This window comes from Sulfitobacter sp. UBA1132 (assembly GCF_002311545.1).
Lineage (GTDB): Bacteria > Pseudomonadota > Alphaproteobacteria > Rhodobacterales > Rhodobacteraceae > Sulfitobacter > Sulfitobacter pontiacus.
Window position 1 is genome coordinate 271 of the sequence record NZ_DCAN01000011.1, and the last position, 115,343, is coordinate 115,613.

Sequence of the window (115,343 nt, forward strand, 5' to 3'; positions counted from 1 at the left end):
GGTCTGGGGGCGGCCAATATCGGCGCGGCCTTTACGGGGGGCTATCCGGTCACGGGCGGGTTTGCGCGGTCTGTGGTGAACTTTGACGCAGGGGCGCAGACACCGGCGGCGGGGGCCTATACCGCCGTGGGGCTGGCCGTGGCCGCACTGGCGCTGACGCCGCTGGTCTTCTTTCTGCCGCAAGCGACTTTAGCCGCGACGATCATCGTGGCCGTGCTGACGCTGGTGGATTTCTCGATCCTGAAAAAAGCATGGGGCTATTCCAAATCCGATTTCGCTGCCGTGCTGTCCACCATGTTGATCACCTTGGGCAGCGGAGTCGAATTGGGGGTGACCTGCGGGGTGGTGCTGTCGATCTTTCTGCATCTCTATAAAACCACCAAACCGCATATTGCCGAAGTCGGGCTGGTGCCGGGCACCGAACATTTCCGCAATATCAACCGCCACGAGGTCGAGACCTGCCCAACGGTGCTGACCCTGCGCATCGACGAAAGCCTGTATTTCGCCAACGCGCGGTTCCTGGAGGATTGCATCTATGACCGGTTGGCGGGCAACACCTGTCTGCGCCATGTCGTGCTGATGTGCTCTGCCATCAACGAGATCGACTTTAGCGCGCTGGAATCGCTTGAAGCGATCAACGCACGGCTGCGCGATATGGGGATCAAGCTGCACCTGTCCGAGGTCAAAGGCCCTGTCATGGACCGTCTGAAAAAGCAGCATTTCATCTCGGATTTGACAGGCAGCGTGTTCCTGTCCCAGCATGCAGCCTATGTCGCCTTGGGAAAAGCTGCCGCATAGTCACCCATCGTTTGCAAGTTTCTGTTTGATCGTTACAACTGCTGTCAGGGGCTGCGGAACGGCGTTCCGCAGCGGGGAGAGAACTATTTCAGGACAGTGATATGATACCGATCAATCCGCCGGCACCGGCGACGACACCCACGAAAACCATCGTCGAGGTCGTGCGCGACAACGCCAAAGCGCATCCGGAAAAACCTGCGCTGGTCTGTGACGGGCAGACCGTCAGCTGGGGGGCATTCGACCAGCGCATCAACAAGATCGCCAATCTGCTGCTGTCGCTGGGTGTGGGTAAGGGCGACAACATCGCGATCATCTCGCCCAACTCCATTCCTTATGCAGAGCTGTTTATGGGCATCCTGCGGGCAGGGGCCTGCGTGACGCCGCTGTCGACGATGGCGTCCCCCGATGCGCTACAAAAGATGCTGACCGATTGCGGCGCGCGCGCGATCTTTGTCGCGGCGCAATACCTTGAACTGGTCGATGGCTTTATCGCTGATCTGGATCTGGCACGCTTTGCTATAGATTTCGACCATCCCGCGTTTCAGCCCTATGGCGCGGCGGTTGACGGGGCTTCGGACACCGACCCCGAGATCAAGATCGAGATGTCGGATGCGTTCAACCTGATCTATTCCTCGGGCACGACCGGCACGCCCAAGGGCATCTTGCACAATCACTGGATGCGGTCGGCGCAGATGGACCGCGTGTCGCCCAACGGATATGACGATAACGCCCGCACGCTGCTGTCGACGCCGCTGTATTCCAACACAACGATCGTGTCCTTCCTGCCGACGCTTTATGGCGGCTCGACCGTCTATCTGATGCCGAAGTTCGACGCCCGCGGGTACCTCGAGATCGTGCAGCGTGAAAAGATCACCCACACGATGCTGGTGCCTGTGCAATACAAACGCATCATGGACGTGGCTGACTTTGACGCCTTCGACCTGTCATCGATGCAGGTGAAATTCTCCACCTCCGCGCCGCTGCGGGCCGAGGTCAAGGCGGATGTGCTGGCGCGCTTCCCCGGCAAGCTGCTGGAATACTACGGTCTGACCGAAGGCGGCGGGGTCACTGTGCTGAATTCTGCCGAACATCCCGACAAGCTGCACACGGTGGGCCAGCCCGCGCCGGGCAATGAGATCCGCCTGATCGACGAAACGGGCAAAGAGGTTCCCAAGGGCACCGTGGGCGAGATTTGCGGCCGCGGGCCGACGATGATGGCGGGGTATTTCGGGCGCGATGACCTGACGGCCGACTACATCTGGCGCGACGCAGCGGGCAACGTCTTCTTCCGCTCGGGCGATATGGGCCGTTTTGACGAGGACGGGTTCTTGATCCTGTCGGACCGTAAGAAAGATATGATTATCTCGGGCGGGTTGAACATCTATGCCGATGATCTTGAACTGGTGCTGCTGGCCGATCCTGACGTGACGGATGCCGCCGTGATCGGCGTGCCCTCTGACGCTTGGGGCGAAACGCCCTACGGGTTGGTGGTGCTGCGCGAGGGGGCGACGCGTTCGGGCGATGATATCTGCGCTGACGCCAACGCCAAGCTGGGTAAAAGCCAGCGTCTGTCGGCGGTGGAACTGCGCGAAGAGCTGCCGCGCAGCTCTATCGGGAAGATCCTCAAGAAAGAATTGCGCGCGCCCTTCTGGGCGGCGGTTTCTGCGTGAACAAGGAAGATGACATGAGCAACCAAGACGATACAGACCAGATGAACGGGGCCGATAGCCTTGTGCAGACGCTGCTCGATAGTGGGCTTGATACCTGTTTCACCAATCCCGGCACGTCGGAAATGCACTTTGTTGCCGCGCTGGACCACGTGCCCGGCATGCGGTCGATCCTTGTCCTGCAAGAGGGCGTGGCGACGGGGGCGGCGGATGGGTACTACCGTATGTCCGGCAAGCCCGCCTGCACCCTGCTGCACCTTGGGCCAGGGCTCGCCAACGGGTTGTCGAACCTGCATAACGCGAAAAAGGCAGGCTCGGGCGTGGTGAATATTGTCGGCGAACATGCGGTCACGCATATCGAGCTGGACGCGCCGCTGACCTCTGACATCGAAGGGATCGCGCGGCCCGTGTCCCATTGGGTGCACACGTCCATGTCGGCGGCGGATGTGGGCGCGGATGCGGCCCGTGCGGTGCAGGCGGCAAATGTGGCACCGGGGCAGGTGGCGACGCTGATGCTGCCCAGTGACACCGCCTGGAACGAAGGCGGCGCTGTCGCGCCCGCGCGAGAGCCTGCACAGCGCCTTGCCTTTGACGAGGCCGCGTTGGAGGAAGCCGTCGCCGCGCTGTCCGGCCCCGACAGCCTGCTGCTGTTGGGCGGTGCCGCGTTAAGTGCTGAGATGCTTGAGATTGCGGGGCGGATCGCGGCCAAGACGGGCTGCAAACTGCTAAGCGAATGGGCCAATGCGCGGCAGGAACGCGGGGCAGGGCGTGTGGTGGTCAACCGCGTGCCCTATCCCATCGATCAGGCGCTAGAGACGCTGGCCCCGTTCAAGCGCATCGTTCTGCTGGGCGCACGCGCACCCATCGGCTTTTTCGCCTATCCGAACAAGCCCGCGATCCTGACCGCCGAGGGCACGCAGATCACCAACCTGTGCACCACTGCGCAGGATATCGCAGGGGCGCTGGAGGCGCTGTGCAGCGGTGTGGGTGCGGCGGACACTCCGCCCGCCCATGTGGCCGAAGCCGCCACCGCCGACAAACCCAGCGGCCCGTTGGAGCCGGGCGGCATCGCGCAAGCCCTAGCGCGCACCATCCCCGAGGATGCGATTGTCATCGACGAGGCGATCACCACAGGCCGCGCGTTCTTCCCCGCAACAGCAGGGGCCCCGAAGCACACTTGGGTGAACAACTGCGGCGGGTCCATCGGCTATGGCATGCCCGTGGCGATCGGGGCGGCCGTGGCCTGCCCTGACCGCAAGGTGATGGCGCTGATCGGGGATGGCAGCGCGATGTACACGGTGCAAGCGCTTTGGACGATGGCGCGCGAGGGACTGGACATCACCATCGTGATCTTCGCCAACCGCGTCTACAAGATCCTGCGTGGCGAGCTGACCAATGTCGGCGTCAGCAATGCGGGCCCCAAGGCGATGGATATGCTGTCGCTTGACCAGCCGACGCTTGAATTTGCACAGATGGCAAAGTCGATGGGGGTAGAGGCGACGCAGGTCAGTGATTGCGAGGCGCTGGAGCTCGCGATCGAAACAGGGCTGGCACATAAAGGCCCGTATCTGATCGAAGCGGTGATGTAGCGCCCGCGCCAACCACCCTATACAAAAAGGCCCCCGATCAGCGCTGATCGGGGGCCTTTTTCTATTTCAGTCATCCGCGTCTGTTAGCGGTCTGCACCACCGTCGCCGTCGGCATCATCGCTGTCCGGCACGTCGTCTGCCTCGATCGGCTTGGACACGGTTTTGGTCGGCGGCAGGCCTTGATCCTGCGCGGCGGGGCCTTCGATCTTGAACGGCTGGGTGGTGCCGTCCTTGTTCTCGCCCAGCCAGATGGTCTGCTGCGGGAAGGGGATCTCGATCCCGCGCTCGTCAAAGACCGTCTTGAGGTAACCGTTGTACATACGCCCGATGCCCCATTGCTTGCCCGGATCGGTCTTGATCCGCACGCGCAGCACCACGGCGCTGTCACCAAGGGATTGGACCCCGAACCATTCCAGCTCTCCCATGATGCTATTGGCGATGTCTGGCTCGTTTTCCATCATGCGGTCGAAGGCGTCGAACATGGCCTGCTTGGCCTCTTCGACATTCTCGCGGTAGGCGATGCCCATGTCACAGACCGTGTAAGAGAAGCCGCGCATGTAGTTGCTGACCACATCCACGGTAGAGAAGGGGATCATGTGGAATGCGCCTTGCACATCGCGCAGCGAGACAGAGCGCACCGACAGCTTTTCGACGGTGCCAGTGGTGCCGCCCACGGTGATCACATCGCCCACGTTGATGACATTCTCGAACTGGATGAACACACCGGTGATGATGTCTTGCACCATCTTCTGCGCGCCGAAACCAATCGCCAGACCCAAGACCCCGGCAGAGGCAAGCAGTGGCCCGATATCCAGCCCGATCTCGCTCAGCACGAACATCAGCGTGAGGATGATCAGCGTAATGGTCGCCGCGTTGCGCAGCAAGGTCAGCAGGGTGGTTTCCCGCGAGGTTGGCACAGCGCCGTATTCAGGGTTCAGCTTGTAGTCGACAAAGGATGTCAGCGCGAGCCAGATGCCGAAGGCCACCGTCAGGATCAACCCGACAGAGATCAGCGCCTTGGTCACTGCCAGCCCGACCTGCCCCTCAAGCCAGCTGCGCATGTCGATCGTGCCGATTACGTCCAACGTAAAGAACAGCACGCAGACCAGCAGAAACAGCCGCAAGGCGCTGAAGGCGCGGGGGACAAAGGTGTTGATGCGACGTTCCAGCAACGGCAGCTTGGCGTTCACGTCCTCGGGCAGTGAAATGCCGCGGTGCACGGCCTGTGCCAACCAGCCCGACAGCAGGGCGGCGATGATGATCGCGGCAAGGATCTTGCCCGACCCGACAATCGCGTTCAGCGTGACCTCGGCGGGCTGGGTCATGACCACGATGAACATCACCGCGATATAGGCCAGTGCGAACCAGTGCCAGATGCCTGCCAACCCGTGCAGCGTACGCGCGATAAAGCCGCGCCGCGCCTCTGCGATGGTGGCCGGATCGACACCCTCGGCGGCTTGCGCCTCGCTGGGGTCAGCTTCGCTTTGCAGCCAGCGGGTGACGGCCTTGCGACGGCGCAGCACGATGTAGACAAAATACAGCAGTACGAGGACCGATAGAAGAGCCGACACGCCAGCGCCCGCGGCCGTGTTGACGCTTTGGTTGACGATTGGCACGACCAGCAGTTGCCCGTAGCCCAGAACACTGACCACGATGCTCAGATAGCGGGTCAGCGCCGCGGCGGCCTTGTCACCGACGGGCACCAGACGCAGGCCCGACGCAACGGGCGAGAGGAACGACCGGATGACGACTTTGGTCATTTCGACCAGCAGGAAGGCGTTCAGATACATCGACTGGCGGATGCCGATCTGCCCGACTTCGCCAACGGCGAGGATGGTGATCAGATAACCAGCGGCCCAAGCTACGACAACGATAAAGGCGTCCAGCAGGTTCGACCCCAGAAACAGCCCGATAGAGCGGAAGAGGCCCACATGCTCGGCCGTGCGCCCCATGCGCGCATATAGCCCCCGCGCAAGGTAGCGCAGCACCACAAAGAGCGCGACGGTGATCGCAATGACCGCAAGCAGGCCGGGGATCGCTTCCAGCAATACGGTCAGCTCCGCGCCGCTGAGGCCAGAGAAGACCTTGCCGCCGCGTTCGAACCCGTTCCAGAAAGAGGTGAGCGTGCTGACTGTGTCTTGTCCGATCTGCTGGGTGATCAGGGCGATTTGCCGCCCGACCGATACGCCTTCGGCATCCGCGGCTTCGGTGATCGTTTCAATCGCGGGGTTTTCATCACCCGCAGGGTCGCCCGAGGCATCCAGCGACTTTTCAAGGTCCGCGATCAGCGCGGCGCGGGCGTCATCGTCTTTGAGCACCTCGAGCAGGGTATCCAGCGGTGCCTTCGTCTCTGCCTCGGGTGTCGTTTCGGTTGTTTCCGTGTTGGAAGATCCGCCTCCGGTGAACAGCGATTGCGCCTGCGCCGCGAAGGGGGCGAGCGTCAGGAAGAGTGCCACCACAAGCCCCGTCAGTACGTAGAGCCACCCTTGGGCTGGCATCGCGATCTTTCCGGTTTTTGACATGGGGGCCTCTTTCAACACACTAAATTACACTACGAGATAGGGGAACGTTCCCTATTTCCACTGTTTTTCGCTTATGGGCGGTCTTGGACGTAAAGAAAACCCGATGGCAGGGCGAGTCTGCGCATCGGGCGGTCTTTCGGTCATGGCACTAACGGGCTTGTTTACGCTGTGGAACTGCCGGTGATCACCTCGGCGCGCGGGGCCTCGGCTTTGGTCGGGGCGGGCTGCTTTGGCTGCGGCTGTTTGCGTGCCGCTTCGGCCAGCAGGGCGGCGGCATAGCACACAGCGATGGCGGCCAGCGGCAGGGTCCACGGCAGGGCGGTGACCGTAGGCTCGACATCCATCATGATCTGTCCGGCCAGTGCAAGGATCGTCCCTAGCCCAAAGACCAGCAGGCCGTGGCTGCCCATCAGACGCAAGGGGGCCGCATAGCGGTGTGCGCAGATGCGGGTCACTACGGGGAGGCACGAAAGCACATAGACCAGCGCGAGGATATGCACCAAGCGCGGCAGCGCGAGCATCGACTTGTTGTGCGTCGTGATGTTGCTGGGCAGGCCAAGCCCGCCAAGCTGCGCCATCTTGTTGTTCATGAACGCCCCCAGACCGGGCACGTAGCGCCAGGCAAAGATGAACAGCAGCAGACCAAGCGCCAGCTTGAACAGGATCGGAGAGTTGCGGACCAACCGTTCGTCCTTGCGATGACGCACGCCGATGGCAAGGCCGATGACAAAGATGAACTGCCAGGTGAGCGGGTTGAAGAACCAGCCGCCCCCACCGGGGTGGTTCGGGATGGTCAGTCGGGTGGCACCTGCATAAAGCCAGAACGCCCCCGCAACGGCCAAGGTCGTGCGCGGGGCGTAAAGCACAGCGGCGATCAGCGCAGGGCCTGCCAGCAGCAAGACGGTATAGGACGGCAGAATGTTCACATAGCCGATCTGATATCCCAGCGTGACCAGCCCCGCCATCGCGGCACCGGTCTGGTCATACAAAAGGGCGAGGTTGTGCATCACACGAAACTCCGAGCGCACAAACGTATCTGCCGCCCAGGCATAAAGACCGATGGCCGCGACCGTCAGCACGATATGCACGATATACAGCTGCCACGCCCGCCGCCACAGCGGGGCCATCGCATCCCAAAGACGCAGCTCCCCCGACATCCAGCGGCCAATGGCGGGGGAATAGGCGATGCCCGCCGCGATGCCCGACATGATAAAGAACGCCTCTGCCGCGTCGGAGAACCCGATGTTGCGGATGGTCAGATGCTCCCACGGGTTGCCGGGCATGTGGTCGATGATGATCATGATCAGCGCCAGCCCGCGAAACGCATCGATGCGCGGATCGCGGGCGCGGCGCGGCAGGTCGACCCCGCGCCGGATGGGAATAAGCTGGGCGTCAGGCCGGTTGGACGATTGTGTCATGCGACGATCCTTCTGGGGCGGCACCCGATCTCAGGTTGTCGCGATAAGCTGCAATGACGGCGGGCGTGGCCCGTTCTTGCGGCGTGGTAAAGACTTGGCCGGTGCTCTCGTGCGAGGTCACGGCGATCAACAGCGGCGCGATGGACATGGGCAGCGTCACCGGCAAGAGCCAGAAGATCAGGTTCGGCACCCAGAGATAGACGGCAGCGGTGACCGCGACCCCGAACAGCGATACCCAACGGCTGGCACGCCAGCTTTCGGCGAGGGTAAGCCGCCCTTCGCCGCGTGCAGTCGCGGGCCAGCCGCCATCCTTGCCCGCAAAGACCTCGGCGACGGCGCGGCTTTGATACATCAGCATCACGGGCGCAATCAGCGCGGTCAGCAGAATTTCAGACAGGACAGAGCCAAGCGCGCGCAGCGCCCCGCCAAACCCCTTGGCGCGGCCTGTTGCAGCCGCTTCGCCAAAGATCGCGAGCTTGGGCAGCAACAACAGCCCACCGATCCCAAAGGCAAGCGCCACGATCTGGAAGGTCTTGTCGTCGGGGAAGACGGGGAAAAGCTGATAGGCGTTGGGGAAATAATCAGGGCTGGCATTGGTCGCAGCGGCCAGCAGCGACACGATCAGGAAGGCCCCCCAAGCGACCGATACCAGATAGGCCATGATCCCCTGGACAAAGACGAACCGGCTCCACCCGTGCAGGCCGGGGGCACCGACCAGACGCATGTGTTGCAGGTTGCCCTGACACCAGCGGCGATCACGGCGCGCAAAGGCGAGCAGATTGTCGGGGCCTTCCTCGAAGGAACCGGCGATGCGGGGGTCCATCTCGACGCGCCAGCCGCCGCGTACCAAGAGGGCGGCTTCGACATAGTCATGGCTTAGGATGGTGCCGCCGAAAGGGGCGGGGCCGCTGAGTTCTGGCAGGCCGCAGCATTGCGACAGGGCGCGCACACGGGCGATGGCATTATGCCCCCAGAAGGGGCCCGCGCGCCCCTGCATACGGGCCAGACCGCGTGCAAAAACCGGCGAATGGAAACTGGCCGAGAATTGCATCGCACGGCCAAACAGCGACCCCGCGCCAAAGATCTTGGGCAGGGTTTGCAGCAGGCCAAGGCTCGGGTCTGCCTCCATCCGTGCGACAAGATGGCGGATCGTGTCGCCCTCCATCAGGCTGTCGGCGTCAAGGATCACGACGTATTCATAGGCCCCGCCGGATTTGCGGATGAAATCCTCGACGTTGCCCGCCTTGCGGCCATATCGGTCGGTACGGTTGCGGTAGTAGACCGGGTTCGCAGCGCCTTCATCGCCCAAGAGCGGGGCCAGCGCCGCGCGCTCTGCGATCAGGGCGTCGGGGTCAAAGGTGTCGGACAGAATGGCGAAATCGACGGGTACGTTCGCGGCCTGCATGGATTGGCGCATTGCCATAATGCGCGCGCAAACCTCTGTCGGGTTTTCGTTGCAGATCGGCACAAGGATCGCCGTCGGGGGGGAATCCGCGTTGCTCAGGTCCATATCAGGGAGGGGATCGAAAGAAGGCACGCCCAAAAAAGCCTGCCCCGCCCCCCAGGCCAACCAAGCCGTCGTAAGCGCGATAAGCGCCACGGCAAAGCCGTCCCAGATATCAAATCCGGTATTAAGCCCCGCTTGCGCCAGTGTCGCGGCTGCCGCGGTTGCGCAGAGCAGGGCAAAGCAAATGGCACCAACGCGGCTGACCCGCGTGGCACCATCGCGTAAATAAGAGGGCATGTCAGGCATTACGCATGAAGATGCGGCTCACCACCTCGAACAGGGAGGGGCGGGCATCATGCTCTAGCACCTGCCGCGGCATATCCAGCGGGGCAGGGCGAGGCGCATAACGGTCAAAGTCGGTCATTTGTTCGGTGGTCGCAGGTGATGTCACAGACGTATTCATTCTTTCAGCCATTGGTATACCCAAGTCTCGGTCAAGCTACGGTCGCCCGCGACCAGATTGGCGCGCAGTTCAATCGTTGCATCAGTTTCGGCGACGACCTCTAGAACCAGCCGCCACATGTGATCGTGGCCGTCGATCTGCTGCAGTACTTGTCCTGCAACTGTGCCGCCGGCGATGTTTACATTGGCTTCAACAACGTTCTCGGCGTTTGGTTCCCCTAAAGTTGCACCTTCGAAGTCGATGACAAACTTTCGGCGATCATTGCGCGGTTTTACGCCCGCGATGCCCCCATTTCCGGCAAGAGTGCGCGATACTTGTGCAAGTGTCGAAGACGCGCCGGGCGGGTTCATCCCCCAGTTCAGACGGTAGGAAATGCTTTTGCTATCCCCCGCCGCGAACCCGTTCTTGTAGGTCCAGAAGGCGACGATATTGTCGTTCCCCTCCAGATCCGACGGGATCTCGATCAAGCGGACCATGCCTTCGCCCCAGTCCCCTTTGGGTTCGACCATCAGTGTCGGGCGCAGCTCGTAGTGGGCTTCGGCGTCCAGATAGTCGTCAAAGGCACGGTGGCGCTGCACAAGGCCAAAGGATTTCGGCGATTGCGCCCCAAAGTATGAATTGGCGAGCTTGGGCGGGTTGTTCAGCACGCGGAACAGCGTGTCTTGGCCGGTGTTGACCACCAGCGCCTCGCTGTCGTGGACGCGGGCACGGTAATCGTCAAAGCCACCCTGATCGTTCAGCCCGAACAGATACATCGATGTCAGCGGCGCGACGCCCAGTTGCTGCACGTCCTGGCGGAAGAACAGTTCGGTGGTCACATCCATCGTGGTGGTGGCACCGGGGGTCACGGTGAACTTGTAGGCCCCCACGACCGACTGGCTTTCCAGCAGGGCGTAAAAGGTCATCTTCGTCTCGCCGGGTGCGGGACGCTGCAGCCAGAAGGCGCTGAAGCGGGGGAATTCCTCGGGCTCGGAAGTGGCAGTGTTCACCGCAAGCCCGCGCGCGCTGAGGCCATAGCGGTTCCCCGCCCCCAAGGCACGGAAGTAGCTCGCCCCGAGGAAGGACACGATCTCGTCGAACTGCTGCGGATCGTTCAGCGGCGCATTCATGCGGAAGCCCGCGACGCCGGGCAGCTCGGTACCGGTCGGGATCTTTTCAAGCGCTTTGGACTGGTAGATGAAATCATCCGAGGTAAAGCCAAGCGGCTGTGCCTTGTCATTGACGATCTCGTAAAGCGACACGGTGCCGTCAAACAGCCAGCCGGGGTGATAGGCATGTACCACCGCCTGCGCCGCAGGGCCTTTCCAGATCGCGCTGTCCTCGCGGAAGCGGATGTTGCGGTAGTCGTCATAGTCCAGCGTGGTAAAAGGCGCGCCCAGTTGCGTCGGCGCGGTGTACTCTTCACCCGCGAGGTTGCGTGCCCGTTCGATCAGAATATCAAAAGAAAAAGGCTCCGCCGTATCACTGGCCTGCGCCCAGGCAGCAGTGTCTTGCAAACCGGTTGCAGCGGCGAAAGCCAAAGCGGCCCCCCCTGCGCGCAATACTGACCGGCGAGACATCGGGCGGGAGCGAGACAAATGATGCATCAAAAATGATTCCTGTTCGTTGCTGCATTGCAGAATTCATATAATTACGCGGGAAGTTCAATAACATGAAGCATGATGCGCAAAATTTTGCTGCACAGTGCGGGGTTTACGCGAAAATTGCGAAATCAGCGCGGCATCATCCGGCAATATTTGCAAAGACATAGCGCCCCTGAGTGCAGGTGTTGTCTAGCCTCTTTGAAATACAGCGGAAATTTGCCGGAAATGACGTTCAATCGCCCTAGAATAAGATTGGTTGGCATCACAGGCCCGCAATGCCACCCTAAAGGGAATCTGTGTGTGTATCAGTAAACAAGAATACAAAAACGAGGACAAAATGGACAATAAAGACCTTCCATCGCTCCCGCTGGCGCTGCTGCCCGTCGTTCTGACGCTTGGCCTTCTGGCGCTGCAACTTTTCTACTATGGCGACTTCACGCCGCATATTCCCCTCATCCTCGGATTGGCCATCACGTCCCTGCTGGGTGTGTTTCGCGGTCAGACGTGGATGGACATCCGCGAAGGCGTGTTCCACGTGATCCACGTGTCGATGCCGTCACTGGCGGTGTTGATCGTGGTCGGCATGATCGTCGGCGTCTGGATCGCGTCGGGCACGGTGCCTACGCTGATCTATTACGGGCTGACCTTGCTGACCCCGTCGATTTTTCTGGCAGCCGCGATGATCCTCTGTGCTGTGGTTTCCCTGTCGTTGGGGACCAGCTGGGGCACAGTCGGCACCATTGGTCTGGCGCTGATGGGGATCGGTGCGGGTTTCGGTATCCCGGCCTATTGGACCGCCGGTGCGGTCGTGTCGGGCGCATTCTTTGGCGATAAGGTATCGCCGCTGTCGGACACCACGAACCTGGCGCCTGCGGTGACGGGCACGAATGTATTCGACCACATCAAGAACATGCTGCCCACGACCGTCCCGGCGATGATTATCGCGCTGGTGATCTATGTGGTCGTCGGCTTTATGCTGATCGAAGAGGGTGCAGGCGACGTCAGCAGCATCAATCAGATCACAACCGGCCTGGAGGAACGCTTTAGCCTCGGGATCATCCCGCTGACGCCTGCCTTGATCGTGATTGTGCTGGCGCTGATGAAAAAGCCGCCGCTGCCGTCGCTGTTTGCCGGTGTGCTGGCCGGTGGACTGGTGGCGATCTTCTGGCAGGGCGCGGGGCTGCATGACGTGTTCGCCTTTGCGCAGTCGGGCTATTCCATCGACACGGGCATCGCCGACATCGACAGCCTGCTGAACGCGGGCGGCATCCAGTCGATGATGTGGACCATTTCGCTGATGTTGATTGCCTTGGGCTTTGGCGGCGCGCTGGAGCGCACCGGCTGTCTGGAGGCGATCATTCTGGCGATCGTCAGCCGGGTGAAAAGCTTTGGCGCGGTACAAAGCTCGGCCATCGGGACGGCATTTGCGACCAATATGGTTGCGGGTGATCCTTATATCTCTATCGCGCTGCCGGGCCGTATGTACGCGCCCTTGTACCGTGGGATGGGCTATTCGACCCTGAACCTCAGCCGCGCGGTGGAAGAGGGCGGCACGCTGATGAGCCCGCTGATCCCGTGGAACGCCGGTGGTGCCTTTGTGATCTCGGCTTTGGGGCTGGGGGTCATGGACGGTAACCTGACCAACCTGCTGTACATCCCGCTGGCCTTTGCCTGCTGGACCGCACCGCTGATCGGTGTGTTCTATGCGGTGACCGGTCTGTTCTCTCCCAAAGCGACGGACGAAGATCGGGCCGAATGGGACAAATCCGGCGAAGACATCATGGACCTTGGCGACCATGAGCTCGCCTACGAGCAACCGGCCGCGACCTGATCGCGCCTGCACCGACACAGATGAAAGCCGCAGCGCCTATGAGCGCTGCGGCTTTTTTCATGCCCTCAGGCCTGCGCCTTCAGCCTGTCGCGAAGCGTGTTCTTGACGATCTTGCCATTGGCGTTGCGCGGCAGGGGATCGGGGTCGAACGTCGCGAAATCGGGGGCTTTGTAGTCCGCCATCTTTGTGCGTGCGAAAGCCTTGATCGCATCAAGATCGAGCGCGGTATCCGTGGTGTGGATGAAAACATGCATCTTCTCCCCCAGCACCGGATCAGGGCAGCCGATGGCGGCACATTCGATCACGGAGGGGTGGGCGGTCAGGGCGTTTTCGACCTCGGCGCTGTAGATGTTATAGCCGCCGCGAATGATCATATCTTTGCGGCGGTCGTGCAGGCAGATGAACCCCTCGGCATCGCGTGACCCCATGTCGCCGCTTTTCCAGTAGCCGTCGTAAAACTCGGAGGCGGTGCGGTCTGCGTTGTCCCAATAGCCGGGCACGGTCATCGCGCCCTTGATCCAAAGCTCCCCATGGGTGCCGTCGGGCACGTCGTTGCCCTGAGGATCGACAATGCGGATGTCGGCGCAGGGCACGGCGATGCCGATGCTATCCGCGCGTTTGGTGCCGAACCCCATCGGCAGGATCGTTACGGCAGAGGTAAGCTCCGTCGCGCCATAGGCGTTCATCAGGCAGAGGTTCGGCAGCTTTTCCGACAGTTCGGTGATGGTGGATTGCGGCATAGGTGCGCCGCCGTAGCCCCCGATCCGCCAGTGTTGCAGGTCGTAGTCCTCGACGTTGCAGCGCAGCAGGAACAGGTTGTACATCGCTGGCACCATCAGCGTCTGCGTGACTTTTTCATTGGCGGTCAGCGACAGGAATTCATGGGCACCGAAGACCTCCATCATCACGGTGCAGCCTGCGGTTTGCATCATAGTAAAGACGGTGGCGACCAGCCCGGTCACATGGCTTGCGGGCACGCACAGCAGCGACCGTTCACCGGCCCCCAGCTCCATGCAAAGCTCGAAATGCATCGCGGAATGGACGATGTTCAGATGGGTCAGCGTCGCCCCTTTGGGCTGGCCTGTGGTGCCGGAGGTATAGAGGATCACCGCGATGTCATCCTCGTGCAGCGGCACGGCGTCGGTCAGCGGGGTCTGCGCGGGCAGCGTATCAAAAGCGTCGGACCCCGCCACTGTGCCGCCAACGCAAAAGCGGTGGGTTAGCCCGGGCAGATCGGCCGGTGCGGGCAGGCGGTCGGCGACATCCATGCCATGCACGGCGATCTTGGCCCCGCATTGACGCAGGATAAACGCCAGCTCTGGCGTGCCTTCGCGGATGTTGATCGGCACGGCAATCGCGCCAAGCCGCAGACAGCCCATCATGGTCGCGATGAATTCCCAGCGGTTCGACAGCAGCAGCGCAACGCGGTCGCCATTTTCGACCCCACGCGCGCGCAGCCCTGCGGCGATGCGGCCCACGTGTAGGTCAAGCTCGGTATAGGTCAGTCTGGTCTCGCCGCTGACCACGGCCTCTTGATCGGGGGCGCGGGCAAGGGCCGCGGCGAGCATGGCGTTCAGGTCGGCGGGGCGATCCTTGAAGCATTTGATCTCGCGACCGTCAAAGTGGGTTTCTGTTTGTATGCGATCCGTGATCGCCTGTGACCAATGTGGCATCTGCGCTCCTCCCGTAGCTTGGGGTAGTCATTGCGCAAACAATCAGGGGCTGCAACGGCCAAGCGCCGTGTTAGCGCCCGCATTATGCCCCACCTGTTGGGGTCGGTTCGCCCTGCGAAACAAGGCGAACCGGGGCGTTTATCCCAGCACGGTTTTTACCGCATCCGCGGTCGCGGCGACGACGGTATCGACCTCTGCGCGGGTGATGCAGAAGGGCGGGGCAAAGCCGGTAATGTCGCCTTGGGGCATGGCACGGGCGATCACGCCGCGTTCCAGCATCGCGGCAGAGATCGCGGCCCCCACCTTGGCAGCAGGATCAAGCGGGGTGGCGTCTGCCTTGTCGGCCACATATTCCACCGCGCAAAGCAGCCCTTCGCCACGGATGTCCCCCACATTCGGATGATCGCCAAGCGCCTCTTTCATCGAGGCGTTCAGATATCCGCCCACCTCGGCCGCGTTGCTGACAAGGTTCAGATCGTCGATGAGGTTGAGGTTCGCGACACCCGCCGCGGCACAGATCGGATGCGCCGAGTAGGTCCAGCCGTGACCGATGGGGCCGTTCTCGTGCGTGCCCTGTTCCAGCACCTTCCACATCCGGTCCGATACGATCGACCCCGACAGCGGCGCATAGGCCGAGGTCAGCCCCTTGGCGATGGTGATCAGATCGGGTTTCAGCCCATAGTGATCCGACCCGAACATCGTCCCCAGACGGCCAAAGCCGGTCACGACCTCATCCGCGATCAGCAGGATGTCGTGGCGGTTCAGCACCTCTTGGATCGCGTCCCAATATCCGGCGGGCGGGGGCACGATGCCGCCGGTCCCCAATACGGGTTCCCCGATAAAGGCTGCGATGGTGTCCGGCCCTTCGGCTTGGATCAGCGCCTCAAGCGCGTTGGCGCATTGCGCGGTGAATTCGGCTTCGGACTGGGTGCGGTCCTTGCGGCGGTAGTAATAGGGCGCGTCCGTGTGGATCACGGGGTTCATCGGCAGGTCGAATTTGTCGTGGAACAGCGACAGGCCGGTCAGCGATCCGGTCATCAGCCCCGACCCGTGATAGCCGCGCCAGCGCGATATGATTTTCTTTTTCTGCGGGCGACCAAGGATGTTGTTGTAGTACCAGACGAGCTTGATGTTCGTCTCGTTCGCGTCCGAGCCGGACAGACCGAAATAGACCTTGGACATATGCGCCGGTGCGCGGTCCATGATCATCTTTGCCAGCGTGATAGACGTCTCGGTCCCGTGGCCCACATAGGAATGGTAATAGGCCAGCTGATGCGCCTGTTCGGCGATGGCGTCAGCGACTTCGGTCCGGCCATAGCCTGCGTTCACGCAATAGAGCCCGGCAAAGGCGTCCAGCATCCGGTTGCCATCGCGGTCCTCGATATGAACGCCCGACGCCCCTGTGATCACCCGCGTCGCGGATTCACCCCGCGCATGCTGTGCCAGATGCGTAGAGGGATGGAAAAAGTTTTCGCGGTCCCATGTGGCGAGTTGATCATCATTGCGAAGCATAGGTCAGGCTTTCTGTTTAGGAGAGTTTCAGGTGAGTTCGGTGGCCAGCACGGCAAGGCAATCGCCCGGCTGTGCCAGTCCGGGGTGGTGGCGGGCGATCACGATGCCCCCCATCTGGGCGCGGATTTCACGCGGGGGCAGGCCCGTATGCTGGCTGTCCCATAGACGCGCGATCAGGTCGCCTTCGGCCACTGTGTCGCCAAGGGTGACGTTGAAATCGACCAGCCCACCGTGGTTGGTGACGTGAAAACAACGGTCGTCGTCTTGCGACAGCATGCGCGATGGCGCAGTGACGGGCTGGCCTTGCAGGATACCGGCGTGGATCAGCAGGTTGCGCACGCCTTTGCGGGCGATCTGCGCGGTTTCAGGCGTGGCAGTGCCGCCGCCGCCCAATTCGGTGGTAACGAATGTCTTGCCCATCGTCTCTGCCGCGTCGTCATACATGCCAAGCGCGTCAATCTCGCGCATCTCGACACTGAAAGGCGCGTTGAACGCATCGCGCGCGGCGCGGCAGCGGGCCTGTTGGTCAGGGTCGTCCAGCGTGTGACAGGCGGCGAAGGGCAGAAAATCCAGCGTCTTGCCGCCCGAATGGAAGTCAAGCACGACATCCGCCATCGGCAGCAGCACCCGTTGAAAGTAGTCCGCGATCTTCTGGGTGGGGGTGCCATCGGGGCGGCCGGGGAAGCTGCGGTTCATGTTCCCCCCGTCCAACGGAGACCCCCGCGTCCCCGCCATAAAGGCGGGGTGGTTCATGAAGGGGAGGATGATCACGCGACCCGTGACATCCTTGGCCTCCAAGGTCTGGGCAAGCTCGACCAAGGCCAGCGGCCCTTCGTATTCGTCGCCGTGGTTGCCGCCGGTCAGCAAGGCAGAGGGGCCGTCGCCGTTTTTCACGTGGGTCACCGGAATCTGGATCGCCCCCCAAGCACTGTCATTGCGGCTATAGGGCAGGCGCAGATAGCCGTGCTGCACGCCGTCGCACTCAAAATCGATGGTGGCCGAGATAGGATTGTCCCGCATGGCGCTATTCCTTGATCACAAGCGCACGCGGGGTGGTGCACAGGCATTCGACACCGGTTTGCGTGATGACAATCGGCTCTGTGATCTCGATCCCGCCGTCGTCAAGCCAAAGGGCGGGCATGAAGTGAAAGGTCATGCCGGGTTCCAGCACGGTGGTATCTCCTGCGCGGAACGACATGGTGCGTTCGCCCCAGTCCGGAGGGTAGGACAGGCCGATCGCATACCCGCAGCGGCTGTCCTTCTCGAACCCGCGGTTGCGCAGGGTGGTGTTGAAGGCGCGGGCGATGTCTTCGCAGCGGTTGCCGGGTTTGGCCTGCTCTAGCCCGGCATCAATCGCTTCGAGCACGGCATTCTCTGCATGCAGATACTTCTGCGGAGGCTTGCCCAAGAACAAAGTACGCGACTGTGGACATTGATAGCGTCGGTGGGCGCCCGCGATTTCAAAGAATGTGCCTTCGTTGTTGCGCAGGGGAGCATCGTCCCATGTGATATGCGGCGCGGTGGCATCCAGACCCGAGGGCGTCATGGGCACGCAGGCGGGGTAGTCGCCCCAATGCCCTTCGGCCCCGCTGACGGAGGCATGATAGATGTCCGCGATCAGGTCGTTCTTGCGCATCCCGACCTCGGCCTTTTCGCGGATCACCTCGTGCATCCGTTCAACGATCCGCGCGGCGCGGCGCATATATTCAAGCTCTGTCGGGGATTTCACCGCACGTTGCCAGTTCACCAGTGCCGTGGCGTTCTGGATATTGACGCCCGGTAACCGCGTTTGCAGCGTCAGGAATGCCGAAGCGGTAAAGTAATAGTTGTCCAGCTCGAACCCGATGCGTGCATTCTCTAGCCCGCGGTCCGCGATGAGACGGGCGAGATCCTCCATCGGGTGTTTGTCGGGGTTCTGGACGTAGGTGTCATCGTAGCCGACGATATTGTCATCATCCAGATAGGTCGTGCGCTGGGCACCGGCGCTGTCCATGGCGCGCCCCCACCAGACGGGCTGGCCTTCGTGGGTCAACAGCACGCCTTGATGCACGTAGAACGACCACCCGTCATAGCCCGCCAACCACGCCATATTGGACGGATCGGTGACAAACAGCGCGTCCAGCCCGCGGGTGGCCATTTCGGCGCGTGTTTTCGCCAGACGTGCTGCATATTCGTGCTGTGTGAAAGAATGGTCGATCATGTGGGGATTCCTGCCAGGGTATTGTGCGAGTTTAGCTTTTTCGCGCTGTGCATTTATGCGAATAATGCGGCTACGCGGGTAAAAGCTGCAAATTTTTGTAAGATATGGGGAATTTAGGATGATTGACGCGATAGACCGGAAAATCCTGCATCACGTGCAGCGCGACAATCTGCTTACCAGCGCGCGCCTTTCCGAACTGGTCGGGCTGTCGCAAACCTCGGTCCAGCGGCGCCTTGCGCGGTTGCGTGCGACCAAGGCGATCGAGGCCGATATCGCCGTCGTCTCGCCCGAGGCCGTGGGCCGTCCCCTGACCATGCTCATCGCGGTGGAACTGGCGCGGGAACGGTCCGATATCATCGACCGTTTCAAGCGAGCGGTGCGGGAGCGGGCAGAAGTGATGAGCGCCTACTACGTGACCGGAGAGACCGACTTTATGCTGATCGTCAGCGCCAAGGACATGCAGGATTACGAGGCGTTCACCCGCGATTTTTTCTACAACAACCCCGATATCAAAGGGTTCAAAACCACCGTGGTGATGGACCGGATCAAGGCGTCATTCACCTTGCCGGTCTGATCACCACAATGGGTTGGTGGGCTAGGCGCTTTCCGCCTGCTTTTGCGACCACTCGGGTAGCGGAAAAAGCGTGTCGTAGATCAGGTTAAACACGTAGGAATAAACGAGGTAGAATGCCGCCAGTGCGATATCCAGCACGAAGGCATCCCACAGGCTGATCCCCAGATACCACGCGATGAAGGGCAGCAGCACCATCAGCAGCCCCGCCTCGAACGCCAGCGCGTGCAGCACCCGGACGATGCGCGATTTCAGGGTGGTTCCAGTCAGCCGTTGCAAGGCCAAGTCAAAAAGTACGTTATAGCCAAGGTTCCAAAGCGTCGCGAGCGTGGCGCTGACAATGCCCACGACACCAAAGTCATGTAGGGGCACGTCAAACAGGATCGCGCCTGCGGGGATCACAAGGATCAGCGCGATGATTTCAAAACTGATGGCGTGGCGAAGACGGTCAAATGCAGAGCGCATGTTATACCTCATTGAAGGGCCGGGTCGTCCCGACAGTTTTCCATTCAGGGGAGGTCGTCCTCACACTGCCATAGGTGGCAAAGCCGCGCGCGTTTTTCAAGAGCAATCGGGCCGCGGCCCTTTTTCCGAACAGTCCCGCGGGGCATCCGGCACTCTGGCGTTCTATCGATACAAATCGATTTGCTTGAATATTCATCATTGAGTAAAATACGGCGGATACATGGGCCCACTGCTGGAGTAAGGGCACCGTAAGAGTATGATACGAGTGGGGTGCAAGTAATGGGCGATCGTACCACTGGGGCGGCGCAGACGCGGCTGTCGACAGGGACGTCTGGTTTGGATGATGTGCTGTGTGGCGGGTTGACCCCGCATCGGCTGTATCTTGTCGAGGGGACGCCGGGGTCCGGCAAAACAACGCTTGCGTTGAAGTTCCTCATGAATGGGCGCGAAAATGGTGAGCGCGGTCTTTATATCACGCTTTCCGAAACGGTTGATGAGCTCACCGCTGTCGCACAGTCCCACTCCTGGACGCTAGACGATATTGATCTGTACGAGCTGGTCGCGGAAGACGAGTACAGCTCTGATCGGGAGCAATCCTTGCTGCACCCAAGCGAAGTCGAACTTGGGGAGACCGTGCGTGGTATCATCAATCTGGTGGAAGAGAATAATCCGACCCGTGTCGTTCTCGACAGCCTGTCAGAGCTGCGCTTGCTGGCGCAGAACCCCCTGCGCTACCGTCGGCAAATCCTAGCGCTAAAGCATTTCTTTGCGCGGCGTAATTGCACGGTCTTGATGCTGGACGACCGCACGGCTGAACCGGGGGATCTACAGCTTCACTCCATCGCGCATGGCGTCGTCTCGCTTGAACAACTGGCCAATGATTTCGGGTCGGAACGGCGCAGGTTGCGTGTGATCAAGATGCGCGGCCTGAAGTATCATGGCGGCTACCACGATTTTACCATCGAAAAGGGCGGGTTGTGCGTCTACCCGCGCCTGATCGCGGCGGATCACGCGCGCGATTTTTCGGCTGATGCGGTGACAACGGGGCTGGACGAGCTCGACGCTTTGCTGGGCGGGGGGCTTGTGCCCGGCACCAATGCGCTGCTGGCCGGTCCTGCTGGCGTGGGCAAGACAACGACGGCGGTGCGCTGCATGCTGGCCGCGCTGAACCGAGGCGAGAAAGCCGCGTATTTCCTGTTCGACGAGCGGCTGTCGACGTTGCTTACCCGCTCGCGAGCGCTTGGCATGGACGTGCAGCCGTTCATCGACAACGGGCAGTTGGAAATCCGGCAAATCGATCCGGCGGAACTGTCGCCCGGTGAATTCGCCAGCGCGGTGCGCACGTCGGTGGAAAAGGACGGTGTAAGTGTTGTCGTGATCGACAGCCTCAACGCGTATTTGCACGCGATGCCAAGTGATAATTTCCTTGTGCTACAGATGCATGAACTGCTCAGCTATCTCGCGCAGCAAGGCGTGGTGTCACTGATGATCCTTGGGCAACATGGTGTCACAGGGGAGCTGCGGACCGACATCGATATCAGCTATCTTGCCGATACCGTCATGATGCTGCGGTTTTTCGAGGCCGAAGGCGAGGTGCGCAAATCCATCGCGGTGATCAAGACCCGTACGTCTGACCATGAACGCAGCATCCGTGAATTCAAGATCGACGCGACTGGTATCGTGATCGGCGAACCTATCCGCAGTTTCTCGGGTGTGTTGTCAGGGACGCCGGTGTTCACGCAGCGCTCAGACGCGCTTTTGCAGCTCGATCCTCAAACCAGCGACGGTGCAAAGTGACACCACAAATGGCATCGTCATCCGAGCCAGAGACCCCGGATGATGCGCTTTTGGTCTCTGTCGGTATTCTCGCGCCACGCGGACGGGATGCGGCTGTCGCGGGGCAGCTGCTCGACCAGCATGATATTGCATCGACATCCGTCGCCTCCCTTGGGGAACTTGCGGGCCTCATCGGGCGGCAAATCGGCGCGATTTTGGTGACCGAAGAGGCGCTGGCAGGCGTCGGGGTCGATACCTTGCAAGAGGCGCTTGCCGCGCAGCCCCCGTGGTCGGATGTCCCGTTTATCGTGCTGGCCAATGGCACGTCCTCCAGCCGCAGCAACCACGCGGCGGCAAGAATTGACCAGCTGAGCAACGCGGTGCTCTTGTCGCGCCCTTTGCACGCAGAGGAGCTGGTACGCTCGGTGCGCTCTGCGCTCAAGGCGCGGCGGCGGCAGCATGAGGCGCGCAAACATCTGGAGCAGCTTGAACTGCGGGAACGTCAGCTGTTCGAGAGTGAGGCAAAGTTCCACGCGATTGCGAATTCGGTCGATCAGATGATCTGGTCCACTTTGCCGGACGGGTTTCACGATTATTACAACGACCGCTGGTATGAATTCACCGGTGTGCCCGAAGGATCGACCGACGGCGAGGGCTGGAACGGCATGTTCCATCCCGACGATCAGGAAAAAGCCTGGGCGCGTTGGGGTCACAGTCTTGAGACCGGCGAGCACTATGAAATCGAATATCGCCTGCGGCACCGCACGGGGCAGTATCGGTGGGTGCTGGGGCGTGCCCAGCCTGTGCGTGACGAGGCCGGACGGATCACGCGCTGGTATGGCACCTGCACGGATATACACGAGATCAAGGTCGCCGAAGAACAGCGGCAGTTGATGCTGGGCGAGATGAACCATCGGGTGAAAAATACCCTTGCGATGGTCAATGTCATGGTGTCGCAGACGCTGCGTCAGTCCGAAAACCTGAAGGATGCACAGGTCGCTATCCAGTCGCGGATTGGCATGATGGCGCAGGCGCATGACCGTTTGATCAAGGCCGCATGGGCACAGACCCGTATCCTGGAGGTGATCGAGGCCGCGTTGGCCCCTCACCGGACGGGTGAGGGACGGTTTGCAATAGAGGGACCGGATGTGCCGATCGGGTCCAAACAGGCGCTGGCCCTGACGATGGCGTTGCACGAACTGTCGACCAACGCCACGAAATACGGCGCTTTGTCCGGTGACGGGGACAACGGCAAGATTGCGGTGCAGTGGAAGGTCGCTCGGGCAAGCGATGGGGCAGAGGTGTTTCACCTTAGCTGGACCGAAAGCGGGGGCCCATTGGTGACACCGCCAAGCCGCAAAGGCTTTGGCAGTCGGATGATAGAACAAGCGCTCGCCGGATATTTTAACGGATCGGCGGAACTAAATTACGCGCCAGAGGGTTTGAGTTTTATGCTACAAGCTCCACTGGCAGGTTTGACGATCTAAGAATGGTGCTCTGCAAGCCCATTGATCATTAATGAAAGCTGTCCAAACGTGGATTATCAGAACCTACCCGCCGTGCTGATCGTAGAAGATGAACCGCTGATCCGTATGGGGGCCGTCGATATGATCGAAGAGGCCGGCTTTAAGACCTATGAAGCCGGATCGGCCGACGAAGCCATCGAAGTGATGCAGACGCATTCTGATATTGGCATCCTATTTACCGATATTGATATGCCCGGCACCATGAACGGGCTCAAACTGGCGGCCTATGTGCGCACGACCTGGCCTCCGGTGGTGATCATGATTGCGTCGGGCGTGATCGAGCTTGACGAAGCGGATGTGCCAAGCGGGGCTGCCTTTGTGCCCAAGCCCTATGCCACGAACCATGTGACCAAGATGTTGCAGGAAGCCACAGGGCAGGTGGGGGCATGATCTTGCGGTCACAGGCGTCTGGCTGCACGAATTCCCCGGATCAAAACTGGTAGAATGCGATAGCTGCGCTAGCTCAGTCACAACCCCGACATGTCACGTGATTTCGTGACGCTGGAATGGAGAGTGATTTGAGCAAACTACGATACCTCGCGGGTCTGATGGCCACCCTTTTGATCTTTGCGGCACCGCTTTGGGCGCAGGAGGAAGAGGAAGCCTGCGATACCGCCCGCTGGTATTGCGTCGAGGCATTGAACAGCGGTCTGCCCGCGGTCATGCCGGAAATCGACCGCGAAACACCCCGTGCGACGATGGAAAGCCTTGTGCGGGCCGTGCGCCGCGATGATTGGGTCGGTGCCGCGCATCTGCTTGACCTGTCCGATATCCAGCAGGATCGCCAGCAGGACGTGGGGACATCGCTGATCCGACAGCTTGAAACCGTGATCAGCCGGAAAACTGTGATCAACTGGGACAACCTGCTGGACCGGCCCGATGCGCTGGATGCGACATCCACCTCTGACAAGGCGATGGCGGGCACGCCGCGCAAATCGCTGTTGCTGTGGACGCTTGATATGGACGACTACCCCGCGTCAATCCGCCTAAACCGGATCAAGCCCGAAGGGGGCGACCCTGTCTGGGTGTTCTCGCGCCACACGGTGCAGAATATTCCGCGGCTCTACACCCGCTACGGGCCCGGTCGGCTTGAAACCATGCTGCCCGATGTACTGACAGAAAACACGGTCGTTGACCTTGCGCTGTGGGAACTCATCGGCCTGCCGGTGCTGATCGCGCTGGCGATTTACGTGGCGCGACTGGTCTGGTTGCTGACAGGGTGGATCGCGGAGCGTGTGCCGTCGCAGCTGGCACGGCAGATATTCCGATCGGTACGCGGGCCCGCCTGCGTGGGCGTGTCGACCCTGTTCGTCATGGTGGTCGAGGCCAAGATTTTCTCTTTCTCGGCAGAGCTTACGACAGTGCTGGTGCCGACCGCATGGCTGGGGCTGATCGGGGCGGGGCTGTGGTTTGTGGTCAATTGCGTCGAGGTTATCCTGGATCACCTGACGCAGGTCGAGGAAACCGATCTGACCCTCAAGGAAGAGGTGCACAAACGTACCACCGCAACGCGGATCTCGGCGGCGCGTCGGGTCTTTGTTGTAGCTGTCGTGCTGGTCGGCGGCGGTATATTCCTGTCGCAGACCAATGTGTTCCAGAACCTCGGGCTGACGTTGCTGGGGACGGCTGGGGCGGTCACCCTTGTCTTGGGCTTCGCCGCGCGCAGCATTTTAAGCAACATCATGTCGTCGTTGCAGATCGCCTTGAACGGGTCAGCCAAGATCGGCGACCGTATCGTGTTCAACGACGCGCTATGCCATGTGGAACGGATCCATTTCACCTATGTGCAACTGCGCGACTGGGATGGCACGCGGCTGGTCGTGCCGGTGACCGAATTCGTCTCCACCCCGTTCAAGAACTGGACCATGCAGGAGCCGGAAATGTTGCGCATCGTTAAGATCAAACTGTCTCACACCGCAGATGTGGATGCGTTGCGAGACGCTTTCGACAAGGTGATCGACGCGCTGGACGAGAACTACGTGGGTAATCGAGATGATGTATGCGTGCGGGTCGCGGGGCAGGACGTACTGGGCAAGGACGTCTGGTTCCTCGTGCCCTGTGCCGACCCCAACACTTCGTGGGAGGCCGCCTGCGACGCGCGTGAAGGCATCATGGCAGAGATCCACAAGCTCGCCGAGAAAGAGGGGGTCGATTACTTCCCCCAAGCGACCGCGGCAGAGGCAAGCTGAAGCCGCGACACGGTTTTTCGAGGTAGGCAGACATGAGAAAAGCCCCGCTGATCCAGCGGGGCTTTTGCATATTGAGTGGGGGCTACGCCCCAACTGTCGCAAACTTAGGCTGCGGCTTTGTTCACGCCACCTGTCGCGATGTCGGTCATGCGGCGGTCACCGTCATAGGTTTGGTCCAGACATTCCTGCAGGATGGCACCGTCTTCGTCTTTGCCCAGACGGTTGGCAAAGGCGACAAGGCAGCCGTATCCGGCCAGCGCGTAATGCACCATGCGCTGATACTGTGTGATGATCATGGCGTCGCGTACGTCGTCGTCGCCATAGTCTTCTTCCAGCGCGTGGGCCTTCGCCTCGGCCACAAGCCCTTCCATCCCTTTGCAATGTTCACCAGTAGGCGAAATACCGTGGGCGTTGCAGATCTCGGCAATCTTTTCCATGCCGTCGCTGATGCCGTTCGATCCGGCGATCAGGGCTTCGGAAAGCTCTTTATCCTTGGCGGCACGGCCTAGGGCGACGACCACATCCAGCGACTGTTTGTTCGCGCTGTACAGGTCTTGGAGTTGGTCATGGTACACGTCTTTAAGGCTGTTCATCGGCATGTCGATCTCCTTTGCGATGTGATTTGTATTCCCTGACCAACGCGGCGATGCGCCAATGCGTTCCACGCTGTCTGCCTGCTCGGCGGCTTCGCGCGTGCCTTTATATGCACCCCAAAATCACACCCGTTCCGACCCAAGTTTTATCGACCCCAAGGTCGGAAGCGGGGAACGAAATTCAACTCTGACGGTTGGGTCTTCAATAACAGGAACGTGACAAAAAAGGAGAAATTGAATGCATGGAATTTTCTACCTCATCGGCCTGATCGTGGTCGTTCTCGCCGTTCTCAACCTCATCGCCTAACAAAAGGAGCGCATCATGACTGATACAAAAAATAGCAATCCTGCCGGCGCGCAGGACCTGAATGAAAAAGTAAAAGCCACCGCCGCTTCCGCTACGGATGAAGCCAAGGCGCGGGCGAAAGACGTGGCCGACACCGTTGCCTCCGATGCTGCGCGCTATGCAGACGAAGCCAAAGGTGCCGCCGCGAGCGAAGTCAAAGGCGTGGCCAGCGCATTGCGTACCGCCGCCGACGAATTGCGCAGCGGGTCGCCGCAAGAACGCACCTTTAGCCAGCTTGCAGACGGGCTTGCGGATGCTTCTGACTCCATGCGCGACAAGGATCTGGGCGAGATGGTCGGCGCGGTATCTGACTTTGCCAAACGCAACCCCTTCGTCTTTTTGGGCGGGGCTGCCTTGGTCGGCTTTGCCGCGACACGGTTTGCCAAAGCTTCGAACACAGGCGCACGCGGCGAACGCTACGCCTACGAGGGCCGCGAGATGGAACGCCCCGTACCGGCAGAGCGCGCGCATAACCTCGATACAGGTGATGTCGCCAGCCCCGCCGTAAACACCACAGCGAAAGGGAGCACAGTATGACCACCGATCCCAATAAATCCACCGGCAGCCTGCTGAGCGATGCGCTGACCCATGTCAGTTCGCTGGTCCGCAGCGAGGTCGATCTGGCCCGTGCCGAAGTAAACGAAAATCTGAAATCTGCGGGTGCGGCCATCGGTCTGATCGTCGGCGCTGTCGTTGTTGCCCTGACCGCATTGAACGTGCTGTCCGCGGCATTGGTCGCAGCGCTCACCGAAGCAGGCATTCCTGCGGGGTGGTCGGCCCTGATAGTCGGCGTTGCTTTTGCGCTGATCGCCTATGTGATGGTCAACAAAGGGACCAATGCGCTGAAGCTCAGCAGCTTGGCACCGACCCGCACTACCAAGAACGTAAAACGTGACGCGCAAGCCGTGAAGGAGGTTTACGATGACAAGTAATAACCGCAGCCCCGAAGAAATCGAACGCGAGATCGAGCGCGAGCGCGCCGGATTGACCAGCACGCTGGATGATCTGCAAGACAAGTTTTCGGTCGAAACCATTGCCCGCCAATTCTCGGATCAGTTCCGCGAGCACGGGGGCGACATTGGCCGCTCTGTCACCGATGCAGTAAAGCGCAATCCGATTGCGCTGGCGCTGACCGGTGTTGGCCTCGCGTGGTTGATGGCCGGCGACAAGATGCCAGGCCGCGACCGCTATATCTCGCGCGATGATCGCGATTATCGCGACACCCGCGGACGTGCAAACTATTACGGTGTCCGCCACGACGACCACGACCTTCCGGTCAGTGCGCAGCAGCATGGCGTTGTTCCCGTGGGCCAGCGTCGCGATCTGGGGCCACAGCCCGGCGATCCGTCCAAGCCCTATTATTCGGGCGATGTTGCGCGGACGGGTGATGTGCCCTCATGGGCGCTTACCGAAGATGATGATCATCCCGGTATCGCACAGCGTGCAGGCGACGCGGCATCGCGCGCCGGTGACCGTGTCTCGGGCGCGGCGTACAGCGTAGCGGGGTCCGCCCAAAACGCAGGCTCGGCCGTGGCAGACAAAGCCAAGGGTGCAGCAGGTGCGGTGTCTGACGCTGGTCATTCCGTCGCATCGGGTGCCCGCGACTTTGCATCCTCCGCCTCCGAGCGCGCAGCGCAGTTGCGCCGCCGTTTGGCCGAGGGCACCGAAGACCTGTCAGAGCAAGCCCGCGAGCGCGTCATCGCCGCCCGTGAAAGCGCCGTTCGCGCCCGTGCGACAGCCGCATCCTATGGCCGCGAAGGTCGGGATCGTGCCGTCGATATGTACGAAGAGCAGCCGCTGATTGCCGGTGCGCTTGCGCTCGCCGTTGGGGCCGCTATCGGCGCCGCACTGCCCCGCAGCCGGACAGAGGACCGCTACATGGGTCAGCATAGCGACCAGCTGATGGCCGACGCTGAACGTATCTTCGCCGAAGAAAAGGCAAAGCTCGGCAAGGTTGCTCAGGCGGCCTCTGACGAGGCGAAGAAGGTGTTGCGCGAAACCAAGGAAGACGCGGACGCCGCGGCCCCGGGTGATACAGCAGCAGATGCGATTGTCGAGAAGGCCAAAGCCTCTGGCCAACGCGTTGTCGACGCTGCCGAAGCCGAGGCGGATAAACAGGGTGTCGGAGACGTCAAGAAGTCCTGATACTGCCGATATAGCTGATAAAAGCCCGCGCTTGTTTGCGCGGGCTTTTTTTGTGCCTTGTTGCTGGCGAAGGGGGCGGTAGGAACCGCAGATGCCCGACGTGCTGAGATTGGCCGGTGCACAGTCCGCGAGTCGCTTTTCTTGCTGGGGCGGGTCCAGTCGTGATGCAAAAGCCCACAAAAAAACCGGCGCAAGCTTACGCCGCGCCGGTTGATTTGTTTACGGATGCCGCCGCTTACATCTCTGGCAGGTCCGACAGGATCTTGTCCATCGTCGCGGGCAGGTCGCGCACCCGCACACCGCAAGCGTCGTAGATCGCGTTGATGATGGATGCGCCTGCGCCGCAGATGCCCAGCTCTCCGATGCCTTTGGCCTGCATGGGGTTCGCCCAAGGGTCACGTTCCTGCACGAAGTTCACGGTCAGCTGTGGCACATCAAGGTTTACCGGCACGTGGTATTCAGCCAGATCGTTGTTCACTAGATGGCCGTCGCGTTTGTCAAACATCAGCTCTTCGGTCAGCGCCATGCCGATGCCAAAGGTCATGCCGCCCAGACATTGGGAGCGCGCTGTCTTGGCGTTCAGGATGCGACCGGCGGCGAAGCTGCCGTGCATCCGGCGCACGCGCGTCTCGCCGGTGACGCTGTTCACGCCGACCTCGGCAAAGAAGGCACCGAAAGTGGCTTGGCGGCGGTCGGTCTGGGTGTCACCCTTCTTGATCACGCCCTTGACCGTGAGCGGGCCATCCTTGGTGAATTCCGGCAGATCGGCGCGACGGTTGTTGGCGGTGGCGACGCCATCTTGCAGAGTCAGGTCACATTCCTCTACGCCCATAGCCTTGGCGATCTTTTTGCGCAGGGCTTCGCAGGCGACAAAAACCGACCCGCCCGAGGATGCGGCCCCCCAGCTGCCACCGGATCCGGCGGCTTTGGGCAAGCTGCTGTCGCCCAAACGCACGGTCACACGGTCCGAAGGAACGCCCAGCATCTCGCCCGCAATCTGGGTGAGGATCGCATAGGTGCCCGTGCCGATGTCGGTCATATCGGTTTCAACGAGCAGGCTACCGTCCTGGTTCAGGGTCACGCGGGCGTGGCTTTCGCCCAGCATATTGACGCGAGTGGCAGAGGCCATGCCGTAGCCGATCAGCCATTCACCATCCGTCTTGCCGACCTCGCGGCTGTCCCAGCCAAAGGTCTTGGCCCCATCATCCAACGCCTCGGCCAGTTTGTGGGACGAGAATGCGCGCCCGTCTGACGGGTCGACATCCGGAATGTTGCGTTTGCGCAATTCGACAGGGTCGATGCCACTTGCGACCGCCAGTTCGTCCATCGCGATTTCAAGCGCGGTGATCCCGACCGCTTCCCCCGGCGCGCGGACAGAGCCTGCACACATGCGGTTGATCCGCTTGATGTGCATCCCGATCTCGCGGTTCTCACCACGGTAAAGGAATGGCGTGGCCTGGGCTACCGGCTCTGCAAAGCTTTCGTCCATCAGTTGCGACACGGTGGAATCGTGGCCGATGCCGGTCATGCGCCCGTCGGTATCCGCGGCGAGCTTGATGTGCTGCACGGTCTCGGATCGACGCATTGTCGCTTCTAGCACCTGCTGGCGCGTCAATACGACAGCCACCGGTGCCCCTAGCTCGCGCGCGGCGAGCGCCGCGGCCACGGCCTCGTGGCTGATCCCCAGTTTGGAGCCGAAGCCCCCCCCCACGAACGGGGCCAGAAGATGCACGTTCTCTGGGTCGATCCCAAGAGCGTCGGCCAGTTCATTCACATTGTATTTGAGCATCTGGTACGACCCGCGCAGGGTCAGCTTGTCGCCGTCCCATTGCGCGATCGCGGCGTGGGGTTCCATTGCCGACGAGCTATGCCCGCCGGTGCGATAGGTTGCGTCCACGGTGTAGGCGGCTTGCGATAGGGCGGCGTCCAGATCACCTTGGGACGATTGCTTTTCCTTCGGGGTCTCGATCTCTGCCGTTTCCAGGTCGGTGACCGCATCGTCGGGCGTGATCTGAAGCTCAACCATATGGGCCGCGTGGCGGGCCTGCTCGAACGTATCGGCGACCACCAAACCCACGGGCTGACCGACATAGGAAATCTTGCCGTCCGGCTGCACCGGTGCTTCGTTCGCGGTGCCTTGGGCAGGATTACGCAGGAAGGTCTTACCATGGAACACACCGCGCACCCCATCCAGCTTGCGGATCGCCTCGGCGTTCAGGCCGGTGACCTGACCGCCCGCGAGAGGGACGCGCACCAAGACGCCGGTCATCATGCCCGTGGGCTGATCCTCATGCGCATAGGTGGCGCGGCCTGATACTTTCAGCGGGCCGTCAGGACGGTCCATGCCAGTGTGGATCAACCCCTGAGCCGTGGCGTCCAGCCGGTTGCGGTCATCGGGTTCATCCATCTTCAGTTCGGCGGTCGAAATATTGCTACCGTCGGTCATTGCTGTACCCCCGTGAGTTCCTTGAGTGTGGCGCTGAGCGTGCGTCGCGCCAGCGGCACCTTGAACGCATTGCCTTCTTTCGGTGCGGCCTCCGCGACCAGAATATCGGCGGCTTTGCCGAACACCTCGCGCGCGGGTTCTTGCCCGATCAACGCGTCCTCGACCGCCGGATCGCGCCAAGGCATTGATCCGATACCGCCGCAAGCAATTGCGGCTTGGGTGATCTTGCCATCCGTCACCTTGATCCGCGCCGCGACCGATACCATCGCAAAGGCGTAGGACGCGCGGTCGCGTACCTTGCGGTAAGTTTGGCGACCCTCGGCGGGGGCGGGGAGGATCACGGCGGTGATCAACTCGCCGGGTTGCAAGACGGTTTCGACGGCGGGGTCGGTGGGGATCAGATAGAAGTCGGACAGCGGCACAGTGCGGGTCAGACCATCGGCCGCCTCTATCTCGACCTCGGCCCCTAACATCTGCATGGCCACCGCCATATCGCTGGGGTGGCTGGCGATACATTTGTCGGTCACACCAAGGATCGCGTGCAGACGGTTCGCCCCCTCCATCGCACTACAGCCGGAGCCGGGGTCGCGTTTGTTACAGGGCTGATCGGTGTCGTAGAAATAGTAGCAGCGGGTGCGTTGCAGCAGGTTGCCACCCGTGGTCGCCTTGTTGCGCAGCTGACCGGACGCGCCCGCCAGCAGAGCGGAGGAGAGTGCGGCATAATCCGACCGTACGGTCATATCCGCCGCCAGATCAGAGTTGGTGACCAAGGCACCTATGCGCAGCCCGCCGTCGCGGGTTGGGGTGATCTGTTTGAGGTCCAAACGCGAGATATCGACCAGCCGGTCCGGGGTCATCACCTCTAGCTTCATAAGGTCCAGCAGATTGGTGCCCCCGGCGATGATCGTGGCATCTGGGGTGCCGGTGACATCGCTATTGGCACCGGCGCGGATGTAATCGAACTGTTTCATGACTGCCCCTTCGCCGTTTCGCGGATCGCATCGACAATGTTGGGGTAGGCGGCACAGCGGCAGATATTGCCGGACATCCGCTCTGATATCTCGTCATCGGTCAGCTCGGGCGAGGCTGTCAGGCTGCCGGATACGTTAGAGGGCCAGCCGGCTTTGAACTCTTCGAGCATGGCGGTGGCTGAGCAGATCTGACCCGGTGTGCAGTAGCCGCACTGGAAACCGTCGTGTTTGACAAAGTTCTGCTGCATGTCGGACAGGTTGCGTTCGTCGCCCAGACCCTCGATCGTGGTGATCTTGTCGCCGTCGTGCATACAGGCGAGCGTCAGGCAGGAATTGATGCGGCGGCCGTTGACCATGACGGTGCAGGCGCCGCATTGGCCGTGATCGCAGCCCTTTTTGGTGCCGGTGAGGTTCAGGTGATTGCGCAGCGCATCCAGCAGCGACGTGCGGGTGTCGGCGTCAAGACTATGGTCTTCGCCGTTAACGGTCAGTGTCGTCTTCATGAGAAGGGGGCCCTTTGTCTTGTGACATCTATGAAGAAGAACCCCCGCCAGCGGGTCAGGGTTCCGCTATGGGAAGGTTGCTTTCGTCGTTTGGACGTAGGGCGGCCTCTGCCACGTCGTCGCGGGCGCGGCCCAGTAGCCAATCGCGGACATGGGCGGCACCGCTTGGGGAGCCTTGCCGTGGGGACAAAAGGTAAAACCCGCTACCACCGCTCAATGCGCCTTCGATCGGTTGCACCAGCCGTTTCGCACGCAGATCACGCTGGACAAGAAACCGGTTGGCAAGGGCGATCCCCTGACCGGCAAGCGCCGCATCAAGGCTAAGCGTCGTCTGGTTGAACCGCAGACCGCGCGCCGTCGGGACATCGCGCCCAAAGACCGTTTTGATGAACTGCGGCCAAAGATCGTGCGTGTCATGCAGCAGTGTCGTCTCTGCGATACCTGCCGCGTCCATCGGCGTGTTCAGCGCTTCCGCCAAATGGGGGGCGCAGACGGCGACGATCTGCTGCTCGAACAACAGGTCAGCGCGCAGGCTCGCTCCGAACGGCGGATTGCCCTGCCGCACGGCAAGGTCGATTCCATCCGCGTGAAAGCTGGACACTCTTTCGGTCGCGGTGATGCGCAGATCAATGCCGGGGTGCGCTTGGGTAAAGGCTGCCAGTCGGGGGATCAGCCATTTCGACGCAAAGGTGGGGGTGACACTGATCGTGACGTGGGACGGCGCGGTGCGCAGCGCATCTGTTGCATCGGCCATTTGGTCGAAGGCGCGGGCAATCGCGATGTGATAGGCGCGCCCCTCTTCGGTAAAGGCCAACCCGCGCGGCTCTCTGAGAAAGAGACGCAGGTTCAGATGGTCTTCTAGCCCGCGCACCTGTTGGGCCACGGCACCTTGAGTCACGCCCAATTCATCAGCTGCGGCGCGAAAGGTAAGATGGCGGCCCGCCGCTGCAAAGGCGCGCAGCCCGTTCAGAGGGGGGAGGTCGTTCGAGGTCGGCACAGTAGAAATCCTATCGTCATGCAGCAGTATGTCTGGCTGGTCGAAGCGTTGCAAAGCGCTTACCTGCGGTGAAGCAGACGCGCTAGCGCTGTCTAACACATATAGGAGGCAAACGTCATGAGTGTAGAAAAAGTAGCGTTAATCACAGCGGGCGGCAGCGGCATGGGGGCAGGGGCTGCCAAAAAGCTTGCCGCCGATGGGTTCAAGGTCGCGATCCTGTCGTCCTCTGGCAAAGGCGAAGCGCTGGCCAAAGAGCTTGGCGGCTTCGGTGTCACCGGCACCAACCAGTCGGTTGATGATCTGGCGCAATTGGTCGATGGCGCTATGGAGCGGTGGGGGCGCGTGGATGTGCTGGTGAACTCGGCCGGTCACGGACCCAAGGGCGACATCTTGGAGATGACGGATGACGATTGGCATCAGGGCATGGACGTGTACCTGATGAACGTGATCCGACCCACGCGACTGGTGACCCCGATCATGGCAGCACAGGGCGGCGGCGCGATCATCAACATCTCTACCTTCGCGGCGTTCGAGCCCGACCCGCTGTTCCCCACATCAGGGATTTTCCGCGCGGGGCTTGCAGGGTTCGCCAAGCTTTACGCCGATCAATACGCAGACAAAAACATCCGCATGAACAATGTCTTGCCGGGGTTCATCGACAGCCTGCCCGAAACAGACGACCGCCGCGCGCGCATCCCCATGGGCCGGTATGGCACCGAGGCAGAGGTCTCCTCCCTCATCGGGTGGTTGGCGTCCGACCAAGGCGGCTATGTCACCGGTCAGAACTGGCGCATCGACGGAGGGCTGACCCGTGCCGTCTGATCTGATTGCCTTGCGCAGCAGCACCCGACTTGCGTTCTGGATCAAATGGGCCGCGTCGATCGTGCAGATCCTCGGATACGCCGCAACGGGATTCGGCTGGACGCCATGGAACCTCTATCTGTTCATCGTCGGCGTCATCGGTTGGTTCATCGTGGGCACCCTGTGGAATGACAGGGCGATCATGCTGATCCACCTTGTCGCACTGGGGTCGATGATGGTTGGCATGGCCAGCCAATAGCGCGTTTGGCATCGCCCCTGCGGTCGCATCACCACCTGAGTATGTGAAGCCGTTTGGGCCATGCTAGCTACACAGACTTCAGAACCCACCCCAAGGGTTCTTTATGCTGCCGCTCGGCCACCTTGGGTGGCTGGGCACGGCAGGGACCTCGAGGGGGCGGGTGCCCCTGATCTCTCTCGGATGCCTTATCGCCACCAATGCCTATCCCCGGTAGCTCTCATCACCTCTGTCTCCAGTCGAGAACCAAGACTAGCCTGCTTGGGTATCGATCAAGCAGGGGCGGAAACGGGGGGCAATAGGACCGCCACCGGATGGGCCAGGTGCTTACGCTATTCATCTAAAGTGAAGTGGCTGGGATGGTAGGATTCGAACCTACGGTACACTGTACCAAAAACAGTTGCCTTACCACTTGGCTACATCCCAACGTGTGGGCGTAATTAGTCCGGAGTGCGGGGGGGTGCAATACCTTTCTGGAGAAAAAGTGGGGAGAATCTCGGAATTTATTCTTGAGCCGTGTTTGGGGCAGAGCAGGCTGTGTTCTATTGGGGAGGATCGGCGGTGTCGCTCGGCCGCAGGGGGCCTATTGCCGCTGTAGGTCTTGCTGCTGATATCCTGCGTCCGAGCGAACACGTGATCGCGCGAAAGGGGGGACGTGGGGGCGCACCGCCGCCGTCCCCCTCGCTTCAAGGGTGCAGTATGTGTCGCGAGCGAGTGCTGTCAGCCTTCGCAGTTGATCAAGATCGCACCGGCGCGGGCACCGGCTTCGACGGCTTCATGGGCTTTGACCGTGTCTGACAGCGCGAATGTCTGCTCGACCGGGCAGTGCAGCGCACCTTCGGCCAAGGCTTGGTGGGTTTTCTTGATCGCGAGGGCACGTTCGGCCTCGGTCAGCAGGTAGACGAGGATGATGTCGATGGTCACCGCCTTGAAGAGCAGGGGCAGGAAGGGGAGCGTCGGCTCCATCACCTTGGCAGAGCCATAGGCTGCGATGCGCCCGTTGGGTTTGATCAGCTCTGCATCCAGCGCGATATTGGCCCCGAATTCGACCTCGATGATCTGGTCGACGGGGGCACCGCCGTTGGCGTCCAGCACCTGTTGCGCCAGATCGGAGGCGCTATAGTCCAGCACGACCTGTGCGCCTGCGGATTTTGCGCGCTCGGCCCCGTTGGCTCCGGTGGTGGCGATAACGCGCGCCCCTGCCCAGGCGGCGAATTGCACGGCGAGATAGCCGACGGTGCCCGCGCCCCCCTGGATCAGCAGCGTTTGCCCCGCAACATCACCGCCGTTGAACACAGCGTGGGCCGCGGTCAGCCCGGGGATGCCAAGGCTGGCAGCAGTGTCAAAGCTCACGTCATCGGGCAGCGGGACGGCCTGCGCTTGCGGTAGGGCGATATGGGTCGCGGCAGTGCCGAAGGGGCGCTGCCATTGCCCGTTCCAGATCCAGACGCGCTGTCCCACGCGGGCGTGGTCCACACCGTCGCCCACGGCCTCGATCACGCCGGCACCATCGCTATGTGGGATCACTGTCTCGAAGGGGGGATGGGTCATGCCGGGGCGCCCGCGTCGGGATTTCACATCGGAGGGGTTGACGCCCGACACGGCCAGCCGCACCAGCACCTCGCCCGCAGCGGGGGCAGGGGTTGGCATCTCGGTCAGGGTCAGCACGTCGCGTGCTTCGCCAAGGGTGGAATAGGTGACTGCGCGCATGAGAGCTCCTGATCATGGGGACGGTGTTGTGCCACCTAAGCCCAAGACCGTGGCATGTGCAATTGCGCGGTCAGTCGCGTAGCTCTTTCGGGCCCACGCCCCAGAGCCGCGCTTTGGGGGCCCAGCCTTTATAGCCGCCGACCCTCAGGAAACACCATTCAAGGTCGCAGGCTCCGAGCCGCGCGATCACGCCCAGTTCAAGCTCTGCTTCGACGGGGGCTTTGGGGTCGGGGCGGACAAGCAGCTGCAGACGGTCCTGTTCGACCAGAACGGTGCGCGTGCCTGACAAAAGCGAATAATGCACCCAGCCGCCCATACCGTCGCGGTCTTCGACGCGGCGCCAATGGCCATGCTCTGCCGTGATGCGTAGGGGCAGGTCGCGATGTTTGAACACCCAATCGATCCGGTGCGTCAGCGATGGCCCGCGCCGCACGTTCCCCTCGCTCGCTTTCATGGACACGAAACGGGGCACCGGCAGGTTGGTCACCTGGCCGACCTCTTGCGCGAAAACCGGGGTGGTGCACATGTGAACGGCTGCAAGGGCGCCCAAAAGGACGGAACGTAACATCGGTTTCATGACTGCCTGTCTGGTCTGTTGCCGTTGATTTAATGCAGTTTTGCCCTGCGAGGTTCTTGTGCCTCGTCTCTGCTTGGGACACCATGCCACCAAGCACAGTGCAAAGCCATATTTGGGAGGCCCACAATGTCAAAGCAACCGCTAAGTGTTGTAGTCACGCGACGGTTGCCGGAAGTCGTCGAAAAGCGATTGACGGAACTGTTTCATGTGACGTTGCGCGCGGATGACACGCCGATGACCCGCTCTGAACTGGGCGAGGCGATGAAAACTGCGGATATTCTGGTGCCCACCGTGACCGATGAAATCGACGCGGCACTGATCGGGCAGGCGGGGGACCGGCTGAAACTGATCGCGAACTACGGGGCGGGGGTCGATCATATTGACGTGATGACAGCGCGGCAGCGCGGGATTCTCGTGTCCAATACCCCCGGCGTGCTGACGGAAGACACCGCCGATATGACCATGGCGCTGATTCTCGCGGTCACACGGCGCATGTCCGAAGGCATGGCACAGATGCAAAAAGGCGATTGGCAGGGCTGGGCCCCGACTGCGCTGCTTGGCGGGCGCGTCAGCGGCCGCCGTTTGGGTATTCTGGGGATGGGCCGCATTGGTCAGGCCGTCGCACGGCGCGCGGCTGCCTTTGGCATGCAGGTCCACTACCACAACCGCCGCCGTCTGCGCCCCGAGATCGAAGAGAGCCTTGGCGCGACCTATTGGGAAAGCCTTGACCAGATGGTGGCCCGCATGGACGTGATGAGCATCAACTGCCCGCACACCCCCAGCACCTTCCATCTGATGAACGCCCGCCGCCTGAAGCTGATGAAGCCCGACGCGGTGATCGTAAACACCTCCCGGGGGGAGGTGATCGACGAAAACGCCCTGACGCGGATGCTGCGCGCGGGCGAGCTGCAAGGCGCAGGGCTGGACGTTTACGAACATGGCACCGACATCAACCCGCGCTTGCGCGAGCTGACCAATGTCGTGCTCTTGCCGCATATGGGGTCTGCGACGCTCGAAGGGCGGGTAGAGATGGGCGAGAAGGTCATCATCAACATCAAGACCTTTGAAGACGGGCACCGTCCGCCGGATCAGGTCGTGCCCTCGATGCTTTAGGCGCAGCGCCGGTGCGGTTCAATTTGCGCTGGCGCTAAAAACAAGTAGGTTGACCCCGAGCACCGGAACGGGGAGGGGACCATGCTTGCACATCACATCGTGAAACACATCGGGCGGACCTGCACAGCCATCGCCATAGGCGGTTTTGTAAGCGGGGCCGCTTTCGCGCAACAGGCCGCCGATAGCGTCGCGCCCGAAGGTGCCAGCCAAGGCAGCTTTACCGGCATGTCGCCGCGGATCACCGCCGCCTTCGAGGCTAAGGATTCGGGCAAACCCGTCATCGCCCAGAACTGGATGGTCGCCGCCGCCAACCCTCATGCGGTTCAGGCGGGGGCGGATGTGCTGGCACGGGGGGGCACCGCTGCCGATGCGCTGGTCGCCGTCCAAGCGATGCTGGGGCTGGTGGAGCCGCAAAGCTCTGGTCTGGGCGGCGGGGCGTTTCTGGTCTGGTATGACGCCGCATCGGGCAAGCTGACCACGCTGGACGGGCGCGAAACCGCGCCGCTGGCGGTCACGCCGCAATTGTTTCAGGACGACCAAGGTGTGCCGCTAGGGTTCTTTGACGCCGTCGTTGGCGGGCGGTCGGTCGGTACGCCGGGCACCCCTGCGTTGATGGCTGCAGCGCATGAGAAATGGGGCAACCAGCCCTGGGCCGAGTTGCTGGCCCCCTCTGTCGCACTGGCCGAGAAGGGTTTTGCCGTGTCCCCACGTCTTGCGGGGCTGGTGGCTGATGACGCCGAACGGCTGGCAACGTCGGAAACGACAGCATCCTATTTCATGCCGAACGGCACGCCGGTTCAGGCAGGCGATACGCTCAAGAATCCCGATTATGCCCGCACGGTCGCGGCGATGGCTGAACGCGGGGCCGATGCCTTTTATACCGGAGACATCGCCCGCGACATCGTGGGGGCTGTCCAAGGGGCCAACAACCCCGGTGTGCTGTCACAGGTCGATCTGTCGATCTATCGGGTCAAGGAACGCGACGCCCTTTGCGCGCCCTATCACGGGCATGAGGTCTGCGGCATGGGGCCGCCGTCCTCTGGTGCGCTGGCCGTAGGGCAAATACTGGGGCTGCTGGAAAATGCGGACCTGAGCGCCGGACCGGCGGACGCGGATGTGCTGCGGCTGATCGGCGATGCCTCGCGGCTCGCCTTTGCGGATCGGGGGCGCTATGTGGCCGATACCGATTATGTGCCCGTGCCGGTGACCGGTATGCTCGACCCATCCTATCTGGCGGAACGCGCCAAGCTGTTGCAGGGCGACGATGCGCTGCCGGAAGTCACCGCGGGCGCGCCCGCTTTCGACCATGCCCTAAACTTTGCCGATGATATCTCTATCGAGCTGCCGTCGACCTCGCATGTTTCGATCGTGGACAGCATGGGCAATGTCGCGAGCATGACCACCACCATCGAAAACGGCTTTGGGAGCCGACTGATGGTGCGCGGGTTTTTGTTGAACAACGAGCTGACGGATTTCTCTTTCCGGTCGCATACCGATGGTGTGCCGATTGCCAATCGGGTCGAGCCGGGAAAACGCCCGCGCTCGTCGATGGCACCGACGATTGTGATGAAGGATGGCGCGCCGGTTCTGGCCGTGGGCAGCCCCGGTGGCAGCCGCATCATCGGCTATGTCGCGGGCGCGATCATCGCGCATCTGGATTGGGGAATGGATGTGCAACAGGCCGCAGCACTGCCCCATGCGATCAACCGGTTCGGTCCCTACGACCTTGAGGAAGGCACCGACGCCGCCGCGATGGCCGATGCGCTGATGGGGCTTGGCTATGAGGTGAACACCCGCGCGCTGACCTCGGGGTTGCATATGATTTCGATTGGCGATGACCTGCGCGGCGGGGCTGACCCGCGCCGCGAAGGCATCGCCCTTGGCGAGTGATCGCCCATTCTGAACCAAAGGAAAGACCATATGGCACAGGCCACCGACATGCCCCGCAACGAGACCGGGATCGACACCGCTTTGGGTATCCTCAAGCAGCAATTCGGCGAACGCTTCCAGACGGGGGGCGCGATCCGCGAACAGCACGGGCATACGACGACCTGGATCAGAAATCAGGCCCCCGATGCCGTGGTTTTTGCCCGCTCGACCGATGATGTCGCCGCTGTGGTCAAGGTCTGTGCCGCGCATAAGGTGCCGGTCATCGCCTTCGGCACCGGCACCTCGCTTGAAGGGCATGTGAATGCGCCCGCGGGGGGCGTGTCAATTGACGTCACGCAGATGGACGCGGTGGTCGAGGTCAACGCCGGCGATCTGGATTGCCGCGTGCAACCCGGCGTCACCCGCGAGGCATTGAACACTCATTTGCGGGATCAGGGCCTGTTTTTCCCCATTGATCCCGGGGCCAATGCCTCGCTTGGCGGGATGACGGCGACGCGGGCCTCGGGCACCAATGCGGTGCGCTATGGCACGATGAAGGACAACGTGCTGGCGGTCGAGGCGGTGATGGCCGATGGCACGGTGATCCGCACCGGCGCACGGGCGCGCAAATCATCCGCCGGATACGATCTGACGCGTCTGATGGTGGGCTCTGAAGGGACATTGGGCGTGATCACCGAGATCACGCTTAAACTGCAAGGCATCCCCGAGGCGATCAGCTCTGCCCGCTGTTCCTTCCCCTCGGTCGAGGCGGCCTGTGAAACGGTGCAAAGCGTGATCCAATACGGGCTGCCCGTCGCACGGATAGAGCTGCTGGACGCGATGGTTGTGCGCGCGGTGAATGGCTATGCCAAACTGTCGCTGCCCGAAACGCCGATGTTGCTGCTGGAATTCCATGGTTCTGACGCCGGTGTGGTCGAACAGACCGAGACATTCGCCGCACTCGCCGATGAAAACGGCGGCACCGACTATCAGGCGACCACCACGATGGAGGAACGTAACAAGCTGTGGCAAGCGCGGCATGATGCCTATTGGGCGATGCTGGCCCTGCGCCCCGGCTGCAAGGCGGTGGCGACCGACGTTTGTGTGCCGATCTCAAGGCTGGCCGAAGCGGTCGGCCGCGCGAACGCCAAAGCGGCGGAGCTGGGTCTGATCGCGCCCATCGTCGGCCACGCAGGCGATGGCAATTTCCACGCCTCGCTGCTGCTGGATATGGACGACGCGGATGAAGTCGCCCGCGCCGAAGACTTCATCAGCTGGCTCAACGAGCTCGCGATCTCGATGGAGGGGACATGCACCGGAGAGCATGGCATCGGACAGGGCAAACGCCCCTATCTGGTCAAGGAACTGGGAGCGGCCGTGGGCGTCATGGGCGCGATCAAACAGGCGCTGGACCCCGATAACATTATGAACCCGGGCAAGATTCTTCCCGAATCCCTGGCGTAGTCGGGGCGGCGCGCGCGGTATATCGATCCCTGCCACGGGCAGGGATGCGATGCCTCCGGCGGGGATTTTAACCATTTGGAAGCGCCCTGCGCGCGAGTTTTTCGACGTTGGTCGCATTTGTGCTGTCTTTGGTCGGCTGGGTTCTGCGTTTTGCGCGGGGACTGCTAAATGTCGCTAAGACCTATTCTGGCGGAGCATTGGATTCATGAAAACTCAAGTCAAAGCACTGGTTGTGGGCGGCGGCGCCGTTGGCACGTCGATTGCCTATCATCTGGCCCGCGCCGGATGGGATGATGTGATGTTGCTTGAGCGGGACGAGCTGACCTCGGGGTCTACATGGCACGCGGCAGGGTTGCTGCCCTATTTCAACATGTCCTATGCGACGACCCACATCCACGACTATTCGATCAAGTTCTACAAGACGCTTGAGGAAGAGACCGGCCTGAACGCGGGCTTTGCCGTGGTGGGGAACCTGCGCATGGCGCAGACGGACGAACGCATGGACGAATACATGCTCTATGCCTCGACCGCCGAGACCTGCGGCGTGCCTTATACTTTCATGACGCCGGATCAGGTCAAGGCAAAATGGCCGCTCATCAAGACCGACGATCTGAAAGGCGCGCTGTATCACCAGACCGACGGCTATATTAACCCCGCCGATGTCACCATGGCGATGGCCAAGGGCGCGCGGCAGCGGGGCGTGGCGATCGAGCGCAAGTGGCAGGCGGATGCCTTTCACTGGAATGGCGCGGCATGGGAGGTTACCATCACCAAGATGGTCGAGAAGGGCGGGAACCTAGTCCCCTCGGACGAGCAGGTCGTGATCACCGCAGAGCATGTCGTCACCGCCAGCGGCAACCACGCGCAGCGCACCGCCAAGATGCTGGGCATCAAGATGCCTGCCATTCCGGTTGAACATACGTTTATCGTGATGGATCAGGACCCCGAACTGGTCAAATGGCGCGCCGACGGCAATCCGGAGCATCCGGTCGTGCGGGACGCCGACAATGAATCCTACGCCCGCGAAGAGCGGGGCGGCTGGATTTTGGGCATCTATGAGCGCGGCGCGCCTGCGCGGTTCGAATATGGGGTGCCGGACAGCTTCCGGGCCGATCTGTTTCCGCTGGATCTGGACCGGATCGCGGATCAGTATATGGCGATGGCTGACCGCGTACCGTCTTGTGCAGACTCCGGCCTCAAGGACGATTTCAACGGGCCGATCTGCTATACGCCTGACGGCAACCCGCTGGTTGGTCCGGCACCCGGGTTGCGCAATATGTGGCTGGCCGAAGGGTTCTCTTTCGGGATCACGGCTGCGGGGGGCACGGGCTACTACCTTGCGCAGATGATGGTCGAGGGCGAGGCCGAGATCGACATGGCGTCGCTGGACCCCAAACGCTATGGCGACTGGATGACCACCGAATATGCCGCGCGCAAGAACGAAGAGGCCTATGAGCACGTCTATATCCTGCACCACCCGGATGAGGAGCGCCCCGCGTGTCGGCCCTTGCGCACCTCGCCTGCCTATGACCGTCAGGCCGCCCGTGGCGCACAGTTCGGCCATGTGAACGGGTGGGAACGCCCGAACTACTTTGCGCCGCTGGGGTTCAATGATCACGACAGCCGGTCCTTCCGGCGCGGCGGCTGGTGGCAGCATGCGGTCGATGAGGCCAAGGCGATCCGCGAGGGCGTGGGCCTGATCGATGCGACCGCCTTTACCAAACATCTGGTCAAGGGGCCGGGGGCCACTGCCTTTCTGGATTGGTTCACCTGCAACAAGTTGCCCTCCGTCGGGCGCATCAACCTGACCTATGCGCTGACGATCAACGGCACCACGCGCACCGAATATACCATCGTGCGGCTCGCTCAGGATGAATACTACCTTGTGTCCGCCGGGGCCTGGACGGCCTATGACAGTGATTTCTTGCGCAAGGCCATCGCCGATAAAGCGCCCGAATTCGGCTATATCGAATGCCATGACGTGACCACGCAATGGGGTGTGTTTGCCATCGCGGGCCCCAAATCGCGCGATGTCCTGAAAGAGGTCATCAAGGATGCGGACCCCGAGACGGTGCTGAGCAACAAGCGGTTCCCCTGGCTGACCATGCGCAATATCGAGCTGGGGATGGTCCCCGTCCGCGCCATCCGCGTCGCCTATACCGGAGAGCTCGGCTGGGAACTGCACCACCCGATCGAGATGCAGAACCACCTGTTCGATCTGCTGGAGAAGGCGGGTGAGAAACACGGGATGAAACTGGTGGGCGCGCGTGCACAGAACTGGCTGCGGCAAGAGAAATCCTACCGCGCTTTCGGCAATGAACTGGGCCGCGATGCCACCCCGCTAGAGGCCGATCTGCCGCGCTTTGTCGACCTGTCCAAGGACTTCCACGGCAAGGACGCAATGCAGGCCGACGGTATCCGCAGCAAATGTGTAACCTTGTTGATCGACGGGCCCGACGACGCCGACCCTTGGGGCCGCGAAGTGCTGTATCACGGCGACACCCGCGTTGGCCGCCTGACCTCGGGCGGGTATTCGGTGGCCTTCGGGAAATCCATCGGCATGGGCTACGTCAAACCCGAAATCGCGGCGGTCGGCACGAAGCTGAAGGTCAAGATGTTCGACCAGCTATGGGACGCCGAAGTGGTAGAGGACAGCCCCTACGACCCGAAAAACGCGACCATCCGTGTGGATGGGTGACGCTTGAACCTAGTCGAGCGGTGGCATGCTCTGCCGCTCGGCCATGCGCTGCCGGTGATGCTCCAGATACGCAGGGTCGGGCAGGAACCGTTCTGGTAACTGTAACCTTTCGGAGGTCCCGGTAGCTAGTTTGCGTTTAGATTCGGCGGGTAAATCATCGGCCATGATCATGCGGTAATCATCGTCAAAACTGATCAGATGTCGGTCAAAGGCGCGATCATGAAGGGCGTTCAGGCAAATGCCATTTTCGGGGTAGAACCGTTGAGCATCGTCCTCTTGCCACCCGACGATATGACTTGCGGTCAGCAGGCGCGTATCGTCGATACCCGTTAGTGCACAGCGAGAGCGATAGTTGTTCAGGATCATCTCGCGGAAGAAGCTTTGTCCGCGTCGCTGCACAACAGTACGTTCGGTGACTTCGGCTTGCTTAGCGATCCAGTTTGCCTGCCGCTGCTCGGAAAAACCGGGTGTCTGCTGGGGTGACGGCAAGATCTGCGCTTCATAGGCATTAAATACGATAGAGGGATCTTGCCGGAACCGCGCCCAGACTTGCCGGTCCATCTCAGAAAGGTTGCCGAGCCCCCTTTGCGGCAGTGTGTCATCCAGCGCGGCAAGATTGGACAGTTTCATTGCCACGGCCGATGGCGTGCGTCCGATCCGTTCTGCCATGCGGATGATCTGCGGTGTGCCGGAATGGAACTTGCCAAAAGGAAGCCGCAGATACAGTGACAAAGCCTCAGTGACCTCGTCTTCGGTCCAATTTCGACGTGTCGTCATATACCTGCCGTTTTCGCTCGGAAAACCCTGCCAGGTTCAATTTATAACTGCAATATCAAAGGTCTTGCCTTGCTAGATTGTAGCGGCGATCTACCGCACCTGCCGCCGCGAAAGCCAGTTGTCCCAGCTGCTGGGGCTGCCGGCATAGACGTTGATGTCGATGTCTCCTGCGGCACCCGGCACGCGGCCGGTGCTGGTGTATTGCCAGAAGGTCCAGCGCTCGTCGGGGTATTTCTCGGACGGGTGGGCGGCGGTGGAGCGGAGCCAGAATTCAACACCGCGCAGACGCCCCATGTCATTCTGGGCATAGAACTCCGGCGTGGTGTAGACGACGGGCTGCTGCCCGTAATGTGCGCGCAGGATGCTTAGGAAGGTCTGCGCATTGCGGCGGACGGTATCGGCGGGCGGGCGCAGGGTGCAGGTGGGGGAATAGGGGTTCCACTCCAGATCCAGCACGGGGGGCAGCATGCCCGGCGCTTTGGGCACGTTTTCGATGAACCAGCGGGCCTGTTTCTCGGGTGTCGTGCAGAAATAGTAGAAGTGATAGGCCCCGCGGGCGACACCGGCGCGGCCGGCACCCTCCCAGTGGTTCTGGAACATCGGGTCCAGCAGATCGCCGCCTTCGGTGGCTTTGATGAAGGCGAAGTTCACGCCCGAGATGCGGGCCTCGCCCCAGTTCAGCGGTTGCTGGAAGCGCGCCACATCGATGCCGTGCACCGCATAGCGGTCGGGGCTTTGGCCGGGCCAGTCGAACGGCTTGCGGTCGCCGAAATTGGCCGCCGTCACATCCCCCACAGGGACAGAAAGTTGCGGCGCACCACAGGCCGAAAGGGCAAGGGCAGAGAGGAGGGCAAGAACGCGAAGTCGGGGCATAGGGTCACGGCTTTCGTGCGATAAAGGCCAGATTATTGGCGGGCATGTCGATCCTGTCGATCGGGCTTAGTGCAGCATCGCTGAGCCAACGCGTGATGTCGACCGTATCCTTGTACCCGATCGCAGGATCGGCGGTGCGCAGCTCGGCGTCGAATTTCGCATCTCCGTCGGAGGTGAGCACACCCTCGCGGCGGAACGGACCATAGAGGATCAACGTGCCACCGGGGGCGAGCGCAAGCGCGGCTTCGGTGATGAGCAGCTGCGCGGCCTCTGTCGGGATCAGATGTAGCAGGTTGGCGAGAAAGATCAGGTCTTGCAGTGGCAGTGGCTTGTGCCAATCCGCCGCCGTTGCATCCAGCGGGGCGGCGGGGGCGACGTTGGTCAGTCCTGCCTCGGCGATATAGGCGTCGATGCTGTCGCGGCGGTCGGGGGCGGGCTCGGTCGGCTGCCAGTGCAGATCGGGCAGGGCGCGGGCGAAGGCGGCGATATGCTGCCCCGTCCCGCTGGCAATCTCGAGCGCGCGACCTGTCTGAGGTGCATGGTCACGCAACAGGTCACACAGGGCGTCTTTGTTCCGGTCGGCGGCAGGGGCGTGCAGCATGGCACCGCGGGTGGGCAGAGCGACGCTGGCGCTTGGGGGAAGCTTGGCTGTCATGCGCGCAGCCTATCGGGGCGCACTGCCTCGACCACCGGATCGGGCAGCGACGGCGCGTTGCCAAGGGTCAGATCGGCCACCAGTTGCGAGGCGGCGGCGCTGGTCTGGAAACCGTAGCCGCCTTGTCCCGCGCTCCAGATGAAGTCGGGCTGGGCGGGATCGGGGCCCAGCACCAGCGTGCGGTCCACGGCAAAGCTGCGCAGCCCCGCCCATGTTGCGATGGGTTTCGTCAGCGGCACGGCGACCATATTCTGATACCGCTCTAATCCCTCGGCCAGCACCATGTCGTCGGCCCATGCGTCCTGCGGTTCGGTCGCGTCCTCATCAGCGGGCGAGATCAGCAGCGCGCCCGCGTCGGGCTTGGCGTACCATGTTTCGCCCACGCCAAAGAACATCGGCCAGCGCGACAGGTCATGCTCGCCCGGTGCCGCAATGCGGGCCATGGACCGGCGATAGGGGGTGATGCCGATGGGTGGCACACCGGCCAGAATGGCGATCTGGTCGGCCCAGGCTCCGGCGGCGTTGACCAGTTTTGCGGCGTGATGGATGTGAGGGCCTGCGGTGACCTTCCACGTATTGCCTGTGCGGGTGATGGATGTGATGGGATGCCCGGTTTCAATCCGCCCGCCATTGCCGCGCAGCTCCTTGGCGAAATCCTGCAGCAGACGGTCGGTATCAATATCATGGGCGTCAGCGTGGTAGCCGGCAAAGGCGATGCGCTCGGCGGCCAGGATCGGCACAAGGCGGAGCGCATCGTCGGGGGTGATCTGTTCGACCCCCATATGGGCGAGATCGCTGTGAAACGCCTCTTCCTCGTGGCGGTCGGCGATGATCATCAGGCCGCGCGGGGACAGGTAGCCGCCGTCGCGCAGATAGTCGACGGTGGCCTTGTTCAGCGCCTGCACAGAGGGCGCACCGTAATTCTCTTCGATCAGCGCGGCCGACCGGCCAGAGGCGTGATAGCCAAGCGCTTTTTCCCCTTCAATCACCGTGACTTTTGCATCACCAGACAGGCGCGCCGCGGCCGAGATGCCCGCGATGCCGCCGCCGATCACAAGGATATCGGATGTGCTTTCTGTCATAGGTACCCCCTGTCCCTTGCACTGGTTTCGCGCAGGCCTGTCCCGCCGGCCCCAAGCTCTTTGCTTATGGGTGACATGGGCCGGTGGGACGTGCAACCGCGCGGTTAGGCATCGGTCTTGCCGCGCGCGGTGGCGCGACCATAGGCGGGGCGCGCGTGGATCATCTCGACAAAGCCAGCGAGTGCGGGATAATCCTTAGCGCGGCCCTGCTGCATCGCGATCTCTGCCGGAAAGCTGAGCATGATATCCGCCGCCGACAATGTATCCTGCACAAAATGCCCCGAGGCCCGCACGCGGCTGTTCATGTAGCTGTAGTGGTTGTCCAGTTCAGACGCGATGCGCGGATGCAGCGGTGCACCGGCGTCGCCCAAACGGCTGACATAGAGGTTCAGCAGGATCGGCGTCATCGCGGACCCTTCGGCGAAATGCATCAGTTCAAGGTGCTGCAGATAGGCGGCGCTGTCACGATCGGGGATCATCTGCGGCGCGAAACGGGTGCAAAGCACCTCGGTGATGGCCGCGCTCTCGGCGATCAGCGTGCCGTCGATCTCGACCATGGGGGATTTGCCCAAGGGGTGCACGAGCTTTAGCTCGGGCGGGGCGAGGTTGGTCTTGGCATCGCGGGTATAGGGAATGACATCATGAGGCGCGCCGATTTCTTCGAGCAGCCACAAAATGCGATGAGAGCGGGACCGGTTCAGGTGGTGGATTTTGATCATGACGCTGATGATAGCGTGTTGCAGGCGGATGGGTAGTGGGCATGCATCCCCCGCGCCGTATTTGACAAGCGGCGCGGGGGGGGGGGGCTTCAGGTCAGGTCAGACGGTGGCGCAGCGCGGGCAGGCGCGACAGGATCAACACATCGACCGCCAGCACGCTCAGCAGCACGGCCCCGGCCATGGGGAAGGCCATCGACACGAACAGCCCGACCAGCACGGCCCCCTGCCACAACGGCAGCTCTGACGGCATGGGCGGGGCGGACAGGCGGCCAGCGGCGGTAGGGCGACGCTTCCACCAAAGCACCAGCGCACTGACGCAGAGGAACAGCACCGACAGGCAGACCAGCGTATTGGCCAGCACGCTCAGCAGCCCCAATGTGCCCATGTGCAGCGCAATCCCCACTGCCATGGCTTTGCCCGCAAGCGAATAATCGGCATAGCGCACATCGGCGAGGATATTGCCGCTGTGCTGGTCGATATGCACGGTGCGGTCCGACATCGGGTCGGTGCTGTCGGTGTTCATGGAATCGCGGCTCAGCGTCCAGACGCCGGTATCGTCCTGCGGCAGGTTCATCTGATAGCGCGCGTCAAAGCCGATCTCGCGCGCCAATGCATCGATGCTGTCAATCGTGACGGCCCCTGCAACCCCCGCAGCCCCAGCCGCGCTGCCAGAGGCAGGCATCGGCGTCTGTTCCAGCGCCCAAGGCACCTCGCGGCGGTGGTGGTTCATGCTGGCGTGGATGTCGTCCGAGAGGGGCACGGCATCCCATTTCTCGGCGGGGAACTGGCTCCAGGCTTGCACCATCTTGCCGCCCCAGATGCCCGCCCAGGACAGGCCCGAGATCAGGAACAGCACCAGAAAGGCAGACACCCAGATGCCCACAACGCCATGTAGCGACTTCCACATCGCACGGCCCTTGCTGAAACGTGGCACCAGCGTCCCGCGCCAGCCTGCACCACGCGGCCACCACATATAAAGCCCCGTGGCGATCAGCACCAAAGCGATCGAGGCCGCGGCTTCTATCATGCGATCACCGGTCACTCCCAGCATCAGATCACTGTGGATGCCATCCGCGAAATCGTACCAGCCGGACCGACGCGGAAAGCTCTCGATCACCTTGGCCGTATAGGGATCAACCGCAACCATCACCGCATCCCCATCGTGGTCCACGCGGAACAGGGCCGCCAGATCAGGCGCGCGGGGGGCCACATATTGCACCAGCGTGCCGCCGGGCACGGCCTCGACTGCGGCTTGCGACTGTGCCGAGACCGACAGAACGGTTTCCTGCACGGTCACCGGGGTATATTCACCGTCGCGCCCGTCAATCCAGGCGATCCACAGCATCGCCATGCCGGTTATGGCGAGAACCGACAGAAAGGGCAGCACGAACAGCCCGGCATAGAAATGCCAGCGCCACGCAGCAAAGTAGAGTTTGTTCACGCCGCCGTCGGGCTGCGTGGTTTGGGTAGGGGTCGTCATATGAGGGCTCCAAGCCTAAGGGCCTGCATCATCGGCAGGCGGAAAGAATGAACAGATGGGATAGATGTTCAGACTTGGGGCGGGGCGCGGGTCAGCCGGCTGGGGTCAGGCTTGCGTGTGTGCAGCAGCCGTTTCGCGACAAAGCGCAGGGTTTGCGTTTTCTCAAGCACGGGAACGGGCAGGCCGGTGACCGCTTCGGGCAGCGCCATGGCACCGATCAGACGGCAGGTCTTGCAATCGGCCATAGTGCCAGAATGCGGGCTATCACCAGTGCCGCAGAGGTCCGCCAGCGCGCCGCCATTGGCAACATAGGCTTGCAGCTCGGGCGACAGGTCTACGGGCGCGAAACGATGCGCAAACCCCGATGTCGCAAGCGACAGCAGCACCAGAACGGTGGCAAACAGCTGGCAGGGGAAGGCGGGCAGAAAGCGCATGTGCCTTCTGTAGGCAGCTTGGTCGCCCCGCACCAGATGCGTTTTGTCGCAAGTCGGGGCACCGCGGTGATTTCGCAACAAAAAAGGCCCCGCGGATGCGAGGCCTTTGATCGCGTCAGGTCAGTGTCCGGCTTAGTTCGGAATGTCGCCCTTGATGCCTTCGACATAGAAGTTCATGCCCGCCAGCGTGCCGTCATCGGCTGTTTCGCCTTCCGCCAGGAAATCGGAACCGTCCTGCTTTTTCAGCGGGCCGGTGAACGGGTGGTAGGACCCATCCGCGATCGATGCTTTCAGCGCCAGCGCTTCTTCTTTCACGTCAGCAGGCACGGCGTCCGTAATCTCGCCGATACCAACCATGCCGGCACCGATGCCGTCCCATGTGTCTTTGCTTTCCCATGTGCCATCCATGACCGCTTTGGTGCGGGCGATGTAATAGGGGGCCCAATCGTCAATGATCGACGAGACGCGCGGCTTGGGCGCGTATTGCGCCATGTCGGACGCCTGACCAAAGGTGATCACGTCACCCGCTTCTTGCGCCGCCGCCTGAGGTGCTGTGGAATCGGTGTGCTGCAGGACAACATCCGCACCCTGTTCGATCAGAACCTTGGCGGCGTCTGCTTCTTTGGCGGGGTCAAACCATGTGTAGGCCCAGACGATCTTGAACTCGACATCGGGGTTCACCTTCTTGGCGTGAATATAGGCCGAGTTGATGCCCCGGATCACTTCGGGGATCGGGAAGGACCCGATATAGCCGATGATGTTCGATTTGGTCATCTTGCCCGCGATGTGACCCTGAATGGCGCGACCTTCGTAGAAACGCGCTGAATAGGTCGACACGTTGTCGGCACGCTTGTAGCCGGTGGCGTGTTCGAATTTCACATCCGGGAATTTGCCCGCGACATTGATGGTCGGGTCCATATAGCCAAAAGACGTGGTAAAAATCAGGTCCGCGCCGTCCAGCGCCATCTGCGTCATCACACGCTCGGAATCGGGGCCCTCGGCCACGTTTTCAACAAAGACGGTTTCGACAGCGTCGCCGAATTCTTTCTCGACAGCCAGACGGCCCTGGTTGTGTTCATAGGTCCAGCCGCCATCGCCGACGGGGCCAACAAAGACAAAACCGACTTTGGTCTTGTCTTGGGCATATGCGCCGCCCGCAAGCCCAAGCGCCAGTGCCGCGCTGGCCATAAGTGTGGTGAATTTCATAACGTAGTCCCCTGAGTAACGCGCCTTTTATCCGGCGCTTGAAGATAGGCCCCTAGTGAGAGGCGTGGAAAGTGCGGCCCAGCGATGCCGGCGCAGCGCTTTTATCCGCGGAAAGGATCACCAGCACAAGGATGGTGATGATGTAGGGCGACATTGCCAGATACTCGACCGGAATGGCAACGCCCGCGCCTTGCAGATTCAGCTGAAGCTGCGTGATACCGCCAAAAAGATAGGCACCCAGCAACAGCCGCCAGGGCTTCCAGCTGGCAAAAACCACCAGCGCAAGGGCGATCCAGCCCACACCGGCGGTCATGCCTTCTGTCCATTGGGGCACACGGATCAGGCTGATGTAGGCCCCGCCCAGACCGGCACAGGCCCCGCCGAACATGATCGCCAGCGTGCGGATGCGCACCACCTTGTAGCCAAGGGCGTGGGCCGCCTCGTGGCTTTCGCCGACAGCGCGCAGGATCAGCCCCATGCGGGTGAATTTCAGCACTGCCCAAACGACGACGACCAGCGCAAAGCCCAGATACAGAATGATGTCATGGGAAAAGAAGATCGGCCCGATGACGGGAATGTCATGCAGCGGGCCAAAGTTCACATCCGGCAGGCGCGGTGGTTTGATCCCGACATAGCTTTGCCCCAGCAACGCCGAAAACCCCAGCCCGAACAGCGTCAGCGCCAAGCCCGATGCGACCTGATTGGCCAATGTGATCTGCGTCAGGAAGGCGAACAGCAGGCTCAGCAACGCGCCCCCCACGGCCGCGGCGGCAAAGCCCAACAGGGGCGATCCGGTTTCAACGGCGGTCGCAAAACCGCAGATCGCGCCGATGATCATCATCCCTTCGACCCCAAGGTTCAGCACGCCGGATTTCTCGACCACCAACTCGCCCAAAGCAGCAAAGATCAGCGGCGTCGCCGCCACCAGAAAGCCCGCGACAAAGAGCACCGGATTGATTGCAGACAGATCCATTACGCGACCTCCGTCCGGCCAAGGCGCAGCCGGTAATGGGTGAAAAGATCAAAGGCGAGCAGGAAGAACAGCAACATCCCCTGAAACACCTGAATGGCGGCGGCAGGCAATCCCAACTGGCTTTGCGCGATGTCACCCCCGATATAGGTCAGCGCCATCAGACCACCGGCCAGCAGGATACCCACCGGATGCAACCGCCCCAGAAAGGCGACGATGATTGCGGTGAACCCGTAGCCCACGTTGAAATCGATGGTGATCTGCCCCGCAGGGCCCGCGACCTCAAACATCCCTGCCAGACCGGCCAGCAGACCCGACATGCCCATGCAAAACAAAACCAGTCGCGTCGGGTTCACGCCGGAAAACCGCGCCGCCCGCGGTGCCTCCCCGGTCACGCGGATGGCAAAGCCCAACCGGTGCCGCGCCAATAAGACATAGGCAAAGATCACCGCGATCAGCGCCGCAACCACCCCCCAATGCATCCCCGATCCCGCGATCAACTCGCCATTATGGGCCGATGCATATTGCTGCAGGTTGCGGCTGCCCGGAAAGCCGAAGCCTTCGGGGTTTTTCAGCAACCCAAGGCTGACAGAGGCGAGGAATTGTTCCGCGACATAGACCAGCATCAATGACACGAGAATCTCGTTCGTCCCGAACTTGACCTTGAGCACGGCAGGGATCATGGCCCAGACCCATCCGCCAAGCGCGCCTGCAAGCACCATCACCGGAAAGATAAAAACACTCTCTGCGGGGTAGAAGGCCAGACCTGCACCGGCACCGCAAATGGCCCCCATGATGTACTGGCCCTCGGCTCCGATGTTCCAGATCCCCGCCTTGAACCCCAGCGACAGGCCAATGGCGATCAAGACCAGGGGTGCTCCTTTCACCAGCAGTTGCGGGCGATAGTAAAAGGCGAAATCGCCGAACAGCGGCTCCCAGAAAATCGTCATGATCGACGCCACGGGGTCTTTGCCAAGCACCGCGAACAGCGCGCCGCCAAAAACCATCGTGGCAATCACCGCCAGAACCGGCGTTGCATAGGAAAACGCCCGGCTGGCCTGCGGCCGTTTCTCAAGCCGCATCATGCCGCGCCCCAGTTCTTGTCATCTGCTTCATTTTGCAAGGTAAACTCCACGGGGGTGTGGGGGTGTGAAACCCCCGCAAGCAACGCGTCAAACATGCGCCACCTCCATCCCGTGGGCCCCGCCCATCATCAATCCGATCTCGTCCACCGTCAGCCCTGCCGCGGCGCGCGGCTCCGACAGGCGGCCCTCGTTCAGCGCGGCGAAGCGGTCCGAGATTTCCATCAGCTCGTCCAGATCCTGACTGATCACGATCACTGCGGTGCCATTTTCGGCCAGATCCAGCAGCGCCTGCCGGATCGCCGCCGCGGCAGAGGCATCGACCCCCCATGTGGGCTGATTGACCACTAGCACCTGCGGATTTTGCAACACCTCGCGGCCGATGACGAATTTTTGCAGGTTCCCGCCAGACAGCGAACGCGCGGCATTGCCGGGGCCGGGGGTGCGCACGTCGAAATCCGCGATGATACGTTCGGCAAACCGTTTGGCGGCGGGCCAGTTCAACATGCCGCGGCGCTCCAGCTTTTCGCGCACGGCACCGGTCAGCATCGCGTTCTCGGTCAGGGACATATCAGGGGCGGCGGCATGGCCAAGCCGTTCCTCTGGCGCGGTCAGGATACCCAGACGGCGGCGCGCGGTGGGACCAAGCTGGCCCACGTCCTGACCCTCGAACCCGATCATGCCAGCGGCAGTCAGCAGCTCGCCCGACAGGGCCGACAACAATTCATCCTGCCCGTTGCCCGCCACGCCACCGATGCCCAGAATCTCGCCCGCGCGGACTTGCACGGTGATGTCACGCAGCGGCATGCCAAAGGAACTGGGCGAGGGCGCGGACAGCCCCCTCAGGTCCAGCTTGACCGCGCCGGGGGTCTTGCCCGCGCGGGTCGGCGTCTTGAGCGTGCTGCCCACCATCATTTCTGCCATATCCCGTGCCGTCGTCTCTGACGGGGTGCAATGGCCTACAACTTTACCCAATCGCAGGATCGTGGCGCTGTCACACAGGCTGCGGATCTCTTCGAGCTTGTGCGAGATATAGAGGATCGCGGTGCCCTCGGCGCTGAGCTTGCGCAGGGTTTTGAACAGGATTTCAACCTCTTGCGGGGTCAGAACGCTGGTGGGTTCATCCATGATCAACAGTTTGGGGTCTTGCAGCAGGCAGCGGATGATCTCGACCCTCTGGCGTTCACCGGCAGAAAGGTCGCCGACGATGCGGTCGGGGGCCAGCGGCAGGCCGTAGGCCTCGGACACGTCGCGGATCTGCTTGCTGAGGGTGCGCAGCTTGGGCGCGTTCTCCATCCCCAGTGCGATGTTTTCGGCCACGCTGAGTGCGTCAAACAGCGAGAAATGCTGGAACACCATGCCCACACCGGCGGCGCGTGCGGCGCGGGGCTCGTGCGGGGCGAAACTGGCTCCGTGCATCTGCATCGTGCCGCTATCGGGTTTGACCAGCCCATAGATCATCTTGACCAGCGTCGACTTGCCCGCGCCGTTTTCCCCCAGCAGCGCGTGGACCTCGCCCGGCGCGATCCGCAGTGACACGTCATCATTGGCGACAACACCGGGGTAGGCTTTGGTCAGCCCGGAAAGCGCCAGAAGGGGCGTGTCGGTCATGCGCAGCGTTCCTTTTGTGTCAAACGAACCTGTTTATTCGTGCGGGCGGGGTCAAATTGCAAGAGTTGCGTGGCCACCCCAAGCGCAATCGCTTGAGGATGCTTGCCAAATTGCCGCGCGCCGATGGGGCAGGTGATGCGGGCGATCTGTTCGGGGCCATGGCCAAGGGCCGCCAGACGGCTGCGAAACCGCGCCCATTTCGTGTCTGACCCGATCAACCCGCCAAAGGCGAAATCGCGTTGCAGCAAGCGGTGGCAGAGCTCCAGATCGTCGTCATGGGCCGGTGTCATGATGAAATGCGCAGCGTCATCTTCGGCGCTGTGCAGCGCGGCACCCCAAGGGGCATCGACGCCGCTGACGCCCTCTGGCAGATCGTCCAGATACAAGGGGCGCGGGTCTGCGAGTGTGACGCGAAACTGCGGCAGCGGGGCCAGTATACGTGCCAGCGCGCTGCCGACATGGCCCGCGCCGTGAATGACCACTTGCCGCGAGGGCTGCCACAGCGGCTCTGCCAACCAGCCGCCGTGCAGGGTAATGGCGAGCGGTGTCGTGCCGCCACTGGCACGGTCGATCTTGGCGCGAAAGCTGTCGGCAAGGGGCGGGGCCGCCGGATCAACAGCGCGCAGGTAGATGTCGGGGTAGGTGTCGGGCAGGGCTTCGACTGTGGCGGCGTCGAAACGCTCTGTCACCACCGTCACCGCCCCGCCGCAGCATTGGTTCATCGCGGGGCCAAGGGCGGCGCGGGTCAGCTTGCTGCGCGGGCCACCTGCGAGCATGGCGGCGGCATCGCGCATCGATTGCAGCTCAAGCTGGCCGCCGCCGATTGTGCCGGACGCACCGCCCGCCCAGACCAGCATCGACGTCCCCGCCGGACGCGGGGCAGAGCCTTTGACCTGCACCAGAACGACGCGCGCCACCGTGCCATGCGCGGCAACGGCCTGCGCCAGGGCTGCGCGGTCAAAGGGCATTGCGGGCCTTCCCGATGGCGGTCAGCACTGCTTCGGCCGTGGCGGGTGTTTGCAGGTCGCCAAACCCGTCCCCACAGGCGCGTACCGCATCCGACAGCGCCATGAAGGCCGAGATGCCCAGCATCAGCGGCGGCTCCCCCACCGCTTTTGACCGGTAGATCGTCTGCGCGGGGTTGGGTTCATCCCAAAGCGCCACGTTGAACACATCGGGCCGGTCCGAGATGGCGGGGATCTTGTAGGTCGACGGCGCATGGGTTTTCAGCGTGCCTTTGGCGTCCCAGACGAGTTCCTCGGTCGTGAGCCAGCCCGCGCCCTGCACATAGCCGCCTTCGATCTGGCCGATGTCCAGCGCGGGGTTCAGCGATGCGCCCGCATCGTGTAAGATGTCCGCGCGCAAAATGCGGTTTTCGCCCGTTAGCGTATCGATCACCACTTCGGTGACGGCTGCGCCATAGGCAAAGTAGAAGAACGGGCGGCCGCGGCCCTTGATGCGGTCCCATTCGATTTCGGGTGTCTTGTAGTAGCCGGTGGAGGACAGCGACACGCGGTTTTCATAGGCAGAGGCGGCAGCTTGGGCAAAGCTGATCACCTCTTCCGCGATATGAACCTGGCCTTGGGCAAAGCGTATCTGGTCTGCGGTGGTCTGATAACGCTCGGCCAGATGGTCGGCGATGCGGTCGCGGATCGTGTCGCAGGCCGCTTGCACCGCCATGCCGTTCAGGTCCGTCCCCGAAGACGCCGCCGTGGCCGAGGTATTGGGCACCTTGCCGGTATCCGTCGCGGTGATCTTGACGACCGAGAGGTCAACGCCAAAGCGGCTGGCGGCAACCTGCGCGACCTTCTGGAACAGGCCTTGTCCCATTTCCGTGCCGCCGTGGTTCAGGTGGATCGACCCGTCCTGATAGACATGCACCAACGCCCCCGCCTGATTAAGGTGGGTGAGGGTGAAAGAGATGCCGAACTTGACCGGCGTCAGCGCGATGCCGCGTTTCAGAACCGGCTGCGTCGCGTTCCAGTCGGCAATGGCGGCGCGGCGGGCGGCGTAGTCTGATGTCTTGGCCAGCCGGTCGGTCAGCGCGTTGATGATACAGTCCTGCACCGGTTGGTGGTAGGGGGTGGTTTGCAGACCCGTGGGCTGGGGTGGCGTGCTTTCCTGTGGTGCGGGCGGTGCCCCGCGAGAGGCAAGATCAGCCTCGGTATCATGGGGCACAGCGCGGTGGTCATGGGCCTGTCCGGTTGCGTCAGGCTGCATCACATCGGCGTAGAAATTGGCCCGCCGCACCGCCAGCGGATCAAACCCGAGTGACTGCGCGATATGGTCCATGACCCGTTCGATGCCCACGATCCCCTGTGGCCCGCCAAACCCGCGAAACGCCGTGGCGCTTTGCGTGTTGGTGCGCAAGCGGTGCGAGGTGATGCGGATGTTATCGAGGTGATAGGCATTATCCGCATGCAGCATCGCACGGTCGGCCACGGGCAGGGACAGGTCCATCGCCCAGCCACAGCGGGTGTAATGGGTGAAATCCAGCGCCGAGATGCGGCCAGTGGCGTCGAAGCCAGCGGTATAGTCGATGCGGAAATCATGGCGTTTGCCTGTGACGATCATATCGTCATCGCGGTCATAGCGCATTTTGCAGGGGCGTCCCGTGCGGGCAGCGGCGACGGCACAGGCCACGGCGAGCGCGTTGCCCTGGCTTTCCTTGCCACCAAAACCACCGCCCATGCGCCGCGTCTCTACCCGCACGGCGTGCATCGGCGTGCCAAGCGCCTCTGCCACCTTATGCTGGATCTCGGTCGGGTGCTGGGTCGAGGAATGGACGACCATGTCGCCATTATCTTGCGGCAGGGCGAGGGCGGCCTGACCTTCGAGGTAGAAATGCTCTTGCCCGCCGATATTGATCGTCCCGCTGAGGCTTTGGGCGGCGGTGGTCAGCGCGGCTGCGGCATCGCCTTTTTGGTAGATGCGGGGGCCATCCTCGAACCGAGCATCGGCGGCTAGGGCCTCTTCTATGGTCAGGATCGGGGTGGTCGGGGTGATGTCCACCGCCCCAAGCCGCGCGGCGTGGCGAGCGGCAAGGTGGGTTGTCGCGATGACCATGAACACGGGTTGGCCCGCATAATGTACCGCGTCGGTGGCCAGCAGGGGTTCGTCATGGTTTGACGGCGATACGTCATTGTCAAAGGGTAAATCCGCTGCCGTCAGCACCGCCACCACCCCGGGGGCAGCAGCGACATCGCGCAGGTCCATGCCGTTGAGCGTGCCCGCGGCCACCGTGCTCAGTCCAAAGGCGATATGCAGCGTTGTGGCCGGTGTCGGGATGTCGTCAACGTAACGCGCAGCCCCCGTGACATGGAGCTTGGCTGCATCATGGGGGAGGGGTTTGGCAACGCTCATGCTGTCACCTCGTGCAGGTTCGTGGGCAGGCCGTTCACGTCATGCAGATAGCGCAGCAGCAGGTTCTGGGCGGTCAGCAGGCGATACTGCGCCGAGGCGCGCATGTCGGTCATCGGCTGATAATCCAGTGCCAAGGCATCCATCGCGCGGCGGATCGTCGCCGCGTCAAAGGGTTGATTGATTAACAGGGCTTCGGTCTGGCTTGCCCGTTTCGGTGTGCCTGCCATGCCGCCAAAGGCGATGCGTGCGTCAGTGATCACATCGCCCGCGCGGGTGATGTTGATACAGCCGCACAGGGCCGAGATGTCCTGATCGAAACGTTTGCTGATCTTGTAGCAGCGCAGGGTGTCGTCGCTGCCGGTGGGGAGTTTCGGTGCGGTGATCGCCTCGACAAATTCTCCGGGGGCGCGGTCCTGTTTGCCGTAGTCGATAAAGAAATCCTCAAGCGGCAGGCTCCGGCGGGTGTCGCCGTGACGCAGGTGCAATGTTGCCCCCATCGCGATGAGCGCCGGAGGGCCGTCCCCGATGGGCGAGCCATTGGCGATGTTGCCCCCGATGGTGGCCGCATTGCGCACCTGCGCGGATCCGTACCGCCGGAGCATCGCGCCCAAGCTGGGGTAGAGCGGGGCAAAATGCGCGGTAAGCGTGGCAAGGGTGGTGGCTGCGCCGATGCGCCAGTGATCCCCGCCATCGGTGACGCCGCGCAGGTCGGGGATCTGGTTGAGAAACACGACCGGCCCCAGATCGCGGAATTGTTTGGTGACCCAGAGGCCGACATCCGTTGCCCCCGCAATCAGGGTCGCATCGGGGTGGTCGGCGTACCAGTGGGCCAGTTCATCCGTGGTCGTGGGAAGCGAGGTCGCAGGGGGCTGTCCGCCCCCGTCCGGCTGCGCCGGCCCCCCCGAGGATTTAGGGCCATCTGGAAGTTTGAGGTTGCGCAGATGCGCGGGCACGGGGGCGGCCTCGGCGGCTTTGGCGGCGCGGATGATGGGCGCGTATCCGGTGCAGCGGCACAGGTTTCCGGCGAGCTGCGTGTCGTGGTCCGTGGCCCCGTTCAGATGGTCGGTGGCCATGGTGACGGCAAAGCCCGGCGTGCAAAAGCCGCATTGGCTGCCGTGATAGTCGACCATGGTCTGCTGCACGGGATGCAGGCTGCCGTCAGACGCTGAGAGCCCTTCGACGGTGGTCACGGATTTGCCGTTGATCTGGGGCAGGAACAGGATGCAGCCGTTCAGGGCGCGGTGGCCCTGATCGTCGCTGATCATGACGGAGCAGGCACCGCAATCGCCTTCGTTGCAGCCTTCCTTGGTGCCGGTCAGATGTCGGGTTTCGCGTAGCCAATCCAGCAGCGTCATGGTGGGGGAGACGCCGGTCAGTGACACGACTTCCCCGTTGAGGAGAAAAGTGATGTCCATAGGGTTCGTTCCGCCGCGGTACCTCAGCCCGTGATCTGCGCGGCGTTCGATGCGACGTAGAACGCGGCGCGGGCAAATGTTGAACGAGGCTAGGCGGGGGCAAGGGGGCTTGGCAAGAGATTTCGTGGCGTCCTGCGCTCAAGGGCGTGTCGTGTTGCTGGAAAAACGGGCGCGGGGTGCCGGTGGGACTGGTGACTGCGGGTGGGCTTGGGTAAGTTGACCCCATGGCACAAGCACCCCGATTCATTCACCTGCGCACGCACTCCGAATATTCGTTGTTGGAAGGGGCGTTGCGGCTGAAAAAGCTGCCTGATCTGTGCAAGGGGGCCGATATGCCGGCGCTGGCCCTGACGGATACCAACAACATGTTCGCCGCGTTGGAATTCTCGGTCGCCATGGCGGGGGCCGGTGTGCAACCGATCATCGGCTGTCAGGTGGATCTGGCCTATGTGAAGGTGCAACCGGGGGAAAAGCCGCGCGATCCGGCCCCTGTGGTTTTGCTGGCCCAATCCGAGGCCGGGTATGAAAACCTGATGAAGTTGAACTCCTGCCTTTATATCGACAAGGGCGGGGCGCTGCCGCAGGTCACCCTAGAGGAGCTGGAGGCGCTGAACGGTGGGCTGATCTGTCTGACCGGCGGGGCGGGCGGCCCCGTGGGGCAGCTGTTGCAGGGCGGTCAACGTCCCGCGGCAGAGGCATTGATGGCGCGGCTGCACGGGGCCTTTGCCGACCGGCTTTATGTCGAGTTGCAGCGCCACCCCGGCGAGGATGGCCAGCCCGTTGCCGAACAGCTGACCGAACGCGGCTTTGTCGAGATGGCCTATGACATGGGCATCCCTTTGGTCGCGACGAATGACGTCTATTTCCCCAAGGCCGATATGTACGAGGCCCATGACGCGCTGATCTGTATCGCGGATGGGGCCTATGTCGATCAGCAGCACGAACGCCGCAGGCTGACCGCGCAGCATTACTTCAAATCGCAGGCCGAGATGGTGACGCTGTTCGCCGATCTGCCCGAAGCCATCGAGAACACGGTCGAGATCGCCAAGCGCTGTGCCTTTATGGCGTATCGCCGTGATCCGATCCTGCCGAAGTTTGCGGATGACGAGATCGAAGAGCTCAAGCGGCAGGCGCATGAGGGGCTGAAAAACCGGCTCAAGGTGATCCCCCATGCCACCTCCGTCGAGGAATATGAAAAGCGGCTGGATTTCGAGCTGGGCATCATCGAGGGCATGGGGTTCCCCGGCTACTTCTTGATCGTTGCTGATTTTATCAAATGGGCCAAGGACAACAATATTCCCGTCGGGCCGGGACGGGGCTCGGGCGCGGGTAGTCTGGTGGCCTATGCGCTGACGATTACCGATCTGGACCCGCTGCGCTATCAACTGCTGTTTGAACGGTTCCTGAACCCCGAACGGGTCTCGATGCCCGACTTTGACATCGACTTTTGCATGGATCGCCGGGAAGAGGTGATCCAGTATGTGCAGCGCAAATACGGGCGCGACAAGGTGGGGCAGATCATCACCTTCGGGGCGCTTTTGTCCAAGGCGGCGGTGCGCGACATCGGGCGGGTCTTGCAGATGCCTTACGGGCAGGTGGATCGTCTATCCAAGATGATCCCCGTCGAGGGCGTGAAACCTGTCAGCATCGAAAAGGCACTGGCGGATGAACCACGCCTGCGCGAGGAGGCCAAGAACGAGGAAGTCGTCGCGCGGCTGTTGAACTATGGCCAGCAGGTCGAGGGGCTGTTGCGCAACGCGTCGACCCACGCGGCGGGGGTTGTGATCGGGGACCGGCCGCTGGACGCGCTGGTGCCGCTGTATCAGGATCCACGCTCCGATATGCCCGCGACGCAGTTCAACATGAAATGGGTCGAACAGGCCGGTCTGGTCAAGTTCGACTTTCTGGGCCTCAAGACCCTGACCGTCATCCAGAACGCGGTAGACCAGATCAAATCCTCGGGCCGTCACCTGCATGTGGCCGCCGACGGGACAGAGCTGTTCGAGCCGCCCGAGGGGCTGATCGACGATATCGCCACCATCCCGTTGGACGACGAGGCCTCTTACAAGCTTTATGCCAGCGCCAAGACGGTGGCGGTGTTCCAGGTGGAATCCAGCGGCATGATGGATGCGCTCAAACGGATGAAGCCGACCTGTATCGAAGACATCGTCGCCTTGGTCGCGCTGTACCGGCCCGGCCCGATGGAGAATATTCCGGTCTATTGCGAGGTCAAGAACGGCCAGCGCGAACGGGAATCCGTGCATCCCTCGATTGACCATATCCTCGAGGAAACGCAGGGCATCATCGTCTACCAGGAACAGGTTATGCAGATCGCGCAGGTCATGGCGGGCTATAGCCTTGGCGGCGCTGACCTGCTGCGCCGTGCGATGGGTAAAAAGATCGCCGAGGAAATGGCCAAGGAACGCCCCAAGTTCGAAAAAGGCGCGATGGCCAACGGGGTCGATAAGAAAAAGGCGTCTGAGGTTTTCGACCTTCTCGAAAAATTCGCCAACTATGGTTTCAACAAATCCCACGCCGCCGCCTATGCGGTGGTCAGCTATCAGACCGCATGGCTCAAGGCGAACCATCCGGTCGAATTCATGGCCGGCGTGATGAACTGCGATATCCATCTGACCGACAAGCTGGCGGTCTATTTCGAAGAGGTCCGCAAACGGCTGGAACTGCCCTGGGTGCCACCTTGTGTGAACCGCAGTGATGCGACGTTCAAGGTGGTCGAGGGCGCGTTGGTCTATGCCTTGGGCGCGCTGAAAAACGTCGGGGTGGAGGCGATGAAGCTGATCACCGAAGGCCGCAAGGTGGACGGTGTGGACAAGCCCTTTGCCACGCTTTTTGATCTGGCGCGGCGGGTTGATCTGAAACGGGTGGGAAAACGTCCGCTTGAGATGCTGGCCCGCTCCGGAGCGTTCGACCAGCTGGACAACAACCGCCGCCGCGTCTGGCAGTCGCTGGACGGGTTGGTCAGCTATTCCGCCGCGATCCACGAACAGAAAGCCTCTAATCAGGTGTCGCTGTTTGGCGAGGCGGGGGATGACTTACCAGAGCCGCGCATCGTGCCTTGCGACGATTGGGAGGCCGCCGAACGCCTGACCGAAGAGTTCAAGGCCGTAGGCTTCTATCTGTCGGGCCACCCGCTGGACGATTACATGGGGCCGATGAAACGCAAATCCGCAACAGGCGGTGTGCCGTTCCTGACGCTGGACGAGTTGACCGAGAAAGTCTCGGTCAAAGGGGCGATGAACGCCCGTCTGGCAGGGATCGTCGCCGGACGGCAGGAACGTAAATCGGCGCGCGGCAACCGCTTTGCCTTTGCGCAACTGTCGGACCCGACGGGCGCTTACGAGGTGACGCTGTTCTCGGATACGCTGGAGCTGGCGCGCGACCACCTTGAAACAGGATCTAAGGTCGTGGTCATGGTCGAGGCGACGATGGAAAGCGACCAGTTGAAACTGCTGGGTCGGTCCGTGGTGCCGATCGACACGGTGGTCGAGGATGCGGGCAATATGGGGCTGCGGATTTTTGTGGATGATGCGGGCGCTATTCAGGCGGTCGCCGATGTGTTGGCCGGTGCCCGATCCGCGGCGCGCAGCGCGGGCAAGGGGCCGGTGCAACTGTGCCTGATGGACCCGACCCTGCCCGGCGAGGTGGAGGTCGATCTTTGCGCCGAATACCCTGTCACCCCCAAGATCAAGGGGGCCATCCGGTCCCTGACCGGCGTGATGGAGGTAGAGGAAATCTGACGCGGCCCACTGGGGCGACGGCAGCTTCCTAGATGGGGCATCCGATCAATAGTGCGGCGGGCGTTCGTTGCCGATGACAACCCCGTCAGAGCCCGCTGCCTCGCGTTCGCCCTCGCGCTGCATCAGCATATGAACCCGCCGCGTCAGGGTCGCGATCTCTGTCTCCTGACGGGCGACGACATCGGACAGGTCATCCACCGTACGGATCAGATGGGCCATTTGTTCTTCGAGCTTATCCATGAGGGCTCCTTGCAGCTTGCGCGTTTGCCGTCCTCCTAACAGGTTGTATGGCGTTCGATAAGGGGGGATGCGTGCCGCGGCGGGGCCGCGTCGCTTGCCCTTGGCGGGGGGTTGGGCTAGACGCGAAGCGCGATATTCAGCCCACAGGATGTGATCCAATGGCCAAGCCAAAAAAGACCCCCCGCCCCAAGGCCGAAACGCCAAAGGGGTTTCGTGACTATTTCGGTGCAGAAGTAACACAGCGTGCCGAGATGCTGCATAAGATTGCGCAGGTCTATCATCGCTATGGCTTTGACGCGCTGGAAAGCTCTGGGGTCGAGACGGTGCAGGCTTTGGGCAAGTTCCTTCCCGATGTGGATCGCCCCAATGAGGGCGTCTTCGCGTGGCAAGAGGATGCAGAGGCGGACAAGCCCGGCGACTGGCTGGCCCTGCGCTATGACCTGACGGCACCGCTGGCACGCGTCTATGCTCAACACCGCAACGATCTGCCCACGCCCTATCGGCGCTATGCGATGGGACCGGTCTGGCGCAACGAAAAGCCGGGGCCAGGACGCTTCCGCCAGTTCTATCAATGCGATGCCGATACGGTCGGCGCACCGTCGGTCGCAGCCGATGCAGAGATCTGCGCGATGCTGGCCGATTGTCTGGAAGAAGTCGGGATCGACCGCGGGGACTACATCGTGCGGGTGAACAACCGCAAGGTGCTTAACGGTGTGATGGAGGTCGCAGGCGTGCTTGACCCTGCCAACCCCGACAATTTCGCCCACGAGCGCGGCATCGTGCTGCGTGCGATTGACAAGCTCGACCGGCTGGGTCTGGACGGCGTACGCGCATTGCTGGGCGCGGGCCGCAAGGATGACAGCGGCGACTTTACCGATGGCGCAGGGCTGAGCGATGCTCAGGCCGATGTGGTCATGGGCTTTATGCAAGCCAAACGCAACAGCGGTGCGGAAACCGTCGCGCGGTTGCGTGAACTGGTCGCGGGTTCCGAGACAGGCGCGCAGGGCGTGGACGAGCTGGAAACCATCGCCGATCTGATGGCGGCCGGCGGCTACGGCGCTGACCGCGTAGAGATCGACCCCTCTGTCGTGCGGGGTCTTGGCTATTACACCGGTCCGGTGTTCGAGGCGGAACTGACCTTCGAGATCCAGGACGAAAAAGGCCGGCCCCGCAACTTTGGCTCTGTCGCAGGGGGCGGGCGGTATGACGATCTGGTCAAGCGCTTTACCGGTCAGGAAGTCCCTGCAACGGGCGTCTCTATCGGCGTCGACCGGCTGCTTGCAGCACTGCAGGCCAAGGGCCGGATGTCGGCGCAGGCCGAAGGGCCCGTGGTGGTGACCGTCATGGATAAGGCGCGCATGTCCGACTATCAGGCGATGGTTGCCGAACTGCGTCAGGCAGGCATCCGGGCCGAGGTTTATCTGGGCAACCCAAAGAACTTTGGCAACCAGCTGAAATATGCAGACCGCCGCGCTAGCCCGGTGGCGGTGATCGCGGGCGGGGATGAATTCGACAAGGGTATGATCCAGATCAAGGACCTGATCCTTGGCGCGAAAATCGCTGAAAGCGCCACGCTGGAGGAATGGAAAGACCGCCCCAGCCAATATGAAGTGGCGCGTGGGGATCTTGTTTCTAAAGTGCGCGAGATACTGGAGCTGAACCGCTGATGGCTACACGATCCGATATCCTCGCCAAAGCCGCAAGCCTGCGCGCCTTGTTCGAGGCGCAGGGGGCTGCGGTGGTGGAACCCCCGATCCTGCAACCCGCCGAGACCCTGCTGGACCTTTATGGCGAAGACATCCGCGCGCGCGCCTATGTCACCTCGGATGCGATGCGGGGCGAACAAATGCTGCGCCCCGATTATACCTTGCCCGTGGTGCAGATGCATATGGCCCATGGGGCGGACCCGGCACGCTACACCTACGCGGGCGAAGTGTTCCGCCGTCAGGAACGTGACCCCAACCGCGCCAATGAATATATTCAGGCGGGCTACGAAGTCTTTGACCGTGGCGATCCCGCGGCAGCCGATGCCGAAGTCTTTGCCCTGATCCAGGGCGCGTTGGAGGGGCTTCCGGTCACTGCCGTGACGGGGGATATCGGTATCTTGATGGCTGCGGTTGCGGGGCTAGATACATCGGCATCGCGCAAGGCGGCACTGATGCGGCACATCTGGCGGCCCCGCCGGTTCCGTGCGTTGCTTGACCGCTATGCTGGCAAAACGCCGATGCCCGCGACCCGCGCGGCGCTCTTGGCCAGTGACGGTGCGATCACCGCACCATTGATCGGCCTGCGCAGTCTGGACGAGATTGAAACACGCATCGCCGCCCTGCGCGCCGACGCCACCGAGCCGGCCCTGTCGCGCACGCAGGTGTCCTTGCTGCTGGCGCTGCTGGATGTGCGTGAAACCATGCCCAATGCGATCAGCCAGTTGCATGACCTTGCCGTCGATATGCCCGCGATCTCTGATGCGGTGGACCGTGTCGCGGCGCGGGAAAAGGCGCTTGCCGGCCGCGGTGTCGATACCGGTAACCTGATGTTCGAAGCCAGCTTTGGCCGCGTGTCGATGGAATATTATGACGGGTTCGTCTTCGGCTTCCGCGCGGCGACGCGGCCCGACCTGCCCACCATCGCCACAGGCGGACGCTATGACGCGCTGACACGGCGGCTGGGGCAGGGCGGGGAAATCCCCGCGGTGGGGGGCGTCATGCGCCCCGGGTTGATGCTGGAACTGGAGGCAGGCCAATGACGATCAAACTCGGTGTGCCCTCGAAAGGGCGTCTGATGGAGAAAACCTTTGAATGGTTTGCCGCGCGCGGGATCACCTTGCAGCGCACAGGCTCCGAACGTGAATACGCGGGGGCCGTCGAAGGTATTGAGGGCGTGTCGTTGATCCTGCTCTCTGCGGGCGAAATTCCCCGCGAACTCGCCGCTGGCCGTATCCATCTGGGCGTCACCGGCACCGATCTGGTGCAAGAGAAACTGGCGCTGTGGGATCAGCTTGTCGCCCCGGTAGAAGAGCTCGCCTTCGGGCATGCCGATCTGATCATTGCTGTGCCTCAGGCCTGGATCGATGTTGATACGCTCGATGATCTGGATGCCGCCGCCTCGGCCTTCCGCGACAAGCACGGGTTCCGCCTGCGCATCGCGACGAAATACCACCGGCTGGTGCGGGAATTCCTGCGCAGCACCGGTGTCGCGGATTATGCGCTGGTCGACAGCCAGGGGGCGACCGAAGGCACGATCAAGAATGAAACGGCAGAGGCCATCGCCGACATCACCTCGAGCGGGGAGACATTGCGCGCCAACCACCTCAAGATCCTGTCCGACGGGCTGATCCTGCGGTCACAGGCGACGCTTTGGCGCAGCCGGATGGCAGAGATGGATGATGCGGATCGCGCGACGATGACGGCCCTGCTGGCGCGACTATCCTAACGCGCATGCGCGCGGCATCCTGCGGATGCGCCTCCGGCGGGAGTTTAAGGGCAAAATGAAGAGGCGCGCGCGGCCCTGCTTCATTTTGCCAAATAAACTCAAATCCCGCGGGGGATGCGCGCGCAGGGGCTGCTGCTAGAGCACGCCGATCTCGGCCAGCGCGCGGTTCAACTCTATGGGCAGGGGCTCTTCGTGGTCGCGGCCTTCGGGCAGATCGGCAGGGGCATCCTGCGGCGCAAGGTAGCGCCACCCCTGAAACGGGCGTTTGAGGCTGCCTTGCACGCGGATGATCTTGGGGTCCAGCACGATCGCGCAGCGGCGCACGCCGTCCGCGCCCGATGTCTCGTCCAGACGCAGGATTTTCTGACGACACTGGATCACTCCTTTGATCACCCAGAAGATCGACCCGCCGTTCAGAATCTCGGGTTCGCGTTTGGGCCACATGCGCGTCACATGACGGGGAAAACCATCCTCGGTTTGCACGCGTTTTTTTTCCTGCCATGCGGCCAGATCATCGACGGTTTCCGTGCCGACGGACAACTTGATGAGATGTATATGATTTTTCACAGAATCCTCCGTCGCTGCTACAGCATCATGTATTCTAATACACACTTTCTTCAACCTGTTGTGCTTGCGCTTTGATTTGGGGTATGGTGAACACCTTCCCAAACAGCCCTCAAGGAATCGAATATGTCACGATTTGCCGCCCCCATTGCCGAACAGATTTGGGACATGAAATACCGTTTTAAAGATGCCGACGGCACGCCGCGCGATGTGACGGTAGAAGACAGCTGGCGGCGAATCGCCCGTGATCTGGCGCAGGTCGAAAAAGCACCGGAAAAATGGGAAGAGGCATTTTACGAAGCGCTGGAGGATTTCAAATTCCTCCCCGCGGGCCGCATCACTGCCGGGGCAGGTACTGCGCGCCGTGTGACATTGTTCAACTGTTTCGTCATGGGCACCGTGCCTGACAGCATGGCCGGCATCTTTGATATGCTCAAAGAAGCCGCTGTGACCATGCAGCAGGGGGGCGGGATCGGCTATGACTTTTCCACCATCCGTCCCCGTGGCGCGGATGTGCTGGGGGTCTCTGCTGACGCATCGGGCCCGTTGAGCTTTATGGATGTCTGGGATGCGATGTGTCGGACCATCATGTCCGCCGGTTCGCGCCGTGGCGCGATGATGGCCACAATGCGCTGTGACCACCCTGATGTCGAAGACTTCATCGCCGCGAAATCCGACCCCGCGCGGCTGCGGATGTTCAACATGTCCGTGTTGATCACAGACCCTTTCATGGATGCGGTCAAGGCCGATGCCAGCTGGGATCTGCAGTTCAACGGCAAGGTCTATCGCACTGTTCAGGCCCGTGACCTGTGGAACCGGATCATGAAAGCCACGTACGAGTTCGCCGAGCCCGGTGTGATCTTTATCGATCGCCTCAACGAGGCCAACAACCTGAGCTATTGCGAAACCATCGCCGCCACAAACCCCTGTGGGGAACAGCCGCTGCCGCCCTATGGTGCCTGTTTGCTGGGGTCGATCAATATGGCGCGGATGGTATCCGATCCGTTTGGCGACAACCCTCAGCTGGATGTCGAGGCGCTGAACAAGCTGGTCGCGACCGCTGTGCGCATGATGGACAACGTCGTTGACGTGTCGAAATTCCCGCTTGATGAACAGCAGGCAGAGGCGAAAGCCAAGCGCCGCATCGGTCTGGGTGTCACCGGTCTGGCGGATGCCTTGTTGATGGTCGGGCTGCGTTATGGCTCGGACGCGGCGGCAGAGCAGACCGAGGCATGGCTCAAGGCGATTGCACGGGCGGCCTATCTGGCCTCCGTCGATCTGGCGAAGGAAAAGGGGGCCTTCCCGCTGTTCGAGGCGGACGCCTATCTGGCTTCCGGCACCATGCAGCAGATGGATGATGATGTGCGCGACGCCATTGCCGAAAACGGCATCCGCAACGCGCTTTTGACCTCGATCGCGCCCACAGGCACCATCAGCCTTTATGCAGGCAACGTCAGCTCGGGGATCGAGCCGGTCTTTGCCTATGCCTACACCCGCAAGGTTCTGCAAAAGGATGGCAGCCGGACGGAGGAAGAAGTCGTCGATTACGCCGTACAGATGTGGCGCGATCTGAAGGGCGACGCGCCCTTGCCGGACTATTTCGTTAATGCGCAGACGCTGGCCCCTCTGGATCACGTCAAGATGCAGGCCGCGGCACAGAAATGGGTCGATAGCAGCATCTCGAAAACCATCAACTGCCCCGAAGACATCAGCTTTGACGCGTTCAAGGATGTTTATATGGCCGCTTGGGATCAGGGCTGCAAAGGCTGCACGACCTATCGTCCCAATGACGTGACCGGATCGGTTCTGTCGGTGTCGGAAAGCGCCGATACAGCCCCGGGCGAGGTCGCGGCCCAAGCCACCGCTGAGGAAGGCGGCGAGGTCGTTTATATGTCCGATCCGCTGGACCGTCCGGAAGAGCTTGAGGGCTCCACCTACAAGATCAAATGGCCCGACAGCGAGCATGCGCTGTATATCACCATTAACGATGTGGTGATCGGCGGGCATCGTCGTCCGTTCGAGGTCTTTATCAACTCCAAGAACATGGAGCATTTTGCCTGGACGGTCGCGCTTACCCGCATGATCTCTGCCGTGTTCCGTCGCGGGGGCGATGTGTCCTTTGTCGTCGAAGAGCTGAAGGCCGTCTTTGACCCGCGCGGCGGCGCCTGGATGCGCGGCAAATACATCCCCTCGATGCTGGCCGCTATCGGGGGCGTGATCGAACAACATCTGATCGCCACCGGCTTTATCGCCGGCGAAGGGCAGGGGCTGAAATCCGACCCGCAAGCCAAGGTCGTCGGCCTGGACGCCCCCCGCGGCAAAGCCTGCAGCAGCTGCGGCCAATACGACCTGCGCATGGTCGAAGGCTGCATGACCTGCGGCAGCTGCGGCCATAGTAAGTGTGGCTGATTGGAGTTGTGGGGTGAGGTTTCAAAACCTCACCCGTATTCCTCAAACCATTGCGTTCAATTTTAGGATCCCCAAGATCTGCCGATGAATGCGCAATCAAGGCCGCGGGCCTGTGTGTGGTGTTGCTTCGAGTCAGCGTTCAAGACCCTCACCGAACCCGCTTCACTTGCGTCTCACGATAACGGTCACTCAAATCCAGCGCGCTTGGCCTGTGTCACCAGTTCCGTGACCCTCTCGGCATTGTTTGCCGCGACTTTTGCGTCTGCGTTCAAGCGGTTGTTCTCGAATCCGATCCGGGTCTTGCCGCCGTGGCGCATGGCCTCGATCAGGCAGGCGGTTTCTTGAGGGCCGAAGGCGCAGGCGGCCCAGTCGGCGTCCGGCAAGGCCGATTTTAGCCTTTGTGCCAGTGCTGCGACTTCTGCGGGTGTGCTGGTCTGGCCGCTGGTATAGCGCCCCAGAACGATCAGGGTCTTCAGCCTGTCGCGGGGGACATCGCCTTGTGCGACAAGCCGGGCAAGATGGGCGATATCCGCAGTGTCATAGAGGATGTGTTGAACGTCGATCTTCGCTTCGGCGCACATGGCAAAGAACCGTCGGGTGGCGGCATTCTCTTGATCGGCCGTGATCTCGCGCAGCGCGACCGACACGGCGCGCGGTTTCAGGGTTTCGACCAGATGCCGTTGTTGAGCGGGGGTAAAGCGGCCCGCGGCCTCGCTGGTGATCTGAACATAGAGGTCAGGGGCGCGCTGGCCGAGCTCGCTCAGAAGCTCGGCATAAAGCCCGACGTCCAGAACATGCCGTTGCTCGGTATCGCGCACGTGGGCATGCAGGCCATCGGCACCCGCAGCATGGCAGGCTAGCGCGCAGGCGACCGTCTCTTCTATGGTGACGGGGAGGGCAGGGTGATCCGCTTTGGTCAGCCGCGCCCCATTCGGCGCGACCATAAATCTGGGCAATGCGGTCATGCGGCAAGCGCCTTGTCGATGGCTGTTGATAGCTTGCCCACCAGCTCATCAATCTGCGCATCCTCGATGATAAACGGCGGCGCGAGCAGCACGTGGTCGCCATATTGACCATCGATTGTGCCGGACATCGGATAGCAGATCAGACCGGCGGCAAAGGCCTCCTTCTTGATCCGTGCGGCAAGGCCACGGGACGGATCGAACGGTGCTTTGGTGCTGCGGTCGGCAACCAGTTCGATCCCGCGGAACAACCCGCGCCCGCGAATATCGCCAATGTTGTCATGATCGCCGAACTGCGCCTTTAGTGCTGCGTCAAGCTTGTCGCCCTGGGTGGTGACATGGGACAGCAGATCGCGGTCAAGGATTTCGCTAAGCACGGCATTGGCCGCCGTGGCCGCCATGGCGTGGCCCATATAGGTGTGGCCGTGCTGGAAGAAACCGGTGCCCGCTGCAATCGCATCATAGATGGCGGCCGAGGTCAGCAGCGCGCCGATTGGTTGATAGCCCGCCCCAAGTCCTTTGGCGATGGTGATCATGTCCGGGGCAACGCCATCCTCGGTGCAGGCGAACAGTTTGCCGGTACGGCCCATGCCGCACATCACCTCGTCCAGGATCAGCAGCACGCCATATTGGTCGCAAATCTCGCGGATGCGCTTGAGATACCCCGGCACGGCAGGTACCGCGCCCGAGGTCGCACCCACGACAGGCTCCGCGAGGAAAGCCATCACCGTATCAGGGCCAAGCCGCAGGATTTCGGTTTCCAGCTCATTCGCCGCGCGCAGGCCGTAGGCCTCTTGCGTTTCGCCGTCCTGCCGGTCGCGGTACTCATAGCAGGGGCTGATATGGGTGGTGTCGGCAAGCAGGGGCGCGAACTGGGTACGACGCCACGCATTCCCCCCTGCTGCCAAAGCGCCCAATGTATTCCCGTGATAGCTTTGGCGGCGGGCAATGACGCGGTGGCGCTTGGGCTGCCCGATTTCCAGAAAATACTGCCGCGCGAGCTTGATCGATGCCTCGACCGCTTCGGAGCCGCCAGAGACGAGATATACCCGATCAATGCCCGCCGGCGCGTTCTCGACCAGGCAATCTGCCAAACGCTCTGCCGGATCGGACGTGAAAAAGCCGGTATGTGCGAAGGCAAGCTGGTCAATCTGGGCGTGAAGTGCGGTGCGGACAGCCGTGTTTGAGTGCCCCAGACAAGAAACAGCAGCACCGCCCGAACCATCAAGATATCTGCGTCCGTCCGCATCGATCAAATAGCAGCCGTCCCCCTTGGTGGCGACCGGCAGCGCGCCTTTGGTGGATCGGCCGAAGATATGACTTTTCATGACTGTAGTCCTTGGTTGAAGACGCACTTTGGGTGACGTGACATCAGCACTTGTCTGTGCGGTGATGCGTTTGTATTATTTTATTGCCATATATTAAGCAAATGTATTTTTGCAGTGCATCGGGTATGACAGCGGCGTGAACGCTGGCACGCATAGACAAAAGGTAAGGCTTTGATGAGCAACGATGAAACGCTGAAAGACCGCTTGTCACAGGTAAGTGCGCAAGGAACGCCCGCGCTTCGGTCCTTTGCGCGGTGGCTTCTGGATAACCTTTCGCTCGTGGCCTTTAGCTCGATTCGCGGGCTGGCAAAGCAGGCAGGGGTCAATCCGAATACCGTGACCCGTATGGCGAAGGAGCTTGGCTATACCAGCTTTGACGCCTTCCGCACGGATGTGCAGGCAACGATCCAGACACCTGCGCCAAACTACGGCGCGCGTGCCCAGACATTAAGGCACGAACATCGCGACAGCGCGTTTGCAGCGCTCATGGAAGCGCATGGTAAAAACACGGCGACGCTTTTCTCGGCAGATATTCTGGACACGCTTGATGCGTGCATCGACCCGTTGCTTGGGGCGCGCAAAGTCTATGTGGTCGGGGTGCGCAGCTGCTATGCGATTGCGCATTATTTCTCGTATGTGGGCGGCATGGCGTTTTCGAATTTCGTAGACGTGCCGACCCTGCCGGGGGGCATTGTCGATGTACTGTCTCAGGCCACGTCCGAGGATATTATCGTCGGGATCACCTATGAACATTACGCGGCAGAGGTGGTTCAGGCCTGCCATATCGCCCAGTCCCGCGGTGCGCGGGTTTTGGCTCTGACGGACAGTCATGGCTCCCCAATCGCGGTTGGCGCTTGGAAAGTGGTACCGCTGCCCATGGCCGGGCCCCATTTCCTGCCGTCGCTCAACTCGGCGTTTCTAGCGGTGGAGATGCTGCTGGTCGGAATGGCCGCGCGTTCAGATGACGCGGCAGAGCGGGTATCGAGCTTCGAGGACCGTATCCGGCAGTATGGCGGCTACAACGTGTGAGGTGTCTTGCGCGGATGAAAATCATCCGGCAGGCCCAATGCCACGGCAGAGCCACCGGTGATCAACCCCGTGGACCGCAGGTCGCTTTCGTCCAGCGCGACGATGACCGCATAGGATAGGCGTTGTGCCAGTCCGCGGCGTGAGTGACGGTTATACCGATAACGGGCGTGTTGTGGGCGCGGGTCTGGCTGCTACGCGCCCCACTCTGCATGTGACCCAAGATGCGCGATGAGAAAGTCGATCAGGATGCGCGTCTTGGGGGTAAGCACGTTTGAGCGCGGGTACATCAACCACAAGACCGAACTGTCGTTCAGCTTCCATTCCGGCAGGACACGGATCAACCGGCCCGAGCGCAGCTCGTCCGAGACGCTCCAGAGGGAATTGATCGACAGACCGGCCCCCGCAAGGGTGGCCTCACGCTGAGCGTCACCATCGTCAACGATAGTCCGGCAGATCATCTGGGCGGGGTCAAGCGGCGCGGTTTCGCCCTCTGGGGCGATCAATTCGCGCGGCTCAAGGTCGATCCATGCCAGAAACCGATGCCCCCGAAGCTCTGCCGGTGACTGCGGTACGCCGTGTTCCTCAAGATATGCAGGAGAGGCACAAAGAACGCGGGTATCACCCGCCAGCTTGCGCCCCTTGAGGCTGCTGTCGGTCAACGGCGCGCTGCGCAACGCAAGGTCAAAGCTGCCCTCGATCGCGTCGAACCGCGCGTCAGACAGACGAAGTTCGAGCGTGAGGTCGGGGAAAGCCGCGTGAAACTGCGGCAGAAGCGGCATGATGTGACGCTGCGCGAAACTGCTTGGCGCCGCAAATCGTATGGTGCCTTTGGGGCTGGTTTCATGGCTGCCAAGAACGGCCTTCGCGGCGTCGGCCTGCGCCAAAATTTCCCGCGCGTAAGGTAGGAAGTCGGACCCTTCAAGCGACAGGGATACTTTGCGGGTGGTACGTCGCAACAGCTCTACGCCAAGCTCCTGTTCCAGTTTGGCAAGGCGCGCGCTGGCGACTGCAGGGGCAAGGCCCAGATTCCGTCCGGCAGCAGAGATGTTCAGCCGGTCGGCGGCCATCACAAAAAGGCGCAGGTTGTCAGTATCCACCGCTATTATCTCCGCTATCCGAATAATCAAATCGGGAAAATGCCGGTTTTCTAACGTTTCACAAGACCTATTTTTCAGCGACACAATGAAGGAACAAAGAAATGAAAGCTATTGGCTATAGCGCGGCAGGCCCTGCGGACACGCTCGATCTGATTGAAATCGACCGGCCCGCGGTGGGGCCGCGTGATCTGTTGGTCGCGGTGAAAGGCATCTCGGTCAATCCGGTCGACGTGAAGCTGCGCGCAGCGGCCCAACCCGAGGGCGCGGCGCGCGTTCTGGGCTTTGACGCGGCAGGTGTCGTGGCCGAGGTGGGCGCGTCGGTCACCGGCTTTAAGATCGGCGATGAGGTCTTCTATGCGGGCGACGTCACGCGCGCGGGCACCAATGCGGAGTTCCATGCCGTCGATGAACGGATCGTCGGGCGCAAGCCGGCCAGCCTCGACTTTACCGAAGCGGCGGGGCTGCCGCTGACCTCGATCACCGGGTGGGAGATGCTGTTCGACGCATTCCGCCTGACCGAAGGGGGCGGCGCGGGGCAAAGCTTGCTGGTGATCGGTGGCGCTGGCGGTGTCGGCTCTATCCTCATCCAGTTGGCCAAAGCGCTGACCGGGCTTACCGTCATTGCGACGGCCTCTCGGCCCGAGACGCAGGATTGGGTGCGCAAGATGGGGGCGGATCACGTGGTTGACCATCGCGGTGACCTGGCCGCGCAGCTGGCAGAGCTGGGCCAGACCCCAAGCTATGTCGCCGCGTTGACGGCCACGGATCAGCATTGGCCCGCAATCATCGACTTGATCGCGCCCCGCGGCCAGATCGCGCTGATCGACGACCCCGAGGCGCTGGATATCAAGGCGGCTAAACCCAAGGCGTTGAGCATCCATTGGGAATTCATGTTCACCCGTTCGATGTTCAAAACCGACGATATGGATGCCCAACAAGACCTGCTGAACCGCGTCGCAGCGATGATCGACGCAGGCACATTGCAGTCGACAGTCACCGAACGCGTCGAGGCGCTGACCGTCGAGGCGCTGCGCGCGGCGCATCTGCGGCAAGAAAGCGGTCGCGTGATTGGCAAACAGGTGCTTGGCGGGCTTTAAGTAATAGAGATCACGCGGGGGCGTGGTGCCATGTTCACGCCACGCCCCCGCGTCCCTTGCGCCTTTGAAGGGGCGCGCAGATTGCCCATAGGTTCGCGCAAACGCAACGGGTTGCACATCAGGGCTTGACCTGTGTTCAATAAATCAATAATTCCCGATATATGGATAAAAATCACGCTCTCGACGCTTTTGCGGCGCTCAGTCAGGTCACCCGCCTTGATGTCTTCCGTCTTCTCATCACAGCCGGAGAAGGGGGAATGCCGGCAGGCGATATCGGCGACACCTTGGGGGTGCGTCAGAACACGATGTCGACCAACCTCGCGATTTTGGCGCGTTCGGGCCTTATTCGCAGCAAGCGCGAAGGGCGAAGCATTCGTTACTTTGCCGATATGGAGGGGCTGCGCGGTTTGCTCGCCTTTCTGATGGAGGATTGCTGCGGCGGGCGCCCTGAACTCTGCCAGCCCATCATAAACGAGCTCGCCTGCCCCTGTTAGACGCGCATGGGGGAGGTGCCGCATTGGTCCTGTAACATTCCTGTGCTGACATCGGGCAACTACATATTCACGGCCAAGGGGCTGCAATTTTTGAAGGTTCGACATGACTGATACGACACTTCCCGCGGCGGCGGGACTGGGCACGTTTGAAAAATGGCTGTCCGTCTGGGTGGCGCTGGCGATTGGCGCGGGGCTGCTGCTTGGCAATCTGTTCCCGACGGCGTTTGGTATGCTTGCCGGGCTTGAGGTGGCGTCGGTGAACCTGCCCGTTGCGGTGCTGATCTGGGCGATGGTGTTCCCGATGATGGTCGGTGTGGATTTCGGAGCCTTGCGTCAGGTGGGGGACAAGCCGAAAGGGTTGGTAGTCACGGTGGTGGTGAACTGGCTGGTCAAACCCTTCACCATGGCCGCCCTTGGCGTGTTGTTCTTTAACTATTATTTCGCAGGTCTGATCCCGCCGGATGACGCGCAGGCCTATCTTGCGGGCGTTATCCTGCTGGGGGCCGCGCCCTGTACCGCGATGGTGTTCGTCTGGTCGAACCTGACGCGGGGGGATGCGACCTATACGCTGGTGCAGGTGAGCGTGAACGACGTCATCATGGTGTTCGCCTTCGCGCCCATCGTTGCCTTCTTGCTGGGGGCCACGGATATCGTTGTGCCTTGGGATACGCTGCTGTTGTCCGTGGGCCTTTACGTAATGCTGCCGCTTTTCGTGGGATATCTGACGCGCCAGCGGCTGATTGCGCAAGGCGGCGAAGCGGCGGTGGATCGGTTCAAGGCGGGTGTGCAGCCGTTCTCGATCATCGGTCTGCTTGTGACGGTGGTCTTGCTTTTCGCGTTTCAGGGCGAGGTGATCCTGGACCGGCCGTTGGTGATTGCCTTGATCGCTGTGCCGCTTCTGATCCAGTCCTACGGGATATTCTTTCTGGCCTATGGGGTCGCGCGGGCCTGGGGTATTCCGTTCAACGTCGCGGCGCCCTGCGCCTTGATCGGCACCTCCAACTTTTTCGAGCTGGCGGTCGCGGTTGCGATCAGCCTTTTCGGGCTCGGATCCGGTGCGGCATTGGCGACGGTGGTCGGTGTCTTGGTCGAAGTGCCTGTCATGCTGTCGCTTGTCGCTTTTGCAAACAGAACCCGCCATTGGTTCCCTGCCTCGGAGGGGTCAGCATGACTGTTGTCATTCACCACAACCCCGATTGCGGCACGTCCCGCAATGTGCTGGCCATCATAAAAGCATCGGGCGTGGAGCCCGTTGTGGTCCCCTATCTTGATACCGGCTGGACGCGCGAACAGCTTTTGGGGCTTTTCGCGGCGGCGGGTCTGACACCGCGCAGCGCCCTGCGGGTAAAGCGATCTCCGGCAGAGGCATTGGGGTTGCTGGATCCCGACGTAGGCGACGAAGCCCTTCTGGCCGCCATGCTGGAACACCCCATTCTGGTCAATCGCCCCATTGTCTGCACACCCAAAGGCGTCCGGCTGTGCCGCCCAAGCGAGGCCGTGTTGGACTTGCTTGACCACCTCCCACAGGAGCCGCTGACCAAGGAAGACGGCTCTTTACTGATTGACGCGGAAGGAAACCGAGTTGCCTGATACCCCGAACCTTGATGACACCCATTTCAAAGCGATTGATGCGGCGCGTCTGCTTGAGCCCGCAGCAGACGCGGACCGCCCGCGTATCCTGCTGCTTTACGGATCACTGCGGGACCGGTCGTTCAGCCGGCTCATGACAGAGGAAGCCGCGCGCATTCTGACACGGCTGGGGGCCGAGACGCGTACCTATTCGCCGTCGGGCCTGCCGCTGCCGGATGATGCCGACGCCAGTCACCCCAAAGTGCAGGAGCTGCGCGATCTGGTCACGTGGTCGGACGGTATGGTCTGGTGTTCACCCGAACGCCACGGGGCCATGACCGGCATCATGAAAACCCAGATCGACTGGATTCCGCTGTCCTTGGGCGGTGTGCGCCCGACGCAGGGCAAAACGCTGGCCGTGATGCAGGTCAGCGGAGGGTCACAAAGCTTTAACGCCGTGAACCAGCTGCGCATTCTTGGGCGTTGGATGCGGTTGCTCACGATCCCGAACCAGTCCTCCACCCCCAAAGCCTTTCTGGAGTTTGACGACGCGGATCGGATGAAGCCATCGCCGTTCTATGATCGGGTCGTTGATGTCATGGAAGAGCTGGTGAAGTTCACAATGCTGACCAAAGACAGGAAAGACTACCTGCTGGATCGCTATAGCGAGCGTAAGGAAAGCGCCGCCGAGCTGTCGAAGCGCGTGAACCAGAAGTCGATCTGACCGATTTGTCGACCGCAGGGGCAGGAATATCCATATGTTGAACGGGACGCGGCTTGAATGATTTGCGCGACAACTGCGCTGGATGGTCTGTTAAAGGTTCATCCAGCGCAGTTGCCTGCCTAAGGTGACCGCGCAGCGGCTGCATATAATGATTGTGATATCGCCAGAGACAGGGGCATTTTGTGACACAACTATCTGATACACCAACCCGTTACGGCGCCGTAAGCCGGCTGCTTCACTGGGGCATGGCTGCATTGTTTGCGGCGCAGTTTATCTCCGCGGCGGCGCATTGGGCGCTTCCGCGAGAGAACACCCTGCGCGAGCTTCTTTGGGGCTACCATACGACGCTGGGGGTGACGCTATTCGCGCTGATCCTGGTGCGCGGTTTGTGGGGGCTGGCGAACATCCAACGGCGGCCTGCGCATGCCGGTTTGATGGGGCAGGCGGCTGTCGCGGGTCATGTGGTTCTATATGCCTTGATGGTGATCGTCCCGGGCGTACGGCTCTTGGCCGCAGCGGGCGGCACCCGTGGCCTGAGCTATTTCGGGGTGCAGATATTCCCGCCCCAAACCGCCGAGGTCGCCTGGATGCAAGCGCCCGCGGAATGGCATGGAGAGCTGGGCTGGATCCTTGCTCTTGTGGTGCTTGGGCATATCTTCATGGCAGTCGTTTGGCATCGCCTGATCCAGCGTGATGATGTCCTATCCACGATGGCGGGGCGGTAAGACGCTGAAAATAGGGAGCTTGGGTCTTGCCCGAGGCCAACGGCCGCGTCTTCGGTTTTACTATGGGGCCTTCAGGGGGTAAGACAGGCTAACGGCCTGGCTGCTTTTCACCACTTTCAACAAAGGCTTTCCCATGGCCACCAAAACCAACTTGCACCCCCGCAACCTCCACAACGAGGGGTATGATTTCGCGCGCCTGATTGCGGAACTCCCCGAGCTAGGGCCGTTTACGACCCCCAATCCGGCGGGGCAGACCACCATTGATTTCCGGGACGTGGCGGCTGTGCGTATGCTCAATCGGGCGCTGCTCAAGGCGGACTACGGCATTGATTTCTGGGACATCCCGCCGAACTACCTTTGCCCGCCCATTCCGGGGCGCGTCGATTATATCCACCATCTGGCCGATCTGCTTGCGCGCAGCAACAACAGCGAGATTCCGCGCGGGCCGCAGATCAAGGCGTTGGACATCGGCACCGGCGCAAGCCTGGTCTACCCGCTGACGGGGCAAAGCGCCTATGGCTGGCAGTTTACCGGTGTCGATATCGACCCTGTGGCCATCAAGTCTGCGCAACAGATTGCAAAGGCCAACGCGCTGGACGTGGACCTGCGGCTGCAAGAGAGCCGCGAGGATATTTTCGACGGGGTGATCCATCCTGACGACCGTTTCCACGTCACCCTGTGCAACCCGCCCTTTCATGCCTCAATGGAAAGGGCGACGAAGGGCACGCAACGGAAATGGGCGAACCTTGGCAAAGGGCGCTCAGGCAAGCTCAATTTCGGCGGGCAAAACGCTGAGCTCTGGTGCCCTGGCGGCGAGATCAAGTTCATCGCCAGCATGGTCGACCAAAGCCGCGCGATTGCGGGGCAATGTCTGTGGTTTACGTCGCTTGTGTCAAAAAAGGACAACGTGCAGACGCTGTATAAAATCCTGAAAAAGGCCAAGGTCGCCAACTGCGATGTGGTCGAGATGGCGCAGGGGCAAAAAACCAGCCGGTTCATCGCCTGGACATTCATCAAGAAAGATCAGCGTGCGTCCTTTATGAAGGGATCCGCGCGCTAGAACGGCCGCGCGCGTGTCTGATACCCCGCGACATTAACCGCCCGTATCGCCCTTCGTCTCGATCTTGAGCGTGGTGCCGCAGTGTTTGCAGTGAACGGCGTCTGTCTCGTGGCGGTTGAGGCCACATTCGGGGCAGGTGTGCTTGATCTTGGAGGGTTGGAAAATCGTGCGCGCCAATTGCACGAACAGCGCGACCCCGACCACCATGATGAACACCGACAGCAGTTTGCCACCCGTTGTCGTCATCGTGATGTCGCCAAAACCCGTTGTCGTCAGCGTCGCCACTGTAAAGTACAGTGCATCGACATAGCCCGCGACGCCCGCGTCCTCTTCAAAGGTCAGCACAAACACCAGCGACGTGATGACAAAGATGAACACCAGCAGGTTGACCGCGGCAAGGATCGCGTCCTCGTGTTTACGAAAAAACGTGCTTTCGCGTCGTAGATCGTGCAGCAGGTGATAGGCATGGATCAGCCGCAAACCGCGCAAGACCCGCAGGAACGCAAAGCTTTCGGCCATAAGCGGTGCCAGCACCAGCGATATCACCACCACCAGATCGGCAAGGGTGTAGATGCGCGTCAGCTCTTTGCGCAGGTTCGTGGAAATCCAAAGACGCGCGGCAAGGTCGAACAGGATGAACAGACCAAAGAACGCATTGACCGCCGTAATCACCGGCGTTGACGGCAGCGCGGCGGTGGCGATGAAATAGATGATCGTCAGCGAATCAAACAGGATCAACCCGTAGCGAAACCGGCGCGAGCGCGTGTTTTGCCCATCGTATAAAGCTTTAATCGTACTGCGTAGACTGTTCATTGATCGGACATACCGCTTCCCTCAGGGTCGTCATCGTCAACAACCGCTGAGGGGCAAGATGGCGCAAGGCGCGCCAATATCAATGGTTTGCGTGAGGCGGCGGGATTACTCCGGCGTGGGCTCGTCTGTCCGGGTCAGGCGGCGCACAAAGCTGACGCCCGTTTGACGGCGCAGCATGCGACGGGATTTATGCTTTAGGCCGACTTCTTCCAGCACCTTGGGGTTGCGGTAATGCACCGTGAAGATATCGCGATCTTCGGGCAGGGGCTCCCCCCGTATCTTGCCGCCCAGGATATAATGTTGCTCTTCCGCCAGCGGGTTCCATGTCAGACCCGCACGGCGGATGGCGACAGGAAGGCTCATCTGATCCAGATAGGGGCGTCGCTTTTCCAGCGTGTCAATCTCGTCAATCCGTCGGGCCGTCTCGTACCAGACATCGGCAAACCGGCCCTGTGGTCCTTCGGCTTCGGGGAAAAGGACGAAACCGGACGAGAAATAGGGCACTTTGGGGCGGCGCGACTGGCGCATCAGGTACACGCGCTCTTCGGGGATCTCCATATCGAAGGCCCCGTAGATCAGGTCCCAGATGTCTTTCTGCGCCCAATACATACTGGCCGCGACAGAGCAGGAAACATGGCCGGATTTCACGATATTGTCGATTGTATTAGGGCGGATAAACAAGACGTCGGAATCCACGAAGGCGGAAAATTCACTCTCGCGGGGCTGCATCGCGGCGATGATCTTGTTGCCGTGGGGATAGGGCTCGCGCCACATGCCTTCCGTTTTCATCGGGCGCAGCTCCGCGCCCATTTTCTCGTGTGCGATAAACACCGAGGGGTGAACGTCGTTCATGCGATGTTCGGGCACATAGCCGATGCAGGCCACGTCTTCGGAAAACTGCTCGCGTACAGAGGCAAGCAGGCTACAGGCCATGATGTCGTAAGAGGGCGGTTCCACGATATAGGTGAGCGTAAGTCTCGGTTTCGCCATTAATCTGCTTCCCTATCTACGGTGCCCGTCCCGCCCGGGCGGTTGGCTCCGGCGGGGCTGTCGCGCAAGGCTCGCTTGCACGCCCCAACTGTTTTTCAGGATTGTCTGGTTCTGTCTAGGTTTACGTGACCGATGACCCGCCTGCACCTTAGCGCAGACGTTGTTCCGTGTTGGCGTCAAACAGCATCGCCCGCTCGGGTGGGATTTTCACGCCAACCTGCGCCCCTTCACGAGACCGGTCGTCGCCGCGTTCCTCGACGATGATCTTGGCACCGGTGTCGGACAGCAGGTGAACGTAGGACACGCCGCCAAGAGCCTCGGTCATTTCAACGGTGAAGCCTTTGCCTTGGGGGTCAATTTCGATGTGTTCCGGCCGGATGCCGAGGGTGATGTCCCGGCCGTCTTCGGGTGGGGTCACGGGCAGGGCATAGCTGCCGTCCAACCCGTCCAGCACGACCTTGCCGCCGCTGGTGGTGCCATCCAGAAAATTCATCGCGGGCGAACCGATGAAGCCTGCCACAAAGCGGTTGTCAGGATCGCGGTACAGGTCAAGCGGTGCGCCGACCTGTTCGATCCGGCCCTTGCGCAGCACCACGATCTTATCGGCGAGGGTCATCGCCTCTACCTGATCGTGGGTGACATAGACCATCGTCGCCCCGATTTCCTTATGCAGGCGGGCGATTTCGACGCGCATTTCGACACGCAACTCGGCGTCGAGGTTGGACAGCGGTTCGTCGAACAGAAAGACTTCGGGGCCGCGTACGATGGCGCGCCCGATAGATACGCGTTGCCGCTGGCCCCCCGACAGGGCGGCGGGCTTGCGGTCAAGATACTCTTCCAGCTTCAGGATCCGCGTCGCCTCGGCCACCTTCTGGGCGATCTCGGCTTTGGGATGGCCGTTCATTTTCAGGCCGAACCCCATGTTGTCGCGCACGGTCATATGCGGATACAGGGCGTAGGTCTGGAACACCATCGCGACCCCGCGCTCTGCCGGGTCCATGCGGGTCACATCCCGGTCGCCGATGCTCATGCTGCCTTCGGTGGTTTCTTCCAGCCCGGCAATCATGCGCAGCAAGGTTGACTTGCCGCAGCCTGACGGGCCGACAAAAACGCAAAACTCGCCATTTTCGATTTCAAGGTCGATCCCGTGTATCACCTGAACACCGCCATAGCGTTTCACGACATCTTTCATGACGACACCGGCCATATACGACTTCCTTTTATGAGGGGACAGAGGGGGACTGCCAGGATTGCGCCTCGGCCCCGATGCGGGTGGCACAATCAAGCAGGGCAGGGCGGAACGCATTCAGACCGTCCAGCGTATGACGGTGTGTTGCAGTTGCAATGGATACGGCGCCCACGACGCGGCCTGCGTCGGTCAGAATGGGGGCGGCGATGCTGATGATGCCGGCTTCGTGTTCCTCGCGGTCAAAGGCGATGCCCTCGGCGCGGATCTGTTCCAGCTCGCGCACAAGGGTTTCGGTGCTGGTATGGGTGGCATCGGTATATTTCAAAAACGCCTGCTGCTGTAACGCCTGCGCCTGTGCCTCGGGTTCAAGATGCGCGAGAATCGCCTTGCCGACGCCTGTGCAATAGGCAGGGGCGACCTGACCGGTGCGCGCCAGCGTGGCAAAGCGGCTGCTGGCCTGACGCTTGTCGACGAACACGACCTGACCGTTGTCGATTTGCGCAAGGTGGATCGCCTCGCGCAGGCGTTCGCCGAGGGCGCTGATATAGGGGGCGGCAATCGGTGCAAGCGAGGCTTGCGACCATGCGGAATGGGCAAGGCTGACCAGACGGATGCCCGGCGCATAGGTCTGCTGATCCTTGTCATAGCTTAGCATACGTTGACTGGTGAGCGTCTGAAGTAGCCGGTACAGCGTCGGTTTTGGAAACTCCGATGTCTCCAGCAATTCGCGCATGCGGACAGGGCGGCCCATTGCTGTCACCTGATCCAGCACGCTCAGCGCCTTTGCAACAGTCCCGTCGCTGTTCACCACATTCATATCGTTCTCCGTCCCTCAGGGCGCTGCATCCTGTGGGGTCTTTTGACTGACCCATCTCCTATGCGGCGCACCAAACTGTTGACAAGGCTAGCGAGCTTGATCTTATATATCAATATGCAAAACTAAGTTTCAAATAATGAGACAGTTTTGGATTGCGGAAGCATCAGGGAGGATACCATGCATTCCATTCTCAAGAGGTCACTCGCGGCTGTTGTCGCTGCGGGCTTTTCAACATCGTTTGCTGTCGCGGACGAAAGTCAGCTTTCAGGGGAACTCAAGATCACCTCTGACATGTCGAACCCCGCGCCGCGCGCGGTGATGGAGAGCTTGGCAGCTGGTTTCGGAGAGTTGCATCCGGACGTCGATATCGAACTGACGATCGTCGACCGCGAAGCGTGGAAGACGCAGATCCGGAACGCCTTGGGGGCGAACCCGCCCGATGTGGTCAACTGGTATGCCGCGAACCGCATGGGCCCGTATGTCTCTGCCGGGTTGTTCGAAGACATCTCTGATATGTATGCCAACGGCGATCTGCCCGGGCTTGAGTCTGTCAAAGGTGCGCTGACCATCGACGGCAAGCAATATGGTGTGCCCTATACCTACTATCAGTGGGGCATGTACTACCGCGAAGATATCTTCAAGGAACTGGGACTGACCGAGCCTGAAACCTTTGAACAAGAGCTTGCGAATTGCGAAAAGATCGTTGCCTCGGGTCGTGCGTGCTATGCCATCGGGACCAAGTTCCTGTGGACCGCTGGCGGCTGGTTCGACTATCTGAACATGCGCACCAACGGCTTCGACTTCCACATGGAGCTTGCCCGTGGCGAGGTGCCCTGGACCGATCCGCGCGTCCGCGAAACCTTTGCCAACTGGCGCAAGCTCATCGACATGGGTGGCTATGTCGCCGATCACCAATCCTATTCCTGGCAGGAAGCGTTGAACTTCATGATCGAAGGCGAGGCGGTGGCCTATCTGATGGGGAACTTCGCCGTTGCCGCGATGCGCGAAGGCGGCCTGGACGACAGCCAGATCGACTTCTACCAGTTCCCGAAGATCGCGGATGTGCCACAGGGCGAGGATGCCCCGACCGACACGTTCCACATCCCGACGGGTGCCAAGAACAAGGAAAACGCCCGCGCATTCCTTCAGTATGTGACATCGGCTGATGTGCAGACCAAGATCAACGCAGGCGACGCCTTGGGGCAGCTGCCCATCAACTCTGAATCCTCGGTCGATAAGGACGAGTTCCTCGAGCAGGGATTCGAGATGCTGAACACCAGCGCTAAGGGCGGTGTGGCCCAGTTCTTTGACCGCGACTTCAGCGCCGAGATGGCCAGCGTCGGCATGGAGGGGTTGCAGGAATTCATGGTGGTTCCCGACAACCTTGACGACATCCTCGAGCGTCTCGAAGAAACGCGTCAGCGCATCTACGAATAACGCTAAAGCGTCGCGTCCTCCCGCATCGGGGGGACGCAACCCGCCGCCTCAATCCATTCGCAAGCCCGCCGACGGCCGGTTTTCGCATGTGTTGATTTACCGGAGACCACGGCATGGCAGCAACAACACCGCCCCCCGCGCGCAGTTGGTACAAACGCAACGAGATCGCGCTGACGCCGTGGCTTTTCCTGCTGCCGGCGATGCTGTTCTTTGCGGTCTATGTGATCATTCCCATCGGCCAAAGCGTCGCGATCAGTTTTTATCAGTGGGACGGACTTGGGGAAAAGACCTTTGTCGGCACCGCGAACTATGAAAGGTTGCTGGGGATCGGCGACCAGAAGATGGACCGCAAGTTCGAGATCTCGTTCTGGAACAACCTCAAATGGCTGGTGCTGTATTTGCTGGCCGTGCCTGCGGGGCTGTTCATCGCCTTGTTCCTGAACCAGACCGTGCGCGGTATCCGTATCTACAAGTCTTTGTTCTTCTTTCCTTTTGTCATTTCCCAGGTGGTCGTCGGGCTGGTGTTCTCGTGGTTCTACCTGCCACGCGAAGGGCTGCTGAACGCGATGCTGGCGATTTTCGGGGCAGGGCCGGTGAATATCCTGGGCGACCCGTCTACGGCGACCTACGGGATTATCGCGGCGGGGCTGTGGCCGCAGACGGCCTATTGCATGATCCTCTATCTGACCGGTCTGAATGCGGTGGACCCCGAACAGATCGAGGCCGCGCGACTGGACGGGGCCAAGGGGCACAAGATGCTGTGGTACATTATCCTGCCGCAGCTCAAGCCCGCGACGTTCATCGCCTTTGTCGTCACCATCATCGGCGCGCTGCGGTCGTTTGACCTGATCAGCGTCATGACCAACGGCGGCCCCTTCGGATCGACCCGCGTGCTGTCGTTCTACATGTTCGAAGAAGCCCTGTCCGAGTTCGGCTTCCGCATGGGCTACGGCTCTGCCATCGCGGTGATCCTGTTCCTCATCATGCTCGGGTTCATCGCCTATTTCCTCTATGCCATGTGGCGCGAAGAGCGGGAGGCTCGCTGATGTTCCCTACACCGATCGCCAAACAATCGCGCAGCCGCCAGCTGACCTATCAGACGCTGCTGCCCGTCGCGCTGATCCTGTGGCTCTTGCCGCTGATCGCGGTGGCGCTGTTCTCTATCAAGCCGGGGTCGGATTTTGCCGCGGGGAACTACTGGGGATGGCCGTCCAGCTTCGAGGGGCTGACGAACTACGGCAAGGTCTTCTTTGAAAGCAATATGCCGCGCTATTTGATGAACTCGGTCTTTATCACGCTGCCTACTGTGCTGGGGGCGATTGCGCTGTCCAGCATGGCGGGGTTCGCCTTGGGGATCTACAAGTTCAAGGGCAACCTGCTGATCTTCTTCATGTTTATCGCGGGGAACTTTGTCCCGTTCCAGATCCTGATGGTGCCCGTGCGCGACCTGACCATATCGCTGGGGATGTATGACAGCATTCAGGGGCTGGTCCTGTTTCACGTGGCGTTCCAGACGGGCTTTTGCACGCTCTTCATGCGCAACTTCATCCGCGCATTGCCCTTCCCCTTGATCGAGGCCGCCCGCGTCGAAGGCGTGGCCGAGTGGCGCATCTTCTTCTTTGTCGTGCTGCCACTGATGAAGCCCGCGCTGGCCGCGCTGGCGGTATTGGTCTTTACCTTCATCTGGAACGATTATTTCTGGGCCGTCGTGCTGACCCAAGGGCCAAGCGCGCAACCTGTCACCGCGGGCATCACCGAATTCAACTCGCAGTTCCGCGCAGCCTATCACCTGATGAGCGCGGGATCGATTGTCGCCGCCTTTCCGCCGGTCGCGATGTTCTTTCTGATGCAGAAACACTTCATCGCCGGTCTCACACTTGGCGCAGTAAAGTAGAGAGTTATGACACAGACCTACCGCCTTGATGACGGGCACCAGACGCTTGTTCTGGCCTCTGCACACGACCGCCTGCCGCAGGTGGTCTATTGGGGCAGCCCGCTGCCTGATGGCGAAAATCTCGAAGAGATCTGCGCCGCCCATGCCATCGACGTGACCGGCGGCATGCTGGACGAGACCCCTGATCTGTCGCTGTGCCCCGAAGCCGGGCGTAGCTTTCCGGGGCAGGCGGGGATCGCGGTTGCGCGCGCCGATGGCACGCCGCTGCGCCCCGTGTTTCACCTGCGCAACGTGGTGCAGGATGCAGGGCTGCGGTTCACCTGCGCGGCACCGGAGGAGGGGCTGACGCTGACCTTTGACTTTGGGGTTGATGCGGGAACCGGCGTGATCACCTGCCAGACGACACTGGAGGCCGCGCAGCCCGTGCGCCTGCACTGGCTTGCCGCGCCGGTCATGCCCGCGCCGCAGCTGAGCACAGAGATGATCGACGTCTCGGGCCGATGGTGCGGTGAATTCCAGTTGAACCGCACCCCGTGGCGGGCAGGTATTCACGCGCGCGACAACCGCACGGGCCGCACGGGCCACGAGCACTTCCCCGGACTGCTGATCCCGACCACGGGGACCACAAACACCCAAGGGACATGCTACGGGTTGCACTATGGCTGGTCGGGCGGTCATACGATGATCGCCGAAGAGCTTCCGGACGGGCGGCGGCAGGTGCAATGGGGCCATGCGGCTGGCACCCAAGACGCCCCCGCGACACGGTTCCAGACGGCACCGCTTTACCTGACCTATTCAGACACCGGCCTGAACGGCTGTGCCGTAAGCTTTCAGCGCCATCTGCGCGACCGCATCGTGACATGGCCCAAGCCCGACACCCCGCGCCCCGTTCATTACAACTGTTGGGAAGCGGTGTATTTCGACCACGACTGGTCTGTCCTGACCGATATCGCCGACCGTGCTGCCGCTTTGGGGGCAGAGCGTTTCGTGCTGGATGACGGCTGGTTCGGACAGCGCGACGACGACACCAGCAGTCTGGGCGACTGGATCATCGATCCGCGCAAATACCCCAAGGGGCTGACCCCGCTGATCGACCATGTTCAGGGCTTGGGGATGCGTTTTGGTCTCTGGTTCGAGCCCGAGATGGTCTCGCGCGATAGTGACCTCTACCGCGCCCACCCCGATTGGATTCTGGGCCCGCAGGACCAGATAGAGGGGCGTCAGCAGTTGGTGCTGAACATGGCGCTGCCGCAGGTCCAAGACCTGCTTTACGACCGTATCGCCACGGTGCTGCGCGACAATGCCATCGACTATATCAAATGGGACCATAACCGCGTGTTGCCCGCAGCCGACGCGGCGCAGACACGGGGCGTCTATGCGCTGCTGGACCGGTTACGCGCCGATTTCCCGCTGGTCGAGATTGAAAGCTGCGCGTCAGGCGGAGGGCGGATCGATTTCGGGATCATGGCGCGGACCCAGCGGGTCTGGCTGTCGGATAGCAACGACGCGCTGGAACGGCTGCGCATCCAGCATGACGCTGCCTTGTTCCTGCCCGCTGCTGTGACCGGCAGCCATGTCGGGCCCCGCCACTGCCACACCTCTGGCCGCACGCTGGACATCAGCTTTCGCGCCTGGGTCGCCGCGCAGCGCCATATGGGCTTCGAGATGGACCCGCGCGAGCTCGACGCCCGCGAAACCGATGTGCTGAAACAGGTCACGCAGTGGTGGAAGGACAATCGCGGATGGATGGGCACCGCGGATATCCTGCGGCTCGACAGCGCTGATCCGGCGGTGATCGCAGAGCAGCAACAGGCCACCGATGGTGCGCGTTTCGTGGTGTTCGCAGGCAAGGCCGCGACCTCGGCCCAGATCTCACCGCGCCCGCTGCGGCTGACCGCACTTGACCCGCAAGCGCGCTACCGGATCACGCTGGCAAACCGCGACGAGGCGGTCGCGCTGTCACGGGGCGATGCCGCGCTCAAGACCCGCGATCTGGTGCTGTCGGGCCAGTACCTCATGAACCATGGCGTGACCCTGCCATGGTCGTTCCCTGAACGCATGTGGGTCATTGAAGGAACACGGCTATGACAAAAGAGAAACGCAACCGCGCTTGGTACGGCAAGAATGATCGGGACGGGTTCATTCACCGCAGCTGGATGAAAAATCAGGGCTTTCCCGACCACGCGTTTGATGGCCGCCCCATTATCGGTATCTGCAATACCTGGTCCGAACTGACCCCGTGCAACTCCGGTCTGCGCGATCTGGCCGAAGGGGTGAAGCGCGGCGTGTGGGAGGCAGGGGGCTTTCCGGTCGAATTTCCGGTGATGAGCCTTGGCGAGACCCAGATGAAGCCGACCGCCATGCTGTTTCGCAACCTGCTGGCGATGGACGTCGAAGAAAGCATTCGCGCCTATGGTATCGATGGGGTGGTTCTGCTGGGCGGCTGTGACAAGACCACGCCGGGTCAACTGATGGGCGCGGCGAGCGTCGATCTGCCGACGATCGTTGTCAGCTCCGGCCCGATGCTGAACGGCAAGTGGAAGGGCAAGGACATCGGCTCTGGCACGGATGTGTGGAAGTTCTCGGAAGATGTGCGCGCGGGCGAGATGACCTTGCAGGATTTCATGGCCGCTGAATCAGGCATGAGCCGGTCCAAGGGCGTGTGTATGACGATGGGCACGGCCTCTACGATGGCAAGCGTGGTAGAGGCGATGGGGATGTCGCTGCCCACCAACGCCGCGCTGCCTGCCGTTGATGCGCGCCGCATGGCGCTGGCGCATCTGACCGGCAAGCGCATCGTCGAGATGGTCGAGGAAGATATCAAGCTGTCACAGGTCGTTACCCGTGCCTCGATCGAGAACGCCATTCTGGCCAATGCCGCTGTCGGCGGATCGACCAATGCCGTGATCCATCTGCTGGCCATTGCGGGCCGCGTCGGCATCGACCTAACGCTCGATGATTTCGAGCTTGGGTCGGATATCCCGCTGCTGGTCAACTGCATGCCCTCGGGTAAATATCTGATGGAGGATTTCTGCTATGCGGGCGGGATGCCCGTGGTGCTGTCCCATCTGCGCGACAAGCTGCGGCCCGCGCAGACCGTCATGGGTGGGGATATCCTTGCCTATGCCGAAGGGGCCGAATGCTACAACGAGGATGTGATCCGCCCGCTGGATAATCCGCTGCGCCCTGCGGCCGGGTTGAAGGTGCTGCGCGGCAATATCGCGCCCAATGGGGCGATCGTGAAACCCTCTGCGGCGACGGACGCCTTGCTGGAACATGAGGGCGAGGCATATGTCTTCGAGAATATCGAGGATATGAAAGCCAATATCGACCGCGAGGATCTGCCGGTGACCGCGGATACGGTTCTTGTGCTCAAGGGCTGCGGCCCAAAGGGGTACCCCGGTATGCCCGAAGTCGGCAATATGCCGATCCCCGCGCGTCTGGTCAAAGAAGGCGTGCGCGATATGGTGCGCGTGTCCGACGCGCGTATGTCCGGCACCGCCTATGGCACTGTGATCCTGCACGTCAGCCCTGAATCCAACGCAGGCGGCAATCTGGGGCTGGTACAGACCGGCGACCGTATCCGGCTGTCGGTGGCGCAGGGCACTTTGGACGTGCTTGTCTCTGACGAGGTGCTGGCACAGCGCCGCGCTGCCTGGGTACCCGAACCGCCCCGATACGACCGCGGCTATGCCAAGCTCTATACCGAGACGGTGTTGCAGGCAGACAAAGGCGCGGACCTTGATTTTCTGGTGGGTAAAGACACCCGCCCCGTCACACGGGAGAGCCACTGATGACCCTGAACGCAACATTTCCCGATCTGCGCGACCGGTCGGTGTTCATCACCGGCGGCGGCGCGGGGATCGGTGCCTTTCTGACCGACGGGTTTCTGGCGCAGGGGGCCAAGGTCAGCTTTGTCCAGCGCAGCGACGCCACCGCGTTTTGCAACGAGATGGAAGAAAAACACGGCCAGCGCCCCTTTGCGCAGACCTGCGATATCTCGGATATTGCTGCACTTCGGTCCAGTCTGGCCGCAGCCGCCGATGAGCATGGCCCTGTCACGGTTCTGGTGAACAACGCCGCCAATGATGCCCGTCACACCGCCGAAGAGGTCACCGAAGACTTCTGGGACCAGTCGCAGGCGATCAACCTCAAGTCCTATTTCTTCGCCTGTCAGGCCGTGGTGGCAGGGATGCGCGTCGCGGGTGGCGGGGCCGTGGTGAACATGAGCTCGATCTCGTATATGATGGGAAATGCGGGCTATCCTGCCTATACGACCGCCAACGCCGGCATCAATGGGATGACCCGTTCGCTGGCGCGGGAATTCGGGCCGGACAAGATCCGCTTTAACGCGCTGGCACCGGGGTGGGTGTTGACGGAAAAGCAGATCGAACAATGGGTCACGCCCGAAGCACTGGCGGCGCATATTGACCGGCAATGCCTTAAGGATACGTTGAAGCCGCACGACATCGTGGATGCGGTGCTGTTTTTATCCTCTGCCTCCAGCCGCATGATGACGGGGCAATTGATGGCCGTCGATGGCGGCGTCGTGGTCACCGGATAGGAAGGGATACCGTGCAACACTACGCTGAATGGATCGCTGTCGATTGGGGCACGTCAAACCTGCGGGTCTGGATGATGGGGGCCGATGGCAAGCCTTTTGCCTCTGACAGGTCTGACAAGGGGATGGGGGGGCTGACGCAGGACGGGTTCGAACCTGCCTTGCTTTCGTTGATAGATCCCTACCTAGATCCGGACCATGTGACCCCAGTGATCTGCGCGGGTATGGTGGGCGCCCGCGAAGGCTGGCGCGAGGCCCCCTACGTCGCCACGCCCTGCGCGCCTCCGGATGCGCGGGCGGCGGTTGCGGTAAAGGCCCATGACCCGCGGATCGCGGTCCACATCCTGCCCGGCGTGAAACAGATCGCTGCCCCTGACGTGATGCGCGGCGAGGAAACCCAGATCGCAGGGGTGCTGCACAGTCAGCCGGAGTTTGACGGCATCCTCTGTCTGCTCGGCACCCACACCAAATGGGTCCATATCAGCGCGGGCGAGATCGTGAGCTTCCAGACCTGCATGACCGGCGAGATCTTCGCGCTGCTGGCCAGCCAGTCGGTCCTGCGCCATTCGGTCACCACGGCAGAGTGGGACGAGGACAGCTTTATCGACGGCGTCACGCAGGCGATGGACAGCCCACAAAGCTTCGCCTCCAGACTGTTCGGTTTGCGTGCAGGGGGGCTGTTGCAGGGCACGCCTGCAGGGGCGGCGCGGGCGCGGCTTTCAGGGCTGCTTGTGGGGCTAGAACTGGCCGGCACGCGCCCCTATTGGCTGGGCCGCCATGTCGCCATTCTGGGCGCAGACAGCGTCGCGGCGCATTACCGAAACGCTTTGGCCGCACAGGGGGTGCAGGCCGAAACACTGGATAACGCGGGTCTGACGCTGGCGGGCCTGACCTCTGCCTATCGTTCAATGAAAGGGGCCCTTGTATGAGCCGCAATATCATCGCCATTCTGCGTGGCATCCAGCCGCATGAGGCCGCCGACATCTGCGCCGCCTTGATCGACGCAGGCATCACCCGCATCGAGGTGCCGCTGAATTCGCCAGAACCGCTGAAATCCATCGAAACGATGGCCCAAGCCTATGGGGCCGACGCGTTGATCGGCGCGGGCACGGTGTTGGACGTTGAAAACGTCGCGGCGGTGGCGGCTGTGGGGGGGCGGATGATCGTCTCTCCGAATGCGGATCCCTCTGTTATTACAGCGAGCAAGGCGGCGGGCATGATGTCCTATCCCGGTGTGATGACGCCCACGGAATGTTTTGCCGCGCTCAAGGCCGGGGCCGATGGGCTTAAGCTGTTTCCGTCGTTCCTGCTGGGGGTCGAAGGGCTCAAGGCGATCAAGGCAGTGCTTCCGGCGCAGACCGAAACCTATGCGGTTGGCGGCGTCGGTCCGTCGAATTTTGCGGAATGGCTTGCGGCTGGGGTGACGGGTTTTGGCCTTGGGTCCAGCCTGTATAAACCGGGGCAAAGCGCGGCGGATGTGGCACAAAGCGCGCGTGCGGCGGTAAGCGCCTATGACAAGGCGACGCTCTCTTGAACGCCACACTCTTTGATGCGCGGGCGTGCGCGTTGGGCGAAGGGCCGCTGTGGCACCCCGAACGCGGCCAGCTGTTCTGGTTCGACATCCTCGGCAAAACCCTGATGTCGCGGCAGGGCGACAAAACGCTGTCGTGGCAGTTTGACGAATGCGTCTCTGCCGCGGGGTGGATCGATAGGGAGACCCTGCTTGTCGCGTCCGAAACCGCGCTGTGGCGGTTCGACCTAAACGGAGCGGAGCGTTCCCTCGTCGTGCCGCTTGAGGCGGATCAGCCGCTGACCCGATCCAACGACGGGCGCGCCGACCCGTGGGGCGGTTTCTGGATCGGGACAATGGGCTTCAACGCAGAGCGGGGGGCGGGGGCGATCTACCGCTACTACAAGGGCGCGCTGCGACAGCTTTTCGCGGAGATTACCATTTCGAACGCGATCTGCTTTTCGCCCGATCGACGTTTTGCCTATTACACCGACACGCCCACGCGCCAGATCATGCGCGTGCCCCTTGATGCAGCAGAGGGCTGGCCCTCGGCCTCGCCAGAGGTGTTTGTCGATCTCAAGAAAGACAAGCGTAACCCCGACGGCGCGGTTGTCGATAGCGACGGCTGCCTGTGGAACGCGCAATGGGGGGCCGCGCAGGTCGCCCGCTACAGCCCCGATGGCACCTTGTTGCAGACCGTTGATATACCTGCAGCGCAGGCCACCTGTCCGGCCTTTGGCGGTGCGGATCTGCGGACGCTCTTTGTCACCTCAGCCGCGCAGGGCCGCGACGGGGCGGAGGATGGCCAGACCTTCCAGCTTGCATCGGACGTGCGAGGCCAGCGGGAACACCGGATAATTTTGTGAGGCGTGATGAAACGAACCCTAGGGACCTGCTATTACCCTGAACAATGGCCCGAAGAGATGTGGCAAACCGACGCCCGCCGCATGGTCGAAGCGGGCCTGACATGGGTGCGCATCGGCGAGTTTTCATGGAGCAAACTAGAGCCGCAACCCGGCCAGTATGACTGGGCGTGGCTGGACCGCGCGATCGAGGTTTTAGGGGCCGCCGGTCTGCGGGTTGTGCTGGGCACCCCCACCGCCACCCCGCCCCGCTGGATGCTGAAACGCCACCCCGACATGCTTGCCGTGGATATTGAAGGGCGTCCGCGCAAGTTCGGGTCGCGCAGGCACTACTGTTTCAGCCACGAAGGCTATCAGAAGGAATGCGTCACGATTGCCACGTTGATGGCCAAACGCTATGGCGCGAACCCCCATGTGGCGGCGTGGCAGATCGACAATGAATACGGCTGCCACGACACGGTGATCTCTTATGGTGATGCGGCAGCCCATGCTTTTCGGGGCTGGCTGGCAAAACGCTACGGTACCCCCGCCGCGCTGAATGCCGCGTGGGGGAATACGTTCTGGTCGATGGACTACGACAGTTTCGACGACATCGACCCGCCCAATCTGACCGTGACCGAAGCCAACCCTGCGCATCGTCTGGCGTTCCGGCGGTTCAGCTCGGATCAGGTGGTGGCATTCAACCGGCTTCAGCTTGACGTGATCCGCCAGCACAGCGCCGCCCCCGTGAGCCATAACTACATGGGCCGGATCACCGACTTTGACCATTTCGCAGTGGGTGAAAATCTTGATATCGCCACATGGGACAGCTACCCGCTGGGCTTTCTCGAGGATCGGGTGGGCGCGGATGCGGCGCAGCAGCACCGCTATGCGCGGCAGGGCGACCCCGACTTTCAGGCGTTCCACCACGATCTTTACCGCGCCGTGGGCAAGGGACGCTGGTGGGTGATGGAACAGCAGCCGGGGCCGGTGAACTGGGCCCCGCACAACCCTGTGCCACTGGCCGGTATGGTGCGTCTGTGGACATGGGAAGCCTTCGCCCACGGGGCCGAAGCGGTGTGCTATTTCCGCTGGCGACAGGCCCCTTTCGCCCAAGAGCAACTGCACGCCGGCTTGCTGCGCCCCGACAGTGCCGACGCCTTCGCGATGGCGGAGGTCCGGCAGGTCGGCGCAGAGATGGCCAAGGCTCCGGATGTGCAGCCCGCGCAGGCACCGGTCGCGCTGCTGTTCGACTATGACGCGGATTTCGCATGGGCGACCCAGCCCCATGGTGCGGATCTAAGCTATTTCGGGTTGGTCTTTCACACCTACAAGGCGCTGCGGCGTCAGGGGTTGTCGGTCGATATCCTGCCCGCCACCTGCCGCGATTTTGACGGCTACGGGCTGGTGATGGCACCGGGGGTGATGCACATGCCGGACGCTCTGAAACAGGCGCTGGCGCGCAGCGCGGCGACGGTCGTCTATGGCCCCCGCAGCGGCGCGCGCACGTCCGAGATGGCGATCCCCGTGCCGCTGCCCCCCGCAATCGACGGGTTGGACGTGACGGTCACGCAGGTCGAAAGCCTGCGCCATGACATCTCCGTACCGCTGGAGGGCGGTGGGAAAGTGATCCGCTACCGTGATGTGCTGGACGGCACGGCAGAGGTGATCTTGCAGACCACTGACGCAGAGCCGGTTGCCATGCGCGACGGGCAGCAGATCTATCTGGGGGGCTGGCTGGATGAGGACACGCTCGACCAATTCATCAGCGGTCTGTGCGGCGAGGCAGGGATTGACCTGCTGCCGATGCCCGAAGGGGTACGTACCCGCACGACGGGGGGCGAACGGTTCTGGTTCAATTATTCAGATACAAAAGTGGCCTGCCACGGTGTCGAACTGCCTGCCGCAGGTGTTCTGCGTGTGCCGGTCTGACCACGGGGGGCGCACCCCAAGATACCGGATACCGCCCTATCATTGGCGGTATCCGGCGCGTCATTTTACCACGATGTAATGACTGTCCCGTGGTAGCTTTCGTCGATGAAAGCTTTGATTTCGTCCGAGTGATACGCCTCTAGCAGGGTCTTGACCCAAGGCGCGTCTTCCTTGCCCTCTTGCACAACAATCACGTTCACATAGGGGTTGTCGGCGCTTTCCATCGCGATGGAATCTTCCTTGGGGCTAAGACCCGAGGCGATGGCGTAGTTGGTGTTGATCAGCGCCGCATCCAGATCGGCCAGCGAACGGGGCAGCTGCGCCGCGTCAAGTTCTTTGAACGACAGGTCTTTGGGGTTCTCGGTGATGTCCAGAACGGTGGGCACCAGACCTGCAGCAGGGTCGACCTTGATCATGCCAAGCTGTTGCAGCACCAGCAACGCGCGCCCGCCGTTGGTGGGGTCGTTCGGGATGCCAAAGGTCGCGCCTTCTTCAAGTTCGGCGATTTCGGTGATCTTGTCCGAATAGATGCCCATCGGCGTGGTGATCGTGTTGCCCACAACCGCCAGCGCAAAGCCACGGTCTTTCATCTGTGCCTCAAGGTAAGGCACGTGCTGGAAGGAGTTCGCCTCGATGTCGCCATCGGCCAGCGCCTGGTTCGGCACCACATAGTCAGAGAATTCGACAACGTCGATCTCAAGGCCCATCGGTTCGGCCACACGGGCGACCTCTTCCATGATCTCGGCGTGCTCGCCGGGGGAAACGCCGACTTTGATCTGCTCGGCCATCAGCGATGTCGCCATAAGCGCGAGGGTAGAGGTCAGGGTCGCAATGCGTAGCATGTATATGCTCCTTTAACTGGGAAACGAAATTGGGAGGAGGAGGAGACGGGCGCTATTGCCCGCCGCTTTTGGTGGCGCGTTTGTCGACAGCGGCTGCGATGCGTTCGCCGATCGATTGCACAAGCTGCACCAAGACGATGAGGATGATCACGACAACAGCCATAACGTCGGGCATAAACCGTTGATACCCATAGCGAATGCCCAGATCGCCAAGGCCTTCGCCGCCCACGGCGCCGACCATGGCGGAATAGCCGATCAGGCTCACGATGGCGAGGGTGAGGCCAAGCGTGATGCCGGGCAGCGCTTCGGGCAGCAGCACCTTGCGGATGATCTGCAACGGGGTCGCGCCCATGGCGCGCGCCGCCTCGATCAGGCCGGAATCAACCTCGCGGATGGCGTTTTCCACCAGGCGCGCGATGAAGGGCACGGTGGCAATCGTCAATGGCACAATCGCGGCTGTCGTGCCGATCGACGTGCCCGCAACCATCCGCGTGAAGGGGATGATCGCGACCACCAGAATGATGAACGGCACCGACCGCGTGGCATTGACCACCAGCCCGAGCACCTTGTTGATCCACGGTGCCGACAGCAGCTCACCGCGCTGCGAGGTCGCCAGAAACAGCCCCAAGGGCAGGCCAAGCAGCGTCCCGAGCAGCGCCGAGATGGCGACCATATAAAGCGTCTGGCCCGTGGCCTCGATCAGTAGGTTGATAAGGTTAGCCGACATAGCCAAGCACCTCCGTCATAAGCCCGTGGCTTTCCAAAAATGAACGCGCCTCTGCGGCCTTGGTCACAGGCAGCGATACCAGCAGGTTGCCGAAGGGGCGGGTGCCGATTTCCTCGACCGCACCGGCAAGGATATTGACCGGAATGCCCATGTCCTGCGTCAGCCGCGCCAGCATCGGGTCGGTGGCGTGCTGGCCCGCAAAGGTCACGCGGATCACCTCTTCGCCGCCCTGCGCGGGGGCGTTTGGGAGCAGACGGTCCTTGACAAAAGCGGGCAGGGTGACGCCGGTCACCCCCGACAGGAAAGACCGTGTGGTCGCATGCTGAGGCGCGGTGAAAATATCGTAGGTTTCGCCATGTTCGACGATGCGGCCCGCGTCGATCACGGCGACGTGGCTCGCGATGTCACGGACCACGGCCATCTCGTGGGTGATCAGCAGGATGGTCAGCCCCAGGTCGCGGTTGATGTCCTTGAGCAGCGACAGCACCGTTTGCGTCGTTTCAGGGTCCAGCGCGGATGTCGCCTCGTCCGACAGCAGCACTTTGGGGCCGGTGGCCAGTGCCCGCGCGATGCCGACGCGTTGCTTTTGCCCGCCCGACAGCTCTGCCGGATAGCGTGTGGCGTGCGCGCTTAGTCCGACCCGTTCGATCAGGTCGGCCACACGGGGTTTGATTTGCGAGGACGGCACACCGGCGATTTCCAGCGGTAGGGCGATGTTGCCCGCCACGCTGCGCGAGGCCAGCAGGTTAAAGTGCTGAAAAATCATCCCCACATCGCGGCGGATCGCACGCAGCTTGGACCCTTTTGCAGCCCCCACATTCTGCCCGCCCACCAGAACCGAGCCCGCCGTCGGTCGCTCAATCCCGTTGACCATGCGCAGCAGCGTCGATTTGCCAGCCCCCGACCGTCCGATGATGCCGGTGATTGATCCCGGCTCCATCGCCAAAGAAACGCCTTCAAGCGCCGTGACAGTCGTGCCGCCGGATTTGGAATAGGCTTTGCCCACGTTCTCGAACGTGATCGAAGCGCCGTTGGGTTCTGTCATGATCGGTCCAGCCTGCGGTCGGTTGCGGTGGCGCCCGTAGACAGAAAGGCAGGGGGTATTGCAAGCGCAGTTTTCGCATACCCGCCCTGACTTTACCGATGTGCTGAACGCTAGGTTTTCACAGGTCCAGCACCAGATGCCCACCCGCTGCCGCCGCGCGCGACTGGCAGGTGATCAACGTGGTTTCACGCTGCGCCTGTGACAGCACATAATCGCGGTGATCGGCGTCACCCTCGACCAGCCCGCAAGCGCAAACCCCGCAGATCCCGTCGGCGCATTTCACATCCACGGGCACGCCTGCCTCTGTCAGCATATCCGACAGGCTGCGGTCGGCGGGGACGTGGATGTCTTTGCCGGTCTTGGCCAGATGGACCGTAAAGCTGTGGTTCTCGCGCGGGGGGGCTTCGGGGACGGCGAAATATTCGATGTGACACTGATCCTCGGCCAAGCCCGCGCGGGCGGCGGCGGTCATTGCGGCCTCCATATAGGCGGGGGTGCCGCAGGCGTAGGCGTGACTGCCCGCAGGATGGCCTGACAGGATCGTGTCAAACTCTGCCCGACTGCCCTGATCGCTGACGTGCAGCACGGCGTGGGCGGCCCAGGGGGCGGCAGCGATCTCGGCCGCAAAAGCCAGATCAGCGGCGGTGCGGGCTGAATAATGCAGCGCGAAGTCGCGGCCCAACTGATGCAGGCGGTGCGCCATGGCGATCATCGGGGTGATACCGATGCCACCGCCCATCAACACGCTGAAGGGGGCGTCTTCGGTCAGGGGGAAATGGTTGATCGGGCGGGCGGCGAAAATCTTGCGCCCCTGCGTGAAGATACGGTGCATCAGGGCGCTGCCGCCGCGGCCCTGATCCTCGCGCTGGACGGCAATGACATAGCGCGACCGGTCCGAGGGATCGCCGCACATGGAATACTGGCGCAGGTATTCGGGCGCGATCACCACATCCAGATGCGCCCCTGCCTGCCACAGGGGCAGATCGGCCCCGTCGGGATCGCGCAGTTCATAGCGCGTGATGCCGTCGCTCAGCACATCCGCGCGGGTGACGGTCAGCGGCAATACCGGACTATCCGCCAAGGGCTTGAGCGCAGGGACCAGCCCTTGCGTGTCTCCGCTTGCGACACGCGCGCGGTGTGTGTCGGCGGGGATCATCGCGCCATAGGCGCGAATGCCGGCCTCGCGGTCCATCGGGTCGGGGTAGGGGTAGGGATGCGGGGCAAGCGGCGCAGGGTAGACGGCCAGCGTCTGGTCCGTCGCGCGCAGCTTCAGGTCTTTTTGTAAGCCGCGGGTGTTCACCGGCTTGTCCGTGGGGCGGTAGCCGCCGTCGTCCTGCACCTCCAGATCCCACCACCATTTCTTGACGGGGTTGATGTCGCCACGGTCCAGCAGATCGTCGAGCTTGGCCAGCGCTGGCGCGGTGGCGGGCAGTTTCATCGCGGTCCAGCGCCACACGCTGTCGGCCAAGATCCCCTCAAGGTTCCAGGGGCAGGTCTTCATGCAGCGCCCGCACATGGCGCCGCCCTCGGTCGTGATCCGGTAGGTGGCGCATTTCTGGCTGTCGGATTTCCAGATCTCGTAGCCGTTGAACATCAGCTTCGGCCCCGCCGTGATCGCCCCCGAGGGACATTCCCGCGCGCATTTCTGGCAGCTTTCGCAGAATTTCTGCAGGCCGAAGTCGATCGGCTTGTCATGGGTCATCGGCAGGGTGGTCGTCACCGCGCCCGATTTCAGACGTGGGCCAAGATAGGGGTTCAGGATCACTTCGCCGATGCGGCTGACCTCACCCAAGCCCGACAGCAGCAGCAGCGGGGGTTGCAGCACATCGCCATCCATCACCGTATGCGCCTTGGCCGGATACCCCAGATCGCGGATCAACTGCGCCAGCACGCCGCCCACAAGGCTGAACCGCAGATAGGCGCGCATGGATTGCGCCACGCTGATCCAGTCATCGCCCGAGGCCCCCTCCATCGTGTCGAAACCCTGATCGATAACGAGGCTGATCGCCTGATCATGGGGCGGGTCGATCGCGGTGCCGGTGGCGTCATGGCTGTACCATGCCCAATCGGGACAACGGCTGACCCCCACGGCATCGGCCCCCAGGAAATAGGCAACCGCCTTGACCATCTCTGCCGCCTGTTGCGGGGCCAGGGCGGTTTGCGTTTCGGCAGCTTGTCCGTCTTGCAGCAGGCCAAAGGCCCCAAGCGCGCGCCGCTGCGCCATAGAGGTTGGCGTCTTGCGGATATAGCGCCCGCCGGTGGCCCCGTCTTGCAGCTTTTTGCCCATGTCCCCGAACAGCGCTCGGCTGAACATATCGGTGCGTTTGGGTAGGCGCGGGATGCGCGGTTCGTCCATATAGGTCGTGGGGCTGTCCACGCGTTTAAGCTTTTCGAAAGGCTGCGCGCCATCGACAAAGCGTCGCGTTGCATAGGCGGGCGCTGTGCGGGGCAGGGCAGCGGCGGCTAGAGGGCGATCACAGGCCAGATCCATCGCCATGGTGACGGCGGCCAGCGAAAAGCGCGTGCCAACAAAAGGAGCGGTCAGCTGACCGTCTTGAGGCAGCGCCAGACCCGCCGCGACCGCCAGCTGGTTCAGGTCCACATCGCTTGCCGTCATCGTGTGCCCGCGCGCCGGACGCCCCAGCAGGCGGATGTAATTCGACAATACCGCCGCCGATTCCGCGGCCAGTAGGGACGACCGGTGATCCTCCATCCCTGCGATCCATGTCGCACCGGGTTCATCCTGCTCGACCGCGCGGGGATGCGCGACAAGCAGCACCAGCGCATGGGTATGGCCTGCGATATCCGTCTCGGGTGCGGTGACGGAGTCGCGCAGGTCGGCCATGATCGCATCCACACCAGAGGCGAGCGTTTTGACCTGACGCGTCTGCAAATCCTGCGCCAGCCGCGCGACATCCGCGTTGCGCAGGGGCTGTGCCAGATGGTGGTCGGGGGCAAGTTTGCAAATCCCCACCATCGTCGCATCGTTGAAATGGGCAAACGCCTTGAGGTGCTGCGCCCGCTCGGTCAGATCGGCGGGGATCTCGGCCAAGGCATTGTTTACCAGACCCTCGCGGATCGCATCCAGCATGGCGCGGTGATCCCGTGTGGCGTGTGCCAGCGGACGCGCGTCCCCCGTCACCCCCAAGGGGGTGAAGGCCGGCACGCGACCTGCAACATCCTCTGCCCGCCGTAGCTTTTCAGTCGGATAGGCACCCATATGGATGGGGCGGTTTTTGCGGGAACGCAGCCGTGGGGTCATGGGTATTGCCTCTTAATTCGGTGCTATAGTTGTCTTAGATCAACTATTTTGCAAGCAAACAGTAGCGGTGCGGCAAAAATGAAGTATTCATGCTTTATGACCGGACCCGAGAACACCTCTGCCCCTGCCTCCTATCGTCTGCACGACAGGCTGGGCTTTCGCGTGTCGCGGCTGGCCGCGGTCATGCGTGCCAGTCTGGACGCAGAGCTTTCGCAGCTAGGGCTGACACGGTTGGAATGGTGCGTTTTGGCCAGTATCGCGCTGGAAGGCATCACCGCGCCCTCCGGTATCGCCGAGAATATCGGCATCACCCGCCCCACGGCGTCGCGGACGTTCAAGCAGATGCGCGACAAAGGTTGGCTGGTGCAGAACCTGACAGAAGGCGACGGGCGCGCCCGTGCGATCACGCTGACCGAGGCGGGGCAAGACCTACTCGCGCGGGCGCGGGTGCTGGTCGACGCGCATCAGGCGCGGTTTCTGGACAAGCTCGACCCCCAAGCGGCGGCGCATTTCCTATCCGCGCTGGATACGCTGCTTGAAGGGGTACACGACCGGTTCGACGATCCGTAGGGTGGTTTAGGTCACCACGGGAAAGACGTTCGACTGCTTCAGCACGCCATAGGCAAAGCTGGAATCAATCGACGCGATGCCGGGGATATTGTGCAGCTTGTGGCGCACGAATTCTTCGTAGCTTTTCAGATCCTCGACCAGCACGCGCAACAGATAATCCTCGCTGCCGGTGATGACATAGCAATCGAGGATCTGTTCGGTCTCGTGCACCTTCTTCTCAAACAGTTTTACCACGTCGCCCGTGTGGCTGCTCAGCCGGATGCGCACCAGCGCGGTCACGGGCAGCCCGTACGCGCGTTCATCCACAATCGCGGTATAGCCCTTGATCACGCCCTTTTCCTCAAGCGCGCGGGTGCGCCGCAAACAGGGTGAGGGCGACAGATTCACCTGAGCTGCCAGATCTTGATTGGTCAGCCGCCCGTTACGCTGCAGCGCTTTGATGATCTCGCGATCTTTACTGTCCATCTTGGCCCTCTAAGGGCAGGATATGCCCAAAATTGATACTATTGCGCAATCATTAGCAAGCATCTGCCCGTGGATACAGCGTAAAACAGCGCAGATACAACGCGCAGGACGAATATGCTCAGCTCCCCCTCACTGCCCGCCGCGCATGGACTTGGTCCGCGGCAGATCCCCCTTCGGCCCCTGGTTGGCTATCTCGCGATTGCGGTGACCGTGCTCGTCTGGGCGGGGTTCGCGCTGTCCACCCGTGCTGCCAGCGGGGCGCAGTTGACGTTTGGCGATGTGGCGCTGATCCGGTCGGGTATTCCGGCGCTGTTCTTTTTGCCCTTCCTGCCAAAACGTATCGCCGTGTTAAGGCAGTTGCCCGCGCGGCGCTGGTTGATGATCGCGGCGGGGGCGGGGCTACCGTTCTTTTGGCTCGCGGCTATGGGCGGTGCGCAGACCTCGGCCACGCATGTGGGGGCGTTGATTGCCGGAACGACACCGGTGTCGGTGGCTGTTCTGACGTGGGTGGTCTACCGCCAACGCCCCGCGGTGCTGCTGCCGCTCGGGATCATCCTTGTGGGGGTGGCGGCGCTGATCGGGGCCTCGGGCAATTTGGCGGCAGGCAGTTTGACCGGCGTGGCGCTGCTGCTATCGGCCAGCCTGCTCTGGGGGTGCTATACGCTGGGGCTGCGGGGCAGCGGGTTGGACCCGATTGGTTGCGCGCTGGTGCTGGCGCTGCCGTCCACGCTGGTGTTGCTGCCGCTGCTCGCCACGGGGGTTCTGCCCAGCAACCTGACGCAGGTGCGACTGGCCGAGGCGATGCCGTTCATCCTTGCCCAAGGGGTCGGTGTCGGCCTTGTCTCGAGCCTGACCTATGCCATCGCCATCGCCCGCCTTGGTGTCGCGAAATGTGCCGCGATCGGGTCGCTCGCCCCTGCGATTGCGGCGGTGCTTGCTGTGCCGCTGCTGCACGAAGCCCTGACGCTTGGCACGATTTTGGCCGTTCTCATCATTTGCGCCGGCGTCATGCTGGCCAGCCGCCCCAAGGAGTAACCCCGATGCTCGACGCGCTTGCCGCCCTTCCCGAAGACCCGATCTGGGGTCTGACCTCTGCCTTTCGCGCCGATCCGCGCAGCCACAAGATCGACATGGTCATCGGCGTCTACCGCGATGACAAAGGGGCCACGCCGAATATGAAGGCGGTGCGCATGGCCGAGCGCGCCTTGGCGCAGGACAGTGCGCCGAAAACCTACCGCGCTTTGGCGGGCAATGCGGTGTTCAACGCGGGCATGGCGCGGCTGGTCTTGGGCGATGCGCCCGCGCGGATCGCGCGCAGCCACGTGATCCAGACGGTCGGCGGGACAGGGGCCTTGCGTGTGCTGGGGGATATGCTGGCCAGCTTGCGCCCCGACACCACGGTCTGGAGCACGGACCCCGGCTATGTGAACCACCGTCCGATATTCGAGGGGGCCGGGCTGACGTTGCAGCTGTATCGCTGGCAGGCCAAGGGCGACGCGCTGGATCTTGACCGCGTGCTCGCGGATCTGGCAGCGGCGAAGCCGGGGGATGTGGTGCTGCTGCACGGCTGCTGCCACAACCCCACGGGCATCGATCCCGATGCGGATATGTGGCATGCGCTGGCCCGATTTTGCGCGGCGCGGGGGCTGATCCCGTTGATCGACATTGCCTATCAGGGCTTTGGCCGCGGGCTTGACGCAGATGCGGCGGGGCTGCGGGTGATGGTCGATGCGGTGCCCGTGGCGATGGTTGCGGCAAGCGGGTCCAAGAACATGGGGCTATATTGCGAACGTATCGGGGCGGCGATGGTGCTGGGGCCAGATGCGGCGTCCATCGCCCATGTGGGCCGCCACCTAGAGACATTGACCCGCGCGAATTATTCGATGCCCCCCGAACATGGTGCCGCTGTCGCCTGCCATGTCTTTGACACCCACACCATCTGGGAGGAAGAGCTCAACAGCATGCGCGCCCGTGTCCAATCGCTGCGGCAGCAGTTGGCGGATGCGCTGGCCGCGATTGATGCGGCCCCCGCATTTCAGGCGCTGCGGCACCATCAGGGGATGTTTTCCCTGCTGCCCCTCGCGCCCGGCCAGATGGAGAGCTTGCGCCATGACCACGCGATCTATGGCACGGCCACCGGTCGGATCAATATCGCCGGTCTGCGCAGCACGCAGATCGAACAGGTCGCGGCGGCGCTTCGGGATGTGTCACAGGGGTGACACTGGCCCGTCCCTTGGGCCAGCGTATGTAGGTCTTAGCGCGGAGCGGCGTCGAGCATCCCCAGACGCGGCTCTGTCAGCGAGGTCACGGCAATGCGCCCGTCGGGCAGGGTCACGGCACCCGTGGTCAACGCATAGTCACCTGACGGATCCTGAAGCGTTTCCAGCACCTTGCCCGAGGCATCCATCCGCAGGACAAAGCCATAGCGCAGCGGCGCGGGTTTCATCGCGTCGGGCAGGCGCATGATCACGCGGCGCAGGAAGGGGCTGTTTGCCAGTTGATCCATGACGGGGTTGCGCGGGCTGACCAGACCGACCCAGAATGTGCCATCGGGGGCGTTGTTGATATTGTCGGGAAATCCCGGCAGGTTCTCCAGCACCACCGTTCCTGCGCTGCCGTCCATGGGGAAGCGCCAAACGCGGTAGCTGCCGGTTTCGACCACAAATACCGCGCTGTTCGCGTCATCCACCGCCACCCCGTTGGCAAAGTTCAGACCGTCGGCAAAGACAGTCGTTTCGCCCGATGCGGGGTCGTATTTCAGAATGCGGCCGTTCGACGAATGCTCCACCAGATCCAACACCGACGCCGCCAGCGTGCCGCCGTTCTCCTGCGCACCAAAGCGGGTCGAGGCATCCGAGAAATAGACGCTCCCATCGGCGGCGATATCCACATCATCGGCGTAAAGGATCGGGCTGCCGTCCTTGGTCGTCTCGGCCAGCAGGGTCACCTTGCCGCCGCGGTCCACCGACAGCAGGCCACGATAGGCGTCGGCGACGTAAAGCGTGCCGCTGTCGTCAAATTCGATCCCAAGGGGGCGGCCCCCGGTCTGCGCAAAAACGGTGATGGCCCCGTTCTCTTCGATCCGCAGGATCTCACCATCGTGGGTGGCGACATGTACCAGCCCGTCCGGGCCGATATCGGCATCCTCCGGCCCGCTGCGGCCCTCAAGCTCGACGATCTTCAATGCGGTCAAACGGTCGTTGGCCGCGAAATCACCGGTGTAGCCCTGATCCGGCGGGGCCTCCCACGCGACGGGGGCGACGGATACGGGCCAGAACGCGAGATAGGCAAGCAAGGCCAGCAGGGCGATGCCCAGTAGTGTAAATAGTTTTTTCATCGGTAATCTCCTCCCCAGAGCTCGCGCCAAAGTAGTGGCGCACAGCGTAGGGTTGCTGATCCCTCTGGCAGGTGCAAGAGGCTACGCCGCGCGATTTCTGTCAGCCGCCGTGGCCCGTGCGCGGTCGTGTACCCCCTCGCAATAGCGGTGATCGCGAGGGGGTTTTGCTTAGCTCTCTACCTCGAACGTCAGCCCCGCATTGGCTGTGAGCCGGTCGATGATCGCACCACCAAAGGCAGGGGCCGCCGTCAGCACGCCGCCGGGGGTGTCGGCGGCTTCCTCGATCAGACAAAGCGCCGCTTCGGTCAGCATTTTGGAGGTGGAGCCATAGCCCGGATCGCGGTCGCCTTTGACGCCAACGGTCAGCCGCTCTTTGTCAGCGGAGGTGCCGGTGAACATCAGGTCATAGCTGCCGTTGTCGCGTTCTTCTTTCGACGGGCCTTCGCCGGGTTTGATATCATCGTCGCTCATAGGGTTGGACTTGGCGATGCTCTTGGCGATCGCCTCGCCTTTTTCGCCCTTGCCGGTGAACATCATTTCTTCATAGGTGAAATCCGTGCCGTAGGGGTGGCCCATCAGCATATTGGACCGGTGCACGTTCTTGGTATTGATCGACGCCATCACGAAAGGGGCGACCCAGATGCCGAAATCGGGGTCTTCGTAGGGCTTGTTGCCGTAAGGCTGTGTCGGCCCCTCAAACCCCGGTGTCAGCGCGAAGGACGAGACCAGACGCTTCATCACATCGGGATCCCCCATGGCCAGCTTCATCGTCTCTTTACCCGACGCCGCCGTCCCGCCAGAAAACGTACCCTTCATTCCGCGCACGCGTCCTTTGACGTCTTTCAGCGGCGCGCCAAAGCGTTTTTGTGCCTCTTGCTGCAGGAAATAGACGCCCATATCGAAGGGGATGCTGTCAAAGCCGCAGGAGTGTACGATCCGGGCCCCGCTGGCCTTGGCGGCATCGTTGTACTTTTCGATCATGTCCCACATGAAGGGCGGCTCGCCCGACAGGTCGACGTAATCGGTGCCTGCCTTGACACAGGCTGCGACCAGCGGCTCGCCATACAGCAAATAGGGGCCGACCGTGGTGATGATCACCCGCGCCCGCGCGACCATCGCGTCAAGCGAGGCCGGGTCAGAGGCATCGGCCTCGATCAGGGGGGTGTCGGCGGGCAGGCCCATCTCGTCGCGCACCTGCGCCAGCTTGGACGCGCTGCGCCCTGCCATCGCCCAGGGTCGGTCCGGATAGGTCGCGTGGATGTATTCCGCGACCAGCCGCCCCGTAAACCCAGTCGCGCCGTAGATGATGATATCGAATTCAGCCATGTGCCGTTCCTCCCCGATTGGTTGCATGTCCTTGCGCCAACTATGGGACAGCGCAGACGGTATTGACCATTGCCGAGTTTCAGAACGCTGCGTCGGGGGGCAAAAGAAACGGGCCGCAGCAGATGCTACGGCCCGTCTCGAATTCAGGTAAGATGCGTCCGGATCACTCCGCCGGGAGCTTCCATGCTTCGCGGTCGATATCCAGATCGGCATAATCGTCCGGGTTCAGCACGGGGCGTTCGACGCCTGCCTTCAGCTGACGACGGAAGTCGCGCAGCAGGCGCATGGCCACGGGGAAGAGCATCATGATCGCCAGCAAGTTGACCAGCGCCAGGATACCCATCATCGGATCCGAGAAGAAGAACACCGCAGTCGCCGCGGGTGCTGTCGCACCCAGGAAGACAATCGCGATGATCGCGATCCGCAGACCCAGAATGCCCAAGGGGCTCTTGGTCAGTACCGTCATCGCGTTTTCACCCAGATAGTAGTTGTAGATGATCGACGAGAACGAGAAGAGCAGGATCGCGCCGCTCAGGAAATACTGCACCCATGTGCCAAGATGCGACACCATGCTTTGCTGAGTCAGCGCCACGCCGTCGATGCCTTCGGCACCGGGGACATAGACATCGCCCAGCAGGATCACGAAAGCCGTGCACGAGCAGATGATGATCGTGTCGATAAAGACCGAAAACGACTGCGTGATGCCCTGGCTGATGGGGTGACGCACCTCGGCGGTGGCCGCGACGTTCGGGGCAGAACCCAGACCCGCCTCGTTCGAGAACAGACCGCGCCGCAGGCCTTGCGCAACCGCAGCACCCATACCGCCACCAACGGCTTCTTGCAGGCCGAAGGCATTGGTCACGATGTCATAGATCACGCCGGGCAGGCTGGTAATGTTGAGCAGGATCACGATCAGCGCCATTGCCAGATAGCCGATGGCCATGATCGGCACGACAACGTCCGACACTTTGGCAATGCGGTGGATGCCGCCAAAGATGATAAAGCCCGAGATGACCGCCAGCGCGATACCGGTCCACAGACGGTCAATGCCAAAGCTGTCCTGCATCGACCCCGCAACCGTATTGCCCTGGAACGCGTTGAAGCCCAGACCGAAGGCCGCAATCAGGCAGATCGCGTAGATCACTGCCAGCCAGCGGTATTCCTTGCCCAACCCGTGGATGATGGCCGCTGCAGGGCCGCCGCGGTAGCTGTGCTCTCCGACTTTGCGCTTGAAGAGCTGTGCCAGCGAACATTCGACAAGGCTGGTGGCCATACCGACCAACGCGATGGCCCACATCCAGAAGACCGCACCCGGGCCGCCAAGGGTGATCGCAACCGCGACGCCCGCGATGTTGCCGCCACCGACACGTCCACCGACCGACACCAGCAAGGCTTCGCGCGCTGAAATCTGGTTGGAATCATCCGCGTTGTTCTTGTTCGACAGCACGCGGAACATGCGGCCAAAGTATTCGATCTGCACAAAACCGGTGGCAATGGTGATGAAGATACCGAAAATGACGAGGATCGGGATCAGCGACCATCCCCAGGTGAAGTCTCCGATCCAGCCGAAGAGCGTTTGTAGAAATTCCATATACATGTCCCTTTGTTTTGCCGCGTTTTACGGTGTTCTTGGCCAAAGCGTAAAGCCGAATGACGCAGCGCGAAGCACGCAGCCCCTGTGCGACGTCTAGTGCGTTGATCCTTATACAGGTTATTTCGCAATTCAACTCTAGCGGGTTGGCCCTTCGCGCGTTAATCGGCCATTTCTCCGCATTGATCCGCAGCCAGATAGGCGTGTTGCGCGTCAAACTCCGCAAAGCAGCTTAGCGCGAGGTGGATTTTGACGAAGGCCGCCTCGGCTGTCATCTGGCCGCCGTCGACCACCCCGCTGTCGCGCAGCGCCTTGCCCGCGGCGTAGGTGCCGATCTGCATGCCGCCCTCGGCGCATTGGCTGACGGCCACCACGGGAACGCCCTTGCCTTGCGCCTTGCCCAAGGCGGCACGCAGGGCGGGGCTGTCGGGGACCGTGCCCGCGCCAAAGCAGCGCAGAACGATCCCGTCGCAGGTGGTCGCCGCATGATCCAGCAGGGCGGCGCTGAAACCGGGGGTGACGGTCAGAAGGGCAACATCGTGGGGGCGCAGGGGGCTGAGCTGCGGGTCGGGGGCGGTGACACGCGGTTCCCTGTCGGTTGGCGCGGCGGTGAAGGCGTCCAGCGCTTGCGAATGGGCCTTGCGCACCCGCCCGCCATGCAGCCGTTTGCCGCCAAATTGCACCCAGACCCCCGCCGGTGCGGTACGCGCTGCGGCAAGCGCATCGATCAGATTGGCCGTGCCGTCCGTGTCAGCCACAGTCAGCGGTCGCATCGCGCCGGTCACGATCACAGGCTGCGCCAGACCGGGCAGCGCAAGGCACAGGGCGGCGGCGGTATAGGCCAGCGTATCCGTCCCGTGGGTCACGACGAAGCCGTCAAAGCGGCCCCGATGCTGATGGATGGTCTGCGCGATGCGCGCCCAATCCTGCGCCGTGGCGAGCGCGGAATCGATCAGCGGATCAAGGCGCAGCACGTCGACCTCTCCGGTGATCTTGCCGCTGGCCACCAGCGCTGCGACCGCATCTTCGACCACCCCGTCGCGAGGGGCGAAACCGTCGGGGGTCTGGGCCATGCCGATCGTGCCGCCCGTGTGGATCAAGAGTGTCGCCATGCTGCGCCCTTTGTGTTGATTGCCGCCCAATATGCCCCGTCCGGAGCCCTGCAAAAACTGCCGCAGGCGGACCAGAAGCGCCCGTCGCTGTCAAGCCTGCTGACCGTCGGCGCATGGGGCCAAAGCCGCCATGACGTGACATCCGGCTTGACGGGCAGGGTGCGGCGGCGCGTATATACGCCCGATACGACCGGAAGGCCCCCTGATGCGCACACCGACACGCCGCCACTTTATCGCTCTTGCCAGTGCCGGTGCCGTCGCCGGATGTGGCGGGCAGGGCGGGTTCTCTGTCGTTGATCCGGACCACGCCAGCGCAGGTGTAGGGGAGGATGTGGGCGCAGGCGTGCAACAGCTGCTCGTTGCGACCACACGCACCGCCGATCCTGCGCCGATCGCCTATGGGGCGGGGCGGGCCAAAACGCTGGATTTCGCGCGGCTTGCCATCTCGATCCCGCCGAACCACGCGGTCGGGCAGATCGAACGCAGCCGCGGATCGCGGGCCGACCCCGCCCGCCATTTCGCCCTCACCGGGGCAGAGACCTTGCCGGATCTGGAGGCGCTGGTCACCGCCGCCCGCGCCGCGTCGACACCGGGGCAAGAGGCGGTGGTCTTTGTGCATGGCTATAACAACGGCTTTGCCAAAGCCGCATACCGTCATGCGCAGGTGGCGTGGGACTATGAACTCAAGGGGCCGCAGATCCACTTTTCGTGGTCCTCAGCAGCGAACCCGTTCGAATATACCTATGACCGCGACAGCGTGCTGATCGCCCGCGATGCGCTGGCGACTTTGCTGCGGCGCCTGCTGCGCGAGGACGGGGTGCGCGTGTCGCTGGTGGGGCATTCGATGGGCGGGCTGCTGATTATGGAGACGTTGCGCCAGATCGCGCTGAGCGGGGACCGCACCCTGCTGGATCGTTTGTCTGCGACGACGCTGATCTCGCCCGATATCGATATGGATCTGTTCCACGCGCAGGCCCATGCGTTTGGCCATTTGCCACAGCCCTTTACCGTGGCGATTGCGCAGAACGACCGGCTGCTGCGCCTGTCGTCGGGCTTGTCAGGGGGGGCTGCGCGTCTGGGATCGGTAGAGGATCTGGACCAGCTTGAAGGGCTTGGCGTCTTCGTGGTGGATATGACGGGCATCGCCGACACGGGCAGCAATCACTTCCTGCCGGGCACCTCGGCCTCTGCCATTGCGCTGATAAAGGGGTTGCGAGATGCCGATGCGCTGGCTCCGCAATCCCTGTCGGTCGGACCGGTGAGCATCAAGCTCGGCGGGTAGTCCCGTCGCCGTCCAGGCCCGCCACTGAAATTGCTGCCCGAAGCGCTGTGCTAAAGCGCGCCATCATCCTGCCATCCTCTGCCAAGCTGCGGCGCAGGGATCGGGGCAGTTCCAACTGCACGCCCGCGCCGCTGCGGGTGCGGTTGCAGATGTTGCCGGGGTGCACGCCGGGCAGCGCCGTATTCAGCGCGGCCCCGAACCCCGCCGCGCGCAATGCGTCGCCAACAGCATCCCGCAGGGTTTCGTCGCGCCCACCCAGCCAGACCGTGTCGGTGCCATCATCCTTGCGCCCGTGAATAGCAACCGACGTGTCCGCCCCTGCCACCAGCGCCAGCGCCCGAGGTTCATCGAACCGATGCGAGGTGATGTGGAAATCACCATGCGCCCCGGCGTGCAGCGCCTCGAACAGATAGAACGACAGATCATCCCCGGCGACAGCCCGCGCGATGCTTGCCGTTTCGGGCTCAATGCTCCCTCCGTGGGGCGCGAGGACCACAACGCGCGTGCCGCGATCCTGCACGGTGATACGGTAGTCCCTGTCCTGCTCATGCGCCGCGGCGAGCGTGGCGAAATCGGGGTAGCGGTCGGCCATAGTCTATACGTCCAGCTTGGTGATCGTCTTGCTGATCTTGCCGCCGCCGCGACGCAGACTCACCATCTCTCCGAAGCGGATGTGCAGCCAGTCTGACCCATCCTCGGTCAACGGCTCCGACGCGAAAATGGCCGAGGTCGCTTCCCCTTCGGGGCTGGCATCGACCTTGTAGCTGTCGGCGTAGTCCTCGAAATTCTCGCCCATCAACAGGTACATCGGTTCAAGCAGCATCGACAGGGCGTAGTCATCGGTGCCGGGGCCGGCTTTGCGCAGCTCTTTCCAGTCGCCTTCGGGCGCGGTTTCGCCCTTGTGCCCGGCCCCATAGTTCACGCCGATGATCCGATCGGTGGACACCAGCGCGATCTTCAACTTGGTCAGGGCGATCAGGTCCAGCTTGCGCATCGCCTGCAATACGGCATCAAGCAGCTTCTCGAACGCCGACTGCACGTCGTCATCGCTATCGCCTTCCAGCAGGGACAGCAGCAGCACGTAGAAGAATTCCGTGTCCGTCGTGCCTTTCATCTGCCGCAGGAAATCGTCTTTGCACAGGGGCAGCAATTCGCGCTGCAGCAGCCGCCAATGGGGCAGGGCTCCGTTTTGCGCGATGATCCACGGGGTGCCCTTGAACGAGAACGGGTGGCAGTTCTCGTCCGCCAGCACATTGCGGGCGTCATAGGCCGCGGCGCGGACATGGGCGAGCATGGTGCTTGCCTGTAGGCTGGGGATGATGCCGGGGGCGTTGTCATCGTGGAACGCGGCCATGGGGCGGTGATACAGCAGCGGTTCCTCGGGCTTCAGCAGATGCGCGCTCCATAATCCGAAGCCCCATCCGGCCAGCTGCAGGTTCGGGTGCAGCTCGGGGTCAAGGCTTTGGTTGATCAGACTGTTTTCCGGCTTGATCAGCAGGCTTTCAAGCGGGATTTCAGGCCCGATATAGGCGAGAACGCGGCACATAGCTTTCCTATCACATCAAGGGTCGATCACGGGCACCACCAAGCGGCGGCATCTCGTATCATTCTGTCAGCTCAGGTAGGGCGGCGCGGGTCAAAGGCCAGATCAGCGGATCAGAGGGGGCGGACACCTGCGCATGTGGCAGGGGCGTCCGGCATATGCAGACGGTCGCGGGTCAGCGTGTTGCGCTCACAGCGGGATAGGTGTTGTTTTGCGGCATCCGTATCGCCACTGAACCGCTGCAAGGCGCGCTGCCACGCCCGCAGGGCAGAGCGTGCGGACCAAGGCAATGCCGCTTGGGCCAGCCAGCCGCGCAGTTCCGGCGGCAAGCGGTCATAGGCGGCCATCGGGTCTTGTGTGCGACGGCGTGCGGCAAGGCTGCTGCGGCAGTTGGGCTGGCGGAGGGTGGTTTTCGGCATGGTACTTTTGTCGCTGGAAGCAAGGGGTGCGCCGCCACCGTCAAGGCAGGCAGCGGCGCAGGATGTCAGTGCGCCTGCATCTCGGCAGAGATGTCAGCGGGGCTGAGGGCCGCGGGGTAATATGTCGGCCAGTTGGTGACCTCTTTCAGCAGGGCCGCGCGATCATCCCCCCAATATAGGTGATAGTGATCTGCCTTGGCGGGCGCGATCTTGTGGTCGCTGAACTGGAAGAACATCGGGGCCTCGGCGTCGCCGCTGACCTTTTCAAAGATATAGCGCACACCGCGATTACCCTTTTCATAGGTCAACACCTCGAAGCCATCGCTTTCATACCGCCCCTGCACCGATGTCTCGCCCGTGTAGAAGGTTGCGGTATCGCCCGAGAATACGATCCGGTCGACATCGGTGGCATAGCCGGTGGCGTAATAGGCTTTGTATTCCGCGGCGGTTTTGTCACCCTTGGCCTCCTTATGCGCCATCACCGCGTCCAGATCACCGCTTTGCAACAGCGGGTAGACGGACTGCCAGTCGCCCTCCCAATCGGCCAGCGGGCGCGGTTTGATCTGCGCATCGTCGAAATAGCCTTTGTAGATGTCGTCGTCGCCGTGGTCGTGTTTGTGGTCATGGTCGTGGCTGTGATCATGGGCTTCGTGGTCATGCGCCTTGTCTTTGGCGTGATCCGCAAGGGCGGGCAGGGCTGTGGCGGCAAGAGAGGTCGCGGCCAGAGCGGAAAGAAATGCGGTGTGGATGCGGGTCATCATGGGCTCCATTCAGGTCGGTAGGGAAATGATTCGTTATGTTATAACGTAACCATTTCCCTAAAGGCAATCTGCGCGGAAAACAATGATCAGAATTCTTGATTAAATCAGTCAAGGCAGTAAGGTCGGGACACGATTGCCGGTAGGGAACTTGAAAAAGGACCGCGCAGTCGCTCTGGGAGGAGAACAAAATGAAGACTAATAATAGTATTAATCGACGTTCGTTTTTGACCAAATCGGCCGTCGCTGGTGGGGCTGCGGCTGGCAGCATGCTGGCGGCTCCGGCGGTTCTGGCGCAAGCGCCATTGGTTATCAAAATGCAAACGTCATGGAATGACGCCAACATCTGGCAGGACTTCGCACGCGACTATGCCACCCGCGTCGAAGAAATGTCGGGCGGGCGCGTCAAGGTCGATGTGCTGCCTGCGGGCGCGGTTGTTGCGGCGTTCCAGGTGCTGGACGCTGTGAATGACGGCTTGATCGATGCCGCGCATTCGGTGCCTGTCTATTGGTACGGCAAAAACAAGGCCGCGTCGCTGTTCGGCACAGGTCCGGTTTTCGGCGGCTCGGCAACGACCATGCTGTCGTGGTTCTACGAAGGCGGCGGCCAAGAGCTGTATAACGAGCTGACACAGGACATCATGGGCCTCGACGTGGTTGGCTATATGGGTTTCCCGATGTTTGCGCAGCCCTTTGGCTGGTTCAAGGAAGAGGTAAATTCGGTCGAGGATCTTCAAGGGTTCAAATATCGCACCGTGGGTCTGGCGGCCGATCTGATGGCCAAGCTGGGCATGTCCGTCGCTCAGTTGCCGGGCGGCGAAATCGTGCCCGCGATGGAGCGTGGCGTGATCGACGCCTTTGAATTCAACAACCCCTCGTCGGACAAGGACTTTGGCGCGCAGGACGTGGCAAAGAACTACTATCTGTCGTCCTATCACCAAGCGTCCGAAAGCTTTGAGTTCCTGTTCTCGCGGACCTTCCTTGAAGATCTGGACCCGGATCTGCAGGCGATCCTGAAATATGCTGTCGAAGCGGCCTCTACCGCGAACACAGCCAAGGCGATGAACCGCTATTCTGCGGATCTTCAGTTCTTGCAGGATGAAGCAGGGGTCACCGTGCGCCGCACCTCGAAAGAGATTCTAGACGCACAGCTGAAGGCATGGGACGAACTGATCCCCGAGCTGGAAGCCGATCCGTTCATGAAA

At 62.0% G+C, this 115,343-nt stretch carries 99 protein-coding genes and 1 tRNA gene (1 of these 100 running past the window's edge); 46 read left to right on the top strand and 54 right to left on the bottom strand.

All coding sequences use genetic code 11. The annotated features are described in order from the left end of the window. From B4F27_RS07685 to B4F27_RS07695, 3 genes are all read left to right on the top strand, one after another. On the top strand, positions 1–798 hold a 798-nt coding region (locus tag B4F27_RS07685), incomplete at its 5' end, for a SulP family inorganic anion transporter (protein ID WP_286759326.1). Between the two features lie 101 nt (positions 799–899). Beyond that, the gene (locus B4F27_RS07690) at positions 900–2,468 is read left to right on the top strand and encodes a class I adenylate-forming enzyme family protein (protein WP_286759327.1); all 1,569 of its coding nucleotides are present in this window, start codon (positions 900–902) and stop codon (positions 2,466–2,468) included. A 14-nt stretch (positions 2,469–2,482) separates the two neighbouring features. Continuing rightward, a complete protein-coding gene (locus B4F27_RS07695; RefSeq protein WP_286759328.1) occupies positions 2,483–4,054 on the top strand; it encodes an acetolactate synthase large subunit in 1,572 nt (523 codons plus the stop codon). Between the two features lie 83 nt (positions 4,055–4,137). Here B4F27_RS07695 and B4F27_RS07700 read toward each other — a convergent pair whose 3' ends face one another. From B4F27_RS07700 to B4F27_RS07720, 5 genes are all read right to left on the bottom strand, one after another. Then, complete coding sequence (locus tag B4F27_RS07700) at positions 4,138–6,576, bottom strand: mechanosensitive ion channel domain-containing protein (protein WP_286759329.1); 2,439 nt, start codon at positions 6,574–6,576, stop codon at positions 4,138–4,140. A gap of 161 nt (positions 6,577–6,737) precedes the next feature. Next, positions 6,738–7,994, bottom strand: coding sequence for an OpgC family protein (locus tag B4F27_RS07705; protein ID WP_009826270.1), 1,257 nt, complete (start codon positions 7,992–7,994; stop codon positions 6,738–6,740). Next, positions 7,969–9,747, bottom strand: coding sequence for a glucans biosynthesis glucosyltransferase MdoH (gene mdoH / locus B4F27_RS07710; RefSeq protein WP_414717692.1), 1,779 nt, complete (start codon positions 9,745–9,747; stop codon positions 7,969–7,971). The genes B4F27_RS07705 and mdoH overlap by 26 nt, the downstream gene beginning before the upstream one ends. Then, positions 9,740–9,904 carry a hypothetical protein gene (locus B4F27_RS07715; RefSeq protein WP_005851989.1) on the bottom strand — a complete coding sequence of 55 codons (165 nt, stop codon included), beginning with the start codon at positions 9,902–9,904 and terminating at the stop codon, positions 9,740–9,742. Before B4F27_RS07715 ends, mdoH begins: the two co-directional genes overlap by 8 nt. Then, the gene (locus B4F27_RS07720) at positions 9,901–11,463 is read right to left on the bottom strand and encodes a glucan biosynthesis protein (protein ID WP_414717694.1); all 1,563 of its coding nucleotides are present in this window, start codon (positions 11,461–11,463) and stop codon (positions 9,901–9,903) included. The genes B4F27_RS07715 and B4F27_RS07720 overlap by 4 nt, the downstream gene beginning before the upstream one ends. A 361-nt stretch (positions 11,464–11,824) precedes the next feature. On the opposite strand from B4F27_RS07720, the gene nhaC reads away from it, so the two are divergent. Next, a complete protein-coding gene (gene nhaC / locus B4F27_RS07725) occupies positions 11,825–13,318 on the top strand; it encodes a Na+/H+ antiporter NhaC (RefSeq protein ID WP_037944945.1) in 1,494 nt (497 codons plus the stop codon). Positions 13,319–13,383: 65 nt separating this feature from the next. Here nhaC and B4F27_RS07730 read toward each other — a convergent pair whose 3' ends face one another. The 4 genes from B4F27_RS07730 to doeA all read right to left on the bottom strand — a co-directional run bounded on the left by B4F27_RS07730 (position 13,384) and on the right by doeA (position 18,703). Then, on the bottom strand, positions 13,384–14,991 hold the full coding sequence (locus B4F27_RS07730; protein WP_286759332.1) for a class I adenylate-forming enzyme family protein: 1,608 nt from the start codon (positions 14,989–14,991) through the stop codon (positions 13,384–13,386). Between the two features lie 138 nt (positions 14,992–15,129). Next, on the bottom strand, positions 15,130–16,503 hold the full coding sequence (locus B4F27_RS07735) for an aspartate aminotransferase family protein (protein WP_286759333.1): 1,374 nt from the start codon (positions 16,501–16,503) through the stop codon (positions 15,130–15,132). A gap of 27 nt (positions 16,504–16,530) precedes the next feature. Beyond that, complete coding sequence (gene doeB / locus B4F27_RS07740; protein WP_286759334.1) at positions 16,531–17,523, bottom strand: N(2)-acetyl-L-2,4-diaminobutanoate deacetylase DoeB; 993 nt, start codon at positions 17,521–17,523, stop codon at positions 16,531–16,533. A 4-nt stretch (positions 17,524–17,527) separates the two neighbouring features. Continuing rightward, positions 17,528–18,703 (bottom strand): ectoine hydrolase DoeA, encoded by a 1,176-nt coding sequence (doeA, locus tag B4F27_RS07745; RefSeq protein WP_286759335.1) that lies wholly within the window; start codon positions 18,701–18,703, stop codon positions 17,528–17,530. A gap of 118 nt (positions 18,704–18,821) precedes the next feature. Between doeA and B4F27_RS07750 the strand changes: the two genes are divergently transcribed. Beyond that, positions 18,822–19,277: an Lrp/AsnC family transcriptional regulator gene (locus B4F27_RS07750; RefSeq protein WP_005852003.1), complete on the top strand. Its 456-nt coding sequence runs from the start codon at positions 18,822–18,824 to the stop codon at positions 19,275–19,277. Positions 19,278–19,298: 21 nt separating this feature from the next. Here B4F27_RS07750 and B4F27_RS07755 read toward each other — a convergent pair whose 3' ends face one another. Further along, entirely contained in the window at positions 19,299–19,739 is a 441-nt protein-coding gene (locus tag B4F27_RS07755; RefSeq protein WP_009826279.1) for a PACE efflux transporter, read from the bottom strand. A 279-nt stretch (positions 19,740–20,018) separates the two neighbouring features. Between B4F27_RS07755 and B4F27_RS07760 the strand changes: the two genes are divergently transcribed. The 4 genes from B4F27_RS07760 (at position 20,019) to B4F27_RS07775 (ending at position 25,230) form a co-directional block, all read left to right on the top strand. Then, positions 20,019–21,536: an ATPase domain-containing protein gene (locus B4F27_RS07760; protein WP_286759336.1), complete on the top strand. Its 1,518-nt coding sequence runs from the start codon at positions 20,019–20,021 to the stop codon at positions 21,534–21,536. A gap of 8 nt (positions 21,537–21,544) precedes the next feature. After that, positions 21,545–23,002, top strand: coding sequence for a sensor histidine kinase (locus B4F27_RS07765; protein WP_286759337.1), 1,458 nt, complete (start codon positions 21,545–21,547; stop codon positions 23,000–23,002). A gap of 48 nt (positions 23,003–23,050) precedes the next feature. Then, positions 23,051–23,431 (top strand): response regulator, encoded by a 381-nt coding sequence (locus tag B4F27_RS07770; protein WP_286759338.1) that lies wholly within the window; start codon positions 23,051–23,053, stop codon positions 23,429–23,431. Between the two features lie 128 nt (positions 23,432–23,559). Next, positions 23,560–25,230 carry a mechanosensitive ion channel family protein gene (locus B4F27_RS07775; RefSeq protein ID WP_286759339.1) on the top strand — a complete coding sequence of 557 codons (1,671 nt, stop codon included), beginning with the start codon at positions 23,560–23,562 and terminating at the stop codon, positions 25,228–25,230. 104 nt (positions 25,231–25,334) lie between these two features. On the opposite strand, the gene B4F27_RS07780 is transcribed toward B4F27_RS07775, so the two are convergent. Beyond that, a complete protein-coding gene (locus B4F27_RS07780) occupies positions 25,335–25,829 on the bottom strand; it encodes a ferritin-like domain-containing protein (protein ID WP_037954206.1) in 495 nt (164 codons plus the stop codon). A gap of 316 nt (positions 25,830–26,145) precedes the next feature. Between B4F27_RS07780 and B4F27_RS07785 the strand changes: the two genes are divergently transcribed. From B4F27_RS07785 to B4F27_RS07795, 3 genes are read left to right on the top strand one after another with little or no spacing between them, the layout of a single operon-like run. Beyond that, on the top strand, positions 26,146–26,706 hold the full coding sequence (locus B4F27_RS07785) for a hypothetical protein (RefSeq protein ID WP_286759340.1): 561 nt from the start codon (positions 26,146–26,148) through the stop codon (positions 26,704–26,706). Next, positions 26,703–27,101 carry a phage holin family protein gene (locus B4F27_RS07790; protein ID WP_005852019.1) on the top strand — a complete coding sequence of 133 codons (399 nt, stop codon included), beginning with the start codon at positions 26,703–26,705 and terminating at the stop codon, positions 27,099–27,101. The genes B4F27_RS07785 and B4F27_RS07790 overlap by 4 nt, the downstream gene beginning before the upstream one ends. Then, positions 27,091–28,314: a DUF3618 domain-containing protein gene (locus B4F27_RS07795; RefSeq protein WP_286759341.1), complete on the top strand. Its 1,224-nt coding sequence runs from the start codon at positions 27,091–27,093 to the stop codon at positions 28,312–28,314. Before B4F27_RS07790 ends, B4F27_RS07795 begins: the two co-directional genes overlap by 11 nt. Before the next feature lie 235 nt (positions 28,315–28,549). Here the strand turns inward: B4F27_RS07795 and B4F27_RS07800 are convergent, their stop codons facing one another. Genes B4F27_RS07800 through B4F27_RS07815 form a run of 4 tightly spaced genes read right to left on the bottom strand, consistent with a single transcriptional unit; the run spans position 28,550 to position 33,231 of the window. Then, on the bottom strand, positions 28,550–30,760 hold the full coding sequence (locus B4F27_RS07800; RefSeq protein WP_286759342.1) for a xanthine dehydrogenase family protein molybdopterin-binding subunit: 2,211 nt from the start codon (positions 30,758–30,760) through the stop codon (positions 28,550–28,552). Then, the gene (locus B4F27_RS07805) at positions 30,757–31,731 is read right to left on the bottom strand and encodes an FAD binding domain-containing protein (protein ID WP_286759343.1); all 975 of its coding nucleotides are present in this window, start codon (positions 31,729–31,731) and stop codon (positions 30,757–30,759) included. Before B4F27_RS07805 ends, B4F27_RS07800 begins: the two co-directional genes overlap by 4 nt. Then, positions 31,728–32,234: a 2Fe-2S iron-sulfur cluster-binding protein gene (locus tag B4F27_RS07810; RefSeq protein WP_286759344.1), complete on the bottom strand. Its 507-nt coding sequence runs from the start codon at positions 32,232–32,234 to the stop codon at positions 31,728–31,730. The genes B4F27_RS07805 and B4F27_RS07810 overlap by 4 nt, the downstream gene beginning before the upstream one ends. Before the next feature lie 55 nt (positions 32,235–32,289). Then, on the bottom strand, positions 32,290–33,231 hold the full coding sequence (locus tag B4F27_RS07815) for a LysR substrate-binding domain-containing protein (RefSeq protein ID WP_286759600.1): 942 nt from the start codon (positions 33,229–33,231) through the stop codon (positions 32,290–32,292). Positions 33,232–33,348: 117 nt separating this feature from the next. Between B4F27_RS07815 and B4F27_RS07820 the strand changes: the two genes are divergently transcribed. Next, the gene (locus B4F27_RS07820) at positions 33,349–34,053 is read left to right on the top strand and encodes an SDR family oxidoreductase (RefSeq protein ID WP_037943629.1); all 705 of its coding nucleotides are present in this window, start codon (positions 33,349–33,351) and stop codon (positions 34,051–34,053) included. Next, the gene (locus B4F27_RS07825; RefSeq protein ID WP_009826291.1) at positions 34,043–34,291 is read left to right on the top strand and encodes a DUF6552 family protein; all 249 of its coding nucleotides are present in this window, start codon (positions 34,043–34,045) and stop codon (positions 34,289–34,291) included. The genes B4F27_RS07820 and B4F27_RS07825 overlap by 11 nt, the downstream gene beginning before the upstream one ends. A 348-nt stretch (positions 34,292–34,639) precedes the next feature. On the opposite strand, the gene B4F27_RS07830 is transcribed toward B4F27_RS07825, so the two are convergent. From B4F27_RS07830 to B4F27_RS07840, 3 genes are all read right to left on the bottom strand, one after another. Then, positions 34,640–34,714, bottom strand: a tRNA-Gln gene (locus B4F27_RS07830). A gap of 294 nt (positions 34,715–35,008) precedes the next feature. Further along, positions 35,009–35,998, bottom strand: a complete 990-nt coding sequence (locus B4F27_RS07835; protein WP_286759345.1) for an NADPH:quinone reductase — start codon at positions 35,996–35,998, stop codon at positions 35,009–35,011. Positions 35,999–36,068: 70 nt separating this feature from the next. Further along, positions 36,069–36,575, bottom strand: a complete 507-nt coding sequence (locus tag B4F27_RS07840) for an SH3 domain-containing protein (RefSeq protein WP_286759346.1) — start codon at positions 36,573–36,575, stop codon at positions 36,069–36,071. A gap of 126 nt (positions 36,576–36,701) precedes the next feature. Here B4F27_RS07840 and B4F27_RS07845 point away from each other — a divergent pair, with 126 nt between their 5' ends. The 4 genes from B4F27_RS07845 to B4F27_RS07860 all read left to right on the top strand — a co-directional run bounded on the left by B4F27_RS07845 (position 36,702) and on the right by B4F27_RS07860 (position 43,719). Next, on the top strand, positions 36,702–37,688 hold the full coding sequence (locus B4F27_RS07845) for a 2-hydroxyacid dehydrogenase (RefSeq protein ID WP_037954222.1): 987 nt from the start codon (positions 36,702–36,704) through the stop codon (positions 37,686–37,688). A gap of 81 nt (positions 37,689–37,769) precedes the next feature. Then, entirely contained in the window at positions 37,770–39,578 is a 1,809-nt protein-coding gene (gene ggt, locus B4F27_RS07850) for a gamma-glutamyltransferase (protein ID WP_286759347.1), read from the top strand. Between the two features lie 30 nt (positions 39,579–39,608). Further along, a complete protein-coding gene (locus tag B4F27_RS07855) occupies positions 39,609–41,021 on the top strand; it encodes an FAD-binding oxidoreductase (protein WP_286759348.1) in 1,413 nt (470 codons plus the stop codon). A 205-nt stretch (positions 41,022–41,226) separates the two neighbouring features. Continuing rightward, positions 41,227–43,719, top strand: a complete 2,493-nt coding sequence (locus B4F27_RS07860; protein WP_286759349.1) for a GcvT family protein — start codon at positions 41,227–41,229, stop codon at positions 43,717–43,719. 9 nt (positions 43,720–43,728) lie between these two features. Here B4F27_RS07860 and B4F27_RS07865 read toward each other — a convergent pair whose 3' ends face one another. The 14 genes from B4F27_RS07865 to xdhA form a co-directional block, all read right to left on the bottom strand. Continuing rightward, a complete protein-coding gene (locus B4F27_RS07865) occupies positions 43,729–44,496 on the bottom strand; it encodes an HNH endonuclease (RefSeq protein ID WP_286759350.1) in 768 nt (255 codons plus the stop codon). 90 nt (positions 44,497–44,586) lie between these two features. After that, positions 44,587–45,369, bottom strand: coding sequence for a GH25 family lysozyme (locus B4F27_RS07870; protein ID WP_286759351.1), 783 nt, complete (start codon positions 45,367–45,369; stop codon positions 44,587–44,589). A 4-nt stretch (positions 45,370–45,373) separates the two neighbouring features. Next, a complete protein-coding gene (locus tag B4F27_RS07875; protein ID WP_286759352.1) occupies positions 45,374–46,024 on the bottom strand; it encodes a DUF938 domain-containing protein in 651 nt (216 codons plus the stop codon). Then, positions 46,021–47,106 (bottom strand): NAD(P)/FAD-dependent oxidoreductase, encoded by a 1,086-nt coding sequence (locus B4F27_RS07880; protein WP_286759353.1) that lies wholly within the window; start codon positions 47,104–47,106, stop codon positions 46,021–46,023. Before B4F27_RS07880 ends, B4F27_RS07875 begins: the two co-directional genes overlap by 4 nt. A gap of 104 nt (positions 47,107–47,210) precedes the next feature. Next, on the bottom strand, positions 47,211–47,825 hold the full coding sequence (locus tag B4F27_RS07885; protein ID WP_286759354.1) for a glutathione S-transferase family protein: 615 nt from the start codon (positions 47,823–47,825) through the stop codon (positions 47,211–47,213). Between the two features lie 94 nt (positions 47,826–47,919). Continuing rightward, a complete protein-coding gene (locus tag B4F27_RS07890) occupies positions 47,920–49,305 on the bottom strand; it encodes a PepSY-associated TM helix domain-containing protein (RefSeq protein WP_286759355.1) in 1,386 nt (461 codons plus the stop codon). Positions 49,306–49,373: 68 nt separating this feature from the next. Further along, positions 49,374–49,739, bottom strand: a complete 366-nt coding sequence (locus B4F27_RS07895; protein WP_184582792.1) for a hypothetical protein — start codon at positions 49,737–49,739, stop codon at positions 49,374–49,376. Positions 49,740–49,871: 132 nt separating this feature from the next. After that, positions 49,872–50,945, bottom strand: coding sequence for a BMP family ABC transporter substrate-binding protein (locus B4F27_RS07900; protein ID WP_005852062.1), 1,074 nt, complete (start codon positions 50,943–50,945; stop codon positions 49,872–49,874). 52 nt (positions 50,946–50,997) lie between these two features. Next, positions 50,998–51,918 (bottom strand): ABC transporter permease, encoded by a 921-nt coding sequence (locus B4F27_RS07905; protein ID WP_286759356.1) that lies wholly within the window; start codon positions 51,916–51,918, stop codon positions 50,998–51,000. Further along, the gene (locus B4F27_RS07910; RefSeq protein WP_009826323.1) at positions 51,918–53,000 is read right to left on the bottom strand and encodes an ABC transporter permease; all 1,083 of its coding nucleotides are present in this window, start codon (positions 52,998–53,000) and stop codon (positions 51,918–51,920) included. Before B4F27_RS07910 ends, B4F27_RS07905 begins: the two co-directional genes overlap by 1 nt. 87 nt (positions 53,001–53,087) lie before the next feature. Next, positions 53,088–54,608 carry an ABC transporter ATP-binding protein gene (locus B4F27_RS07915; RefSeq protein ID WP_243251454.1) on the bottom strand — a complete coding sequence of 507 codons (1,521 nt, stop codon included), beginning with the start codon at positions 54,606–54,608 and terminating at the stop codon, positions 53,088–53,090. Beyond that, positions 54,605–55,576: a xanthine dehydrogenase accessory protein XdhC gene (gene xdhC / locus B4F27_RS07920; protein ID WP_286759357.1), complete on the bottom strand. Its 972-nt coding sequence runs from the start codon at positions 55,574–55,576 to the stop codon at positions 54,605–54,607. Before xdhC ends, B4F27_RS07915 begins: the two co-directional genes overlap by 4 nt. Further along, positions 55,566–57,971 (bottom strand): xanthine dehydrogenase molybdopterin binding subunit, encoded by a 2,406-nt coding sequence (gene xdhB, locus B4F27_RS07925; RefSeq protein ID WP_286759358.1) that lies wholly within the window; start codon positions 57,969–57,971, stop codon positions 55,566–55,568. The genes xdhC and xdhB overlap by 11 nt, the downstream gene beginning before the upstream one ends. Next, entirely contained in the window at positions 57,968–59,386 is a 1,419-nt protein-coding gene (xdhA, locus tag B4F27_RS07930; RefSeq protein ID WP_074635368.1) for a xanthine dehydrogenase small subunit, read from the bottom strand. The genes xdhB and xdhA overlap by 4 nt, the downstream gene beginning before the upstream one ends. Positions 59,387–59,610: 224 nt before the next feature. On the opposite strand from xdhA, the gene dnaE reads away from it, so the two are divergent. Further along, entirely contained in the window at positions 59,611–63,144 is a 3,534-nt protein-coding gene (gene dnaE / locus B4F27_RS07935; RefSeq protein WP_237278644.1) for a DNA polymerase III subunit alpha, read from the top strand. A 45-nt stretch (positions 63,145–63,189) separates the two neighbouring features. Here the strand turns inward: dnaE and B4F27_RS07940 are convergent, their stop codons facing one another. Beyond that, a complete protein-coding gene (locus B4F27_RS07940) occupies positions 63,190–63,384 on the bottom strand; it encodes a SlyX family protein (RefSeq protein WP_037943646.1) in 195 nt (64 codons plus the stop codon). Between the two features lie 158 nt (positions 63,385–63,542). Here B4F27_RS07940 and hisS point away from each other — a divergent pair, with 158 nt between their 5' ends. Genes hisS through hisG form a run of 3 tightly spaced genes read left to right on the top strand, consistent with a single transcriptional unit; the run spans position 63,543 to position 66,816 of the window. Continuing rightward, entirely contained in the window at positions 63,543–65,051 is a 1,509-nt protein-coding gene (gene hisS, locus B4F27_RS07945) for a histidine--tRNA ligase (RefSeq protein WP_286759359.1), read from the top strand. Then, on the top strand, positions 65,051–66,130 hold the full coding sequence (locus B4F27_RS07950) for an ATP phosphoribosyltransferase regulatory subunit (protein ID WP_286759360.1): 1,080 nt from the start codon (positions 65,051–65,053) through the stop codon (positions 66,128–66,130). Before hisS ends, B4F27_RS07950 begins: the two co-directional genes overlap by 1 nt. Continuing rightward, a complete protein-coding gene (gene hisG, locus B4F27_RS07955) occupies positions 66,127–66,816 on the top strand; it encodes an ATP phosphoribosyltransferase (RefSeq protein ID WP_037963380.1) in 690 nt (229 codons plus the stop codon). Before B4F27_RS07950 ends, hisG begins: the two co-directional genes overlap by 4 nt. A 135-nt stretch (positions 66,817–66,951) precedes the next feature. On the opposite strand, the gene B4F27_RS07960 is transcribed toward hisG, so the two are convergent. Then, a complete protein-coding gene (locus B4F27_RS07960) occupies positions 66,952–67,383 on the bottom strand; it encodes a DUF1489 family protein (protein ID WP_005852088.1) in 432 nt (143 codons plus the stop codon). A gap of 123 nt (positions 67,384–67,506) precedes the next feature. On the opposite strand from B4F27_RS07960, the gene B4F27_RS07965 reads away from it, so the two are divergent. Continuing rightward, complete coding sequence (locus B4F27_RS07965; RefSeq protein ID WP_286759361.1) at positions 67,507–69,789, top strand: adenosylcobalamin-dependent ribonucleoside-diphosphate reductase; 2,283 nt, start codon at positions 67,507–67,509, stop codon at positions 69,787–69,789. A gap of 185 nt (positions 69,790–69,974) precedes the next feature. On the opposite strand, the gene B4F27_RS07970 is transcribed toward B4F27_RS07965, so the two are convergent. Both B4F27_RS07970 and B4F27_RS07975 read right to left on the bottom strand, forming a co-directional pair. Continuing rightward, positions 69,975–70,754 (bottom strand): 3-keto-5-aminohexanoate cleavage protein, encoded by a 780-nt coding sequence (locus B4F27_RS07970; RefSeq protein WP_286759362.1) that lies wholly within the window; start codon positions 70,752–70,754, stop codon positions 69,975–69,977. After that, entirely contained in the window at positions 70,751–72,079 is a 1,329-nt protein-coding gene (locus tag B4F27_RS07975) for an aspartate aminotransferase family protein (RefSeq protein WP_286759363.1), read from the bottom strand. Before B4F27_RS07975 ends, B4F27_RS07970 begins: the two co-directional genes overlap by 4 nt. A gap of 174 nt (positions 72,080–72,253) precedes the next feature. Here B4F27_RS07975 and B4F27_RS07980 point away from each other — a divergent pair, with 174 nt between their 5' ends. Further along, complete coding sequence (locus B4F27_RS07980; protein WP_286759364.1) at positions 72,254–73,108, top strand: MurR/RpiR family transcriptional regulator; 855 nt, start codon at positions 72,254–72,256, stop codon at positions 73,106–73,108. A 191-nt stretch (positions 73,109–73,299) separates the two neighbouring features. Here the strand turns inward: B4F27_RS07980 and B4F27_RS07985 are convergent, their stop codons facing one another. Then, a complete protein-coding gene (locus B4F27_RS07985; protein WP_286759365.1) occupies positions 73,300–74,205 on the bottom strand; it encodes a LysR family transcriptional regulator in 906 nt (301 codons plus the stop codon). Positions 74,206–74,306: 101 nt separating this feature from the next. On the opposite strand from B4F27_RS07985, the gene B4F27_RS07990 reads away from it, so the two are divergent. The 7 genes from B4F27_RS07990 (at position 74,307) to rlmF (ending at position 79,874) form a co-directional block, all read left to right on the top strand. Then, positions 74,307–75,302, top strand: coding sequence for a zinc-binding alcohol dehydrogenase family protein (locus B4F27_RS07990; RefSeq protein ID WP_286759366.1), 996 nt, complete (start codon positions 74,307–74,309; stop codon positions 75,300–75,302). Positions 75,303–75,463: 161 nt separating this feature from the next. Next, on the top strand, positions 75,464–75,796 hold the full coding sequence (locus B4F27_RS07995) for an ArsR/SmtB family transcription factor (RefSeq protein WP_286759367.1): 333 nt from the start codon (positions 75,464–75,466) through the stop codon (positions 75,794–75,796). A gap of 103 nt (positions 75,797–75,899) precedes the next feature. Further along, entirely contained in the window at positions 75,900–76,967 is a 1,068-nt protein-coding gene (arsB, locus tag B4F27_RS08000; protein ID WP_286759368.1) for an ACR3 family arsenite efflux transporter, read from the top strand. After that, on the top strand, positions 76,964–77,386 hold the full coding sequence (arsC, locus tag B4F27_RS08005) for an arsenate reductase (glutaredoxin) (protein ID WP_286759369.1): 423 nt from the start codon (positions 76,964–76,966) through the stop codon (positions 77,384–77,386). Before arsB ends, arsC begins: the two co-directional genes overlap by 4 nt. Further along, positions 77,379–78,089 (top strand): arsenical resistance protein ArsH, encoded by a 711-nt coding sequence (gene arsH, locus B4F27_RS08010; protein WP_009826384.1) that lies wholly within the window; start codon positions 77,379–77,381, stop codon positions 78,087–78,089. Before arsC ends, arsH begins: the two co-directional genes overlap by 8 nt. Before the next feature lie 182 nt (positions 78,090–78,271). Continuing rightward, a complete protein-coding gene (locus tag B4F27_RS08015; RefSeq protein WP_074635388.1) occupies positions 78,272–78,814 on the top strand; it encodes a cytochrome b in 543 nt (180 codons plus the stop codon). Between the two features lie 133 nt (positions 78,815–78,947). Continuing rightward, the gene (gene rlmF, locus B4F27_RS08020; protein ID WP_286759370.1) at positions 78,948–79,874 is read left to right on the top strand and encodes a 23S rRNA (adenine(1618)-N(6))-methyltransferase RlmF; all 927 of its coding nucleotides are present in this window, start codon (positions 78,948–78,950) and stop codon (positions 79,872–79,874) included. A 33-nt stretch (positions 79,875–79,907) separates the two neighbouring features. On the opposite strand, the gene B4F27_RS08025 is transcribed toward rlmF, so the two are convergent. The 4 genes from B4F27_RS08025 to B4F27_RS08040 form a co-directional block, all read right to left on the bottom strand. Beyond that, positions 79,908–80,687 carry an ion channel gene (locus tag B4F27_RS08025; RefSeq protein WP_286759371.1) on the bottom strand — a complete coding sequence of 260 codons (780 nt, stop codon included), beginning with the start codon at positions 80,685–80,687 and terminating at the stop codon, positions 79,908–79,910. 105 nt (positions 80,688–80,792) lie between these two features. Beyond that, positions 80,793–81,677: a hypothetical protein gene (locus tag B4F27_RS08030; protein WP_278424708.1), complete on the bottom strand. Its 885-nt coding sequence runs from the start codon at positions 81,675–81,677 to the stop codon at positions 80,793–80,795. Positions 81,678–81,825: 148 nt separating this feature from the next. Further along, entirely contained in the window at positions 81,826–82,884 is a 1,059-nt protein-coding gene (locus B4F27_RS08035) for an ABC transporter ATP-binding protein (protein WP_005852113.1), read from the bottom strand. A 13-nt stretch (positions 82,885–82,897) separates the two neighbouring features. Next, entirely contained in the window at positions 82,898–83,683 is a 786-nt protein-coding gene (locus tag B4F27_RS08040; protein ID WP_005852114.1) for an IclR family transcriptional regulator, read from the bottom strand. Positions 83,684–83,860: 177 nt separating this feature from the next. Here B4F27_RS08040 and B4F27_RS08045 point away from each other — a divergent pair, with 177 nt between their 5' ends. The 10 genes from B4F27_RS08045 to B4F27_RS08090 all read left to right on the top strand — a co-directional run bounded on the left by B4F27_RS08045 (position 83,861) and on the right by B4F27_RS08090 (position 95,859). Next, a complete protein-coding gene (locus B4F27_RS08045) occupies positions 83,861–85,120 on the top strand; it encodes an ABC transporter substrate-binding protein (RefSeq protein WP_286759372.1) in 1,260 nt (419 codons plus the stop codon). 113 nt (positions 85,121–85,233) lie between these two features. Further along, complete coding sequence (locus B4F27_RS08050) at positions 85,234–86,166, top strand: carbohydrate ABC transporter permease (protein ID WP_286759373.1); 933 nt, start codon at positions 85,234–85,236, stop codon at positions 86,164–86,166. Next, the gene (locus B4F27_RS08055; protein WP_005852118.1) at positions 86,166–87,014 is read left to right on the top strand and encodes a carbohydrate ABC transporter permease; all 849 of its coding nucleotides are present in this window, start codon (positions 86,166–86,168) and stop codon (positions 87,012–87,014) included. The genes B4F27_RS08050 and B4F27_RS08055 overlap by 1 nt, the downstream gene beginning before the upstream one ends. Before the next feature lie 6 nt (positions 87,015–87,020). After that, entirely contained in the window at positions 87,021–89,102 is a 2,082-nt protein-coding gene (locus B4F27_RS08060; RefSeq protein ID WP_286759374.1) for an alpha-galactosidase, read from the top strand. Continuing rightward, positions 89,099–90,808 (top strand): IlvD/Edd family dehydratase, encoded by a 1,710-nt coding sequence (locus tag B4F27_RS08065; RefSeq protein ID WP_074635396.1) that lies wholly within the window; start codon positions 89,099–89,101, stop codon positions 90,806–90,808. The genes B4F27_RS08060 and B4F27_RS08065 overlap by 4 nt, the downstream gene beginning before the upstream one ends. Next, entirely contained in the window at positions 90,808–91,578 is a 771-nt protein-coding gene (locus B4F27_RS08070; protein WP_286759375.1) for an SDR family NAD(P)-dependent oxidoreductase, read from the top strand. Before B4F27_RS08065 ends, B4F27_RS08070 begins: the two co-directional genes overlap by 1 nt. Before the next feature lie 11 nt (positions 91,579–91,589). After that, on the top strand, positions 91,590–92,504 hold the full coding sequence (locus B4F27_RS08075; RefSeq protein ID WP_286759376.1) for a 2-dehydro-3-deoxygalactonokinase: 915 nt from the start codon (positions 91,590–91,592) through the stop codon (positions 92,502–92,504). Beyond that, positions 92,501–93,109: a 2-dehydro-3-deoxy-6-phosphogalactonate aldolase gene (locus B4F27_RS08080; RefSeq protein WP_286759377.1), complete on the top strand. Its 609-nt coding sequence runs from the start codon at positions 92,501–92,503 to the stop codon at positions 93,107–93,109. The genes B4F27_RS08075 and B4F27_RS08080 overlap by 4 nt, the downstream gene beginning before the upstream one ends. Continuing rightward, positions 93,106–93,951 carry an SMP-30/gluconolactonase/LRE family protein gene (locus tag B4F27_RS08085; protein WP_286759378.1) on the top strand — a complete coding sequence of 282 codons (846 nt, stop codon included), beginning with the start codon at positions 93,106–93,108 and terminating at the stop codon, positions 93,949–93,951. Before B4F27_RS08080 ends, B4F27_RS08085 begins: the two co-directional genes overlap by 4 nt. Before the next feature lie 6 nt (positions 93,952–93,957). Beyond that, complete coding sequence (locus tag B4F27_RS08090; RefSeq protein WP_286759379.1) at positions 93,958–95,859, top strand: beta-galactosidase; 1,902 nt, start codon at positions 93,958–93,960, stop codon at positions 95,857–95,859. Between the two features lie 65 nt (positions 95,860–95,924). Here the strand turns inward: B4F27_RS08090 and B4F27_RS08095 are convergent, their stop codons facing one another. The 4 genes from B4F27_RS08095 to B4F27_RS08110 all read right to left on the bottom strand — a co-directional run bounded on the left by B4F27_RS08095 (position 95,925) and on the right by B4F27_RS08110 (position 101,735). Continuing rightward, positions 95,925–96,701, bottom strand: coding sequence for a MetQ/NlpA family ABC transporter substrate-binding protein (locus tag B4F27_RS08095; protein ID WP_286759380.1), 777 nt, complete (start codon positions 96,699–96,701; stop codon positions 95,925–95,927). Between the two features lie 52 nt (positions 96,702–96,753). Beyond that, the gene (locus tag B4F27_RS08100; RefSeq protein WP_260005069.1) at positions 96,754–97,428 is read right to left on the bottom strand and encodes a methionine ABC transporter permease; all 675 of its coding nucleotides are present in this window, start codon (positions 97,426–97,428) and stop codon (positions 96,754–96,756) included. Beyond that, the gene (locus tag B4F27_RS08105; protein WP_286759381.1) at positions 97,418–98,473 is read right to left on the bottom strand and encodes a methionine ABC transporter ATP-binding protein; all 1,056 of its coding nucleotides are present in this window, start codon (positions 98,471–98,473) and stop codon (positions 97,418–97,420) included. The genes B4F27_RS08100 and B4F27_RS08105 overlap by 11 nt, the downstream gene beginning before the upstream one ends. Positions 98,474–98,591: 118 nt before the next feature. Continuing rightward, positions 98,592–101,735, bottom strand: a complete 3,144-nt coding sequence (locus tag B4F27_RS08110) for a 2Fe-2S iron-sulfur cluster-binding protein (RefSeq protein ID WP_286759382.1) — start codon at positions 101,733–101,735, stop codon at positions 98,592–98,594. Positions 101,736–101,831: 96 nt separating this feature from the next. Between B4F27_RS08110 and B4F27_RS08115 the strand changes: the two genes are divergently transcribed. Continuing rightward, positions 101,832–102,305 carry a MarR family winged helix-turn-helix transcriptional regulator gene (locus B4F27_RS08115; RefSeq protein WP_286759383.1) on the top strand — a complete coding sequence of 158 codons (474 nt, stop codon included), beginning with the start codon at positions 101,832–101,834 and terminating at the stop codon, positions 102,303–102,305. 6 nt (positions 102,306–102,311) lie between these two features. Here the strand turns inward: B4F27_RS08115 and B4F27_RS08120 are convergent, their stop codons facing one another. Continuing rightward, complete coding sequence (locus B4F27_RS08120; protein ID WP_037943687.1) at positions 102,312–102,770, bottom strand: Lrp/AsnC family transcriptional regulator; 459 nt, start codon at positions 102,768–102,770, stop codon at positions 102,312–102,314. Between the two features lie 114 nt (positions 102,771–102,884). On the opposite strand from B4F27_RS08120, the gene B4F27_RS08125 reads away from it, so the two are divergent. Both B4F27_RS08125 and B4F27_RS08130 read left to right on the top strand, forming a co-directional pair. Next, positions 102,885–103,805, top strand: coding sequence for a DMT family transporter (locus B4F27_RS08125; RefSeq protein WP_286759384.1), 921 nt, complete (start codon positions 102,885–102,887; stop codon positions 103,803–103,805). A gap of 5 nt (positions 103,806–103,810) precedes the next feature. Next, positions 103,811–104,989, top strand: a complete 1,179-nt coding sequence (locus B4F27_RS08130) for an aromatic amino acid transaminase (RefSeq protein WP_286759385.1) — start codon at positions 103,811–103,813, stop codon at positions 104,987–104,989. Positions 104,990–105,024: 35 nt separating this feature from the next. Here the strand turns inward: B4F27_RS08130 and B4F27_RS08135 are convergent, their stop codons facing one another. The 4 genes from B4F27_RS08135 to B4F27_RS08150 all read right to left on the bottom strand — a co-directional run bounded on the left by B4F27_RS08135 (position 105,025) and on the right by B4F27_RS08150 (position 110,136). After that, on the bottom strand, positions 105,025–106,107 hold the full coding sequence (locus tag B4F27_RS08135; RefSeq protein WP_286759386.1) for an SMP-30/gluconolactonase/LRE family protein: 1,083 nt from the start codon (positions 106,105–106,107) through the stop codon (positions 105,025–105,027). 168 nt (positions 106,108–106,275) lie between these two features. Further along, a complete protein-coding gene (locus tag B4F27_RS08140; protein ID WP_286759387.1) occupies positions 106,276–107,433 on the bottom strand; it encodes a saccharopine dehydrogenase family protein in 1,158 nt (385 codons plus the stop codon). A gap of 163 nt (positions 107,434–107,596) precedes the next feature. After that, complete coding sequence (locus B4F27_RS08145; protein WP_197145935.1) at positions 107,597–109,024, bottom strand: alanine/glycine:cation symporter family protein; 1,428 nt, start codon at positions 109,022–109,024, stop codon at positions 107,597–107,599. A 161-nt stretch (positions 109,025–109,185) separates the two neighbouring features. Then, the gene (locus tag B4F27_RS08150) at positions 109,186–110,136 is read right to left on the bottom strand and encodes an asparaginase (RefSeq protein ID WP_286759388.1); all 951 of its coding nucleotides are present in this window, start codon (positions 110,134–110,136) and stop codon (positions 109,186–109,188) included. Between the two features lie 205 nt (positions 110,137–110,341). Here B4F27_RS08150 and B4F27_RS08155 point away from each other — a divergent pair, with 205 nt between their 5' ends. Continuing rightward, positions 110,342–111,418 (top strand): alpha/beta hydrolase, encoded by a 1,077-nt coding sequence (locus B4F27_RS08155; protein ID WP_286759389.1) that lies wholly within the window; start codon positions 110,342–110,344, stop codon positions 111,416–111,418. Here the strand turns inward: B4F27_RS08155 and B4F27_RS08160 are convergent. The 4 genes from B4F27_RS08160 to B4F27_RS08175 all read right to left on the bottom strand — a co-directional run bounded on the left by B4F27_RS08160 (position 111,402) and on the right by B4F27_RS08175 (position 114,138). Then, entirely contained in the window at positions 111,402–112,010 is a 609-nt protein-coding gene (locus B4F27_RS08160) for a poly-gamma-glutamate hydrolase family protein (protein WP_286759390.1), read from the bottom strand. The two genes, B4F27_RS08155 and B4F27_RS08160, sit on opposite strands and share 17 nt — an antisense overlap. Before the next feature lie 3 nt (positions 112,011–112,013). After that, entirely contained in the window at positions 112,014–112,964 is a 951-nt protein-coding gene (locus tag B4F27_RS08165; RefSeq protein WP_286759391.1) for a class II glutamine amidotransferase, read from the bottom strand. Between the two features lie 110 nt (positions 112,965–113,074). Then, a complete protein-coding gene (locus B4F27_RS08170) occupies positions 113,075–113,380 on the bottom strand; it encodes a DUF6525 family protein (protein ID WP_243251513.1) in 306 nt (101 codons plus the stop codon). Between the two features lie 65 nt (positions 113,381–113,445). Next, the gene (locus B4F27_RS08175) at positions 113,446–114,138 is read right to left on the bottom strand and encodes a ZinT family metal-binding protein (protein WP_286759601.1); all 693 of its coding nucleotides are present in this window, start codon (positions 114,136–114,138) and stop codon (positions 113,446–113,448) included. Between the two features lie 191 nt (positions 114,139–114,329). Here B4F27_RS08175 and B4F27_RS08180 point away from each other — a divergent pair, with 191 nt between their 5' ends. Beyond that, positions 114,330–115,343, top strand: partial view of a TRAP transporter substrate-binding protein gene (locus B4F27_RS08180; protein ID WP_037943698.1) — the 5' portion only. Its footprint extends 117 nt past the window's final position; 1,014 of the gene's 1,131 nt are visible here — the first part of the coding sequence; it begins with the start codon at positions 114,330–114,332; its stop codon lies off the right edge, out of view.

Coding starts and splice junctions, on each gene's coding strand:
- B4F27_RS07690 (WP_286759327.1), top strand. CDS start 900: ATGATACCGATCAATCCGCCGGCACCGGCGACGACACCCACGAAAACC.
- B4F27_RS07695 (WP_286759328.1), top strand. CDS start 2,483: ATGAGCAACCAAGACGATACAGACCAGATGAACGGGGCCGATAGCCTT.
- B4F27_RS07700 (WP_286759329.1), bottom strand. CDS start 6,576: ATGTCAAAAACCGGAAAGATCGCGATGCCAGCCCAAGGGTGGCTCTAC.
- B4F27_RS07705 (WP_009826270.1), bottom strand. CDS start 7,994: ATGACACAATCGTCCAACCGGCCTGACGCCCAGCTTATTCCCATCCGG.
- mdoH (WP_414717692.1), bottom strand. CDS start 9,747: ATGCCTGACATGCCCTCTTATTTACGCGATGGTGCCACGCGGGTCAGC.
- B4F27_RS07715 (WP_005851989.1), bottom strand. CDS start 9,904: ATGAATACGTCTGTGACATCACCTGCGACCACCGAACAAATGACCGAC.
- B4F27_RS07720 (WP_414717694.1), bottom strand. CDS start 11,463: ATGTCTCGCCGGTCAGTATTGCGCGCAGGGGGGGCCGCTTTGGCTTTC.
- nhaC (WP_037944945.1), top strand. CDS start 11,825: ATGGACAATAAAGACCTTCCATCGCTCCCGCTGGCGCTGCTGCCCGTC.
- B4F27_RS07730 (WP_286759332.1), bottom strand. CDS start 14,991: ATGCCACATTGGTCACAGGCGATCACGGATCGCATACAAACAGAAACC.
- B4F27_RS07735 (WP_286759333.1), bottom strand. CDS start 16,503: ATGCTTCGCAATGATGATCAACTCGCCACATGGGACCGCGAAAACTTT.
- doeB (WP_286759334.1), bottom strand. CDS start 17,523: ATGCGGGACAATCCTATCTCGGCCACCATCGATTTTGAGTGCGACGGC.
- doeA (WP_286759335.1), bottom strand. CDS start 18,703: ATGATCGACCATTCTTTCACACAGCACGAATATGCAGCACGTCTGGCG.
- B4F27_RS07750 (WP_005852003.1), top strand. CDS start 18,822: ATGATTGACGCGATAGACCGGAAAATCCTGCATCACGTGCAGCGCGAC.
- B4F27_RS07755 (WP_009826279.1), bottom strand. CDS start 19,739: ATGCGCTCTGCATTTGACCGTCTTCGCCACGCCATCAGTTTTGAAATC.
- B4F27_RS07760 (WP_286759336.1), top strand. CDS start 20,019: ATGGGCGATCGTACCACTGGGGCGGCGCAGACGCGGCTGTCGACAGGG.
- B4F27_RS07765 (WP_286759337.1), top strand. CDS start 21,545: ATGGCATCGTCATCCGAGCCAGAGACCCCGGATGATGCGCTTTTGGTC.
- B4F27_RS07780 (WP_037954206.1), bottom strand. CDS start 25,829: ATGCCGATGAACAGCCTTAAAGACGTGTACCATGACCAACTCCAAGAC.
- B4F27_RS07785 (WP_286759340.1), top strand. CDS start 26,146: ATGACTGATACAAAAAATAGCAATCCTGCCGGCGCGCAGGACCTGAAT.
- B4F27_RS07790 (WP_005852019.1), top strand. CDS start 26,703: ATGACCACCGATCCCAATAAATCCACCGGCAGCCTGCTGAGCGATGCG.
- B4F27_RS07795 (WP_286759341.1), top strand. CDS start 27,091: ATGACAAGTAATAACCGCAGCCCCGAAGAAATCGAACGCGAGATCGAG.
- B4F27_RS07800 (WP_286759342.1), bottom strand. CDS start 30,760: ATGACCGACGGTAGCAATATTTCGACCGCCGAACTGAAGATGGATGAA.
- B4F27_RS07805 (WP_286759343.1), bottom strand. CDS start 31,731: ATGAAACAGTTCGATTACATCCGCGCCGGTGCCAATAGCGATGTCACC.
- B4F27_RS07810 (WP_286759344.1), bottom strand. CDS start 32,234: ATGAAGACGACACTGACCGTTAACGGCGAAGACCATAGTCTTGACGCC.
- B4F27_RS07820 (WP_037943629.1), top strand. CDS start 33,349: ATGAGTGTAGAAAAAGTAGCGTTAATCACAGCGGGCGGCAGCGGCATG.
- B4F27_RS07835 (WP_286759345.1), bottom strand. CDS start 35,998: ATGCGCGCAGTCACCTATTCCACCCTTGGCGAAGCACGCGACGTGCTG.
- B4F27_RS07840 (WP_286759346.1), bottom strand. CDS start 36,575: ATGAAACCGATGTTACGTTCCGTCCTTTTGGGCGCCCTTGCAGCCGTT.
- B4F27_RS07845 (WP_037954222.1), top strand. CDS start 36,702: ATGTCAAAGCAACCGCTAAGTGTTGTAGTCACGCGACGGTTGCCGGAA.
- ggt (WP_286759347.1), top strand. CDS start 37,770: ATGCTTGCACATCACATCGTGAAACACATCGGGCGGACCTGCACAGCC.
- B4F27_RS07855 (WP_286759348.1), top strand. CDS start 39,609: ATGGCACAGGCCACCGACATGCCCCGCAACGAGACCGGGATCGACACC.
- B4F27_RS07860 (WP_286759349.1), top strand. CDS start 41,227: ATGAAAACTCAAGTCAAAGCACTGGTTGTGGGCGGCGGCGCCGTTGGC.
- B4F27_RS07865 (WP_286759350.1), bottom strand. CDS start 44,496: ATGACGACACGTCGAAATTGGACCGAAGACGAGGTCACTGAGGCTTTG.
- B4F27_RS07870 (WP_286759351.1), bottom strand. CDS start 45,369: ATGCCCCGACTTCGCGTTCTTGCCCTCCTCTCTGCCCTTGCCCTTTCG.
- B4F27_RS07875 (WP_286759352.1), bottom strand. CDS start 46,024: ATGACAGCCAAGCTTCCCCCAAGCGCCAGCGTCGCTCTGCCCACCCGC.
- B4F27_RS07880 (WP_286759353.1), bottom strand. CDS start 47,106: ATGACAGAAAGCACATCCGATATCCTTGTGATCGGCGGCGGCATCGCG.
- B4F27_RS07885 (WP_286759354.1), bottom strand. CDS start 47,825: ATGATCAAAATCCACCACCTGAACCGGTCCCGCTCTCATCGCATTTTG.
- B4F27_RS07890 (WP_286759355.1), bottom strand. CDS start 49,305: ATGACGACCCCTACCCAAACCACGCAGCCCGACGGCGGCGTGAACAAA.
- B4F27_RS07895 (WP_184582792.1), bottom strand. CDS start 49,739: ATGCGCTTTCTGCCCGCCTTCCCCTGCCAGCTGTTTGCCACCGTTCTG.
- B4F27_RS07900 (WP_005852062.1), bottom strand. CDS start 50,945: ATGAAATTCACCACACTTATGGCCAGCGCGGCACTGGCGCTTGGGCTT.
- B4F27_RS07905 (WP_286759356.1), bottom strand. CDS start 51,918: ATGGATCTGTCTGCAATCAATCCGGTGCTCTTTGTCGCGGGCTTTCTG.
- B4F27_RS07910 (WP_009826323.1), bottom strand. CDS start 53,000: ATGATGCGGCTTGAGAAACGGCCGCAGGCCAGCCGGGCGTTTTCCTAT.
- B4F27_RS07915 (WP_243251454.1), bottom strand. CDS start 54,608: ATGACCGACACGCCCCTTCTGGCGCTTTCCGGGCTGACCAAAGCCTAC.
- xdhC (WP_286759357.1), bottom strand. CDS start 55,576: ATGCCCTTTGACCGCGCAGCCCTGGCGCAGGCCGTTGCCGCGCATGGC.
- xdhB (WP_286759358.1), bottom strand. CDS start 57,971: ATGAGCGTTGCCAAACCCCTCCCCCATGATGCAGCCAAGCTCCATGTC.
- xdhA (WP_074635368.1), bottom strand. CDS start 59,386: ATGGACATCACTTTTCTCCTCAACGGGGAAGTCGTGTCACTGACCGGC.
- dnaE (WP_237278644.1), top strand. CDS start 59,611: ATGGCACAAGCACCCCGATTCATTCACCTGCGCACGCACTCCGAATAT.
- B4F27_RS07940 (WP_037943646.1), bottom strand. CDS start 63,384: ATGGATAAGCTCGAAGAACAAATGGCCCATCTGATCCGTACGGTGGAT.
- hisS (WP_286759359.1), top strand. CDS start 63,543: ATGGCCAAGCCAAAAAAGACCCCCCGCCCCAAGGCCGAAACGCCAAAG.
- B4F27_RS07950 (WP_286759360.1), top strand. CDS start 65,051: ATGGCTACACGATCCGATATCCTCGCCAAAGCCGCAAGCCTGCGCGCC.
- hisG (WP_037963380.1), top strand. CDS start 66,127: ATGACGATCAAACTCGGTGTGCCCTCGAAAGGGCGTCTGATGGAGAAA.
- B4F27_RS07965 (WP_286759361.1), top strand. CDS start 67,507: ATGTCACGATTTGCCGCCCCCATTGCCGAACAGATTTGGGACATGAAA.
- B4F27_RS07970 (WP_286759362.1), bottom strand. CDS start 70,754: ATGACCGCATTGCCCAGATTTATGGTCGCGCCGAATGGGGCGCGGCTG.
- B4F27_RS07975 (WP_286759363.1), bottom strand. CDS start 72,079: ATGAAAAGTCATATCTTCGGCCGATCCACCAAAGGCGCGCTGCCGGTC.
- B4F27_RS07980 (WP_286759364.1), top strand. CDS start 72,254: ATGAGCAACGATGAAACGCTGAAAGACCGCTTGTCACAGGTAAGTGCG.
- B4F27_RS07990 (WP_286759366.1), top strand. CDS start 74,307: ATGAAAGCTATTGGCTATAGCGCGGCAGGCCCTGCGGACACGCTCGAT.
- B4F27_RS07995 (WP_286759367.1), top strand. CDS start 75,464: ATGGATAAAAATCACGCTCTCGACGCTTTTGCGGCGCTCAGTCAGGTC.
- arsB (WP_286759368.1), top strand. CDS start 75,900: ATGACTGATACGACACTTCCCGCGGCGGCGGGACTGGGCACGTTTGAA.
- arsC (WP_286759369.1), top strand. CDS start 76,964: ATGACTGTTGTCATTCACCACAACCCCGATTGCGGCACGTCCCGCAAT.
- rlmF (WP_286759370.1), top strand. CDS start 78,948: ATGGCCACCAAAACCAACTTGCACCCCCGCAACCTCCACAACGAGGGG.
- B4F27_RS08025 (WP_286759371.1), bottom strand. CDS start 80,687: ATGAACAGTCTACGCAGTACGATTAAAGCTTTATACGATGGGCAAAAC.
- B4F27_RS08030 (WP_278424708.1), bottom strand. CDS start 81,677: ATGGCGAAACCGAGACTTACGCTCACCTATATCGTGGAACCGCCCTCT.
- B4F27_RS08035 (WP_005852113.1), bottom strand. CDS start 82,884: ATGGCCGGTGTCGTCATGAAAGATGTCGTGAAACGCTATGGCGGTGTT.
- B4F27_RS08040 (WP_005852114.1), bottom strand. CDS start 83,683: ATGAATGTGGTGAACAGCGACGGGACTGTTGCAAAGGCGCTGAGCGTG.
- B4F27_RS08045 (WP_286759372.1), top strand. CDS start 83,861: ATGCATTCCATTCTCAAGAGGTCACTCGCGGCTGTTGTCGCTGCGGGC.
- B4F27_RS08050 (WP_286759373.1), top strand. CDS start 85,234: ATGGCAGCAACAACACCGCCCCCCGCGCGCAGTTGGTACAAACGCAAC.
- B4F27_RS08055 (WP_005852118.1), top strand. CDS start 86,166: ATGTTCCCTACACCGATCGCCAAACAATCGCGCAGCCGCCAGCTGACC.
- B4F27_RS08060 (WP_286759374.1), top strand. CDS start 87,021: ATGACACAGACCTACCGCCTTGATGACGGGCACCAGACGCTTGTTCTG.
- B4F27_RS08065 (WP_074635396.1), top strand. CDS start 89,099: ATGACAAAAGAGAAACGCAACCGCGCTTGGTACGGCAAGAATGATCGG.
- B4F27_RS08070 (WP_286759375.1), top strand. CDS start 90,808: ATGACCCTGAACGCAACATTTCCCGATCTGCGCGACCGGTCGGTGTTC.
- B4F27_RS08080 (WP_286759377.1), top strand. CDS start 92,501: ATGAGCCGCAATATCATCGCCATTCTGCGTGGCATCCAGCCGCATGAG.
- B4F27_RS08090 (WP_286759379.1), top strand. CDS start 93,958: ATGAAACGAACCCTAGGGACCTGCTATTACCCTGAACAATGGCCCGAA.
- B4F27_RS08095 (WP_286759380.1), bottom strand. CDS start 96,701: ATGCTACGCATTGCGACCCTGACCTCTACCCTCGCGCTTATGGCGACA.
- B4F27_RS08100 (WP_260005069.1), bottom strand. CDS start 97,428: ATGTCGGCTAACCTTATCAACCTACTGATCGAGGCCACGGGCCAGACG.
- B4F27_RS08105 (WP_286759381.1), bottom strand. CDS start 98,473: ATGACAGAACCCAACGGCGCTTCGATCACGTTCGAGAACGTGGGCAAA.
- B4F27_RS08110 (WP_286759382.1), bottom strand. CDS start 101,735: ATGACCCCACGGCTGCGTTCCCGCAAAAACCGCCCCATCCATATGGGT.
- B4F27_RS08115 (WP_286759383.1), top strand. CDS start 101,832: ATGACCGGACCCGAGAACACCTCTGCCCCTGCCTCCTATCGTCTGCAC.
- B4F27_RS08120 (WP_037943687.1), bottom strand. CDS start 102,770: ATGGACAGTAAAGATCGCGAGATCATCAAAGCGCTGCAGCGTAACGGG.
- B4F27_RS08125 (WP_286759384.1), top strand. CDS start 102,885: ATGCTCAGCTCCCCCTCACTGCCCGCCGCGCATGGACTTGGTCCGCGG.
- B4F27_RS08130 (WP_286759385.1), top strand. CDS start 103,811: ATGCTCGACGCGCTTGCCGCCCTTCCCGAAGACCCGATCTGGGGTCTG.
- B4F27_RS08135 (WP_286759386.1), bottom strand. CDS start 106,107: ATGAAAAAACTATTTACACTACTGGGCATCGCCCTGCTGGCCTTGCTT.
- B4F27_RS08140 (WP_286759387.1), bottom strand. CDS start 107,433: ATGGCTGAATTCGATATCATCATCTACGGCGCGACTGGGTTTACGGGG.
- B4F27_RS08145 (WP_197145935.1), bottom strand. CDS start 109,024: ATGGAATTTCTACAAACGCTCTTCGGCTGGATCGGAGACTTCACCTGG.
- B4F27_RS08150 (WP_286759388.1), bottom strand. CDS start 110,136: ATGGCGACACTCTTGATCCACACGGGCGGCACGATCGGCATGGCCCAG.
- B4F27_RS08155 (WP_286759389.1), top strand. CDS start 110,342: ATGCGCACACCGACACGCCGCCACTTTATCGCTCTTGCCAGTGCCGGT.
- B4F27_RS08160 (WP_286759390.1), bottom strand. CDS start 112,010: ATGGCCGACCGCTACCCCGATTTCGCCACGCTCGCCGCGGCGCATGAG.
- B4F27_RS08165 (WP_286759391.1), bottom strand. CDS start 112,964: ATGTGCCGCGTTCTCGCCTATATCGGGCCTGAAATCCCGCTTGAAAGC.
- B4F27_RS08170 (WP_243251513.1), bottom strand. CDS start 113,380: ATGCCGAAAACCACCCTCCGCCAGCCCAACTGCCGCAGCAGCCTTGCC.
- B4F27_RS08175 (WP_286759601.1), bottom strand. CDS start 114,138: ATGACCCGCATCCACACCGCATTTCTTTCCGCTCTGGCCGCGACCTCT.